The following is a 115,343-nucleotide window of genomic DNA, read 5'->3' on the forward strand; positions in this document are numbered from 1 at the left end:
AGCTGTACCTCCATCGTAACCGGACACCGTGATCAGGTCGGCGTACGCCTTGGCCACACCTGCAGCAATCGTACCGACGCCAGGCTCAGAGACGAGCTTCACAGACACCAGAGCCTGCGGATTGACCTGTTTGAGGTCGAAAATCAGCTGGGCCAGATCCTCGATGGAATAGATATCGTGATGCGGCGGCGGTGAAATCAGCGTGACGCCCGGGACCGAATAACGCAGGCGGGCGATCAGTTCATTGACCTTGCCACCGGGCAACTGGCCGCCTTCGCCCGGCTTGGCACCCTGGGCCACCTTGATCTGCATGACATCCGCACTACGCAGATATTCGGCTGTAACGCCAAAACGTCCGGATGCGATCTGTTTGATTTTCGAGCGTTTTTCAGTGCCGTAGCGAGCGGGATCTTCACCGCCCTCGCCCGAATTGGACCGGCTGCCCAGGGTATTCATGGCCACCGCCAACGCCTCATGGGCTTCGGGTGACAGGGCACCAAGTGACATACCGGCCGAATCAAAGCGCGGGAAGATGTTTTCAACCGGCTCTACTTCCGATATATCAATCGGCTTGATGTCTTTCCGGAAGACAAGCAGGTCACGGAGCGTGGCAACCGGACGCTCGTTAACAAGACCGGCGTATTCCTTGTAGTGGCCATAATCGCCACTGGTTACCGCCTCCTGGAGCTTGCCGACCACATCCGGGTTGAAGGCATGGTACTCCTGGCCATGGACATACTTCAGAAGACCGCCCTGAATGATGGGCTTGCGCGGTTTCCAGGCCACGGACGCGAGTTGCTCCTGGTCCTGCTGGAAGTCGTAGAACCCGGCGCCCTGGATTCGGCTGGGCACACCCTTAAAGCACAGGTCAACGACATCATCGGCCAGACCGACCGCCTCAAACAGCTGGGCGCCACGATAGGAAGTGATAGTAGAAATTCCCATCTTCGACAGTATTTTCAGCAACCCTTTGTTGATGCCCTTCCGGTAGTTGTTCTTGGCATCGATCGGATCCATCAGCAGTTCGCCGGTACGGATCAGGTCGTTCAGAACCTGGTAAGCAAGGTACGGGTAGACCGCCGTTGCTCCAAACCCGAAGAGCACGGCGAAATGATGGGGATCGCGAGCCCAACCGGTCTCAACAACGATGTTGGAATCGCAGCGCAATCCTTTCTTGACCAGGTGATGGTGAACCGCCCCGGTTGCCATCAGGGCATTGACCGGCAGTTCACCCTCCTTCAGATCTTTATCGGTGAGGATCAGCAGCACCTTACCGTCCCGGACGGCCTGTTCCGCTTCCTCACAAACCTGGCGAATCGCCTGCTCCAATCCCTGTTCTGGACGGTAGCTCATGGAAATACGCGCGACCTCGAAACCCGGGCGCTCGTTGTTGGCGATCTTGAGGAACTTGGCAGGCGACAGAACCGGAGTCGTCAGAATAATGCGGTCTGCGTGATCGGCAGTTTCCTCGAATACGTTACGCTCGGCACCCAGACAGGTCTCCAGGGACATGACAATCGACTCACGCAGCGGGTCAATTGCCGGGTTGGTCACCTGGGCGAACTTCTGCCGGAAATAGTCCGCCACATGGCGCACCTTGCTCGAGAGCACGGCCATCGGGGTATCGTCGCCCATGGATCCAACCGCTTCCTGGCCGTTCTCCGCCAGCGGACGCAGGACCTGGTCACGCTCCTCGAAGGAGACCATAAACATCTTCTGGTGCACCAGAAGCTCGTCGGAATCCATCAGTCTGAAGTCCGGAGTATCCTGGTTCAGGGTGGTCTCGACGCGGAGAGCGTTTTCCCGAAGCCAACGCTTGTAGGGCTGAGCGGTCTTCAAACGCTGATCAATGTCCTTGGTGTGCAGGACTTCACCGGATTCTGTGTCGATCGCCAGCATCTGACCGGGCCCGACACGGCCTTTGGCCACCACATCGTCGGGCTGATAACCGTAGGTTCCGATCTCCGACGCCAGCGTGATGAAATCATCCTTGGTGATGACCCACCGGGCCGGGCGCAGACCATTCCGGTCGAGCATACAGACGGCATAGCGGCCGTCCGACATGACCAGACCGGCAGGACCATCCCAGGGCTCCATGTGCATGGAGTTGTACTCGTAAAACGCACGCAGCTCTGAATCCATGCTGTCGACATTCTGCCAGGCTGGCGGAATCATCATGCGGACCGCGCGGAACAGGTCAACACCGCCGGCAAGCAGCACTTCCAGCATGTTGTCCATGCTTGAGGAGTCAGAACCGGTGAGGTTCACCAGAGGCTGCAGGGTCTGCAGATCTGGCAATTCCGGAGAGCTGAACTTGGCGGCCCGGGCGATGGCCCAGTTACGGTTGCCGTCAATGGTGTTGATCTCACCGTTGTGAGCCAGATACCGGAACGGCTGGGCCAGCGGCCAGCGTGGCATGGTGTTGGTGGAGAACCGCTGATGGAAAACACAGATGGCGGTCTCGAGATCAGGGTCACCCAGATCCTTGTAGAAGTTGGCCAGATCTGCCGGCATCATCAGGCCCTTATAGGCCAGGGTGCGGTGTGACAGGCTGCAGATGTAGAACTCGGGATCGTCGGCCATATCGCTTTCTGCGTGGCGACGGCCCACGAACAGACTGATCGCAAAATCACGCTCTGCCTTGCCGCCAGGCACCACGAAGACCTGCTCAATTCGGGGCAGGCAATCAAGCGCCATGGGGCCGAGACAGCTGTCATCAACCGGCACTTCACGCCAGCCCAGAATCCCCAGCCCTTGCTCGGTCAACCGTTTCTCGATGGCCGCACGGCCAGCCGAGGCCTTGGCTTCGTCGGGGTTCAGGAAGACCTGGCCGACAGCAAAAAGATCACCCGGCTCCTTGCCAAACGCTGCCTGGGCGGCTTTTTTCAGAAAGCCATCCGGGCTCTGGATCAGAAGGCCACAACCATCGCCGGTCTTTCCGTCTGCAGCGATACCACCTCGGTGGGTCATGCAGGTCAGAGACTCGATGGCAGTTTGCAACAACTTGTGGCTGGCCTCGCCCTTCATGTGGGCAATCAGACCGAATCCGCAGTTGTCCCTGAATTCATCGGGATGATACAAACCTGTCATCATAAGCGTTCTCTCGCGTAGAAATGCTTTTCAATCAAAGAGTTAATTGGCACACAGCCAAACAACCACCCTTCGACACTGAAAATGGGGGCTGGCTATTTTACACACGTAGAAATACGTACTCAAATCGGCGTGACGTTATTGTGGGAAGCCGAAACCGGGATTACCAGTCGACAAGGTTATGGAACAACGAGTTAGCGCCGAAAACGGCGGCGCTATAAATTGTCGACCGGGCGCACCCAGGGTGACCTGGAAGCCAGTTCTTCTGGCAAACCAGATGCCGCGGCATTTGCCGCCGCCCGGGTCTGGAACTCCCCAAAGAATACCATAAACCAGGGCTGGCCTTGCCTTTCCCCGCGGGTATAGACCAGATCACCAAGCTGTGAATAGCGGGAGATAACGTTCAGAGCAGTCTGTTCGAGATTGCCGGCCACCAGTTGAATGGTCCAGCCTCCACGCGCCCGAACCTGATCAATCGCCAAAAAATACGCCGGGTTTGCCGGAGTAAAGCCCGGCTCTGGCTCTGGCTCTGGCTCTGGCTCTGGCTCTGGCTCTGGCTCTGGCTCTGGCTCTGGCTCTGGCTCTGGCTCTGGCTCTGGCTCTGGCTCTGGCTCTGGCTCTGGCTCTGGCTCTGGCTCTGGCTGGTCAGCTTCCGGCTCGCTTACGGGCTCTGTCAATACCGTTTCAGGCTCCACGGCAGGCTGGTCCTGCGGCGGCTCTTCGGGGGATGGCACTGAATGCTCAGTATCAGGCCCAATGGTTATGCTCTTTCTCACCGGCTCCGGTGCTTTTACAGTATCGCCGGCAACGGATTCATCATATTGGCGCGACACGAACCACCAAGAGCTCGCGAGAAGAACAAGCGCCAGTCCCGGCAAAAGGAACCGCTTCCACGGAACCTGCCTCGGGCGATCAACACTCGACGAGGCCACCATGTCCAGCCAAACGCCCGGAGTCACACGCTTGAGTCGTGCAAAACTACCCTGGCTCAGAGCGTGAATTTTGGAGACCCGAGCCGAGCTCAGAAGCTCCCCTGCCTTGCCGCCGGCAGCGTGAACCCGTGGTGTCAGATAGGCAACGATTTCATCCCTGGTGAGAGGCCGCAGATGTATCTGGTGGACACTCGTGCTCGCATCATCCAGGCCCATCGACTGGACCAGGCTATCCGTACCGGCAAACACCGGAACTGCAGAAGAGCCGCGCTCTGAAGCCAGATAGGCGGACAGGATCAGCCTTAGCAACTCCGTCGGCGCCCGGTCGGCATCGTCAATCAAAAGGACCATACGCTGGCCCTTTCGGACCCGCGATTCAGACCACTTGAAAAAGCCATACACCAGGTCTCGAGGGCTATCTTCCGGGCCGAGATTTGAACGGGAAACCGCTTTCAGGTCCCGGGCAAGGGCCTGGCCACTGGTCAGCGCTGCCGCCGGTATACGGTGAAAGTCGAGCCTGGATGATTCGCTGCGGACCAGCTCCGCCAGTATCCGGGTTTTGCCCGAGCCAGCAGCACCGGTCAATAGCAGAGCCATGTCACCGAAGCCGCATAGATGGCGCAATGCTTCCAGAGCATGATGGCGCATGGCGTCCGGAAAAAACGGCGTCTCCATTTCCAGCGGGTTGGCACGGAGGCTGTAGCGCTGCTGCAACCTGGGGAACAGGCCGCCGCCATCAAGACTGTTCAAGCTTTCTTCAGTCACGGGTCTTCCTTGTCTTCTGATCCGCTACCAAACTATTGATACCTTCGGGCCGTCATCATGCCGAAATGCAAAAACGTGCAAAGGTGAGAGCAAGGTTTTCAGGACTCACTTCGGATGTGACCACGGCGTCTCCAACCGAACGAAGCAGGACCAGCCTCAAAAGGCCATCCACGTTTTTCTTGTCGACAGCCATCAGGCCCATAAAGTCATCGGCCGTCATTGCAACCGGGGGCTTATCCGGTAAACCGGCCCGGAGGATCAGTCGGTTTATACGATCACAATCGTCACGACTGATCATTCCTTCAAGCGCGGACAATTCGGCGGCCATCAGCATACCGGTGCCTACTGCTTCCCCGTGCAGCCAGTTGCCATAACCGGCATAGGTTTCGATCGCGTGGCCGAAGGTGTGACCAAGATTCAGGATCGCCCTGAGGCCACCTTCGCGCTCGTCAAGTGCAACAATTTCGGCCTTGCAAGCGCAGGACCTGAAGATGGCTTCTGCCAGCGCCCCAGGATCAAGGCTGACCAATGCATCCATGTGCTCTTCAAGCCAGCCAAGAAAGCCCTGATCCCGGATCAGCCCATATTTGATAACTTCCGCCAGCCCCGCTGACACCTCTCTGGCGGGCAAAGTCTGTAGACTTGCCGTGTCTATCAACACCGCTTGCGGCTGATGGAAAGCCCCAATCATGTTCTTGCCAAGCGGGTGATTGATGCCGGTTTTGCCGCCAACAGAGGAGTCGACCTGGGAAAGCAGCGTCGTTGGAATCTGGATGAACGGTACACCACGTTGATAACAGGCTGCTGCAAAACCAGCCATATCCCCGACCACACCTCCACCGAGGGCAACCAGAGTGGTTTTCCGCGTGTGGCGCTGTTCAAGGAGACCGTCAAAGATGCTGTTAAGAGTCTGCCAATCCTTGAACTTCTCGCCATCCGGAAGTACGACGGTATCAACCCGCTTCCCCGGAAAGCAGGCTTTCGCCCGTTCAAGATAGAGTGGTGCCACAGTCTCATTGGTGACGATCATGACCTGCGTCCCAGAAACGTAAGCTGACAGATCCTGAGTACCTAGAAGGTCCTCACCGATAAATATGGGATAGCTGCGCTCACCGAGCTCTACCGAGAGCTCGCGATACCGATTAGACATGATTGCGACCCTCCTTACGTACCTGCCTTTTGTGACGCGGCGTTTTCGGATTCAGCCGATTCACCAGCTGACGCACCACCAGCCGGGGACTCTTTTTGTCCGTGTACATGATGATGTCCGCCAGATCTGAATACAGCGGATCGCGGATTGAGAACAGCTTCCGTAACACCGCCTCGGGGTCGTCGTTCTGTAGCAAAGGCCGATTCCGGTCCTTGCGTGTTCGCTCCACCTGCTGGTCTATGGATGTTTTCAGATAGATGACCGTTGCACCCCTCTTGAGAATCGGGCGGTTTTCCTGGCGCATGACGGCTCCACCACCAGTAGCAAGTACAGTCCGATCCTCATGAGACAACTCGTCCAGCATGGCTGTTTCCCGCAAACGGAACCCGTCCTCACCCTCAACATCAAAAATCCACGGAATGTTGGCCCCGCAGCGCTCTTCAATGATGCGATCAGAATCAAGAAAACGATAGCCGAGCTCTTTGGCGAGCATCCGGCCAATCGTGCTTTTCCCTGCTCCCATGGGGCCAACCAGGACAACGCGTTTCGGCAAAGACATAACTTCCGCTCAGTTTTGTTCAGGCGGGTGAGAATATCACAGGGCCCGTGATTGCATAAGTTCAGGACCCGTCTCGGGCCAATTTCAGGCACAAAAAAGCCGCCGGTTTTAAGCGGCGGCTTTTTAACTGCACCGATTAACGAAGCAGATCGTTCTTGATGATCTTCGGCGTAATGAAGATCAACAGCTCGCTGCGCTCATCAAGGTGCTCAGTGCGCTTGAAGATACGGCCCAGATAAGGGATGTCTCCAAGGAACGGCGTCTTGGTCGTTTGAGTCGCAACCTCAGACTGGAAAATGCCACCCAGAACTACTGTCTCGCCGTTGCCAACCAGAACCTGTGTAGTAACAGAGTTTGTATTGATGGACGGAATGCCTGCCGTAACTTCACCTCTGGAATCCTGGTTTACTACCAAGTCCATAATGATTTTGTCATCAGGCGTGATTTGAGGTGTCACTTCCAGTGAAAGAACCGCTTCTTTAAATTCTATATTGGTCGCGCCACTGGAAGTGGCCTCTTGATAAGGAATTTCCTCACCTGATTTGATAGATGCTGTTTGGCGATCAGCAGTAACCACCCTTGGCTGAGAAACAACCTCGGCCTGGCCATCGCTTTCCAAAGCGGACAATTCCAGATCAACGAGGAAGTTGTCACTGCCCCATCCAATGGCGAAGGAGGAGGTACCTTCACCACTAACACCAAGATCAACGGCAAGAGCTCCCGGGAAAGAAATCGTGTTGCTATTCCCGGCAGCTGCGTCACGAGCCTCCTGCAGCGATCCCTGAGAACCACCGACTGTAAACACGTTGTCGCCACTCACATCGTAGGCAGCACCACCCCAACGAACACCCAGGTTCTCGGCAACATTCGTTTGGGCCCGCACAATACGAGCCTCTATAGAGACTTGACGCACAGGAACATCCCAAGTTGAAACCAGCCTGCGAATTTCCTCTAACTTCTCCGCGGTCTCCCTGACACTGATCGTGTTTGTCCTAACATCAGAGGACACAAAACCCCGATCAGAAATAAGCTCCTCATCTTCCTTGATCAAAGCAACAATATCAGCCGCCTTAGCATAGTTCACCTGAACGATATCAAGGCGCACGGGAGCCAACTCAGCAATCTGCTTGCTGGTTTCAAGCTCAAGCTTCTCCCTAGCTGCGATCTCATCTGCAGGCGCAACTAGCAAAACGTTACCGATCTGACGCTTATCAAGACCTTTGGTCTTCAGGATCAGATCAAGCGCCTGATCCCAGGGAACGTTCTGGAGACGGAGAGTAATGCTGCCGCCCACCGTGTCACTGGCCACGAGGTTCAGTCCGGTGAAGTCGGCGATCAGCTGAAGTACCGAGCGGACTTCGATATCCTGGAAGTTCAGGGAGAGCTTGTCGCCGGTATACGGGAACTTCTCTTCCCGGCGGGATTCGGCTTCTTCCTGGCTTAGCTCCTCGACACTGACGGTAAACTGGCTACCAGACTGGTAGGCGATGTAGTCGTAGTTGCCCTCAGGGCTGATCTCAACAACGGCATTGCCATCTTCCACAAAGGTGTCAATGCGAGTAACCGGCGTGGCGAAATCCGTCACGTCGAGCCGGCGCCGCAGATCGGCAGGCACAGCAATACCATCCATGGTAAGACGAATTCTGCCGGCGCGTTCTGTCAGGTCGACCGGCGTGCTGGAGCTGCCAAGATCCACAAGTACTCGACCTTCGCCGTCTTTGCCGCGACGGAAATCGACCCCAGCGAGGGCATTAGATGGCGCCGCGTTGGTTGTTCCACTGCTCTGAGAAGCGGAGGTTGAGGAGCTGGCAACAACGCCCTCAGTCTGCCCACCAATTGTCATGATCAGGGAGTTACCAGAACGAACTGTGTCATAGGACACCAGCTCAACAAGATTGAAGATCAACCGCGTTCGATCCTTGGTCTCGACCACGGTCATGCTCTGGGCATTACCCGACCCCAGAGGCACACTTCGGCTATCAAGGCCACTGGTCGTATCCCGAAGATCTACCGCGATCCGAGCGGGGCGCTCAATAGTGTAGCCGGAGGGTTCCGGTGGCGCCCCATCAAATTGCAGTGTCACCTCAAGCCGCTCGCCCGGTAGCGACGAAAACGACACGTCTTCCAGCGTGACCGCGTTGGCCAGGCCGGATAACAACCCAAAAGCAATCACGCTGACGTATACATTGAGTTTTCTGAACATCGCTAGCCTCGACCCTAAACTTTTTTGTACGTGCATGTTTCTTTCAACTTTCATCCAGCCGCTCCTTAGCCTGCGCCTTCATCCAGGGTCAGGGAGCGAGGACGCTCGACCCAGCCACCCCGGCCATTGGGAACGATTTCAATGAGCTCAATTCGTGTTTCACTAACGGCCACGATGCGACCGTAGTTTTGACCCATGTAATTGCCGATACGCACTCTGTGAATACCGCCCGTATCGTCCTCGATGAGAGCAAACAGGTTACCGGATGCCCCTTGAAGAGTACCGACCATTGCGAGCGCTTTCAGGTCAAAATTTTCCAGAACCTCTCGAGGCCGATCCAGATCGGGCTCAACATCGCTTACAGGCCGCTCATCTACCATGGTCAATTGAACATCGATTGGCGGCTCAAATGGGGCACGACGATCTGCAGCAGAATAACTGAACGCCTCGTAGGCTTTAAATTCCGGAAGAGGCTCTACGAAGCCTCTCGGCTTTGCACGAGTATCTGCCATGAATTGATCTAAATCTGAAAAACCGCTGTCCTGGGAACAGGCCGTCAGCAAAGAGACCAAACAAACACCCAGCCAGGCTCTCATCGCATGCGTTACTGTCATGCTCACTCTCCAGCCCGGTAGCGGTATGTGCGAGCTACAACTTGCATGTCAAGTCGCTCTCCATCTCCGCCTGTTGGTTTAATGGTTAAATCATGCAGTGTGACGATCCTGGGCAGGCTTGCGACACTACTGACAAACGAGGCAAGCTCATGATAAGAGCCAGTCACACGAATATTAATCGGCAACTCTGAATAGAAATCACGACGCTGCTCAGGCTGAAGAGCCACCTCCTGAAGAGAAAGCCCGTTGCCTAACGCCGTGTTAGTTATATCTTCCAGCAAGCCCGGGACCTCAGTTTCACTTGGAAGCTGCCTCACCAACGCGCCGAAGGTTTCTTCCATTTCTGCCATTTGAGCTTTGAAGACCTCCAAGTTTGCCACCTGGTAAGCTTTCTCCTCGTATTTTTTCCTTAGATCCTGTTCGGTTTTTTCCACACGCTCGAGCTGAACATACTGATCTTTCACGAAAAACCAGTAGCCCCCGCCAGCTATAAGAGCAAACACGATAAGCACAACAATGGCCTTGATTGGTGCCGGCCAAATACCCGCATTATTTACATCAAGATCATTGATATCGAATTCATTGAGACTTTTAAGTGAGTCGGCGAGGCTCATTGACCATCCTCCCCTTCAGGCTCAGGAGTTTTTTGTTGGACTGAAAGATTGAATTGACTGTACCCCGCGCGACGACTCTCAGCAGCCGACACATTGGACAGATCCGGATCCGTAAACCAGTCTGATTCTTCAAACTGACGCATCAACGTAGATACACGACTGTTGGATTCAGCCATTCCCACGATGTCAATTTGGTCACCAGTTCGCTTGAGGTCCGTATAAAAAAGCCCATCAGGCAAAGTCCTGACCAATTCGTCGAAAACGCGCACAATAACGGGCCGTTTGCCCTGGAGATCCTGAATAACCTGCATTCGGGCAAGAAGTTCATCCCTTTTCCGCTTTAGGTCCTCAATCTCCTTGATCTGCTGATCCAGATTTTTGGTCGCTGATTCGAGGTAAGCATTGCGGGATTGCTGGTAGGCGATCCGGCTATCCATATCGGTTTTCCAGAGAAAGACCAGGCCGCCAGCAATGATCGCAGCGCCCAGAATCATGACCACGAACTGTTTCTGCTTCTCGGCGCGAAGCTCTTCGCGCCACGGTCGTAGGTTAATCTTTGCCATCAGTCGAAGCTCCTCATTGCCAGGCCGCAGGCAATCATCAGGGAAGGCGCATCATTACTCAGTGCCGACGCGTTCACCCTTGAACCTACCGCCATATCTGCAAAAGGATTCGCGACCATGGTCGGCGTTCCCGTTTTTTCTTCGACCATTTCGGTGAGCCCCTGAATCGAGGCCGTGCCTCCGGCCAGAACCACGTAATCGACGGCATTGTATTGACTGGCACCAAAGAAGAACTGAAGCGCTCGGGCAACCTGCTGCACGACAGCCTCGCGGAACGGCGTAAGCACTTCTGACTCGTAATCATCAGGCAGTCCGCCCTGCTTTTTCGCAAGACCGGCTTCCTCGAGTGACAAACCATAACGGCGCTGGATTTCCTCGGTCAGCTGTTTGCCACCGAAAATCTGCTCCCGCGTGTAAACGGTCTTGCCACCGGCCAAAACACTCAGCGTGGTCATGGTCGCGCCAATGTCGACGATCGCTACCACCAGCTCTTCTCCCTGAGAGTCCAGCTGAGGCTCGATCAGTGCGTAGGCGCGTTCAAGGGCATAGGCTTCAACGTCAACCACCTTGGTAGTCAGTGAAGCAATCTCGAGCGCATCCTCCCGGATGTCGACGTTTTCCTTCCGGCAAGCAGCCAGAAGCACATCCACCTGGTCGGGGTTGTTCTCGGAAGGTCCCTGAACTTCGAAATCGATCGCCACTTCATCCAGCGGGTATGGAATATATTGATCGGCCTCAAGGGCAATCTGATCTTCCATCTCGAATTCGTTCAGGCCGCCATCCATCTGGATAAGCTTGGTAATAACCGCAGAACCTGAGACAGCAACAGCTACCTGTTTGACGCCAGAACGGGACTTGGAAGCTACGCGCTTCATTACCTCGCCCACAGCTTCTACGTCCGTAATATTCTTTTCCACCACGGCATTGGCCGGCAAAGGCTCCACCGCGTAGCTCTCGACCTTATACCGGTCGCCCTGCTTCGATAGCTCCAGAAGTTTGACCGAGCTGGAGCTTATATCCACGCCCAGCACTGCACTGGATTTCTTTCCTAATCCAAACACGCGCTCACCCTATACCTGGTTAGATGCACCCGGTTACGTAACTTATGTGTTTTTTATTTAAGAGAATTTCTTCACCATTCCGTCTACAATGCGTGTTCTTCTTTAGTTGAGAACTATTGCAGCGGTGAAGCACCTCTTCCATCCTAAAGCAATTTCTCAAATGATAGACCTATATCCAACAGTTGTCAGAAAAAAATGTCTCATTTGTTGCGCACATCTCGCCTTTTTGCCTGGTTGTTTCTTACCGGACTGAGTGTCGCCGTTATCGTAACCTCAGGCTTCTATCTTTACCTTCGCCCTGGCCTTCCGCCGGTACATCAGCTTCTGGACATCAAGCTTCAGACGCCATTAAGGGTCTATAGCAAAGACAACAGATTAATAGCAGAATTCGGTGAAAAGAGAAGGGCACCCATCACAATCGAACAGATCCCAACAATTCAGTTACAAGCCTTCATGGCAGCTGAAGACTCGCGTTTTTACGAGCACTTCGGGGTCGACATCAAAGGCCTGGCGCGGGCTGCAATCGAACTGGTCTCTACCGGCGAGATCCAGTCCGGGGGCAGCACCATCACAATGCAGGTTGCAAAAAATTACTTTTTGTCACGGGACAGAACCTTTATCCGGAAGTTCAACGAGATACTTCTGGCTCTTCAGATCGAACGTGAACTGGATAAAAACCGCATTCTCGAGCTCTATCTGAACAAGATCTATCTGGGCAATCGGGCCTACGGGATTGCCGCCGCTGCACAGGTTTATTACAACAAGCCGGTCTCGGAACTGTCCCTCGCCCAGATGGCTATGCTCGCCGGCTTGCCAAAAGCGCCCTCGGCGTTCAACCCCCTGGCCAACCCGGACCGTGCGATGATCCGGCGCAACTGGATTCTCGGACGGATGCGCGACCTGGGGTACATCACTCCGGATGCCCACGAACTTGCCGTTTCCGCCCCCATTACTGCCAGCTACAACAGCACGGAGACTGAAGTCGACGCCGACTATGTTGCCGAAATGGCGAGATCCGAGATGGTTCGGCGGTTCGGCGAAGACGCCTACACCGATGGCTACACCGTAACGCTGACAGTTGACGGCAAAAAACAGCAGGTTGCCACAGAGGCATTAAGAGACGGCCTTGAAGCCTATGATCGGCGCCACGGCTTCAGGGGCCCTATTGGGCAGATTGATCAGGAAACACTCGCCGAGAGTGAACCGTCAGATCTGATCCTGAACTATCCTCGCGTGGAGTCCCTGCTTCCCGCAATCGTCACAGAGGTTGACGACGAATCCGGCAAAGTGGCGGTGCACGCGCGCCGCATCGGCCCCGCCACCATGACTTTCGAAACCATGACCTGGGCGAAGCGCTACAAAACGGAAAATCTCACGGGCCCTGAGCCTGAAAAGCCCTCCGATGTTGTGGCTCCCGGCGACGTTATCTATGTGCGCGCCCAGAACCCAGATCCGGCTTCGCCCGACTCCGAATCCAAAACGAACGAACCTCAGAATGGCGAATCGGAGCGGCTCGCTGAAGCCACGGTAGCGCTTGCTCAAATCCCGAGGGCTGAAGGCGCACTCATTTCACTGAAAGCCAAAACCGGCGCCATTGAGGCACTGAGCGGAGGCTACAGTTTTGGTCAGAGCAAATATAACCGTGCCATACAGGCAAGACGACAGCCTGGCTCCACCTTCAAGCCTTTCCTTTACCTGAGCGCCCTGGAAAGCGGCATGACACCCGCCACCATCTACAACGATGCGCCGATTGTCTTCGATGACTCGGAACTGGAGACTGCTTGGCGACCCCAGAACTCCTCCGGGCAGTTCTATGGCCCAACCCGACTACGGGAAGCACTCTACCGCTCACGCAACCTGGTCTCGATCCGACTGTTGCGCGACCTGGGCATCCAGAACACCCTGGATTACCTGGCACAGCTGGAAATCCCGGTAGAAAACATGCCGGACGACCTGTCACTCTCCTTGGGCAGCGGGCAGCTTACTCCCATGGAACTTGCCCGAGGCATGGCCGTGATTGCCAACGGAGGCTACGACGTTGAACCCTACCTGATCGAGAATATCACTGACTTTAGCGGTGAGACCATTTACCAGGCGCCGAAAACCGTTTTGTGCGACGAAGACTGCGACGACGGCACAGGACAGGAAACATCGGGCGAGCAAGAAGGCTCGCCAAACAACGTCACCAATGTTTCTGAAACAAGTGAGGACTCGCCCGAGGTTCGGGTTATGCGCAGACTGGCGGACGAACGCTCGGTCTTTATTCTGCATTCAATGATGCAGGACGTCATTCGTCGCGGCACCGGCAGGCGGGCACTGGCCCTTGGCCGGGACGACATCGCTGGAAAAACCGGCACCACCAACGAACAGAAAGACACCTGGTTTGCCGGTTTCAATCACGAAGTGGCTACAACCACCTGGGTTGGGTTCGACCAACCGGCACCTCTGGGCAGACGCGAGTTTGGCGCCAGCACCGCCCTCCCCATCTGGCTGGACTATATGGAAGCAGCTCTCGAAGGGGCACCTTCTTCCTTCATGCCTCGACCCAATGGCATCGTCAATATCCGGATCAACCCCGAAACCGGACAGCGGGCAAGGCCGGGCGAGGATGGCATTTTCGAGGTCTTCCGGGAAGAGGATGCGCCACCGTCTCTGACATCAGAAACCGAGAGCGACCGCAACGGAGGCTCCGAGGAAGACGACCTGTCAAGGCGAATCTTCTGACGTCAGAAGCAGGCACAAAAAAACCGGCGGGATCACCGCCGGTTTTTTTATACCCTGAACGACAGATCAGATAATGTCGTCCATGGACTTGAGCGGGTAGTGCGCAGGGTATGGATTACGTGCAACGCCGGAATCCACGGCAGCTCGAGCAACGGCGGCCGGCACAACTTCCAGCAAGCGGACGTCCATCGGCTTGGGAATGATGTACTCTTTCCCGAACTCGAAACTCTCGACACCGTAAGCCTCACAAATTTCCTGAGGCACAGGCTCCTTGGCCAGCTCACGGATTGCATTGACTGCCGCCACCTTCATTTCCTCGTTGATCGCGGTGGCACGAACGTCCAGCGCTCCACGGAAAATGAACGGGAAACCCAACACATTGTTAACCTGGTTCGGATAATCAGAGCGACCGGTGGCCATAATCAGATCATCCCGGGCTGCCAGGGCAATTTCCGGGCTGATCTCCGGATCCGGGTTGGAGCAGGCGAAAACGATCGGCTTGGGAGCCATTTTCTTGAGCTGTTCAGCGGTCAGGAGATCCGGACCGGACAGCCCCAGGAATACGTCAGCGCCATCAATCGCGTCGTCCAGAGTGCGCTTGTCAGTGTCGTTGGCGAACATTGCCTTGTACTGATTCAAATCATCACGACCAGAGTGGATCACACCCTTGCGGTCGAGCATGAAGATGTTCTCAGAACGAATACCGCAGCTGATCAGAATCTTCATGCAGGCAATGGCGGCAGCACCGGCACCCAGGCAGACCACCCTCGCCTCTTCAATCTTTTTGCCCTGCAGTTCGAGGGCATTGATCATGCCGGCTGCAGTTACGATAGCAGTACCATGCTGGTCATCATGGAAGACGGGCACGTTGCACTTTTCGATCAGCGCACGCTCAATTTCAAAGCACTCCGGCGCTTTGATGTCTTCCAGATTGATACCACCGAAGGTATCTGCAATACGCTCAACTGTTTCGATAAACGCCTGCGGGCTCTCGGAATTGACTTCAATATCGAAAACATCAATTCCGGCAAAGCGCTTGAACAGTACGCCCTTGCCTTCCATAACCGGCTTGCTTGCCAGCGGACCCAGGTTACCCAGACCAAGAATCGCGGAACCATCGGAGATGACAGCCACCAGGTTGCCCTTGGCGGTGTACTTGTATGCGTTCTCCGGGTCCTTTGCGATCTCGCGGACCGGTTCGGCAACCCCGGGGCTATACGCCAGGGAAAGGTCGCGGGAGGTCTTGGTTGGCTTGGTGATTTCAACACTCAGCTTACCAGGCCGCGGCTTGGCGTGATATTCAAGGGCTGCTTCTTTCAGATCTTGAGACATTGCCACTGTTCCGTTTGTCACGTTTAAAGGTAATGAACCGCCGAAGCCAAAGAGCCTCGGATCAACTCCGAATCGAAGGCCCCTACTCGGCGGAGCGCGCCATTATGGCCCGCCAGCCCGGAAACGACAAGTGCCTCATGAACATTTTGTGAACAGTCAATAGGGCTAATTGCGTATGTATCTTATAGATACACTATGACAACGGAGCACAAAAAAAGCGCCCGAAGGCGCTTTTCCCGAATGCAGCTCGATCAGTCTTTCTTGGCGCCGATGCGACCACCGAAACGCTTCTGGAAACGGTCGATACGACCACCGGTATCCATAACTTTCTGCTTGCCGGTGTAGAACGGATGACACTGGGAACAAACATCCAGCTGCAGATCATGGGTGTAGGTAGAACGGGTCTTGAATGTATTACCGCAAGAGCAGGTTGCAGTAATCTCTTCGTACTTCGGGTGGATACCTTCTTTCATGGCGAACCTCGTTAGGTCATGCCGCTACCTGATCACGGGGCATCGAATCTGCCCAGGCGCCAGGCACCGCACGTTTGAATCAATTGAGAAGACGGGGCACAATCATGCCCTGCCGGAAACAGACCGAGAATCTTACTTGCAATTAGTTCTGCAGGCAAGCACCACCCTGACGTCCGGACTCGCCCACCCCGGATTTCGCGGCAGGCCGCCGACTGAAACAGGATAAGGAAAAACCGTGACACCCGTCATTCCGTGGAGCACTCAGTGCCGTTGATCGCACGCATTGCCCTGAATCGTCCGCTGCGTCGACTCTTCGATTACATTATTCCGGAGGGCCTTGAACTGATGCCTGGACAGAGAGTGCGAATACCCTTTGGCCGGCAGCAGGCAACGGGCCTTGTTGTTGAGGTGGGCGTTGAGCCTCCTCCCGGCATCACTCTCAAGCCTGTGGCAGGCGCAACGGAAAACTGGCCTGCGCTGCCCGCGGAAACCTTCAAGCTTCTCAGTTGGGCAAGCGATTATTACCAGCATCCGCTCGGCGAATGCCTGTTCACTGCCCTGCCCCCAGCACTCAGACGAGGGCGCATTGCAGAGGAAAAGACAGACCAGTGGTGGCGTGCAGTCGACAGCGGCTCGACGATCCCCGCGAATGCTCATAAACAGAAAGCCCTTTGGGATTGGCTGAACCAGCGATCCAACGGCGCCCCGACAACCGATATTCTGAGGGCGGGATTCAACCGGGCGCAACTCAAGGCACTGCAGGAGAAGCAACTGATCGAGGTTGTCTCGCCAGCCCGACCGGCGGATTTCAATGAAGCCCCCGAGCTGCTGGCCCGCCGACCCAAATTGTCCCGGGCGCAGACGTCTGCCGCAGAACAGCTCGCTACCCCGGACGAGGGGTTCGCCGCCTTCCTTCTATATGGCATCACCGGTAGCGGAAAAACCGAGATCTACCTTCATTACCTGAAAGAACACCTGGGAGATCAGGATCAAGCCCTGGTACTGGTTCCGGAGATCAACCTCACGCCACAAACGGTCGCCCGATTCCAGCACTATTTTGGCGCCCGGATTGTCGTATGGCACTCAGCCCTGAACGATAGTGAGCGTCTGGCGACCTGGCTGAAAGTTCGGAACGGCGAGCCCGTTATTCTGGTAGGTACCCGATCGGCTGCTTTGCTACCGTTCACCAACCTGCGAACCATCATTGTCGATGAAGAGCACGACAGCTCTTACAAGCAGGGAGAAGGTTTTCGGTACTCCGGCCGGGACCTGGCCGTCTACCGCGCACACCTGAACAAGTGCCCCGTCATTCTGGGATCTGCCACTCCGTCGCTGGAATCCGTTCATAATGCAGAGCAGGCCAAATACCATCTGGTAAAGCTTGAAGAACGCGCCGGGAATGCTGTGCCCCCGGCCATCAGCTTGCTGGATATCCGGAGTCGCCCATTGGAGGGCGGCCTCTCCCGCCCTGCCCTGAATGCCATCGAACAAATTCTGGCAAAAGGTGAGCAGGCGCTGGTTTTCGTCAATCGGCGAGGATTTGCTCCGGTCATGATGTGCTTTGACTGTGGCCACATGGTTGAATGCCCGCGCTGTGACACTCGCCTGACCTACCACCGCCGGGACCGGGCGATGAGATGTCACCACTGCGACTACCAGACGGCGGCCACCGAGCAGTGCCCGAAGTGCAAGAGTGAGGCCTTCAAACCGGTTGGACAGGGCACCGAAAGAACCGAGGACATTCTCGCCACGGCTTTCCCGGATACGCCAGTGGTGCGCGTGGATCGCGACAGCACGCAGCGCAAGGGCAGCATCCAGGGCATCCTGAACCAGGTCAACACCGGCAAACCATGCGTACTTGTGGGCACCCAGATGCTGGCAAAAGGACACGACTTCCCGAATGTCACACTCGTAGTGGTGGTAAACGCGGATGGGGGGCTGTTCAGCGTGGACTTTCGCGCGCCCGAGCAACTCATACAGACCCTTCTGCAGGTCAGTGGCCGCGCCGGCCGGGGCACAAAGCCCGGCAAAGTTCTTGTGCAAACCTGCCACAGCGACCACCCGTTGTTAAAAACGCTGTGCGAAGGCCATTACCTCGACATAGCCGACCAACTCCTGAAAGAGCGGGAAGAAGGCCAATTTCCGCCATTCCGGGCCATGGCTATTTTCAGGGCAGAAGCCGACACCATGGAGAAGAGCTTACAAGTGCTGGATACAATAAAGCCCCTCGCGAAGACCACAGGTATCCAAACCTGGGGACCGTTGCCAGCCATGATTGCCCGGCGCGCCGACAAGCACCGCGCGCAACTGATTCTCAACGCCCGCAACCGGAAAAAGCTGAACAGCCTGCTGACCGGAATCTGTCAGGAACTGGACCAGAGAAAGCTGCCTGCCGGGGTCAAATGGATGATTGATGTTGATCCGCAGGAGACCGGGTAAAAAGGCAAATCCGTCGCCAGAAATGTGAGCTACTGCCACGAACATAAAAACGTTACAAAGTTTTTCACAAAATGGCGTAACCTTGAGCGATCATAAATTTCGATGTGCTATGATTTCAGCGAACTAGCATTTTGTCTTATCAGGCTCCCTGAACTCTGAGGGACTGGGCGAGACCAAGATAAACGACACTTACGGAAAGTGGAGATAACAATGTCGGGGAAATTTGGCTTAACCATGGCAGCCAGCCTTCTGTCTCTTTTGCTCGTTGCCTGTGGCGGCGACAGCGGTTCCTCACCCCTTGCGGGACCCGGTAACAATACCGGTGGCGGCGGAGATGATGACGGAGGACAGGTTACTGCTGGCTCTATCAACCTACTTTCCGACTCGCCTCAGATTGGCACTGCAGCGAACTCACAGGTCACGCTTACTGCCTCTGTTCAGGATAGTAACGGCGTTCTGCTCCCGGAAGTTCCAGTCACATTCAGCACCAGCGGCGCTGCACTTCAGGTGGTTAACGCGGTGACTGACCCCAATGGCAATGCCCAGGCAATACTAACTAACTCCAGTAATCCCCAGAACCGGACTATCTCCGTCACAGCCACAGCAGGCGGTCAGACTGACACTGTATCTGTTCAGGCGACTGGCACAGGCATATCCATTTCCGGGCCCACAGCCGTCTCAATCGGGGCCAATGCGAGTTATACAGTTCGCCTGACCGATTCGAACGGCAACGGCATAAGCGGTGAGACCATCAGCGTCTCCAGCAGCGGCTCGAACACCTTGACCAGCGCCTCTCAGACTACAAGCGCTACAGGGACAGTATCATTGGGTTTCACAGCCAACACTGGCGGCACCGATACGATTACCGTGTCCGCCTACAGCGGCAGCAGCACTGTGCAAGCCTCTATCGATGTTCAGGTTGACCAGGATAGCTTCCTTTTCAACGACCCAGATCCAACTCAGATCGAAACAGTTAATCTGAACACATCCGAAACAGTGACTGTCGTGCTGACATCTGGCGGCGCTCCCGTCAACGGTGAGACCATTACCTTCTCTGCGACTCGTGGTACGCTGAGCGCCACTCAAGTGTCAACTGCGAATGGAGAAGCTTCTGTTGACATCAGCTCTTCAACTGCCGGACCATCTATCATTTCCGCCACGACTACCGATGGACTGACTGCGACCCGACAGATAGAGTTTGTTGCCACCAACCCAACAAGCCTAATCATTCAGGCAAATGATACGCAGTTGAATCCACAGCAGGAAACTGAGGTAACTGCGGTTTTGAGAGACGCTCAAAACAACTTGGTCAAAGGCCAGCCAGTCACGTTCAGCATCGTCACTGATGAGAGTAACGGTCAGCTTCTCGAATCCCAAGCAACCACCGACTCTCTGGGGCGTGCGACCGTGACTTACCAGGCTGGAAGCAGCGGAACAGCCAGCGACGGGGTTGTTATTCAAGCTCAGACGAACGCCGGAACTCAACCCTCTTCAACTATTTCACTGACTGTAGGCGGGCAAGCACTACGTATTACGCTAGGCACCGGCAACGAAATTATAGAACCAGACAGTGTTCGCTATGATCGCGAATGGGTTGCTTTCGTAACCGATGTGAACGGTGCCCCCGTTAGCGGTGTAAACGTTGAATTGAAGCTTCTACCAATTTCTTATGGCAAGGGCGTCTATGTAGCTACAGACATTGATGGGGACCTCGAGCCGGATCAATGGGTGCCCAACCGCTCTGCGACCTGTGATGCGGAAGACGTAAATCTGAACGGGATTCTTGATCAGAATGAAGACCAGAACAACAACCAGAAGCTGGAACCTTCCAACGATGCGACCTTTGCACCCGCAACGCTGACCACTGGGGATGATGGCTCGGCAATGTTCTCGCTCCTGTATCCGCAGAGCAACTGTTCGTGGGCTGACTTCCGATTGACTGCCACCGTCGAAGTTGAAGGGTCCGAGAGCCAGGGAACTGCGGAGTTCACGCTGTCGTGCTCCGCTTCAGATCTGAACAATATCGAAGCCTCTCCTCCCGGAGGAACCGAAAGCAAATACGGCTCGGCCGCAGTATGCTCAGATCCGAACTAATGGTAAGCGTTTAGAAAACAGAACCCGGGGACCAAAAGCCCCGGGTTCTTTCGTTTGAGAATAGGCCACCTTTCCGCGATAATAGCCACCTTCTGTTTTCAACGGGCCTCCTGCCCCGAATCCAATTCTCCTGTAAACCGAGTCATCTGACAGCATGAAAGAGACCGTTTCCGATCTGCTCCAGTCTGCACTGGCAGCACTCCAAGCCGATGGCACGCTGCCTGCGGACCAGTCCTTCACTCCACAGGTGGGCAATACCAAGGACAAATCCCACGGCGATTATGCCTGCAACATTGCCCTGGTTGCCTCGAAAGCGGCTGGCTGCGCGCCCCGCAAACTGGCGGAGGCGCTGGTCGAGAACCTGCCTAAGAGCAGTGCGGTGGAGAAGGTGGAGATTGCCGGGCCCGGTTTTATCAACTTCTTTATGAGCACTGCGAGTGCCTTTGAAGTGGTCAATACCATACTGGATGAAGGGGATCGTTTCGGCCGCAACAATCAGGGCCAGGGCGAAAAAGTTCAGGTGGAGTTTGTCTCGGCCAACCCCACAGGCCCCCTCCACGTTGGCCACGGCCGTGGCGCGGCGATCGGCGACTGCCTTTGCCGGCTGCTGGAGGCAAACGGGTACGCTGTAACCCGGGAGTTCTACTACAACGACGCCGGAGCCCAGATTGATAACCTGGCACTCTCAGTTCAGTCGCGGGTGAAAGGCCTGACGCCGGACGACGAGAGCTGGCCGGCAGACGGCTACCGGGGCGATTACATTGTTGATGTTGCCAATGCCTACCTTGCCGGCGACACCGTTACTGCAGACGATCGGGAAGTGACCGCCAAGGCGGATCCGGAAGACCGCGATGCCATCCGCGAATTCGCCGTCGCCTACCTTCGGAGGGAGCAGGATCTGGATCTGAAAGCCTTCGGGGTTCAGTTCGATGTCTATTTCCTGGAATCATCCCTATACGAAGACGGCAAGGTCGAAGCCACGGTCAAGCGCCTGCAGGAAAATGGCTACACCTACGAGCAGGATGGCGCCATGTGGCTGAAGACCACGGAATTCGGCGATGACAAGGACCGGGTCATGCGCAAGAAGGATGGTGGTTACACCTACTTTCTGCCGGATGTTGCCTATCACCTCGACAAGTGGCAGCGGGGCTTTACCACTGTCATCAACGAACAGGGTGCCGACCATCACTCTACCGTAACCCGCGTTCGCGCCGGCTTGCAGGCGCTGAACACCGGCATTCCGGAAGGATGGCCGGACTATGTACTGCACCAGATGGTGATGGTGACCCGCTCCGGCCAGGAGGTGAAAATCTCCAAGCGAGCCGGCAGCTATGTAACAGTCCGGGACCTGATTGATGAAGTGGGCCGCGACGCGACCCGTTTCTTCCTGGCCGCGCGCCGGGTTGACTCCCAGTTGACCTTCGATATCGATCTGGCTCGCTCCCAGACCAATGAAAATCCGGTCTATTACGTTCAGTATGCCCACGCGCGCATCTGCAGCGTACTTCGAAAACTGGCCGAGGAAGGTGTAGAGCGCAGTGGCAATGAATGTATTGGCGACCTCTCACTGCTGACGCTTGACGAGGAAAAGGACCTGGCCAACCAGCTGGCCAAGTATCCGGAGCTCATCGCCAATTCCGCCGCGCAACGTGAGCCGCACCATCTCACGCACTACCTGCGGGATCTGGCGGGCCAGTTCCATACGTATTACAACGCCCATAAGGTATTGATTGAAGATACGGCGATTCGTGATGCCAGGGTCAGCCTCTACCTTGCCATCCGGCAGGTTATTGCCAACGGTCTGGACCTGTTGGGCGTCAGCGCACCGGAAGAGATGTAACACGAATGTCCCGAGATTACGCCCGCAAGGGCAGGCCCGCCAAAGCGTCGGCCACGTCGCGCACGAAACCGGCGAAGCAGGCAAAGCCAAAAGCGGCCCGCCCAAAACCCAAGGCCAGTGCCCGTGCCCAGCACGGCAGTTTGTCGCTCAAGTGGATTCTGTCTCTGGCTGCCGTGGGCGGCTTTATCGGGTTTATCTTTTATCTGAATTCCCTGCCTGCGAACCCGGGTTCGCAGCCGCAAACGGTCAGTGAGAAGCCGGCCCAGAAATCTGCAAAGGCGCCCGCGGAAACAGCCAAGGAAGAGGACAAGCCAGGGTTCCGCTTCTACGAGATGCTGCCGGAATCCGAGGTGGTTCCACCCAAAGTCGAAGAATACACCCCCGGACCAACACAAACGGACTTCAATTATCTGCTTCAGTCCGGCTCCTTCCGTAGCAAGGAAGACGCCGAGCGACAGCGGGCCCAGATTGCCTTCCAGGGTTTGCGGGCAAGCACGCAGAGGATTGACATGGACAACGGCTCCGTCTGGTACCGTGTCAACGTTGGTCCTTTCACATCCCGAAGTCAGATGAATTCCGCTATCGACAAACTGGTTTCTCTGAATATCCAGCCACTGGTCCGAAAGATCCCCAAGGAAGGCTGATCTTTCGGGCCTGGTGCAAACACCTTGAATTCGCACCAGAAGCCTCCATAACAACGGGATACCAATTTCAATCAGGCAATTGGAGCCCAAATGACTACCATTCTTTCCGTCAGGCGCGATGACGAAGTTGCCATGGGTGGCGACGGCCAGGTTTCCCTGGGCAATACCGTAATGAAAGGCAATGCCCGGAAGGTTCGCCGCCTTTACAACGGCCAAGTGATCGCCGGCTTCGCGGGCGGTACCGCCGATGCCTTCACCCTGTTCGAGCGATTCGAAGCCCAGCTTGAAAAACACCAGGGCAACCTCACCAGGGCCGCGGTGGAACTGGCGAAAGACTGGCGCACAGACCGCGCCCTGCGCAGGCTCGAGGCCTTGCTGGCTGTAGCGGACAAAACTGCCTCGCTGATCATCACCGGTAACGGGGATGTGATAGAGCCGGAACAGGGCCTGATTGCCATCGGGTCGGGCGGACCCTTCGCCCAGGCTTCAGCCCGGGCCCTGCTGGAAAACACCGACCTGTCTGCCCACGAGATAGTCGAGAAGGGTCTGGATATCGCCGCCGATATTTGTATCTACACCAACCACAATCGCACCCTTGAAGTGCTCTCCAAAAACGACTGATCCGGAGCGACCATGTCTGCAATGACTCCCCGTGAGATTGTCCACGAGCTCAACAAACACATCGTGGGCCAGGAAGAAGCCAAGCGGGCGGTGGCTATCGCCCTGAGAAATCGCTGGCGCCGGATGCAGCTGGACAGCAGCCTGCGCGATGAGATCACTCCCAAGAACATTCTGATGATCGGTCCCACCGGTGTGGGTAAAACCGAGATTGCCCGGCGCCTCGCAAAATTGGCCGATGCCCCGTTTTTGAAAGTGGAAGCCACCAAATTCACCGAAGTCGGCTACGTCGGCCGCGACGTGGAATCCATCATTCGTGATCTCGCGGATATGGCCGTCAAGATGCTGCGCGAAGCTGAAATGAAGCGTCACGAAGAACGGGCACTGGACGCGGCAGAAGAGCGCATCCTCGATGCACTGATCCCGCCGCCCCGGGATTTCGCTGAGGACAGCCAACGCAGTTCCGACTCCTCAACTCGCCAGCTGTTCCGGAAAAAACTCCGGGAGGGCGAACTGGATGACAAGGAAATCGAGATCGACCTTCGTAATTCCAGCGCCGGAGTCGAAATCATGGCGCCTCCGGGCATGGAAGAGATGACCAATCAGCTGCAGAGCATGTTCTCCAACCTTTCTTCCGACAAGCGAAAAACACGGAAGATGAAGGTTTCAGACGCTCTCAAGCGGGCCAAGGAAGAAGAAGCTGCGAAGCTGGTCAACGAAGAAGAGATCAAACAGAAAGCCATTCAGGCCGTCGAGCAGAATGGCATCGTGTTCGTGGATGAGATCGACAAGGTCGCCAAGCGATCCGAGAATACCTCGTCGGATGTTTCCCGCGAGGGCGTCCAGCGCGATCTGCTCCCGTTAATCGAGGGCAGCACCGTGAGCACGAAATACGGTTCTGTGCGCACCGATCACATTCTGTTTATTGCCTCCGGCGCGTTCCATCTGTCAAAGCCCTCGGATCTGATTCCGGAGCTGCAGGGCCGCTTGCCGATCCGCGTTGAGCTTCAGGCACTGACACCCGAGGACTTCAAACGCATCCTGACCGAGCCGGATGCCTCCCTGGTGCAGCAGTACGAAGCGCTGATGCTGACCGAAGGTGTGAAACTGACCTTCCGGGATGATGCCATTGCGCGTATCGCCGAGGTTGCCTGGAAGGTGAACGAGAGCACTGAAAACATCGGTGCCCGTCGGCTGCATACCGTCATTGAGCGGTTGCTGGAGACACTGTCCTTCGATGCCGGCGACAAGGTTACCGATGGCTTCGAGGTAACCGCCGAATACGTGGATGAAAAGCTTGGAGAGTTGTCCGAAGACGAGGATCTGAGCCGGTACATTCTGTAGGCGTGAGCGAGACGGGGCAGATGACACAGTCATCTGCCCCGTCACCTACTGAACATTATTGCGCCTTTGAAAAGAGGTGCGACACGTTAGTCAAGCCACCCGCCAACCGGCCCTTCTCGGCTTTTTTCTTCCTGCCCTTGGCCACATACAGTGGCAGCATTTCGCCGTATAAACTGGTACTGATCGTCCGCTGCTCGTCTTCAAGGCGATCCCGGCGAAGCTTGATGCCATATTTCGCCAGCTTGGGCTCCAGCTGGTCTGCGCGACTCAAAAGGTCCCGCCGTGTCATCTGATAGGCGTGCTCACACACCATTCTGCGGGATTGGAAGCTGAATACGTTGGAGAAGAACAGCTTGGCGTCGTCGCGGGTGGGCTCAAACAGCAAAATGTCCTTGTCGGGATAATCCCGGGCATATTGGGCAATACCGGACTGCATCCTTGAGTACACCATGGTCCTGAAGGTCTGGGACAGAACGTTTGGCATGCCTGAGCGGGTCAGCTCGCCCGGCTTCATGGAGCCGGCCCGGACCGCCGCACTGGCATCAATTGGCACCTGGGGATTCACAGCGAAAACCAGGTCGGCACCGTCCTCGAAGGCCACAGAGGCGTGCAACCCCTTGCGCAGCGTACCGTCCACATAATACCGCCCATCGATTTCCACCGGCACATACAACCCCGGCGAAGCGGTACTGGCCTGAATAGCCTTGGAAATGGGCACGTGGTCAAAACCGGGAGCGCCAAAGCAGACCGCTTCGGTACTCTCAACATCGGCCGCCACTATGTAGAGGCTGCGCTTGAGCTGACGGAAATCATTGGTACGCCCGAGCATGGTAAAGGCCCGCTTGAGATACTCATGCAGGCCTTCATTATCAAACAGCCCGGCCGGCGCTGCCTGGGCCAGGATGGTCATGGCTTCCAGCAGGCTCTGATCGTAGGGGTTGTTGATGAAACGACTCACTGCCGTCGAAACCAGCCCCGGAATTGCCAGCAACCGGCTGCCAATCTCCCGAAAGGCAGGGCGGTAAAACACTTCCGGATGGAAAGGGTGCACTTCCGCCTCGTTGCGAACGAAAATCCGGCAAAGTTGCGCCGTGGTCATCTGGTTGGCGAGGTTCGCCGCAACAAAAGACCCGCCATTGACGCCCACATACACATCGATGTTGTTGAAATCGAGACCATCAAGCGCCTCGTCCAGCGCCCGGAGCGCTCCGATTTCATAAATGCCGCCCAAAGGACCACCGCCACCAAGGGCAAGCCCGATGCGGGGAGCGGGTTTATGGTCAGTTGGCGAGCTCATAGCCTTCCCTTTTCCGGATTAAGAATGCGGGTCCGCCAAGCGGACCGCCGGATACTTCCATGATCAAGATAACAACCGCATTTAGAGTGCACACCCTATATTGTCGGAATCCGTGCCTCCGATCAGGACACTGCGGCCTCTGATACCGCCATGGCCGATGACTTGCCGGGGCGCAGATAACGGCCGAAGCCGGCATTACGCAATGCCAGATCGACACAGCTCTTGATAACGTGAGGCGAATCCAGCAATAGGACATCTTCCAGTAACTGGATGGCCCACTCCCGGCTGACACTGCGAATGACTGACTTGACCTTGGGCAGGCTGGCCGCGTTCATGGACAGGGAATCGTAGCCCATAGCCATCAACAGCAGGGCGCCACCGGGATCACCCGCCAGCTCGCCGCAGATACCAACTGGTTTGCCCACCGAGTGAGCGTCCTGGGCAATCCGGACCAGCGCCTGGAGTACTGCCGGGTGATACGAGTGATAGAGCTGGGCAACCCGGGGATTGTTACGATCCACTGCGAGCAGATACTGGGTCAGGTCGTTGGAACCCACTGAGAGGAAGTCCACCCGGTCCGCCAGCTCCCGGATCTGGTATACGGCAGCAGGAATCTCGACCATTACGCCCACTTTGGGCATATGAATGTCGTAGCCCTCTTCGCGAACCTCGTGATACACCCGATAAATGAGGTGCAGGGACTCTTCCACTTCCGAGATGTTGGAGATCATCGGCAGCATAATCTGGAGGTTGTTCAGGCCCTCGCTGGCCTTGAGCATAGCCCGTACCTGAACCAGGAAGATCTCTGGATGGTCCAGGGTAACCCGAATCCCGCGCCAGCCCAGGAAGGGGTTCTCCTCCTGGATCGGGAAGTAGGTCAGCGCCTTGTCGCCGCCAATATCCAGCGTACGCATGGTAACGGGGCTCGGGGCAAAGGCTTCGAGCTGCTCCCGGTAATACTCTCGCTGCTCCTGCTCTGAGGGGAAGCGGTCCTTGATCATGAAGGGCACTTCGGTCCGGTAGAGACCGATACCCTCGGCACCGTGCGAGAGCGAGCGCACCACATCGGTCATCAACCCGGTGTTCACCAGCAGTGAGACCCGATGGTGATCGGTGGTTTCACAGGGCTTGTCCTTGAGAACTTCAAGCCCGCGAATAAGCTCATCTTCTTCGTCGCAGATTGCCTGGTAATAGGAGCGGAGGTCTGCCGATGGCGAAGCAAAAATCTGGCCCTCAAAGCCGTCTACGATCAGCTCCTTGCCGTCGAGCTGGTTTACAGGAATGTCGACCAGTCCCATAACCGTGGGAACGCCCATGGCACGTGCCAGGATGGCGACATGAGAGTTACTGGAGCCTTTGACCGACACCAGACCCACCAACTGCCCCTTGGGGACCTCGCCAAGCATGGCAGGTGTCAGCTCTTCGCTGACCAGTACCGTGCGCTCGGGGTAGTTCAGGTGTTTCTGCTCACCTTCCTGCAGATGAGACAGCAGACGGCGGCCCAGGTCCCGGATATCAACAGCGCGTTCCTGCAGGTAGTGATCGTCCATCATCTCGAAGTGACGAATGTATTGCTGGACCACCTGTTTGAGAGCACCCTGGGCCCAGATCCCTTCCCTGATCTTGTTCGACACCTCACCAGGCATGGCATCGTCACCCAGCATTCTCAGATAGACATCGAAAAGAGCCTGCTCTTCGGGACGCAGCTGAGAAGCCAACCGCTTGGCAACCCGCTCGATATCTTCCCTCACCGCTTTAACCGACGCTCCGAACAGGGCCAATTCTTGATCAACATCGTCAGTGGGCTTTTCCGGAACCACATCAAGATCAGCGGATGGATAAACGACAACGCCATTGCCGATGGCAACACCGGGAGCACCCGGCACGCCGTTGAAACTGACATCGTGTGCCTCCTCACCAGTCAGGGACAGGCCACTGATGGCGCCGGTGGCTTCACTATGGGCTATGACCCCCGCCAGCTGAGCGGAAACGGTTACCAGGAATGCCTCTTCGCCCTCATCAAAGCATCGGGAACTCTCCCGCTGCTGGACAACGAGTACACCCAACACCCGGCGATGGTGAATGATCGGAACACCCAGGAACGAGCGGAAGCGCTCCTCACCGGTCTCGGGGAAGTAACGATAGCGCGGATGGGAGGGCGCGTCCTCCAGGTTGATAGGCTCCTCACGAGAGCCCACCAGGCCGACAAGACCCTCTGAATAGGCCAGGCTCACCTGGCCAACCGCCTTGCGGTAAAGGCCTTCTGTGGCCATCAAAATGTAGCGGTTGGTGGCAGGGTCAAGCAGGTAGACGGAACAGACCTCGGTTCCCATGGCTTTCTGCACCCGCGATACAATGATATCCAGCGCCTCCTGCAGATCGCGGGCGCTGTTTACCTCTTGTACTAGACTTCGCAGAATGCTCAGCATGGCGGTGTCAATCCGTCATTTCTGGTGTTCCTGTAAACGCCGGTTCTGCTCCGCCCTGTGCCACTGTTCCATGTTGTAGAACAGTCGCGGCGCAAGCTCTCTCAGCGCGCGTCGATACACTTCTCGCTTGAATGAGACCACCTGTCCCAACGGATACCAGTAGCTTACCCACTGCCAGCCGTCGAACTCCGGTGAATCCGTGCCGTCCACGCAAACCTGCGCGTCCGGCGATAACATCCTCAGCAGGAACCATTTCTGTTTTTGGCCCACACAAACGGGGTGGGAGTTTTGGCGTACCATCCTCCTCGGGAGTCGATACCTCAGCCAGCCTCGCGTGCAGCTGATGATTTCCACATCGCTTGCGCAGAGGCCGATTTCCTCTCCAAGCTCCCGGTACAGCGCATCCTCGGGGGATTCATCATGTTTGATGCCCCCCTGGGGGAACTGCCAGGAGTCCTGCCCTATTCGCCTTGCCCAGAGAACTTCTCCTCTGTGATTGGCCAGAATGATTCCGACGTTGGGTCTGAAACCGTCTGAATCGATCACGGCACAGTCCTCTCAAAAGTCGGTAGACCGGTACAAAAATTCACCGGTCGGATTTGTCCAAGTTGCTCTCATTCTTACAGAATCCCAAGGGTTCGGCAAACGGAGCCGTTGGGGACAGGTCATGATAGACTTGGCGTTTTACCGCAAGCCCTGTGATCACCGGAGGTAGCCGCTTGACGCTCGCAATTTTTGATCTGGACAACACCCTTTTAGCCGGCGACAGCGACCACGCCTGGGGCGAATTTCTGGTGGAGGAAGGCATTGTCGATGCCGAGGAATACCGCCTTGCCAACGACCGCTTCTATCAGGAATACCTGAACGGCGAGCTGGATATACTGCACTACCTGGGTTTTGCCCTTCAGCCGCTGGCCAGCCACAACATGAGCGAGCTTCTGGCCTGGCGCGAAAGCTTCATGGCAAAAAAGATCCGCCCCATGATGCAGGCTAGTGCGAAAGCACTTCTGGACAACCATCGTGAGCAGGGCCATACGCTGATGATCATCACTGCCACCAACCGTTTCGTGACTGAACCCATTGCCGAGGCCCTCGGCATCGAACATCTGATCGCCACCGAGCCCGAGCTTGTCAACGGCCGTTATACAGGCGAAGTGGCCGGCACTCCGAGCTTTCAGGACGGCAAGGTCACGCGACTGGATGACTGGCTGAGCGCCCACAACAGGACACTTGAGGGGGCCTGGTTCTACAGCGACTCCCACAATGACCTGCCGCTGCTGAAAAAAGTGGACAACCCGGTAGCCGTAGACCCGGACCCGACCCTGGAGCAATATGCCCGGGACAACGGCTGGAAAGTCATGTCACTTCGGGGTTAATGGCAGGGTTAGAAGAACCCCGTCAGTGAACGAACAAAGCAGGATTTGATGTAATCGGTCTCGGGAATGCCCGGAACCACCGGGTGATCCGGAGCCTGATGCCCCTGCTCGAGCAACTGGACAAAGCGGTCGATCTTGCGGCCGCTGCCTCGAATGATGTCCACCAGCTTCTCCTGCGAGAGATGCATGGAACAGGACGCGGAAACCAGTATTCCATCGCGTTCCAGTAACCGCAGACCGAGCTGGTTCAGCCGGGCATAGGCCTCTTCCCCCGCCTTCTGGTCCCTGCGCCGGGGAATCAGTGCCGGCGGATCGAGAACCACCACATCAAACTTCTCCTTCTCATCCGCCAGCGCCTTCAGGGCTTCGAAGGCATCGCCCTCAATGGTTTCCACATTGTCCAAGCCGTTGAGCCTGGCGTTGTGGTGAACCGAATCAATGGCACCGGCCGAGCTGTCGACACAGGTCACCTGAGTGGCCCCGGCACAAGCGGCCTGAATGCCCCAGCCACCGACATAACTGAACACATCCAGCACCCGCTTGCCCGGCGCATAGGCCTGCAAACGGGCACGGTTCATCCGATGATCGTAGAACCAGCCCGTCTTCTGGCCACCTTCCAACGGTACCTCGAACCGGACACCGTTCTCCTCCACCTCCAGCAAACTCACCTCAGCGCCATGGGCCTGCTCCACGTAAGTATCCAGACCTTCAACCTTACGCATTTTGCCATCGTTCTTGAGGATGATCGCCTCAGGGTGCACCAGCCGCTGGACCGCCCGAACAACTGCCTCCTTCATCGCTTCCATGCCGGCCGTGGAAATCTGCACCACCACCGTGGAATCAAACCGGTCAATCACCAGCCCCGAAAGCCCGTCACTGTCGCCAAACACCCAACGGTAAAACGGCTTGTCGAAAAGCCGCTCTCTGAGCGCAAGCGCAGCCTCCATCCGCTGGGTCAACCGCTGGGGCGTCATACCATGGCCCGGATCCCGACTGATAAGTCGGCCACAAATCAGCGCATGGGGATTCACGAACACTGTACCCAGAGGCTTGTCGTTCGACGCCCGAAGCTCCGCCTGAACACCGGCCTCGAATTCCGTCAGCGGACTGCGGCGGGTGTCCACCTCATTGCTGTAAACCCATAGATGGCCAGCACGGAGACGGCGCTCTGCGCCTTTTCGAAGATACAGAACCGGAAAATTCATAAAGACCACCTGGAAAGGAAAGACAGGGATTATACAAGATGAGTTGAAACTGATACCGATGTATGACGGGCTGACGGGGCGGGCCTTCCAAAACTGTGCGGAGCCAGGGATGGCGGAGCCAAGCGTACAGGGACGTATTCACAGCGTGTTTTGGAAGGCCCGCCCCGTCAGGCCAGCCTCCCAAGCGGAAGTGTTATTCCTCGGCCGCCACATGCTCCGCATAAGCTGTAGAATCCATCAGGCCATCCAGCTCACCAGCATCCTCAAGCCGCACCTTGTAAAGCCAGCCGTCACCGTAGGGATCTTCGTTGACCTTCTCCGGCTCGTCCTCGAGGCTCTCATTCACCTCGATAACCTCACCGGTCACCGGGCTGAACACATCCGAAGCCGACTTCACAGACTCAGCGACCCCGGCTTCCTCTCCTCCGTTAACCGTTGCGCCCACATCCGGAACACCGATGTAGACCACATCACCCAGTTGCTCCTGGGCAAAATCCGTAATACCGACAGTCGCCGTGCCGTCATCTGACACGCGAACCCATTGATGGGTCTCAATGTATTTAAGGTCTGCGGGTATCTCACTCATAGTCTGGTTTCCTGAACGAATTTTTTGCGCAGTTTAACTGAAGAGGTTAATTCCAGCGAACCTCACTTGCCAGCTTCATGAACGAATTCAGGTAATCCACCTCCCGATCCCGCTCACGAAGTCCCAAAAAGATCTGTTTCGGAATCCCCGTCTCCCCCAGCTGCACCGGCCGAACCGAAATCCGGGTACTGTAATCCTCGACCAGCCAGCGTGGGAGCGCGGCCACCCCGCGCCCTGCCGCGACCATTTGCAACATGATATCGGTAGTCTCGATGGTTTTATGCCGCGCGGGACTGGCATGGGCCGGAAGCAGGAACCCCGTATAGATATCCAGCCGTTCGATTTCCACCGGGTAGGTGATCAGGGTTTCTCTCTCCAGATCCCCGGGTTCAGCCCAGTCCTTGTCCGCCAGAACATGGTCCGCGGCAACCACCAACACCTGCTCGTAGTCGAACACCGGCTCGAAAACCAGACCCGGGCGGTGCAAGGGGTCCGGAGTTACCAGCATGTCGATGTCGTGACCAAACAGGGCGCCAATGCCGCCAAACTGGAACTTCTGTTTTACATCCACATCCACCCCGGGCCAGCCTTCCAGATAGGGTCCGACTACTTTCAACAGCCATTGATAGCAGGGATGGCACTCCATTCCGATACGTAGCGTGCCACGCTGACCCTTGGCAAACTGACCGATCAGCATCTCCGCATGCTCCATCTGCGGCAGCAGTCTGTTGGCCAGTGAAAGCAGGTATTCCCCCGACTGGGTCAGTCGCAACTGGCGCCCTTCCCGCACCCAGACGTTGGTACCCAACTGGTGCTCCAGCTTACGGATGGAATGGCTGAGGGCAGATTGCGTCAAATGCAGGCACTCGGCGGCCGCCGTCAAAGACCCCTGCTGATTCACTGCCCGGAGAATTTCCAGATGGCTTCGCTCGATCATTAACACCCTTTGCATGACTAATATTCATCGATTGCTGAAATAATACCATTATTCTTCATTACGCCAGGTGGATATTCTGCACTTCCTTCAAAATCACAGAATCAAGCAGAGGACACACCATGGTAACCACCCACAATCTCGGCTTCCCACGAATCGGGGCCCGCCGCGAACTGAAGTTTGCCCAGGAAGCCTTCTGGAAAGGCCGGATAAGCGAAGAGGATCTTCAGATTACCGGTGCCGATCTCCGGCGCAGGCATTGGCAGAACCAACACCCACTGGACCGAGTGCCCGTCGGAGACTTCTCCTTTTACGACCAGATACTGGATATGGGTGTCACCCTGGGCAACCTGCCTGAGCGGGTGAACGACACCCAAGGCAGCGAACTCGACCGTTATTTCCGGGTAGCCCGGGGGCGCTCCGGGCAGGAATCAGCCTGCTGTGGTGTTCAGGCGGGGGAAATGACCAAGTGGTTCGACACTAACTACCACTACATTGTGCCGGAGTTCCACCAGCACACCCGTTTCCAGCTCAATGCCGACCGACTGATCGATCAGATCGACGAGGCACGAGCCCAAGGAGTGACACCAAAGCCGGTGATTATCGGCCCCGTCACCTATCTCTGGCTTGGCAAAGCCAAAGACGACAGCGACCGACTGTTGCTGCTGGAGTCGCTACTGCCCGTATACTCAGAGCTTCTGGACCTGTTAGCAGACCGTGGCGTTGAGTGGGTTCAGGTAGACGAACCCGCGCTTGTGACCGACCTGGACGCGGACTGGCGCCACGCCTTCAGCCTCGCTTATCACCACCTCAAGACCAGCACTCCGAAGTTGTTGGTAACCACTTACTTCGGTGAATTGCGAGAAAATCTACAGCTGGCCTGCGAATTACCCGTGGCCGGATTGCACCTTGATGCCATTAGTGCCCCACAGGAAGTCGCCCGGGTGGTCGACTGGCTACCGCCCCACAAGCAACTTTCTTTGGGCGTCATCAATGGCCGAAATATCTGGCGATCGGATCTGGAGAAGACCCTCGACTGGCTCGAACCGGTCTATGAAAAATTGGGGAATCGTCTCTGGCTCGCGCCATCCTGTTCACTGATACATGTGCCTGTCGATCTAACAAGTGAAGACAAGCTGGACCCGGAAATCCGCAGCTGGCTGGCATTCGCCGTTCAGAAACTGGATGAACTGAAGACTCTCGCCGCAGCCTTGAATAATGGAAGGGCGGCCGTTCGCAAACAACTGGCGGAATCGACGGTAGCCGTCAACAGCCGGAAAACATCCGAACGAGTTCATAGTGCTTCTGTGCAGGCCCGTCTCGCCGACGTCAGCCCGGCACTCGGTCAGCGGCAAAGCCGTTTCCCGGACCGCATCGCCATACAGCAACGGAAGCTTGGCCTACCCCGCTTCCCGACAACCACCATCGGGTCCTTTCCCCAGACACGGGATATCCGCCAGACCCGCTTGCAGTTTCGAAAGGGTGAGCTAACGGAGCCGCAATACAATGCCCGGATTCGCGAAGAGGTTCGTCGCTGCATTGTCGAGCAGGAGGCCCTGGGGCTCGATGTGCTTGTTCACGGCGAAGCCGAGCGAAACGACATGGTCGAATATTTCGGCGAACAACTGGACGGCTATGCCTTCAGTCAGTTCGGGTGGGTTCAGTCCTACGGCTCCCGATGCGTGAAACCACCCATCCTGTTCGGAGACATATCTCGCCCGAAAGCCATGACCGTCGAGTGGATCCGCTATGCTCAGTCGCTCACGAAAAAGCCTCTGAAGGGCATGCTGACCGGACCCGTCACCATCCTCAACTGGTCGTTCGTGCGGGACGACCAGCCACGGCGGGAGACCTGCCTTCAACTGGCACTGGCCATCCGGGAGGAGGTGCTTGATCTGGAGGCCTCGGGCGCCCGAATTATCCAGATCGATGAAGCAGCCCTTCGGGAGGGATTGCCGCTGCGGCAATCCGATTGGAAGAACTATCTGGACTGGGCCATCGAGTCATTCCGGATATCTGCCAACGGCGTTCGAGACGAAACCCAGATCCACACCCACATGTGCTACTCGGAGTTCAACGACATTATCGAAGCCATCGCCCGGATGGACGCTGATGTGATTACCATCGAGACCTCCCGGTCGAATATGGAACTTCTCGATGCCTTCCGTGGTTTCCATTACCCGAACGAGATCGGGCCCGGAGTCTATGACATACACTCACCGAATATTCCCGACAGCGAGCAGATTCGATCACTGATGATAAAGGCGGCAGAGCGGATACCAGCAGAGCGGCTATGGGTGAACCCGGACTGTGGCCTGAAGACCCGTCAGTGGGAGGAGGTCCGCCCTGCCCTGAAAAGCATGGTCGACGCCGCTCGGGAACTCAGGGAAACTATTCAGTAACCGGAACTGTTCTGATCCAGCTCGAACTGGAAATCTTCGGCCCGGCAGACTTCCGTTGCGAAGTCGCCGGAATCGTGGAATTCGAACCAGCGGTAACCGGGCGGTAAATCCTCAACCGAAAACTTGCTGGAACCGGAGGTGAACTGGATGCAGGTGGACGGCGTGGCCAACAACTGCACGCCGTTGCGCTCGCGCTCGTGCTCCTGATGGATATGCCCCCACAACACGATCCTGACCTGAGGAAATCGATCTAGCACCTGCCAGAACGCATCGCGATTGGTGAGGCCAATTTTCTCCATCCAGTCGGAGCCGATATCCACCGGATGATGATGAAGTGCAATTACTGCCGGTATGTCCGGATGTTGCTCAAGCGTCTCCGAGAGGAACGCCAGTTCGGATTCAGCCAGAGCGCCGAAAACCTTGCCGGGCACAGAGGAATCCAGCATCACAAACTGCCAGCCACCCTGAATCACGTGACGATCAGAAGCGTTGTACTCGCTAGAAACCTGGAGCAGGTTATCAATATGATCGTGATTACCAGCGATCCAGACTGAGGGACAGGAGAAGGACTTCAGGCTCTCACCAAAGACTCGGTAAGCTTCCACCGACCCGTCTTGAGCGAGATCCCCGGTAGCCAGAATCAGATCCGGCTGACCGTGCACTTTCAATACCTCTGCAATAACCGCCTGAAGGCTTTCACGGGTTCTAACGCCCAACAGATCTCCGTCGGCACGCGCCATCAGGTGCGGATCAGTCAGCTGCAGTACCCGCAGTGGCCGGTTTTTTTCCTTCGTGGTCATGGCGTTCTGGATCTACTCGCTGGCAATACGTGGTCTGATCACAAGTGTACGACGCCGATTCACAGATTTATCACTTTCGAATCGAACCCGGGTCACATTCTGGCAAGGCTTAGACGATATATTGCAATTTTTGACAACTATGGCACATCGGTGAGCCATAGCCACACCACTTTAGTACCGGGTAAGCGTGCAACGGGCCGCCTCAGTCGACGCCTTCGCCGGCAGACCAAGCTGCATGTTCCATGGGAAGGTGACCAAACCTCAGACAGTAATCCAGCCAATCGGCGAGAAAACCGTTGACCTGGACCTTTTCATCCGGATGGTGCATGAAGCGATTGGGGTAATCGTTGACGGGGGCAATCTGGCGATCACGGTAACAGCTGATCACTTCCGCCATGCTGGCGTCGTGGTAGACCCGTACGGTCATTTGAGGGTTGTTTAACCAACGACCGGAATTATGAACCTGCTCAAGCAACAGGGTTTCGGTGAACTTTGCTGTCTGGAGCACCTGAATCCGGACTCGTCCCAGGTAGTGGTTCTCCCGATGCAGCTCGAATTCGCACACGGGCTTGCCGTCCACTTCCAGCTGCCTCAGCTTACGGAGCCGTTGATAGTTTCCGTCACACAGGGCGCCGAGCTGCCTGAGATCCGGAACATACCGCCTGGGTTTCATGGTCCACTCGCCCATCACTGCCACCCCTTCCTCAAACGGGCCCGATTCAGCTCGAGCCACTGCAGGGCTATAATGGCGGCCGCGTTGTTGATGCGACCATCGTGGATCATCGCTATGGCATCGTTGGATGACACCACATGGGCACGGATATCCTCATGCTCATGTTCCATACCATACAGACCACCGGCATCTGCGGTGCTGACACGCCCGCAATAAAGGTGAATCATTTCCGTGCTGCCGCCGGGTGATACCAGGTAATCGCAGATTTTTTCCAACGGTTCAAAGGTGAGCCCGGCCTCTTCCTGGCCCTCCCGCTGGGCGACCTCCTCCGGGCTTTCGCCGTCTTCGTTCATCCCGGCTACCAGCTCCAGCAGCCACGGCGACTGGTCGCGGCCCAGGGCACCAAGACGGAACTGCTCAAGAAGAACCACCTCGTCCCGTTCCGGGTCGTAGGGAAGTACACAGGTGGCATCGCCACGAATAAAGAGTTCACGGGTAAACACCGGCATGTCCCGGCCGTCAAAACGCGGATGGGTCAACCAGAGCTTATCCATGCGGAAGAAGCCCTGGAAGACGGTTTCACGTTTTTCGACGTTGACGTCGTCGGCATTGAACTGGAACGGTTTGGCCATTTTTTGTCCGGTCGTTGAATCGACTTGGAACGATAGCCTTTAGTTGGGTATTACTTCAAGTTCAAACCTTGTCGTAAAGCTTGCTCCCGGATTCCAGGAACTCACGGGATTTCTCCTGCATACCGGCATCCACCGCGGATACCTCGTCCAGGCCGTGCTCCTTCGCATAATCCCGAACCTCCTGGGAAATCTGCATGGAGCAGAACTTGGGACCGCACATGGAACAGAAATGCGCCACTTTGGCGGACTCTTTGGGCAGGGTTTCGTCGTGATAGGCGCGGGCCGTATCCGGGTCCAGCCCCAGGTTGAACTGGTCCTCCCAGCGGAATTCGAAACGGGCCTTGGAGAGCGCATTATCGCGAATCTGGGCACCCGGGTGCCCCTTCGCCAGGTCGGCGGCGTGGGCGGCGATCTTGTAGGTGATGATGCCGGTTTTCACGTCGTCTTTATTGGGCAGGCCCAGGTGTTCCTTGGGAGTAACGTAGCAGAGCATGGCGCAGCCGAACCAGCCGATCATGGCAGCACCGATACCGGAAGTGATGTGGTCGTAGCCGGGCGCAATGTCAGTAATCAGCGGGCCCAGTGTATAGAACGGCGCTTCGTCACAGCATTCGAGCTGTTTGTCCATGTTCTCCTTCACCAGATGCATGGGCACGTGGCCCGGGCCCTCGATCATGCACTGCACGTCGTGTTTCCAGGCGATCTTGGTGAGCTCACCCAGGGTTTCCAGCTCGCCGAACTGGGCTGCGTCATTGGCATCGGCAATGGAGCCGGGGCGCAGACCGTCACCGAGGCTGAAGGACACGTCATAGGCCTTCATGATTTCGCAGATGTCTTCGAAGTGCTCGTACAGGAAGCTTTCTTTGTGATGAGCCAGGCACCACTTGGCCATGATGGAACCACCCCGGGAGACAATGCCTGTGGTGCGCTTTGCAGTCATGGGCACATGATGCAGGCGAACACCTGCGTGGATCGTAAAGTAATCCACTCCCTGTTCGGCCTGCTCAATCAGCGTATCCCGGAAGATTTCCCAGGTCAGGTCTTCGGCCACGCCGCCGACTTTTTCCAGTGCCTGGTAAATCGGCACGGTGCCGATGGGAACCGGGGAGTTTCGGATGATCCACTCCCGGGTTTCATGGATGTTCTTGCCGGTGGACAGGTCCATGATGGTGTCGGCACCCCAGCGGATGCCCCAGGTCAGCTTCTCCACTTCCTCTTCGATGGAAGAGCTCACCGCAGAGTTACCGATATTGCCGTTGATCTTCACCAGGAAGTTGCGACCGATGATCATCGGTTCGATCTCGGGGTGGTTGATATTGGCCGGAATTATCGCCCGTCCTCGAGCTACCTCATCGCGGACAAACTCCGGCGTAATTTCCGGAGGAAGATTGGCGCCGAAGGACTGGCCGGGATGCTGGTCTTTCAACAACCCCTGTTCCCGTGCTTCCTGCAGTTTCATGTTCTCCCGAATGGCGATGTATTCCATTTCCGGGGTAACAATGCCCTGCCGGGCGTAATGCATCTGGGAAACGTTTTGGCCAGCCCTGGCACGGAAGGGTTTGCGCTCATCCATAAAGCGCAGCGGGTCGAGCTGCGGATCTTTCATGCGACGGCGCGTGAACTCTGAGGAGTAACCGGGAAGTTGCTCCACATCGCCACGCTCCGTAATCCACGCGGCCCTTAAAGGCTTGAGCCCTTTGCGCAAGTCAATGGTCGCTTCCGGATCGGTATAGGGGCCGGAGGTGTCATACACCACAACCGGCGGATTCTTTTCACCGCCCATCTCGGTTGGCGTATCCTGCACGGTAATTTCCCGCATGGGCACCCGCAGATCGGGTCGGCTACCCTGAACGTAGATTTTACGTGAACTTGGCAGGGGTTTGATCGCGGCTGAATCCACCGTGGCGGAATCGCTGAGGTAATCAGGCAGGTTGGTCATCATTCGCTCCCGGAACAATTGTTGGATTTCGGGTCGCGTATGACGGAGCTTTCGACACGGATTCCCTCTAGGGAGAACACTGGTCAGGCAGCACTGTGGTCTTAAATTCCTACGCCGGTATTATCCGGATCAGGTCGCGGGTTCTGCGATGCAATCTCAGCCGGTTGCCTCCCATGATTCGGAAAGCAGACCAGCACCCCGTCAAGACGCGAATCTGTAATGCGTGACACCCAGAATGGGTGCCATTTGCAAGTGTAGAGCTGCGGGCAATTATTGTCCATAATGGCCAACCAGACCCGTCTGCCAATGAAAACGGGGAACATGCGTGCCCGCCAATCCGACACGCACCCCGTTTACCCGGCAAAGATGCGTAACCGTATTCAGGAGACACAATGAAGAAGCGATTGCTTTCAGGACTTATTGGCCTCATGGCGGCCCAGCCCGCCCTTTCCATGGATCTGGTCGAGACCTATGAGAAAGCACTGTCCTACGACTCCGGCATTGCCGCCGCGCGAGCAAGTTTTGAAGCTCAACAGGCGGCCAGCGATGTCAGCCAGAGCGCATTGTTGCCGCAAATTGGTGCCTTTGGTGAGGGCAACTACATTGATGTTGACGGGCCGAGCCAGGACAACAGCTATCAGGAACTGAATTACGGTGTCCAGTTAACCCAGCCACTATTTCGGGCTGACGCCTGGTTTCGCTATGACGCCAGCAAGTTTCAAACCGAATCGGCCCGGGCCGAATACAACCTCGCCCAGCAGCAACTGATCCTGGATGTTGCAACCGCGTACTTCAACGTTTTGCGGGCCCGGGACACAGTCACCACCGCCCGGGCAACCGAGGCCGCTATCCAGCGCCAGTATGAGCAGGCTCAGGAACGGTTTGATGTGGGCCTGATTGCCATAACCGAGGTCTACGAGGCGCGGGCCAGCTACGACGACAGCAAGAGCCAGCGCATTGCCGCCGAAAACCAGCTCAACGTGGCCCGTGAACAACTGGCGCGGCTGACCGGCGAGTATGCCGAGGAACTGGACAACTTGCGCCAGAATTTCCCCCTGGGCCGCCCGGATCCGATGGATCCATCTGCCTGGGAAGCAACTGCCCTGGAGCAGAACTGGTCAATCCAGTCTGCCCTGTATGATCTCAATGCCAACGAAGCCGGACTTCGTGAAGCCAAGGCCGGCCACTATCCGACGCTGGATCTGAACGCGTCCTACGGCAAAACAGACCTGAACGGAATTGACGGCTCGAACGCGCCGATCACAAGCCAGCAAGACGGTACCACCACTCGAGGAACCGTCGGGCTTACCCTGAATGTACCGCTGTACTCCGGCGGTGGCACTCAAGCAGGCGTCCGCCAGCAGCGCTCACTGGTAACCGTTGCCGAGCAGTCTTTGAACACCGTTCGCCGGGATGTTCGTGTAAACACGAGAAGTCTGTTTCTGACCGTCAACAATAACGTCGAAACCGCCTCTGCACTGGAGCAGACCATTGTCTCCCGGCGCAGCGCACTCGACGCGACCCGTGCCGGATATGAGGTGGGAACCCGGAACATTGTGGAAGTGCTGGATGCCGAGAGAGCCTATTACGTTGCCCTGCGGGATTACGCCAACGCCCGCTACGACTACGTGATTAACTCCCTTCAGCTTAAACAGGCCGCCGGCACCCTGAGCCCCCAGGACCTGATCGAGCTTAATAACTGGCTGAGCGCGGCTGCCCCGGGGATTGAGGCACTGGCCAACGAAGAAGAAACACTGGACGACCCGACCCGGTGACAGTGAGGGCGGGTCTACGGGCTCGCCCTGGCTTTTCGGGAGACAGGTCAGACCCGTTCGATAATGCCGTCAACTACCTTGTCGAGTGCGCCACGGTTCTTGTTAACAACTGCTAGCGCTCGCTGACCAATCGCTTGCCGTTCCTTATCGTCACTAAAGAGAGACGACACATGCGCGGCCAGATCATCTGCATCGGCAACGAGCTTAACGCCCCGATCGTCCAGCAAGCGTTGGTAAATGGTTTCGAAATTGAAGATGTGCGGGCCTGAAAACACTGGAATACCCCATCCGGCGGGTTCCAGGGGATTATGGCCACCGCGCTCAATCAGCGAGCCGCCAACGAACGCCAGGTCGCTGGCACCATAGAGCATCATCAGCTCACCCATGGTATCTCCGAGATATACCTGGGCCTTGCCGGGATCCTCTCCACGGGACCGACGGGCCAGTGCCAGCCCTTCCTTAACCGCCCTTTCCGCCACTGGCTCAAAACGGTCGGGATGTCGCGGAACCAGAATCAACAACGCCTTGGGATGATCTGCCAGAACCCTGCCATGGGCGGCCAGCAACTCATCATTCTCACTGCCGTGAGTACTGCCGGCAATCCAGACCGGCCGACCCGCCAGCTTCTGTCGAAGCGCCGCGGCCGCCGCTCTCACATCCTCCGGAATATCCACATCAAATTTGACGCTTCCCGTAACGGCCACTTTCGCCGGGGCAACTCCGATCCGGCGAAACCTCTCAGCGTCTTTTTCGGCCTGGGCAGCCACCCAGCTGATGCTGCGCATGATAGGCGCAGCAAGGCCGCGGACGCGCTCGTAACCGCGAGCGGAACGCTCTGACAGCCGGGCATTGATCAAAAATACGGGAACGCGGCGGGCCCGGCACTGGCGAATCATATTTGGCCAGATTTCGGTCTCCATGATAACCAGTATCCGGGGATTGGCGCGGTCGAGGAAGCGACGGATAGAACCTGGCGTGTCGTAAGGAGCATAGGCGTACTGGACTTGATCACCGAACATCTTGCGCGCTTGCGACAGGCCGGTGTCTGTCATGGCCGTCATCAGGATAGTAATGCCCGGGTTCCGGGCCAACAGACGTCGCACCATTGGCGCAGCCGCTATGGTTTCACCTACCGAGACAGCATGGACCCAGACAACCGTACCACTTGCCCGCGGTACGATGCCCAGGCGCTGGTACCAGTTACGCCTCAGCTCCGGAGCTCGGCGTCCGTGCCACCATAGGCGCAAGAGGATGAACGGCAGGAACAGCCTAATAAGCTGGGAATAGATAAATTGCAGCACACAGGACTCCGGGCAAAACAGTGCGCTATCATAGCGCAAAACCTATTGATTTGCCTCCGATTGATCGCCAGTGCCACGGTGCCAGAATCAATCGACCAAGACCTCGCAGGACCTGCATTACGTGAAAAAGAAATATCGCAAATTACCGCGAAACACAGACTACTCGGCATACCGCCATCCGCGCTGGTGGCCTACCTGGCTGGGCATTTTCCTGATGTGGTGTGTGTCCCGGCTGCCGATACGCGTTCAATGGTGGCTGGGCAAACTGGCAGGCCTGCTGGCCTTCCGCCTTGCCCGAAGTCGTCGGGACATCGCGGAAGTGAACATCAGGCTTTGCTTCCCGGAGCTCACCAGTGTTCAGCAATCGGCTCTGGTTCGGAAAGCGTTCATTGCCAATGGGATTGGCTTGCTGGAGCTTGGTATTGCCTGGTTTCGTAACCCGGCCAAACTGAGGGGCATCACCAGAGTCCACGGCCTTGAGCATTTTGAGGATGCCCTGGCCGGTGGCAAAGGCGTCTTATTGCTGGGGGGTCATTACAGCACCCTGGATCTGGGCGGGAGCCTGGTAACCGAGTTCATTGAAGCCGATGTCATGCAGCGGGATCATAACAACCCGTTGATGAACGCAGTCATGACAAGGGCCCGGGAACGCCGCTATGGCACCGTGCTCGGCGCCAGAGACCTGCGAGGCCTGTTCCGCAGCCTGAAGAAAAACCGGGCAGTCTGGTACGCCACGGACCAGGATTACGGTCGCAAGGATATTGTCTTTGCACCGTTTTTCGGAATACCGGCGGGCACCATTACCGCCACCTCCCGGATTGCAGAACGCAGTGGCTGCAAGGTGGTTCCGTTCAGTCATTTCCGGCGTGACGATGGGCCGGGTTACGACATTTACTTCCACCCGGCCCTCGAGGATTTTCCCAGCGGCGATGATCTTCAGGATGCAACACTGATCAACCAGACTATCGAGCGAGAGGTGCGGCGAGCGCCGGATCAGTATCTCTGGATGCATCGACGATTCAAGACCCGCCCGGACGAGAATGACCCCGGCTTCTACAAACGCCGGTAACGCAGAACCCTGGCAATACGGAGGCCGGCAGTGCATGCCGGAACACCATGGCCAAACCAGAGCCCAGAACGCAGGATGCATCCACACCGGTGGTGTGGCTTCTGACAGACAGCAAGCCTGGCCACAGGAACCAACTGAAGGGGCTCGGTAACCGCCTTCGCGTCCTGACCGGCGCAAGCACCTACTGGGTCGACGCCTCCACCATGAAAATTCCGCTGTGGCGAGCACTGCTGGGCGCACCGCCACGAATGGAGGCGTCACTGCCTCGCCCTGATCTGGTCATTGCGGCCGGGTCTGGCACGCACCGATTGCTGCTTGCCCTGCGCAAGCTTCGTGGAACCCGAACACTTGTCATCATGAAGCCCGCGTTCCCGCTGTCTCTGGTCAGCGGCGCGCTGATCCCGGCCCATGATCGTGTACAGGCCAGCCAGCGAGTGCTGTTGACGGAAGGGGTTCTGAATACCATTACACCCCTGGCCAGAATCACCGAAAAACGGGAAGCGCTCTTGCTCATCGGCGGGCCTTCCCCGCACTACGACTGGGACGACGATGTCGTCCTGGGCCAGGTATCGCATCTGATCGGCCATTACCCCGACTGGCGCTGGACCATCAGCACCTCCAGGCGAACACCGGAACCCCTTCAGGAACGCCTCGAAGAGATGGCCGGGCTGAGAATTACCGTCGTCCACCCCGGGCAGACCCACGAAGACTGGCTAAGCCACCAACTCTCGGCCTCAAGAGCCGTCTGGGTGACGCCGGACAGCATGTCCATGGTCTGTGAGGCCGCAACCTCCGGGGTGCCAACCGGCCTGTTCGAACTGCCGGCCAGAACCGGCAGCCGGGTCGTGGATGGTGTGGAACGGCTGGTCCGGGACGGCTATGTTGCCAAGTGGACAGACCATGCCAGCGTCATGGCTGGCAGAGCCGACCATGAAAAGACTCTCTGGGAGGCCAATCGTGCGGCCCGCTGGGTGCTGGAGCGAGGACTCCTGCCAAAGAGCCAGAAAACCAATCAACGCCTGCACAAGGGGACCAAACCTTGAGAATTCTTCAGGCACTTCCGGCGCTTTACAGCGGCGGTGTGGAAAGGGGGACCGTAGAGTTCGCTGCGGACCTCGTTAAACGCGGCCACGAATCCTTTGTCGTCTCCAAGGGCGGCCCCATGGCGGAACAACTGCGGGGACAGGGTTCGAGGCATATTTTCATGCCGATTCACCGGAAGAATCCAGCGTCCTTCGGGCAAATCCTGCCGATGCGAAAACTGCTTCTTGAACTGAAGCCGGACATCGTTCATGTCCGCTCACGCATGCCCGCCTGGATTATCTTCCTGGCCCTGAAAAGCATCCCGAAACGGGAGCGCCCGGCGGTTGTGTCCACCTTCCACGGCATGTATTCCGTGACTCCCTACAGCGCCATCATGACTCGCGCCGATCACATCATTGCCGTGTCGCAGTGTGTGCGGGATTACGTGATGAGCAACTACCACGTACCCGACGAGAAGCTGACCGTCATCCAGCGGGGCGTGGATGTGGATGCCTTTCATCAGCGGGAGCTTCCACAGCAATGGCTGGACCGCTGGTTCCGTCAGTATCCACAGCTTGCCGGCAAGAAAATCATTATGATGCCGGGGCGGATTTCCCGCTGGAAAGGCCAATTGGATTTCCTGGCCATGATGGCGAAACTGGTGCGGGAGCGGCCCGATTGCCACGGTATGATTGTGGGTGGTGCGGAGCCCGGCAAAGAGCATTTCCTGGATGAACTGGAGAAGGAGCGGTCTCGCCTGGACCTAACCGAAAAGGTCAGCTTCCTGGGCCAGCGCAATGACATGACCAACCTGTACCTGCTCTCCGACGTGGTCTGTCACATGAGCACCAAACCCGAGCCCTTTGGCCGGACAGTGACCGAAGCCCTGGCTTCGGGAACACCGGTCGTGGCCTATAATCGTGGCGGGGCGGCGGAAACACTGCAGGCGTGCTTCCGGGAAGGCCTGGTGGCGCCGGATAACGTTGAGGAGTTCGCACAGGCCGTTTCCCGGATGTTGGATGCCGGGCATCCGGCCATTGAGATCCCCTACCGGTTCCGCCTGGAGGCACAAACGGAAGCGAGCCTGGCCGTTTACGAGACGGTGCTACAAAATGCCGCAGGCCGATCATGACCTCACCGCCCCGATTAACGATCGCCCTTCTGATTGCCACGCCCGGCACCACCTGGGGCGGCATGGAAAAACACACCGCCGATCTGGCGGCCGCTCTGGCCGGGCGGGGGCATTGCGTCCATGTCGTGGCTCACAAAGACTACCGGGATAAATTTCATTCCGGCATCCACTTTCATGCCCTGCCCGTCCAACTTGGGCGACGGAACCTCTGGCTCCAACTGGCACTCCGCCGGCGACTTCGAGAAATAGCACCTGATATTCTGCACGCCCAGGGCAACAAGGCTGCGCAACTCGCGGCGAAAACCGGAAAACTTGCCCGAGTGCGGGTCGGCACGGTGCACGGCACCAAGTCCAGCCACAAGGCCTTTGATCGCCTCGACGAGATCATTGCCGTAAGCCCCAGGATTCTGGCTACTCTGCGACACCCCCGGAAACACCTTATCTACAACGGTGTGGCGTCCAGGAGCCAACGAATGACAACAGACGACGGTCCGGAGCTACCGTCAGGGGTCACCAATGTAATCGCCGTGGGACGACTCGAATCCGTCAAAGGTTTCGATGCGCTGATCAGAGCCTGGGCCATGCTCGGCGACTCGATAATTCGCTGCCATCTGACCATTTTTGGCGAGGGTAGCCAGCGATCACAGCTCGAGCAGTTGATTCGCCAGTTGAAACTGGAAACCTCGGTAACCCTCGCAGGGTTCCGGGAGAATCTGGCGCCCATCTACGACAGGGCCGAATTGACGGTGATCAGCTCCGAACGGGAAGGTTTTCCCTATGTACTGGCGGAGTCCCTTCTCAGTGATTGCCCCGTGGTCTCCACTCCGGTATCGGGCCCACGGGATCTCCTTCCAACGCCATCTCTTAGCGCGGGACACAAGGACCGTGACCTTGCCGAACTGATAGCTCGAGCGCTCGCTGATCTGGAGACACTGAAACAAAGCCAGCAGACCGCCATGGCATTTGCCCGTAAAACTCTTACGATCAATGCCATGGCGGAGCAAACGGAAGCGCTATACCTGAGGGCAACGGGCGAGCGACGAGGCACTTGATGTCCGCTGTATTCGGCTGAGAGCTACGGTGTATTTTCCCTCTCGAGCTCGGATAGCATCTGCATCTCCCGGGCCTTTGCCAGGCGCATGAAATTCCTGTTGGCTGCGGTAATGGCAACGCTCAGGCCAAACCAACCGTTAAGGATCTGGCGGTGCAGCAGGTAATATTTCAGGAACTTCAGGGGAAACTCGGCAAACAGGCGGGGACTGGAAATTCGCCGTCCCTTTGCGGCGATAAAGCGGGCCTGCTCCGTCGACAACTGGCAGTACTTGCGCTCCATCTGTTCCAGAGAAATCAGAGTGCGGTGCAATACATCGCCCTTTAAATCCAGAACCCGGCCAGTCTTCACCTGCGGCCGGTCATTGTTGCTGTCTTTTTCGGGCTCAATCACTGCCTTGTTGCGATTGTAGAGCCTGAGGATCTTCTTCGATTTATCATGGCGGAACGGATGCCGGGGATCCGGCTGGGACAGCACCCAGCGCATACGGAATCCCGCGATGTCCGGGGCGACCGGCTTTGAAAACAGGTCCTGGATGTTGGCCACAAGCTCGTCCGACAGCACCTCATCGGCATCCAGATCCAGCACCCAGTCATTACGACAAAGGCTTGCAGCAAAGGCTTTCTGGCAGGCAAACCCCTGCCAGTCGTTATGAACAAAACGGGCGCCCGCCGCTTCTACAATGTCACGGGTTCGGTCAATACTTCCGGAATCGACTACGATAATCTCATCAACCCAGCCGGAAACCTTTGCAAGGGATTCCGGCAATCGCAGTTCTTCGTCCTGGGTGATGTAATAAACGGATAACGGTAGCTTCATCAAAATTCCTGGTATCGGGCAATCGGTTTACGGACTGGTCAAACAATATCATGGTTGCCTTATGATAAGATGGCGCGCCTGATTTTGATGTTTTTCTTGGCATTCTTTAACTCAAGCCCGGAGTGTACAGATGATTCACCCCGTCATTATGGCTGGCGGTACCGGCTCACGCCTTTGGCCCATGTCTCGCCAGCTGAATCCGAAACAGTTCCTGAAACTGACCAACGGCCCCCTGTCGATGTTGCAGGCCACCGTTGCGCGGCTTGAGGGCATGGACGCAGCGAACCCTCTTCTGATCTGCAACGAGGAACACCGGTTCCTGGCTGCGGAACAAATGCGGCAATCCGGCCACGAGGATACGCGGATCATTCTGGAGCCCTGTGGCCGGAATACGGCGCCGGCGATTGCCTTGGCAGCGCTGCAGCTGACCGAGGCTGCAGAAAGCGGTGCCGATGATCCCCTGATGCTGGTGCTGGCAGCCGACCACCTGATCAAGGACGTCACCGCCTTTCAGGAAGGGGTGAAGAAAGCCATTCCGCTGGCGCGGGAAGGGAAACTGGTCACCTTCGGCATTGTCCCGAACCATCCTGAAACCGGTTACGGCTACATTCATCGTGGCACCGAGCTGGGCCCTGACAGTTACCTGGTGGACAAGTTTGTCGAAAAGCCGGACCAGGCGACTGCCAATGGCTATCTGGATTCCGGCGAATACCTCTGGAACAGCGGGATGTTCCTGTTTGGTGCCCGCCAATACCTCGAGGAACTCGAAACCCATCGCCCGGATATCCTGGCCGCCTGCCGTGCTGCCATCGCAGATACCGCCGATGACCTTCACTTCACGCGAATCAACGCCGAACGCTTCGCCGAATGCCCGTCGGACTCGGTGGACTACGCCGTCATGGAGAAAACCGATAAAGCCGCCGTGGTTTCTCTGGATGCCGGCTGGAGCGATATCGGCTCTTGGTCCGCGCTCTGGGAAGTCAGTGACAAGGACGCGGAGGGCAACAGCCTGACTGGCGACGTGATTACCCATAACACCGCCAACACCCTGATCCGTGCCGATAGCCGGCTGGTGGCTACCGTTGGCGTGGACAATCTGGTGGTTATCGAAACCAAGGATGCCCTGCTGGTTGCCCATAAAGACAGTGTTCAGGACGTCAAAACTGTAGTGGAACGGATCAAAACCGATGGCCGCCACGAACACATGAACCATCGGGAAGTCTACCGGCCCTGGGGTGTTTACGATTCCATCGACAACGGCGCCCGCTATCAGGTCAAACGCATCACGGTAAAGCCCGGCGCCAAGCTCTCCGTGCAGATGCATCACCATCGAGCCGAGCACTGGATCGTGGTAAGCGGCACCGCCCGGGTCACCAACGGCGAGAAAACCTACCTGGTCACCGAGAACCAGTCCACCTACATTCCGGTTGGTCAGGTGCACTCGTTGGAGAATCCGGGAGTCATCGACCTGGAACTGATCGAAGTTCAGTCCGGCTCTTACCTGGGTGAAGACGACATTGTTCGTTACGAGGATCGGTACGGCCGGAAATGAGCAAGCTCAAGTATTTCATGATCGCCGGGCTGCTCAGGATTGCCGGCTGGCTATCCCTTGCCGGTGCCCAGAGGGTGGGTCGTTTCGTCGGTTATCTGGTATGGCGATTGCCCACCAAGTCTCGCCAGGTAACCGACATTAACCTGTCCATTTGCCTCCCCGAGCTTTCAGACACCGAACGCGCGGTCATGTCGAAGAGATCCCTTGCCCAGACCGGCATGACCATGCTCGAGGTGCCCCTGATGTGGGAGTGGCCGGTGGAGAAATGCCTTGGCCTGATCCGGGAAACCGAAGGTCTGGATCTTATCGACAAGGCAATGGCCGGCGACAAAGGTCTGATTCTCCTGGCGCCGCACCTCGGGAACTGGGAGCTGGCCGGGTTGTTCTTTTCCTCACGCTACAAAATGGCGGCGCTCTATAGTCCGCCGAATATGCCGGAATTCGAGGACTACATGATCAAGGTACGCGGGCGGCTTGGCTCGGAGCTGGTCCGGGGCGACCGACGCGGCCTGGCCCGGCTCGCCTCGATTCTAAGGGAAGGCGGCGTTGCCGGAATCCTGCCGGACCAGTCGCCCCGAGGCAAGGGCAACGCCTTTGCGCCTTTCTTCGGCATGGAAGTGAAAACCATGACTCTCGTATCCAAGCTGATTCAGCGCACCGGCGCCAACGTGCTGATTACTTATGCCGAGCGCCTGCCCGACGCTTCCGGGTTCCGGATAGTTGTACGCGAGACCGGCCCGGGCCTCGGTGACAAGGATCCTGTTGCCGCGACCAGTGCCATGAATCACGCGATTGAGCAATGCGTGCGAGAGATCCCCGAGCAGTATCAGTGGGAGTACAAGCGTATGCGCCATCGGCCGCCCGGCGAAATCAACCCCTATAATCCGGACCGAGTATGTTGAACCCCAGACTCGCCTTTCATGCGCTGCTGATCATCGGGCTCGGCGGCGCGCTCCTGTCCTCAAGCATACTGGCCGGCGCGACTCTCTTGCTTGCGATTGCCGGAATGGTGCTCAGTGCCCGCAAATCTTTGTATAAGGACGGCTGGGACAAACCCAAAGAGCTCAGGCTGCTTCACTTTTCCTTCTGGTTCTTCGTGCTGGTGAGTTTTCTGTCCTGGGCCCTTGAAGGGTTTGATTATGAGGGTGGAAAAACCCTTGGCACGCACGCCCGGTTCATCCTGTTCTGGCCCCTGATTGTTGCCATCAGCTATGCAAGGATTGGCGCCCGCACGACTTTCGCCGCCATCGGACTGATGGCCGTGTCTGTCATCGGGATTTTCCTGGTGACCATTGCGGCCCGCCAGGGCGCGCTTGGTCAGGTCTTGAATTCCCGTTTTGGGGGTGGAATCAACCCTATCAGCTTTGGCAATCTCGCCCTCCTGGGGGGCATGTTGACGATCGTCGCTGCCATGTTTTTTGTCCGGGACAAACGGGGGGGGCTGGCGGTCCTGTTTTTTATCGGTGGAACGGCGGCCGTTCTCATTTCCATGCTGTCGGAAACCCGCAGCAATCTGGTAGCTCTGCCATTCCTTCTGGTTGCACTGACACCACTACTCAGTAAAAGACTTCGAATTGCCGGATTGATTGTTGTGCCAATGCTCGTCGCCGGCGCGATTATCACCAGCGACCGCATGTCCAACTCTCTCAATGGATTGCTGCATGATGGCCAACTGGACTCCGGCATGGAAATTCGCCTGGAAGTCTGGGGGCAGGCGCTGAACATGCTCAGAGAAAGCCCCTGGTCGGGCGCTGGCCTTGGTGGCTATACCCACCGCATAGAATCGGAAGTTGCAGCTGGCAATCTGCCAAAGCACTTCCTGGACTGTTGCACGGGGCATGCCCATAACGATCTGCTGAACAATGCCGCAACCAGCGGTATTCCCGGCATTCTCAGCTGGGCCCTGCTTATTTTCATTCCGCTGGCCATCTTTGCCAGAAACCTGTCCAGCCGCCACGCAGCCACGGCGCACCTTGCGGCGGCTGGCTTTATGGTCTCCCTTGGCTACTTTTTCTTTGGCCTGACCGAAGCCACTTTCAATCGGACTTTGTTCCTCACCTTCTACCTGCTGGCTGTTAGCTCTATCGCCTCGGCCATGTTTACAGAGTTGAGTGCGTCCTATGTTCGAAACAGGGCCCGCAAGGTGTCAGCGACCATCATCACGAAAAACGAAGAAGACCACATCACCGACTGCCTGAAGTCCGCAAGGCTGGTTGCCGACGAAATTATCGTTCTGGATAGCGGCAGTACTGACAGAACGGTGGAACTGGCCAGAGAGCTGGCGGATGTTGTCGAAGTCACAGACTGGCCTGGCTTTGGCATCCAGAAACAGCGAGCTCTCGAGAAAGCGACAGGAGAGTGGGTGCTGTCACTGGATGCCGATGAGCGTGTCACACCGGAGCTGGCAAGGGAGATCAATGACCACCTGGCAGATCCTGACGCGGACGCCTACAAGCTTCCCTGGGCCGTAACGATTTATGGCAGCCGCCTGGATTTCGGCCGCAGCGGCCGAGCCCCGCTCCGGCTGTTCCGTCGCGAGGGCGTTAGCTTTTCGGACGCCCTCGTACACGAGCGGATACTGATTCCGTCCGGACGCAAGACCAAAACCCTCAAAGGTCGCCTGACGCACTATACGCACAGGGATTTCGGACACTCGCTGGAGAAAAGCGCGAAGTACGCCTGGCTTGGCTCTCTGGAAAAACATCGCAAAGGCAAGAAGACCCGCACCATGATCTACCCCACCCTGCGGGGCCTGATGACGTTCGTGCAGGTGTACTTTATTCGGTTCGGGTTTCTGGACGGCGCAGTGGGCTATCTTACCGCTGTGACGTACGCACAGGTGACGTTCAACAAGTATGCCGGTCTATGGACTCTGGACAGACCGGCCCGCTTTAAAAAGTCGTGACCCTCGAAGGAGCGTCGTTTCCACGCCGACGCTCCTGAACATACGCCTTATTTCGTCGTAGTAAGGGAGCCGGGCGCCCAGAGCGGCATCATCAATCTGGAACACCCGGATTTCCGGGAATATCTTTTTCAGGGTAAACAGAGCGGTTGAAGCAAAGCTGTAGAAGGCGAGATAGATTTCCCCGGACAGAGCCACTTCGACCTCGATCGGACGACCGGCCTGCCGTATCTCGAGCGGAAATTCTGCAAGCAACGCCTCCAATTCTTCCCTGCTTTCCTTTCGGTGCATAAAGTACACCACGCGGCTATCCGGATGACGTTCCACCACGTGCTGAATTTGCAGTTTCAATTGCTGAAGCCGATCCTCACCACCAAAGGGCTGGCCAAGGAACCCGACCATAGCCGCCTGAGTATCATCACGGGCAGAGGTTTTAAAGGTGCTGCGAAACACCGGGAAATCATGAACAAGCACCTGGACGAGCTCGGAGCTCGGTAACGGAAAGAAGGTGAAAAATGCAATCACATCCGGAACAACACGATGAATCCTGATCCCCATGGTTCGCAAAAGTCGCTTCTTGGCCGGTGAAATCCGGGAGGCGATGCCCTCGTCGTGAATGGCGTGGTAATAGGTTACTGTTGCCAGGCCGTCATCCACGAAAATCAGCTGTTCGCTGTCGAATCCCCGATAAAACACTTCGTGAATCCAGCTGGATTTGTTTCCGATAAACAACCTCTCAATAGTGCGCTTTGAGAGACTCCTGGCGACTGATCCCAGACGAAGGTAAAAGGAACTCTTTTTAAGATAGATGGTTTCGATGCCCTGCCAGCCCAGCGCCTCGGCCAGGAAAGCCATTTGTCCCTCGGTCTCGCGGTTATCAGGTCGAGCAATGATGAGCAGTGTTTTTTCGGAGCTGCAGCCATAGTGGTAACGAGCCTCGGAGCAACTGATCAGTTGCAGGGGCGTGCTCGCAACAAAGACATTGATTGGACTTGCGGCGCTAATCAAATCATTCGTTTCCTGGTCGGGATCTTCGCTTGGTCTATCCTGAGCTTTCAGGTGCCATGCGTGCAAGTTCCTTCCGCAACCGGCGCCGGACTTTCAGCTTGCGTAACAGATTTATCGGCTTTGGCTTGAGTTGGCTACGCTTGTTGATCAGGAAATCCTCAACCGCATCAAGAACCCGCTTGCTGGAACGACCATCCCGGAAACTGTGCAACTGGTCGCAAAGAGCTCGCGTTTCTTTCATCAGCGGATCGGGATACTGCACCGCCTCTTCCAGCGCTGTCTCAACGTTCGCCGCTTCCTGGACATCGATCAGATAAGGCCCCGGCATTTTGGTTCTGAACGTAACCACCGGGCGATCCAGGAACATGAACTCAAACATGATGGACGAGGTATCGCAAAGCATCACATCCGCCTCAGGAAGCAGGGGCAACAGATCCTCATCGCTCTCTACAAAGCGAAGGTTCTCGCCGCTCAGATTGCGATACTGATCAACAACCGCCGGATCCATCTTCGGATGAAGCGTTACAATGAACTTCCAGCGACCACTTCTGGAGAGCTCGCCGATCTTCTCCACCAGATCCGGAGCTGACGTAACGGACCGACTGAAAGTTGAAGCGTAAAAAACAACCGGCAACTCATTTTCCAGGCGGTTTCTCTTGCCGATTTGATTCCGCGACAGCAATGGATCGAGCTTCGGCCAGCCTGTGTGAGCAACCCCGAAATGCTGGTATCGCTCGGCCAGTTCACGGAACTTTTCCGTGTCTTTGAGGGCATGCGTACAGTAAAGATCAAACCATCCTCGAATTCGATAATGGTCACTTTCATCTTCGCTGCTATGACCCCGTTTGTTGCGCGCCATGCCATGGAATACCTCAACCTTGATTCCGGGAAAAAAGTAGGGCACCCAATCACCGGGAACGAAGGTCGCATCCGCGTTGTAGTCCATGACCTCTTTTACGGAAACGAGACGGCGCTCATCGGGCTGAAGTGGGGCCGTTGAGCACCCGGCGACGAACCAGGCAGCCTCGTCGCCCCGGCGCCGTATCTCTTCCTGCAGCGGTCGCAGTATTGAATAGGAATAGGGTTGGTTTACAAAAAACAGGTACCGGCGCATTCAAGCCCTGCCCGTCAGCGATTTGTATAGCTCACCCGTCTCAGTGACGGTCTGTGAGGTGTGAAAATGCCGGGCTATCCTTTGCCTCGCAGCCTGCCCAAGAGAGGCCGCCAGTTCACGATCCCGGTAAAGCCGCCCAATAGCCGCTGAAAGCCCGGGAGCATTTTTCGGTTCAACCACAATACCGCTGACGCCATCTTCCACCAGCTCCGGCATACCGCCAACACTGGTCACTACCGGCGTCACTCCGTAGACCATCGCCTCGATAACCGCACGAGGCAGTCCTTCCCTTTCCTTCGAGGGCAGCACAAACACATCACTGGCCGCCGCTATGGCCGGCGCGTCGTTGCGGTAACCTGTAAAGTGAATCCGTTCGGGGTGAGAGGTGGCAGCGGCCTGCGCCTGAATCTCTTCGTTATCAATAACGTCTCCCACCAGCAGCAAATGTATATCTACATCCTCAGGCAGCTTATCGATCGCTTCAATCAGGTCATCGAAGCCTTTTCTTGGGGTATTTCTCCCGGTGCAGCACACCACGAAGGCATCTCCCGGGACACCAAACTGTGTCAGGTCGGCCTTGGGCGATTGATACCAGTCCAGGTCGTGCCCTTTGTAGATTCTCTGAAGCTTCCGTTCAGGAATGTGCATCCACAAAAACCGGAGGCTGGCCAGGTAATCCTTGATGGCATCGGCGACACAGACAATCTTGCTGACGCGAGGGTGCAGGAAGGTAATCCAGGATTCCGGATTGAGAAAACTGATGTTACCGATCACACCACGATAGGCGACGATCTTGATATCAGTGCCCCGGGAAGCCCGTAATCCGCAGGCCAGGGCCCGGGGATTATAGGCATGAATGACCTCGTAGTTTTTCTTTGCCAGTTGTTGGCGGATGGACTCGGTGCCCTCTTTGTCAAAGCGGTTCTTCAAGGCCATGGGGCAGGCAACCATGCCCTCGTCGACAAGACGCTGATAGTTCCGGCCCTTGGGGTTACACATGACGTCGACGTCGAACCCGGCCTTTCTGAGCCCGATAAAGAGTTCAGTCTCCGGACGATCACAGGCATCCGTAAGACAAAGTATCGACGGAAGCGATCCGCCCTGTTGTGGATTGGTCAAGTGGCCATTCCCCTGTTGTATCCGTTCATGAAATAACTCCAGGCTTTTGCCCGTGCGTCTTCTCCGGCCACCTTTACCAGCGACCGCGAGAAGCGATCAAGATTGGCCTCTTTCCAGCGCGCCGGGGCACTACCAGTCATCAACCTGCTCTTGTCGAAATCAATCAGAAAGTATTCGTTGCCCCGGACCAGTACATTGAAGCAGTTCAGGTCCGCATGCATGACGCCGGCGTCGTGAAATCGACGAATGGTTTCTCCAATGGACGTCCACGCCTCATTATCCAGCTCGGAGATAAGGTCAGCCAGGGGCGTGGTGTTCTCCAACCGTTCAATGATGATGGCAGCCCGATACTGAATTGGCGACAGTTTCCGATACCAGGCCGCAACAGGACAGGGTACGGGAAGCCCTTGGCTAACCAGTTTGTTGAGTAACCGGAATTCTGCAAAGGACCGCACATGATCCTCGCCGGTGAAGGCATAGGCGTATCGCGCAAATTTCGCCATCAAACCGCCGCGGCGATATTCGCGAAGCACCAATCTGTCCTCGTCGGCCTGCAAAAACCAGGCGCCGCCGCGGCCCCCGCTGCTTACCGGGCGGGCTTGGTTGCCCCAAGAGGCGGAATGGAACCAGTCCTCGGTAACCCTGCCCTCGTAATCCGGGTGAATCAGCATTGCCGAAGCCCTTTCCCGGATACAGATATCAGACTCCACCATGCTGGGTCCCCGGTCACCGAAATTGAAAGAAGGCACGCCCTACCCACTCACGCCGGGACGGACACGCGCGAGTAAGTTAGAATGGCGGCCAGTTTACCAATGATTGCCGACAAAGCTCCACAGCACCAGGCCACAACCTGAACCGGATCAATATCTGATGAACTCCATCTGCATTCTTCGCCTGTCCGCCATCGGCGACGTGACTCACGTAATACCTGTCGTGCTAAGCCTCCAGGAGCAGCTCCCCGGCGTGAAGATCACCTGGGTTATCGGCAAGATCGAAGCCAAGCTGGTTGGTGACCTGCCCGGCGTTGAATTCATTGTTTTCGACAAAAAGGCCGGTCGCAAAGGCTACGCAGATCTTCGCAGACAAATGACGGGGCGCAAGTTTGACGCGCTGCTTCACATGCAGGTGGCTTTCCGAGCCAACCTCGCCGCTGCCTGCATTCCGGCCAGAGTCAGGATTGGCTATGACAAGGCCCGCAGCAAGGATCTTCACAGCCTGTTTATCAACCACCGGATCAAACCGGCACCGAAACAGCACGTGCGAGACTGCCTTGCCAGCTTCCTCGAACCTTTGGACCTCAAGGCCGCGCCGCCGCGCTGGCAGATTCCGTTGAGCGACTCAGACCATGAGTTTGCGCGCGAGCAACTGGCTAATGACCGCAAGAACCTTGTGATAAGTCCGTGTGCCAGCCACACCCTGCGTAACTGGCCGGCTGAGCGTTACTCACAGCTGGCTGATCACGCGGTTCAGAAGCACGGTATGAAGGTGATTCTGGTGGGCAGCCCCGCCCCATTCGAGGCCGGGTACTGCGCCGCCATCGAAGCCGCAATGAAGGAAAAAGCCCACAACATCTGCGGCAAGGACACCCTGAAGCAACTGACCGCGTTAATGACCCATGCCGACCTCGTGGTAGCGCCCGATACCGGGCCGGCCCATATCGCGAGTGCGGTGGGCACCGATGTCCTTGGGTTGTTTGCCGCAAGCAATCCCTACCGGTCAGGGCCCTATAATTCTCTGGACTGGTGTGTGAACCGGTATCCGGAAGCCCTGGAGCAGTTTACCGGCAAAACGGTGGAACAGGCCCGGTGGGGGGCGAAAGCAGAGTTCGAGGGGGCGATGGAGCTGATTACGGTGACGGATGCAACAGAGATGCTGGACCGGTGGGTTGCAGCTCATCCGGCCCTGGAAACGGCAACGGCGCCTGAGTGACTTGACGCCGTTTGAGAACTTTGTCGGATTACGCTTTGCTAATCCGACCTACCGGTACCAGTCCAACCTACCCGTGAATACGGTATCGATCACTTTCGGGCAGTGTAGTCCTGGTAGGACTTCTCTTCCACGAAACGCGACCCCAGGGCCAGGTTGATCTCTTTTTTGATGGCGGCGCGCTTGTCATTGGTAACGTATACAGCGCGTGCCAGCTCAATAAATCTCGGGCCGAAGTCCTGAGCGGCTTCCTGATCCCGAATATCGTCTTCAATCACCCACAGCTCTTCGTTTACGGCTTTCAGTTGCTTGCGAAGATCGGCAATTTCAGCAGCCTTGTCCTTTACCGCCTCGTCCCAGGTGGCACTCAGTTCGTCCAGCTCAAGCCGAACGTTCTTGACCTTCGCTTCATCCTTGATGCGCTCGGACTTGATTTCGAGAATGGTGATTTTGTCCAGCACCTCGCCAAAAGATACCGGTACCTTGATAACGTCTGCCATTTGCTCGTCCCGCCAGTAAACAGGGTGTGTTAAACAACAAAGCCGCCGGGCTGAAACAGCAAACGGCGGCTTGCGACTATTCTGGAATCAGCCTTTAACGTGCGTCAGCCAACCGCTGTGCTCAGCCAGCTTGCCCTTGACTGCATCAAAGTACATAGCCTGAAGCTTCTCTGTCACCGGGCCACGCTTGCCGGCACCGATCACACGGCCATCCAGTTCCCGGATCGGGAGCACCTCGGCCGCTGTGCCTGTGAAGAAGGCTTCGTCGGCGATGTAGACCTCATCGCGGGTAATCCGGCGCTCCTTGATCGGAATGTTGAGCTCACGCGCAAAATCCATGATCGTGGCACGGGTAATACCTTCCAGGCAGGAGGTGAGCTCAGGCGTATGCAGCACACCATCACGCATGATGAAAATGTTTTCTCCGGAGCCTTCGGCAACGTAACCTTCATTGTCCAGCAGCAGGGCTTCTTCGGCACCACCGGAAATGGCCTCGTTCAGGGCCAGCATCGAGTTGATGTAGTTGCCGTTCGCCTTGGCCTTGCACATGGTGATATTGACGTGGTGGCGCGTGTAGGAGGACGTGCGCACCTTGATCCCCATCTCCTTCGCTTCCGGTGACATGTAGGAAGGCCAGCTCCAGGCGGCAACCATTACGTGCACCTTGAGGTTATCAGCCCTGAGCCCCATACCCTCGGAACCGAGAAACGCCATTGGGCGCAGGTAGGCTTCGTCAAGATTGTTTTCCCGTACCGCTGCACGCTGGGCCTCGTTGATCTCGTCCTTGCTGAACGGCATCTTCATGTTCAGGATGTGGGCGGAACGGAAAAGACGATCCGTGTGCTCTTTCAGGCGGAAGATGGCCGGGCCATTCGCGGTGTTGTAGGCCCGCACACCTTCAAAACAGCCCAGGCCGTAATGCAGGGTGTGAGTCAGGACGTGGGTCTTGGCATCCCGCCAGGGAACCATTTCACCATCCATCCAGATAACGCCATCGCGATCAGCCATCGACATTCTTCATTGCTCCTAAAAAAGCGCTTTTTGGGGGAACCGGCATTCTAGCAGGAAAATCTGCCGGAATTGAATTTGCCTCAGGCCTCAATCATCACTTTTTTCCACATGGCGCGGATGTAGTCACGCTCCTCAGTGAAGGCATCACCGTCCACCTGGCTATTGAGGTTCTGAAGCGCCCGACGGTGGATGGTGGAGCGAAGGGCGATGAAAGTTTCCCTGAGTTTTTCGGCATCTTCCACCGCCATCACGCCGGCGCGCCCCAGCTCTTCCATCTGGCGAATATTGTCGGACCACTGGGTCAGCTCCGGATGCTCAGCGGACCAGGCCAGCATCAGGTACTGGACCATGAACTCGATATCAACGATGCCACCGGTATCATGCTTGATATGAAACACCTCGTCCTGCCGGCTTTCCGGCGTGGCCAGGCTGGCGCGCATCTTCTCCCGCATTTCGATCACCTCGTTCCGGAGCTTTTCACAGTCACGGGGCTGACAAAGAATGTCGTGGCGTATGGTCTCAAAAGCTTCAAGGGTCTCCGTGCATCCGGCGACGCCACGGGCACGGGCCAGCGCCTGATGCTCCCAGGTCCAGGCGTCCTCGCGCTGATATTTCTCGAAGGCCTGCAGAGTACTGACCAGCAGCCCGGAGTTACCGGACGGCCTCAAGCGCATATCGACCTCGTAAAGCTGCCCTGAGGGTGTCTGGGTGTTGAGGATGTGGACGATCCTTTGGCCGAGCCGCGTGTAAAAAACCGCATTGTCGATGGGCTTTTCACCGTCGGTGGCCAGCTCCGGATCAGCTTTGTGCACAAACACCAGATCAAGATCGGAGGTATAGCCCAGTTCGATCCCGCCCAGCTTGCCATAGCCAATGATGGCAAAATCGGTTTCACAGGCGGAGCCATCTTCCCGGCGCGGATAGCCGTGGCGGCTGACCAGGTTGGCGAAGGCTACGTCCACCACATGATCCAGAACCACCTCGGCGATCCAGGTCAGATAGTCACTGACCTTCATCAACGGCAATGTGCCTTTCAGTTCGGACGCCGCAACCCGCAGGATATGGGCTTTCTTGAAATGCCGCAGTGCCTCCATCTGCTCTTCCAGATCCTCAAACGGAATCCGAAGCATCTGCTGGCGCAAATCATCCTGCAACTCTGCTTTCGCGGGCGGGCTGTAAAGGCTCTCGGCGTTCAACAGCTCATCCAGCAGGAGCGGTGTGTCCGCCAGCTGCCGGGCAATCCAGGGGCTCTCACTGCACAACCGCACCAGTTGGGTACAGGCGCCCGGGTTTTCCAGCAGCAACACCATGTAGGCCGTGCGACGCAGTATGGCTTCCACCAGCTGCAACACTCTGGACAGGGTCTCAGAAGGGTTATCAACCTGGGTGAGCGCCTCAAGCAGCATGGGCATGAACTGATTGAGTCGCCGGCGCCCCTGGGTCTGTAGATTCTGAACAGTCCTGTTTTCACGAAGTTCAGCCAGCTCCGCCAACGTAGCACCGGGGTCTTCATAGCCCCGTGATTTGAGCCAGTCGGCAGCGGCCGCCTCTTCCATTTCGGAAAGCCAGAGCTCGAACCACCCTTCTTCGGGGGCCCCCTGCCCCTCATCTTCATCATCTTCCGTGGTGATAATGTTGGAAAAATGCGTGGCGACGCGCTCCCGGTGCTCTCTGAGGCACTGCTCACAGGCCTGCCAATTCTCGAATTCCATGATTGTGGCGACCCGTGCCCGGGACAGCTCATCTTCCGGCAGCAACTGGGTTTGCTTGTCTTCCATACCCTGGAGCGCATGCTCCAGGTTTCTCAGAAACACATAGGCGTCACGAAGCTCACCAACCACCGGCGACGGCAACAGTTCGAGCTCTTCCAGCTCTTTCAGGATGACCAGCAACTCTCGCTGCTGGAGCTCCCTGTCCCGGCCACCGCGAATGAGCTGGAATGCCTGAACCACAAACTCGATCTCGCGGATACCGCCGCTACCCAGCTTGATGTTGTTTTCGAGCCCCTTTCTGCGCACCTCCCGGCCAATCATGGCTTTCATGCTGCGCAGGGACTCGAACGCGCTGAAATCGATGTACTTGCGGTACACGAAGGGGCGCAGCGTCTCCATGAGCACCTGGCCCGCCCTTTGATCACCCGCCACCACCCGGGCCTTGACCATGGCGTACCGCTCCCAATCCCGCCCCTGGTCCTGATAGTAGGTTTCCAAAGCAGCAAAACTCAGCGCCAGCGCGCCACTCTGGCCATAAGGCCGGAGACGCATGTCCACCCGGAACACAAAACCGTCTGCCGTAATCTGGTCCAGCGCCTGAATCAAACGCTGGCCCAGGCGAACGAAGAACTGCTGATTATCCAGCGAGCGCCGCCCGCCAACGGTTTCCCCCTTGCCCGGAAAGGCAAAGATAAGATCAATGTCCGAGGAGACGTTCAGCTCCCGACCACCCAGCTTACCCATACCCAGAACCACCATTTTCTGGTCGGTTTCCTGGCCGGTTACCGGGTCAGCCCCTCGAGGCGCACCGTATTGCTCGCAGGCGTCTTGATATAGCCAGCCGAGCGCCCCATCAATACAAATGTCGGCAAATGCACTCGTCGCCGCCATGGTCTCGGTGAGGTCCGCCCATCGCATCAGATCCCGCCATATAATCCGGAACTGGGTCTCCATGCGGAATTGTCTGAGGGCTGAATGCAAGCCAGGTTCACCATCAACTTCGGAGAGATACTCCTGCCAACGACTTTCCAGATAGTCCGGAGTGGTTGGCTCCGACAGCGAACGAGAGGCCATCAATGCCTCTACCTGACCGGCATGGCGTTCCAGAGTCTGGCGGAGGAACAGGCTGCGGGAGATCGCCGTAGCCACCGCGGTGTCATCCATACCCTCCGATGAGGTCAACCAGGCCGGAACCCCTTCTGGGAACACGGATTCCCAGCACCCGGCGACATCATCCGCCAGCGGTTTCGGAAGGCTGTGCCATGGCTCGGACATAATGCAAACCCCTGTCTCTCTGTTATATTTCCGGTACTGTATAACGAACTTACCCGCAACTGAACAGGCCGCCGACACGGATGCAAAGAAACCGCCGCCCACTGAATCCGGAGCATCAGGAAACCCACCTACCGATGGGTGGACTGATTCGAAACCGGATGAAGCGCCTATTTGCAATACTGGGCGTGCTGCTGTCAGTCCAGGTCCTGATCATCTGGGCAGTCGAGGACCTGTCATTGTTCGAGGCCGCGTGGTTGACCATGACTACGCTTGTGACCGTTGGCTACGGCGATTACGCGCCCCAGACCATGATCGGGCGATTCAGCACGATCGTGCTGATGTTTATCACTTCAATTACCTTGCTGACACTGATCGTCAGCGACTATATCGAGTACCGGTTCTACCGCCGGGAACGCATTTTGTCAGGAAGGTGGATCTATAAAATGAATGACCACATCATCATCATTAACACCCCTCAACATGGCGGCGACCAGTATTTCATGAGATTCGCCTCCCAGATTCGCGCTATTCCGGGCTACGAGACAATTCCCATCATGATCCTGACTCGCCAGTTCCCGATGGGGCTGCCCACCGAACTTTCCGACATCGGAGTTGTGCACTACCACGGTGCAGGCTTTGATCCTGAAGCACTGAAAGCCGTTCACGCCGGCAGTGCGCGTCATATCATCGTGCTTGCGGCCGATGAGGCCGATGCCTCTTCCGACAGCCTTACCTTCGATATCGCACATCGGCTTACCGAGCTGAATCTCGGAAACCACACAATCGTCGAGTGTGTCAACGACGAAAACAGGGGACGCTTCAAGGCCCTCGGCGTACGCACAACTATCCGTCCGGTCCGGACTTACCCGGAAATAATGGTGCGCTCGGTTGTAGCACCCGGCTCAGAGAAAGTGCTGGAAGATCTGTTCAACTACGAACATGATCATCCCCATCGCTATAACCTGAAGCTGGACGACCTCAACTGGGCCGACATAGTGAGCGCCCTGGTCAGACATGGCATCGGAACGGCGCTCGCCTACATTGACAACGACAATGAAGTCATCTGCCACCCGCCAACCAACGAGGAAATTGAAGGCAAGGGATTGATCGTGCTGGTCAAATCCGCCGAAACGCCAGAGGTCTCTGTGGTTGAGGAAGCGCTGGAGCGGTACCGGGTTTTCCTGAAGCAGTGGCGTGCTCATGCCGCTGCCAGGGAAACCGGCGAAGCGGAGGAGCCGGCAAAGAACAACTCAACCAGTTAAAGGCCGCCGGACTTTGCGACCCAATCGTTAGTGCTCGGCAGTGGCCAGCCGCAACTGGAGAACGCCGAGCTCTGTCGAGCCCGCGGCGAGCTGACGGACAGAGCACCCCTCTGCCAACTGTCCAATCACATGCTTCCAGATCGCATCGCACCCCGCGCCACCGGCTGCTTTCGCTACAGGCGCCAAATCATACTGGTCCACAGGAAACGGCCTATCCAGCAGCCAGCAGGCTCCCAACGCCTTGAGAAAGGCTGCGACCGTCAGCGGGTCATTGCCATTGGGCAACTCAGGGCGGTAAAGACCAGCAAGAAAATATCCCTGCTCGGCCTTGCTCACCAGGTTCAGGAAAACCGGCACTTCCCGGGCCAGCTCGAGTGCCCACGCCACCAGCCTTGAGCCGTCTCCTTTCTTTAACTCAAACTCCACTTCGTGCAGCGGCCAGCTCGCATCATTGCCGGCAACAGTGCCGGAATCGACGGCCACCTCAATCAAAGTCTCGCCATCTTCCAGCCACAGCTCCTGGCGCTGAAAATTGGTCTCGAATGCCACATGAAGACTGCTCAGGTCCAGCTCAGACTTCAGCGGGGTCTCTTTCAATAATGACAAATCCAGCCCCGGACCGGAAACCGGCCACTCCCATTCTTCTCGACGGTGAGCACCATCAACGAACTCGCCACGGGTTTTCAGGGTCTGGATGTAATCATTGCCGGCTTTGCGGACCCTAAGGGCAGCTCTGGCCTGATTCAGGTCGGCATTGGGCGTGTCAAAATAGCGATTGACCAAGGATTTGGTCTTGCCGGGCTGCACTTCAGAGCGAGCTGATAACCATTCCACTGCTCGCGACTGTGTCTCGTCCGAAACACTGAGTTTGATTTCCAGTTCGGTAGCCATTTCAACGGACCTGTTTTTCGCAATTCATAAATGCAAAAACCGGCGACCCAGGGGTCGCCGGTTTTCATACTACAGGATTAGCCGATTGGCTGATCAGAAGTAGTAAACAGCACCGAGAGCTGCGATGGACTGCTCGTCGCCAGACGCGCCTTCCAGGCTGTACTCGTTAGCTGCGTCGGCACCAGACAGGTAGCCTTCGAAGTAAACATACATGTGGTCAGACACGTTGTGCAGAGCCTGCAGGATAACGGTGTCTTTCTTGTCGCCAGAAGCATCGTCGTCCAGCATCTGATAAGACAGAGCGAACTGGTTAGCGCCCATGGTGTAAACACCCATCACGCCAACGATGTCGTTCACATCTTTACGAGTCTGGTATTCACCGATAACGCTGAAGTCGCCAGCGCTGTAGGTTGCAGTCAGACCGTAGCTGTTTTCGTTGTTGTCGGCTGCAGCGCCGCCGTCGTTAGAGTCCATACCAAAAGACACTTCAAGAGCGTCTACAGCGTAAGTCGCAACCAACTGGTAAGGATAGGACTTGTCTGCACCACCCTTGGTGTCGTTGTCGCCGTTAACCTGAACAGCGGCAGCAACAGTCAGACCGCCGAAAGACGGGGACATGTACTGGACCAGATCGCCTTCACCAGTGGAGTAGTTACCAAAGATGTCGGAGCCAACTTCGTGGAAGTTACCGATCTTAACGATGGCGCTCTCGTATACGGAGTCGTCAGAACCAACCCAAACCTGACCAAAGCTGTCGCCCTTAACACCGATGTACGCTTCGTCCAGGGCGTCGATGCCGTTGCTGCTTGATTTATCATCGGCGTTGATGCCTTCGAGCTCAAGCTTGAAGAAGCCGGTGATGCCCGGTGCAATTTCATGGTCGTGCTTCACGCCCAGGGTAGAGCCGTTATCAGCGTGCTCAACAGTAGAGCCGGCGCCATCAACGTTTGTGTGGGTCAGAACGTACTGGATGTTACCGTATACAGACGGCATGGAATCCATCTTGGCGGCCAGTTCGGAAGCTGACATTTCAGACTGTGCGAAAACACTGCCAGAGAAGGTGGCGGCTGCAATAGCAGATGCGATGAGCGTTTTTTTCATGTTGCGTCTTCCTTTTTGAGTTAACTCAGGTTTTAGCGACGGGTTCTTATCCCGATTTTGTAAGGCTTCACCAGTCAGGCTGGATGAGGCCGATTCTGCATTACCTCCATGTCAGTTTGATGACAGAGAAGTAACTTTTCTTCTTTTTCGAATAAATCCGGAGAATTCCAGATCTATACAGCTCAAACACTTACAGAACTTTCTTAAAGCTCTGAATGATGAAACTGTTTTAATACAATAATTCTCATTTTGCAAATTAACTGCGGTGCATTTTTAGCTCTTTTGGCAGCAGAAAAGCAAGTATTTATGCTAATTCGCACTCATGAGCTGCGTTACAGTTACATTTCAAATCCGAGGCCAGATTCACATTAACGCTTTATAAACAGAATGTTAGGATATCCGCGTTCAAACCCGCAAAAGACTTCCACCCTAATTCTGCACCATTAAAGGCCCGCATGGCGGCCTTCGCACAATACTAGTGCAAGTACTTACGCACTCTTGTTTCTGCTCTCAAGCAGGAACGTGACAGGTCCGTCATTGATCAGACCAACCTTCATGTCTGCGCCAAACTTGCCCTCACCCACCTTGTCCGGCCCTAACTGTGATCGCGCATCCGTCAGAAACGATTGGTACAGCTTTATGGCAAGATCCGGTTCAGCAGCAAGCGAAAACCCTGGCCTGGTCCCTGACGACGTATCTGCCGCCAACGTAAACTGTGGAACAACAAGGAAGGAACCACCGATATCTAGCAGGCTGCGATTCATTCGGCCTGCGTCATCGGGAAACACACGGTAAGTGAGGATTTTTCGGCAGAGTTCCCTTGCCTCGCGCTCTCCATCTTCCTTTTCAACGCCCAGCAACAACAGAACGCCAGGGCCAATCGAGGCTATCTGCTCACCGTCCACGGCAACACTGGCTTGCGACACTCGCTGGATCAATCCTTTCATCAACTGCCTTGGGGACGATTGAACAGGCAAACATTAAGATCGAGCAAGAGTGTATCCATGGCGGTTACGGGCCGCAACCCTGAAAACGGGATTCAACCGGCACTTTTATCAGTTTTCGCCACAACCGACTCAACACCCCGAATCAGGGCATCGACAATGGCGGGCTCGGAAGCGGAGTGACCCGCATCCCGAATAATCTGGAACTCTGCCTCGGGCCAGGCTTCACTGAGCGCCAGGGCATTATCCAACGGGCAGACCATATCGTACCGTCCGTGAATAATAATCCCCGGGATGTCCGCCAGGCGGCCTGCATCGCGGAGGATCTGGTCCGGCTCGAGAAAGGCCGAATTCATGAAATAGTGGCATTCAATGCGGGCCAGGGCGATGGCCACATGGGGATGACCAAAGTGCTCAACCACCCTGGGGTTCGGGTGCAGCGTCGCACACCTGCCCTCCCAGACCGACCAGGCCTTGGCCGCCTGGATCTGCTCCAGCTCGTTGGAACTGGTCAGCTTGCGATAGTAGGCCGAAACCATGTTAGCCCGTTCAGCTTCCGGAATCTGCGCCTCGAAGTCAGACCAGTAATCCGGGAACACCCGGCTCGCCCCCTCCTGATAAAACCAGTGAATATCCCGCGGCCGACAGAGAAAAATCCCACGAAGAACCAGTCCCGACACCCTTTCCGGATGGGCCTGGGCGTATACCAGGCTGAGAGTCGATCCCCAACTGCCACCAAACAGAAGCCACTTGTCGATACCGAGAAACGAACGCACCACTTCCATGTCTTCAACCAGCTTGCCCGTGCTGTTGCCTTCAAGCTCCGCCAGGGGGCTGGACCTCCCGGCGCCGCGCTGATCCATCAGAATGATCCGGAATCTCTCAGCGTCGAAAAAGCGCCGATGGTAGTCTTCACAGCCGCCACCTGGGCCGCCGTGGACTACCAGAACCGGTACCCCGTCCGGGTTCCCGCTTTCCTCAACGTAGAGTTCATGGGTTGGATCAACGGCTATGCGATGCTGGGCATTGGGCTTGATTTCCGGGTAGAGGGTGAGCATGAAACGCTCCGCGTGAAGGATTTAACCGGAGTTTAGCTTAACCCCATAAAAAAAGGGCCGGATGAAACATTCATCCGGCCCTTTTTTGCCCATGCTCGATAAGAGCCGGACGATTACTTCTTGTTGGCGCGCTTGCGCTCGTTTTCGGTCAGAAGCTTCTTGCGCAGCCGGACTGACTTCGGCGTCACTTCCACCAGCTCATCGTCATCAATGAACTCGAGCGCCTGCTCAAGGGTGAACTTGATCGGCGGCACTAGACCGATGACTTCATCCTTGCCAGAGGCGCGCATGTTATCCAGCTTTTTGGCCTTGGTGGGGTTGACCACCAGGTCGTTGTCCCGACTGTGAATGCCACACAACTGCCCTTCATAGATTTCCTGCCCCGGATCCAAGAACAGCTTGCCACGGCTCTGCAGCGTTTCCAGAGAGTAGGTAAAAGCGGTACCCGTAGCCATGGACACGATGACACCGTTCTGGCGACTGGTTACATCGCCAACTTTGATCGGGCCGTAATGGCTGAAAGTCGAAGTCAGGATGCCAGTGCCTGAAGTCATTGTCAGGAAGGTATTCCGGAAACCAATCAGGCCCCGGGCTGGAATGGTATAGTCCAAGCGCATCCGGCCCTTGCCATCCGGAACCATGTTGGTCAGGTCGCCCTTGCGCAGCCCCATTTGCTCCATGACGGCGCCCTGATGCTGCTCCTCGATATCAACAATGACGTTCTCGTAAGGCTCCTGCTTCACACCGTCAACTTCGCGGATAACAACTTCCGGACGGCCAACCGCCAGCTCAAAGTTCTCCCGACGCATATTTTCAATCAGTACAGACAGATGTAACTCGCCACGGCCAGACACTTTGAACTTGTCAGCCGACTCGCCTTCTTCAACGCGCAACGCAACGTTGTGCAGCAGCTCCTTTTCCAACCGCTCCTTGATGTTCCGGCTGGTAACGTACTTACCTTCCTTGCCAGCGAACGGCGAATCGTTCACCTGGAAAGTCATGGATACAGTCGGCTCATCCACCGTCAGCGCCGGCAGCGCCTCAACGTTCGCCTGATCACAAAGGGTGTCGGAAATGAGCAGCTCGTCCATGCCGCTAACACAGACAATATCGCCAGCCTGGGCTTCGTCGACTTCAACACGCTGAAGACCGGAGTGCCCCATAATCTTCAGGATACGACCGTTACGCTTTTTACCGTTGGCGCCAATGGCGGTGACCGGCGAATTGGTCTTGACCTTGCCGCGCGTAATACGACCAATGCCGATTACCCCCAGGAAGCTGTTGTAGTCCAGCTGGGAGATCTGCATTTGGAACGGGCCATCCGGATCCACGTTCGGCGCCGGCACGTGGTCAACAATCGCCTGGAACACGGCATCCATGTTGTCATCAAGTTTTTCGTGATCCATTCCGGCAATGCCATTCAACGCACTGGCAAACACGATCGGGAAGTCCAGCTGCTCATCGGTGGCACCGAGGTTGTCGAACAGGTCGAATACCTGATCCACCACCCAATCAGGGCGCGCACCCGGGCGGTCGATCTTGTTTACCACTACAATCGGGCGAAGGCCCGCGGCAAATGCCTTCTGAGTAACGAAACGGGTCTGGGGCATGGGGCCGTCGATGGAGTCGACGACCAGCAGGACACAGTCCACCATGCTCATGACCCGCTCAACCTCACCACCAAAATCAGCGTGGCCAGGAGTGTCGACAATATTGATGTCGTAGCCATTCCATTTCAGGGCGGTGTTTTTCGCCAGAATGGTAATGCCCCGCTCTTTTTCCTGATCATTGGAATCCATGACCCGTTCGCTATCCAGCTCCTTCCGATCCAGGGTGCCGGATTGGCGCAAGAGCTGGTCTACGAGGGTGGTCTTACCATGGTCAACGTGGGCGATGATGGCGATATTACGAAGTTTTTCAATCACAAAAATATTCCTGCGGCATGCACTCAATGACCTGAGAAGGTCGATCGCAGGGAGAATCCCAGCACATGCCGTCTCAAATCCGTAAAATGAACTCATTCACCGGAGCTGGCTGCCCGGCACCCTGCATGGTGCTTTCCGATCCATGATCAAGAAGTGACAGGGTAAAAAATGAAGCGGCGCGCAGTATAGCGAAAAGTCTGTGTCGTTAATATGAAGAAAAACGCCTATTCTATATTCGGAACGCTTGCACCCGATTGGGGCGACAACTGAATAACCGCACCAATAAGGTGCACCATTTAAGTGCAGGATTTCGACGCAGAGCGAGCAATCTCCTTCCAATGTGCCCCAAACCCTTGCAGTTGCGCCGTTCTGGAGCATGCCCTAAAAATTGGCAAGCGCCTTGCTTTATCGAAATCAGCCGAAATTTACAGGTAAGACGCAACAGCATTTGCTAAGCTGCGCGAACCTGAGAAACAGATCGGAACCCGTTAGCCCGGGCGATCCGGCGCCACGAACATGAATACAGCCGCCTGTGCGGTATAACTTACGGAGCATGCACAATGTCCAAGACAGTTGATTTGATCAAAGAACACGAAGTCAAATGGGTTGACCTGCGCTTCACTGACAGCCGCGGTAAAGAGCAGCACGTAACACTGCCTGCCACCGAAGTAGACGAAGACTTTTTCGCAGACGGCAAAATGTTTGACGGCTCTTCAATTGCCGGCTGGAAAGGCATCAACGAATCCGACATGATCCTGATGCCTGACGACGAGACTTCCGTACTCGATCCGTTCACAGAAGAAACCACTGTAAACATTACCTGCAACATCGTAGAGCCTTCTACCATGCAGGGTTATGAGCGTGATCCGCGCTCCGTTGCCCGTCGCGCAGAGGAATACCTCAAGTCCACCGGCATCGCCGACGGCGCACTGTTCGGCCCCGAGCCCGAGTTCTTCGTATTCGACTCCGTTAAATGGAATGTCGACATGCAAGGCGCTTCTTACCACATCCATTCTGAAGAAGCCGCCTGGGTATCCGGCGAAGATTTCGACCGCAACAACATCGGTCACCGCCCGGGTGTTAAAGGTGGTTATTTCCCCGTTCCGCCGGTGGACAGCCTGCATGACCTGCGTGGCGCAATGTGTGCGGCCATGGAATCCATGGGCCTGGAAATTGAAGTACACCACCACGAAGTGGGTACCGCCGGCCAGTGCGAAATCGGTGTTGGCGCCAACACCCTGACCCGCAAGGCTGACGAAGTTCAGATTCTCAAGTACTGCGTACACAACGTGGCACACGCCTATGGCAAGACCGCCACCTTCATGCCCAAGCCGGTGGTAGGCGATAACGGCTCCGGCATGCACGTACACATGTCCCTGAGCAAAGACGGCAAGAACCTGTTCGCAGGCGACAGCTACGCTGGCCTGAGTGAAGCGGCACTGTACTATGTTGGTGGTGTTATCAAGCACGCCAAGGCCATCAACGCCTTCACTAACCCGGCAACCAACAGCTACAAGCGCCTGGTTCCGGGCTACGAAGCACCGGTTATGCTGGCCTACTCCGCCCGCAACCGTTCGGCCTCCATCCGTATTCCGTACGTCAACAGCCCGAAAGCGCGTCGGATTGAAGTTCGCTTCCCCGACCCGGCTGCCAACCCGTACCTGGCGTTCGCTGCACTGATGATGGCTGGTCTGGACGGCATCCAGAACAAGATCCACCCTGGCGATGCCATGGACAAGGATCTGTACGATCTGCCGAAGGAAGAAGCCCTCAGCATTCCGAAGGTTGCCGAAACCCTGTCTGAAGCCCTGGACTGCCTGGAAGCAGACCACGAGTTCCTGACCCGTGGCGGCGTATTCACCGAAGACATGATCGCGGGCTACGTGGATCTGAAGCGCGGTGAAGTAGAGAAACTGAACATGACCACTCACCCGGTTGAGTTCGATCTTTACTACTCCTGCTAATACCTCTCCCGAGAGGATATAAGCAGCAAAGCCCCGCCTCCGCGCGGGGCTTTTTTGTGAGCGAAAGCACAGTGCCTGCAGCCCTTAACGATATGTAACCAACATCCGGGGCTTAAGGCGTTGAAAAGACCCTGGGCGCCGCCGATAATCGGGGAAACCCAATAACAGGTGAGCTTATGAATCCAAAGTCTGGATTGTGTGCCGGCCTTCTGTTTTTTCTGGTAGCTCCGGTCTATGCCGAGGTTTACCGCAATGTCGATTCCTACGGCAACGTGACTTACTCTGACGAGCCCAGCGAAGGCTCTGAAGCGGTGGAGGTCAAGCCGGTCACCACAATCACCCTGCCAAAGCCAGAGGTGGTGCAGGAAACCGACAAGCTCCGGGAAGAAGTTCAGCGGGAAGGCGCTGCCTACGAAAGCGTTTCTTTCGCCTATCCGGGTAACAACCAGGCGTTCAACAGTGGCAGCGGCGATGTTCAGTTCGAAGTTCGCAGCACCCCCGGCCTGCAGCCAGGCCACAAATACGAGGTGACCCTCGACGGCCAGCCTGTCGGTCAGAGTTCCTCCGGCTCAATCACCGTCAACAACGTATTCCGTGGAACCCATGAAGCTCGCGCACATATCGTGGACGAAAACGGGGTCCAGGTAAAAACCGGCTCTCCGATCACGTTTACTGTTCACCGCCCTTCCGCTTTGAACTGAACCTGCCAACCCGGCGATGCGCACTATTATGGTGCGCGCGCACCAGAAAAAAGCCATACTCTGATCAGCAACGGGGCGAATATTCCGGGCTGCTCAGAGGTATTTCCCCGATTTGCACCAGCTTACGGCACTTTTCAGCGCCAATATGCCCCTCTGCCCGCACTTTGCCCACTCATTTGTGAACCTGGCTCAAAGTGGTTCGCTTTTTGCAAAACTCCGGAGGTTACTTTATGTCGAACCAACGGGATTCACGCATGGCACTGCCCTCGGCCCATCAAACGGGATACAAGAGCATTCTCGACAGCCTCACCACGGCTGTTCTGGTGCTCGAGGGTAGCCTGGCTATCCAGTACCTCAACCCGGCCGCAGAAAGCCTGTTCGAAACCAGCATGACCCGCAGCCAGGGCCAACCTTTCCAGGATATTCTGGTCGAATCGGAAGACGCCCTGAAAACCCTGTTTGCCGCCGTTCGTAACGGGCAATCCTACACTCGAAGAGAAGCTGAGTTTCTCCTCACCAGCGGTTCACGGCTTACGGTGGATTATTCCGTAACGCCCATCAGCCTGGAGCCGACGGAACTGCTGATCGAAATCCAGCCCAGGGACAGGCTGATGCGGATCAGCCGCGAGGAAGACATCATCTCCCAGCAGGAGACCACCCGTATTCTGGTCCGTGGCATGGCCCACGAGATCAAAAACCCGCTTGGGGGCATCCGTGGCGCGGCGCAGCTGCTCGACCGGGAGCTCAACAGCGAAGACCAGCGGGAATACACTCGAGTCATTATTGACGAGGCGGACCGGCTCAGAAGCCTTGTTGACCGGATGCTGGGACCCAACAAGGCACTCAAGCTGGCACCGACCAACATCCATGAAATCCTCGAAAGAGTCGGCACCCTGCTCGAGGCGGAAAGCAAAGGGCGACTGAATTTCGAACGGGATTACGACCCCAGCATTCCCGAGTTCAAGGGCGACAAGGAACAACTCATTCAGGCGTTCCTGAATATTGCACGGAACGCGATGGAAGCGGCTTTTGAAAACCAGGGCGGTCACAGCTCTGAAGAGCCTCCGACCATTACCTTCCGCACCCGTACCCTGCGTCAGTTCACCATTGGCAACCGACGCCACAAGCTGGTGTGTCGGATCGACGTTATCGACAACGGGCCCGGCATTCCTCCGGAGCTGGTGCAGAACATTTTCTATCCGATGATCAGTGGCCGTGCCAGTGGCACCGGTCTGGGGCTTTCCATCACCCAGAGCATCATCGGTCAACACCGCGGACTGGTTGAATGCGAAAGCGAGCCAGGCCGAACCGACTTCATCATCTTCCTGCCTCTGGAGGACACCCCATGAGCCAACCGGCGAACGTCTGGATCATAGACGACGACCGCAGTATTCGCTGGGTGCTGGAGCGCGCCCTTAACCAGGCCGGTATGCAGCCCCGAGTTTTTGACAGTGGTGAAAGCATCATGATGCGGCTGGAACACGAACAGCCCGATGCCATCGTCAGCGATATCCGGATGCCAGGCGTCGATGGCATCACCCTGCTTTCCCAGATTGTGGACGTGCACCCGGACGTGCCAGTGATCATCATGACCGCACACTCGGATCTGGAAAGCGCAGTAACCAGCTACCAGACCGGAGCGTTCGAATACCTTCCCAAGCCCTTCGATGTGGATGATGCCGTAGCGCTGGTCAAACGTGCCGTTGCCCATAGCCACGAAAAGCGTGCCAGTGGTGAGCCCCAGGCCGAGATGGCCCAACGCAGCGCCGAAATCATCGGTGAAGCACCGGCCATGCAGGAAGTCTTCCGTGCCATCGGCCGGCTTTCCCACTCCAATATCACCGTTCTGATCAACGGCGAGAGCGGCACAGGCAAGGAGCTGGTGGCTCAGGCACTCCATAACCACAGCCCCAGGGCCAACCACCCGTTCATTGCCCTGAACATGGCCGCCATCCCCAAAGATCTGATTGAATCCGAACTGTTTGGCCACGAAAAAGGCGCCTTTACCGGTGCCGGCGCCGCCCGCCAGGGTCGTTTTGAACAGGCCAACGGCGGCACCCTGTTCCTCGATGAAATCGGCGACATGCCCGCGGACACCCAGACCCGACTATTGCGGGTTCTGGCCGACGGCGAGTTCTACCGCGTAGGTGGCACCACCCCGATAAAGGTGGACGTGCGCATCATCGCTGCAACGCACCAGGATCTGGAAAAGCTGGTGCAGGCGGGCACCTTCCGTGAAGACCTCTTCCACCGCCTAAACGTTATTCGCGTGCATCTGCCCAAGCTGGCCGAACGCCGGGAAGACATCCCCCGCCTGATGCAGCACTTCCTGAAACGGGCCGCAAAAGAGCTGGCCGTAGAGCCGAAGATCCTGCGCGAAGAGGCTGAAGAATACCTGACCACCCTGCCCTGGCCGGGCAACGTCCGCCAGCTGGAAAACACCTGCCGCTGGCTGACCGTGATGGCCAGCGGTCGCGAGATCCACATTGACGACCTGCCCCCCGAGTTATTGCACCAGGCAGAGACACCCACCACGGGAACAACCTGGCAGGAAGGCCTGAAAAACTGGGCCGAACAGGAACTCAAGCGGGGTAAGAAAGGCATTCTCGATACAGCGGTGCCCGAGTTCGAGAAGATCATGATCGAGACGGCGCTGAAGCACACCGGCGGCAGACGCCGTGATGCGTCAATACTGCTGGGCTGGGGACGGAATACGCTGACCCGGAAGATCAACGAACTGGGGATGGATCATCCGGAACACGAAGACGACTGACGATTGGCGAGCCGCCGGGGTTCGTTGCTGTTTTGGGCAGGACTCAGGTCCTGCCCTTTTTTATCGTTCCTTCCAGTAGATCACTCTGTCGTGGCCCCGATAGACTCCGAAGGTTGCCAGCCCAACGGGATCGTCGAGAGTGCCATCATCATTCCAATCAAACTCCAACCAGGCGTCGACATTCCAGACCAACGAATCGGTTCCACGGGTTCCGTTTGGTACGAGTTCCAGCGGCGCAGCCTCGCCCATGGAGAAGAGGCCACTTGAAGGCGCAGTGGCACTGAGCGAATGATGGTTTGCCGAATTGGTCAAATCAGCTGTATTCCAGGTTGTGCAGCTATCATCCATGTGGGTCATGAATCGGGATCCGTCCCAGTATTCAAGTCTGAACGGCATTGCGAGCGATCCAATGTTTTCAGGACCGTAGACATTTTCCAGAGAGAACCGGCCAAACCGGATATCGAACGCGGCCACCGGTGTGAACGGGTAAGGAGCAGCGGCGGCCGCGACACCATCAGAGTCAACCAGGCTGGTAACAGAAAATTCAATCTGGGGAACGAATGGCGCAATCTGGGCATCAGACGCCTTGTCGTACACGAAGCTGTCCAACGCCGAGAAATCATAGCGCATCAATCCAGAGCCCAGCGAAGACACCGGAGCTGATAGGCTACCTCCAACCTCGGTTTGAGAGAGCGTCATAAAAGCGCCAGCCCTGTCGACGGCTGCAGTGTCGGAGCTCGGATACAAGCGGTTGATATCAGATGCCACAAGCTTCTGGAAACCAGTGAATGTGTAGTTCAGGGTGCGAGTTCCCTGCACAGAAAGCGGCTCAATGGTCAACGACGGCGCGACCAGCCAGTCAAACGCCTCTCCGGTGTAAACAAAAGGAGAGCCTGTAGAGCACTGCGCCTCAAACTCGCCGGGGTCAACAGATACCTGAAAACGATCAGGATAAAAGCGTCCGATCGGCAGACTATTCCCACTGGGAACATCTCGCCCCAGATAGCTTCCTGCCACGGGAGAAACCTCAAAACGGAAAACACCAACCTCCGGGACCTCTGCTCCCACAATTTCTTCCGCCGACGAAGACCTTGTATGGGAATAGCTGACCGGCGAAACGGAACCGGGTGCCCCGCCAGCAGGTTGAACCAGAGTAGTGGACAACGGGATATCGAGTAATCGGAAGTTCGGTGTGACTGGATTACCCTGGCACAGGTCACCATCACCGCTCTGCTCCCAGCCTACAGCGGTAATCGAAAGGTCAAACGACTGTCCGGCTTTTCTGAATGCAGGACAGGTCGAGTCTCCGACCGGGCAATCACCCGCCGATGTCACACAGAAGCCGGCTGGAACACTGACAAAACTGTCTGCTCCCGGCATTTGCAAACCGTCATCGTTGGTTGCTGCTGAACCGAGATAGAGGGCGTCGAGATTGATCAGGCCTGCATCGGGGTAGAGAACGTCCACCTCTGCAATACCGCCAGTACCGAACTGAAGGCTGATCGGCGTGGCGTTCGACTGACCGGAGCCAACCGCCGTATTGTCAACGAACACCGGACGGCTCTCGGGGCGACCAGTCGGTCCCGGATCAACATAGGTCGACCAGAAATTCACCTCACGCTGCACGTTTTCAAAAGCCGGAACGCAGGCGCCAGTCTGGTTATCCCGGCGCACGGCGCTTATCTGGATTGATGTCGCTGGTTGGTGAGAAATCAGGTCTGGTATATCGAAGGCCAGCCCTGCATCAAGGAAAGGGAGATCGCAAGCGGCGGCGGAAACGCTGCCGCCTCCATTATCACAGAGCGTCTGGGTAAAGGCCTTCGTTGAAGGACTTGAGGATGCAATGGCCAGCCTCGCCGTTCCCGCCGTCGTGATCTGCAGTTGGCGGCTAGCCTGGCCGCCACTGAATGCAAAACTGTCACCATCAACCCATCCCGAAGGGCTCAATGTCACGTCCACCGGGTCGGTGAAAAGCACGCTGCAATCGGCATTTTCACAGGCCCTGACCGTTACTGTTTCCGGCTGACAGGTCAGTGCTGTGCCATCATGCACAAACTCGAAGTGATCAACCAACTTCCCGACTGGATTCAGCTTTTCTGCGCAAAGCTGTAAATTGTCGAGCTCGTGGATGTTGGTCGAACCACCCGTTGAGCCAGTCAACGAGAGATAGAAATTCTGAGGAGTCGCTGGTTGATTCGGAAAACTGCTCAGGTCCAGTTGAACAAGCTGTTGGAAGTTGTTGCCTGCTCCGGAAACATCCCTCTCGACGGAGACAATCGGACCGATCCCCCCTCTTGAGTCCACAATAATTCGGTAGCGGTGAGGCGTCGGATTGTTTCCAGGCTGGTCGATCCCTGGGGTCAGTGAGCCGGTTCCCCCGAGGTATTGGTAGTTGCTCTGGGCGGCACCACGGATGGCGACGGCGTCCCGAACAAATCCGGTACCGCCAACGCGCCCTTCAGTAGCGTTGGAAAAGTTGCCGAATTCGTCCAGACCAATCCCGAGCCAACCGCCCGCGAAACCGGGATCGCCGTTGTTGCGCTGTGCGTATCCAAGGGAGCCCCCGAAACTGCCAGGCTGAGGGGTAACCGAGGCATCCGAAAGCACAACTGTCAGACCATCAGCACCATTGCCACCGTATGCAAAATAGTCGAACTCAAGTCTCACATAGTTGTCCGCTCCCGGAATCAGGTTCTGGAACGTTGCCGCTGTCGCCTGGTTCCCTGAGGCCTCTGTCATGCGGAGGCGGCCGTTTACAATACCTGGTGTAAAGCTACCGCTTGAAACATTGGTGATCCAGTCATCCGGTGACAGGGTGGCCGTACCAAAGGTGTCGCCTGCGCAAGTCAGTGGAGAGGAGTTGCCGTCAATCACAACATCATCGATGTGCCAGAAATCGAAGTTACCACTATTGCCCGATTCCTGAACGAACCGCATCTGGAAATCACCGTGAAATGCATCGGGCGGCAGTGTGAAGACGACGTCGCCGGATTCACCGTTGGTCCCGTTACCGGGGTATCGATCAATCAGATCCCAGTTGCCTGCATCATCAAGGTACTCGACGCGAAGGTCTTCCCCGCCATCAGGGTCTTCACTGAACGCATCATCGCCTCGCCTCCACCAATAGGCAACGGTGCCCGATGTCAGCCCTGAAAGATCGAGAGGCGCAAGTGTGACCCCGGCGAAGCCGCTTGAGGTATAAAGAGAACGCGTGGGGCTCTTGCTGGTTTGCGAACTGATACCGGCATCGCCGCCGGACGCTGTCACAACAGACCAATCCGGCCCAAGCGAATTACGTTCGAAATCGTCGCAGAAAAGCGCCGTCAATGTGCTGCAGAACCCGCCGGTTTCCTCATTACCAATTACGAAGAAGGCCGCGGGATCAGAGAGGTTGTTGTAGTGGGTTCTCAGCCAGCCACCAGAGCGGGCACGGGAAGAGATGCGGACTTCATCAACGTCACCATTCAAGATGGTTTCACCATTGCCCTGCACGATGCCATAGCCAGATCTGAAGGGCTGTGAGGTTATGTTGAGCGTTCTACCTGCACAGTCATTATCGGACGCAACCTGTTGCCCGTTAATGTAAGCGCGGGTAGTGGTGCCGTCGAAACTGATGGCGTAGTGGGCCCACCCGGTACTGGCATTGCCGCCATCGAACCATGCCTCCGTGTTGCCGCAGGTTACCCCCCAGGTGATGCCGTTGTTCTGCCTGACGGCAATTCGAAAAAAGTAGTTGGCTCCCCAGCCAATAACATTGCCTTTCCAGAGAATCGGGTGATGATCGCTTCCTGACTGGTTGCCGGATACCCTTGCCCAGGCTTCGGCAGTGAAACTCGTTGACAGCCCCGGGTCACCGAAATCGAAAAATCGTACCGTCGGATCTTCAGATTGTCCGTTAGCAAACTGCCCCGGATGCGCTCTTGCACCGGCGACAATGCCATTGTTGAGATACGTCGGGTAATTATTGCCCTGCCCTAGCAGGTCTCCATTATTCAGGTTGGCGGTCGAGTCTTCTAACGTGGTTTGCCGGCCACCTGACTCTTCCAGGTGGTGAACCATCTGAAAGTCGTTATCCCAGGTGCCTGCCGGACTCTCCTGGCTTCCCGCCGATGGGTTGCCGTAATAAAGGTAGAGACTGGTATTGGCGGATGCTGGCAGGGTTGGAACCCGGATCCACGCCACCAGCTCACCGGTATTTCCATCATAGCGCTCCAGCTCATGGTCAAGCTGGGTTCCATCCTCAAGGGCGAAAACAATGTCATCGCCGTCTGCTTGTGCGGAACTGGCCAGATCTGAGTCTATTGCCCTGAACATAACAGTGAAATCTGACTGATCACCCACCACCTGGCTGGCCTGGATCTGGATCGCCTTGCGGTAATTCCAGTCAGGATCAAACCATGCGGCCTCAGAAAATCCGGCACAGGCCATTAAAACCAGCACAGATAGCAAACCGGATATCGGGCGGTTGGTTCTGATCCACTTCATCTGACACGCACCTCAATTGTCCGGACAGCCCGATCAGGTCCGCTGCCACACTGCCCCGTACTGGCAATCGAAAAAACCGTGTTGCCACCGGGGCCACTGATATTTTCTGTAACGGATTCACAGGTCAGCGCAGCGCTGCAACCGTTGAGCGCTGATGCGGAGAAGGACAAAGGCGTTGTCAAAGCGCTGCAATTACCCGCCTCAAGCACATCCCTCACGGCCACCTGCGCGCCACTCTCAGCTGCATAGAACGCCCTCTGGGACTGAATCTGCAGGCTGACGGACTCACCAGTGGCCTGTTGCAGTTGAGCCATGCCAATCACCAGAAGGGCCAGTACAGTGATAATGAATAAGGCAACGGGCAGACCAGCACCGCCCTGATTTACCAGATTGCGAGGTTCAGGGTACATTGCGAATCTGAACCTCCTGGCTGATATCGGTAGTCTCACCAGAATCCGGATCCGCCAGCACAAAGCCGAACGAAACCACCGCGCCTCGCTGCAGGCTTGGCGGCGTTACCTGGAAATTCAGGGAGTTGTTGGCCAGTGTCGCGGCCATGACTTCCCTATCCGGATAGCTCGACGGCAGGCCTGATGCGGGTGAAGCGTTGATACCGTAGTTCCGGTACCGATACAGATACACCCCTACCTGACACACAGAAACCGGCTCGCCCACAATATAAAATCGGCGCTCCGGCGACTGCGCTGAAAAACGGTGTGTTGCCCCTGAATCGAAGGTAACGTTCACTGGCGAAGCACCGGAGGGCATCGTCGCCGGTGGCGAGATCGGCCCGGGACTGCCCGGGCTGTAAACGTCTGAGCCATAGCCATACACCACCACTCGTCCAGAGGCGGATGCGCCGCCTGGCAGTGGCACAGCCTGAAATGAATCCGGATTTGCGCCTCGGGGAAGATCGAGATAGTTGGAGGCGGCCAGGATTGGCATCCACTCAAGGCAACTGCCACTCGCATTGGTTCTGATTGATGTTGGCAGTGCCTCCCGAACCTCGCGACTGATTTGCTCGCTGATCACCACACCCGCCAGGGAACGCTGTTGCCGGGAGCTGACATCCAGAGCACCCTGCGTGGACAGACTGACAAAGCGGACCGAGATGGTGGCAACAATGGCCAGCAAGACGATCACAATGACAAGTTCAACGAGGGTAAAACCGCGATACCGATGCATCAGAAGTTGGCCCGGTATGCGGTGAATGAAAAGGTCTGGTTGCCCGGGGCGGTGATATCGAGATCAATACGCTTGGCTTCTTCCGCGGGCAAGCCAACTTCCGTTCCGGCGCAGGTAACAGCGATCGAAATGGAGAAACCGGAATAGCCGGTCAGAGCGGATCCGGTGGCTGTCGACGGTGCCCCGGTAAGACCATCATAGTCATCGACATCGTCAAAGGTCGTTCGCCCTTCGGAACCTTCCGGGCCAATAGAACAGGCGCCCGAAAACTTGGGGAAACCACCCTGGGGCGTCTGGTCATCGTATTTCTGGGTCAGAATCTCATCCATGTAGAGCTGAGCAAGCTTCACAGCACGGGTCTGATTCAACGGGTCCGCGCTTCGACCTACTATCAGCGAAAACGCACCGACTACGCCGGCAATGGCCACACTGATAATCACGATCGTGATCACCAGCTCCACGAGGGTTGCGCCAGCTTGAGTCGACCTCACGACTGGCAGCTCCCGGCATACACGGCACCCAGAGAGCTGAGGCAGGTCTGGAAGGTACTGTCACCTGAAAAGGTAAATTGCAGGTTGGTGCCGGCTGAAGGCGCCCCTTTGTTGTCAAAGGTCAGAGTCAATGGCAACCCGCCCGGAGCTGACAGGCTGGTGCCTTCCCGGGCTATTTCGAAGGTCCGCGCATTGCCGGAACCAGCCCCCACAATGAATCGAAAAGTATCCCCACCCTGCTCGATGGTCAGGGTGTTGGCGGGATTCCCCGCCAGCGCTGCCTGCTGGGCAAGCAGCGTGGCGGAGGCAAGTTGCTGTGTGGCCAGCAAGGGGGAGAAGGCCGAGCGGCTGGCGAACAGGCCAACGCCCAGAGCGGAGAGGACTCCGATCAGGATGAGGACCGTTACCAGCTCAACGAGGGTGAAGCCAGAGGATCGCAGAGCTCTCATCTTTCTTTTGTTCCTCGTATACACGGCCTTCTATTTGCTTTTGGTTATTAAAAAGAAAACCATCTGCACTAAGCTGTTATTCAGCATCCGCCAGTCTGAATACTGGTAACCCGACCAGTCGTTTCATCATATGTGAACTGGCATTGAGTGCCTGTCGCTGGGGTGAAACCTGTCACAGTGAATACCCCAGTGCTTTCATCAAACGTAAAATCATTCGCATCAATCTGGGCGGCTGCGGTTATTCCCGGTGGTGTTGCAGTTGCGGCAACGGAATCTGGATATCCTTCAGTAGACATGGCGACTGTCACACCGTCCAAGTTTACGCTGGTTGCTGAGTTTCCATCCGCAAGCCACTGAGCATGAGCAATAGACGCGGCCGACTTTACTGCTCCAGCGGCACCTTCTACCGTTGCAGTTCGTGCTTCATTGCCCAAATCCGCAAAACGCGGCAAAGCAAACGCCGCCAGAATGCCTAGGATCACAACTACCATAACCAGTTCAATCAGGGTGAAACCCTTCTGATTTCTCGCAGGAATCATATTCTTCATTGTCGTTACCTCTTACGTTTGTCGTGAAGTTCTAAGTGAAACTGCCGTGTTCGTCTTAATTAATATTGGTGACCACAGAGCCATCTGCGGTGTCATAGGTAATGGTGCTGCCCTGACCATCCAATTGGTATTCGTATTCGCAAGCAGTGCCAACCACAGCCGCCCAATAGTCGGCGTCCGCATTGGCGGCAGTAGCGGTTGAGATCGTCGGGGCGTTAGCCTGCAGCAATCCCTGCCACACCTGTAAACAACGGTTTTCATTCGGGGCACCGGTATTTCCATTGGTCGAGGTCGCCCAACCTTCGTCGTTGACCGCCACGTCGTCATCGCCAAAACCATCAACTGTTGCCGCGGCTGCGGTTTGGCCATTCGACACCCACTGAGCTTTAACCAGTGCAACCCCCGCACTCAGCGCTCCGGCGGTTCCCTTAATACTTGACTGATGCGCCTGCTCCGAAAGCTGAGCAAATCGTGGCAATGCAAACGCCGCCAAAATCCCCAAAATGGCAATCACCACCACCAGCTCAATAAGAGTAAAACCTTTCTGTTTTTGCCTGCTGTCGTACTGCATCATTCGTCGACCTCTTTCAGATTGTATCTTTGCGTCTGGTCAGCGTTGCGCATCCTGCGTTTGCGCTGCTTCTTCTGTCAACGACACAGGGGCCAGTTTTAACCCCGTCAGCCGTTCTTCCTGCTCCCGCATGCCATTTCCGTTGCGGTCTGCAAATTCTGTTGTCACTGCCCAGGCCAGAGGCTGCGCTTCATTGACTTGCCGACTGTCAATGGTTATCGGCTGCCCTGGTTTATAAATTAACCAGCCTTTGGGCCCGTTTTCTGTTTCTTTTTGTTCGCTAACGCGGAAGCACCAGGTGGCCGGTGCCAGTTGTTCGGCCTGGCACTGACCTGTGTAATTGCCCCACTGGTGTTCCACCAGCTCAAACGGGTTGATGCCCCGGTGCTCCGCAAGCCGCCCGCCGCGGCTCAGCATCACTTCTGCACCCTTGATGACCAGCGCCGATCTCAGCTGGCTGATCACCATATTGGCGGCCCGTTCCTCGGCGTTTCGTGCTTCCCGTTCCAGCACACCGAGCAAAAACCACCACAGAACGCCCAGCACGATTACCACGACTGCCAGACGAAACTTGCGGGAAAGCGCGTACCCGCTGGCGTCCGCCTGTTTTGCCGCTGGCACTCAGCCCCGCCCCATGGCGGCGGCCCCCAGGTCCCAGATCGGGAGAAACACACCCAGGGCCAGAATCAGAACCAGAATGCCCATGGCCACAATCAATATCGGTTCAATCGACTCCGCCAGCCGCTTGAGGCCGTAGTCGACATCCTCATCGTAAAAATCCGCCACGTTATTGAGCATGTCGTCCACAGAACCGGTTTCCTCACCCACGGCAATCATCTGAAGAATCAGCGGCGTGAACATTTCACTGTGCCGGGCGGTTCTGAGCAGGCTTTCGCCTCGCTCGATGCCGGCCCGCATATCCTTTATGTGGCTCGAGATCCACGCGTTATCGGTTGTGTCTGCCACCACGGTTAACGCGGTTGTAACGGGCATACCCGCGGACAGCATGGTGGCAAAGTTCCTCGAAAATCGGCTGAGCGTGATCAGTTCCAGCAGCGGTCCGATAATCGGCAGCTTGAGTTTGTAACGATCCCAGGTCAGCCGCCCCTGTTCCGTTTGTTTCCACTGCCGCAGCAGCAGTCCGCCAGCGGCAACGGCGAACAGCATCACGTACCAGTAGGCCAGGAGAAAATTGGAGGTGCCAACCAACACCTGGGTCAGGAACGGCAAGTCAGCCCCCAGCTTGTTGAACACCGATGCGAATTTGGGGATAACCAGAAAGTTCACGATCATCAGGGCCGATAACAGGGCAATGATGACAAACATCGGATAACGCATCGCCTGCTTCAGGCGCCGCTTGGTATCCCGTTCCAGCTCGAGAATCTCTGACAGGCGCCGGAAAGCGTCGTCCAGCATCCCGGTGTTCTCGCCTACGTGGATCATGGCAATGAACAGCTCCGAGAAGACTTTGGGATGCGCCTGCATGGCCGTCGCCATGGTTGTGCCGCCTTCAAGCCGTGTGGTCACATCCTCAAGCACTTCCGCCAACACCGGCGAACGCGTGGTCTCTGCCAGGCCACGCATGGTTCGGATCAGGGGGATGCCGGCCTTGGTCAGCGCATGCATCTGGCGGCAGAAGACAATCAGCTCATCGAGAGTGACCTTCTTGCGGAAGATCGGCAGACGATTCAATCGATCAATGACCGATTCCGTTTCCTGCACCTCCCGGATCGCGAGCGGAGTTATACCCCGGCGCATCAGTTCGGTGGCTGCGGCATCGGCATTCGGAGCGCCCAGCAAACCCTGCTGGACACCGCCACGATCATCCTTGCCCCGGTAGCTGAACTGCATCAGGCGCCTCCCCCGATCGGTTCATCCGGCAGGGGAATGTCATCCTCGGGCGAGAACTCGCCCTCGGATGTGGCGGCCACCCGCGCCACCTCTTCCAGTGTCGTCGTGCCCTGCAACGCGAAATCCATGGCGCACTGCCCCAGCGGCCGGTACAGGGGGCTCAGGCGGGCCGCTTTGGTGAACTCCGAGACATCCTGGCGTCGAAGAGCATCCAGCATCGCCTCGTTCATTTCCAGCATCTCGTAAACGCCGATCCGGCCCTTATAGCCGGTGTTGCTGCACTGGTAGCAACCACGGCCATGAACGAATCCGGCTTCCATATCCAGGGGATCCAGATCAAAGCTGCGCAGCCAGACCAGCTCCTGTTCCGTGGGCGTGTAGGCCTCGGCACAGTTGTCACAAACCCGCCGCACCAAGCGCTGGGCCACAACACCGAGCAGGGAGCTGGCCACCAGGAAGGGTTCCGCGCCCATATCGATCAGCCGCATGGCACTGCTGATGGAGTCGTTGGTGTGCAGGGTGGAGAGCACCAGGTGGCCGGTCATGGCCGCTCGCAGGCCGATTTCCACGGTTTCGCGATCCCGCATCTCCCCCACCAGGATCACGTCGGGATCCTGACGCAAGGCGGCCCGGAGAACATTGGCGAATTCCAGGCCGATTTTCGGGTTCACCTGCACCTGGGTAATCCGGGGCAGACGGTATTCCACCGGATCCTCGGCAGTGATGATTTTCACTTCCGGGCGGTTGAGCTCGGTCAAAGCGCCATAGAGCGTCGTCGTTTTACCGCTACCGGTGGGACCGGTCACCAGGATCATGCCGTGGGGTTTTTTGATCATGCGGCGGAACCGTTCCAGCAACTGAGCCGGCATTCCCGTTCCGTCGAGGTTCAACATGCCCTGGCTCTGGTCCAGCAAACGCATCACCACGGATTCGCCATACTGAACGGGCATGGTGGAGACCCGCACGTCGATACTGCGGCCCTTCACCCGAACGTTGAAACGCCCGTCCTGGGGCATCCGCTTCTCGGAGATGTTCAGGCCTGCCATCAGCTTCAGGCGCAATACCAGCGCGGCATTAACCCGCTTTTCCTTCATCACCTGTTCCTGCAGCACACCATCCACCCGCTGCCGGATGCGGACCACAGTCTCGTCCGGCTCAATGTGGATGTCCGAACTGCGCGCTTGAACAGCATCCTCGAACAGCGTTTGTAGCAGTTTGACCACCGGCGCTTCAGCGCTTTCGGATTCGGCGGAAAGATCCGCCAGGTCGAAGGCATCGTCGCCCAGTTCGTCTTCGAGCTCTTCCGCCAGCGATGCAATCTCATCGGTACGCCGGTACACCAGGTCAAGGGTGTTCAGCAGCTCGCTTTCCCGCACCACGGCCTGTTTGATGGGCTGCTTGAGAATGCGGACCAGCTCATCGTAGGCAAAGATATCCAGAGGATCGGCCATGCCCACCAGCAGTTCACCGCTATGCTCCGCCAGCACGATACTGCGGAACCGACGGGCCATGGCTTCCGGGAGTTTCTTTACCAGCTCATTGTTGAACTGGTAGTGACGCAGCTGCACAAAAGGTACATCGAGCTGACGAGACAGGATATTGAGCAGGCTGTCTTCGTCCACATAGCCAAGATCCGTCAGCGTCTTGCCAAGCTTGCGACCGGTACTCTTCTGCTCGCGCAGGGCCGTCATCAGCTGCTGCTCAGTGATAACGTCATTCTGAACCAGCAGGTCGCCTAACCGGACTTTCTTTTTTGGCTCTGTCGTCATCATCCCGCCTGCAAAGATTTCAGTCGTTCACGAACATAATCCGCCAGGGACGGCGAAAGCCCGGGTAACTGGGCGGCCTGGCTGTAGGCCCGAACCGCGCTATTGATCTCGCCGCCCGTCTCCAGGGCAATCGCCAGGCCTACCCACCAGGCCGCGCGGCTGTCGTCCTCGGCAATCAGGGCTGACCAGTGTCGGGCTGCCTCGGTATTGCGGCCTGCTTGCTGCAGCAAGGTTGCCAGGGTTACCCGATATTCCACGTTCTGGCGCACAGCGGGCACACTGAGCTCAAGGGCAGCGATTGCGTCAGGCAGCCTGCCCTTGGCGTGAAGCGCCCGGGCCCTGAGAAGCCGCAGACCGGCATCACCGTTCGTCACCGATTCCGGAAGCCATGACAGTGCCCTGTCCGGCATTTCCTGAACCAACATCTGACGCACGAATACTTCTCGGCTGGCCATCGCCGCCTGAGTCGCGGCCAGTTCCTGCAATTTTTGCTCGGCTTCCCGGGTATCCCCGCTTCTGAGTAAAGACGCCAGTTCGCGGCTGACCCGGCGATCGATAGCTTCGGGCGTCTCACGGACCTGCTTCACCGACGGCGTTGGTGCCTCTGTCTCCTGGGCAGGCTTGCTCTCTGCCACCACGGGCTCACTGACGGCCTCTTCAGGCTCGGAAGCCTGGCGTCTAACCGGTTCGGGCGTTGGCTCTGCCTCGAATGTCTGGACTGCTTCCCTGGCTTTGGGTTCAGGCTGTACCACGGCAGGGGGCTCAGGAGCTGGTGGCAGCTGGCTGACCGGCTCATTCTCGATCCCGGACACAGCGGGCTCGATGGTATCTTGCCCACCATCGGCAGACTGAGAATCGGCTGAACTCTTTTCGGTTCCGGCATCCTGATCAGTTGCCGGCGCCATGACGGTTTTCGGCGCTGGCGAGGCGCTCACATCGACAGGCATCTCTTCACTGCCGGTCCGAGTCATGAACCAGAAGGCAGACGCACCGACCAAACACGCGGCGAAGAGCAATAAGACTGTCCAGAGCCCGGAACGCGGGCGGCCCCGCGATTGCGACTGTCCGGCATAGGCCGCGGCCACCTCCGGTCGGTTCTGACGTTGTTCTGCGGCACGCAGGGCATCGTTCAGGAGGCTCATAGCCACCTCCCGATCAGGCCCGGCACCCGCACGCTTTCGGTGTCGCGGATGGCCTGCATCGCATGGCCCCGCTCGATGAGGCGGTCGCCCCGGCCCCAGGCCGCCAACATGGACTTGTGGGCAAGAACATTAACCAGCCTCGGAATACCACCGGAAGCCCGGGCAATCAGACGAAGCGCACCCGGCGCAAAAAGATCAGCGCCGTTATAGCCGGCCTGCGCCAGGCGATGACGCAGATACTGGGCAACCGAGTTCCGGTCCAGAGGCGCCAGGCGGTAGTGAAAGGTGATGCGTTGATTCAGTTGGCGCAGGCTCTGCTTTTTGAGCAGTACATCGAGTTCCGGCTGGCCAAACAGAACCACCTGCAGCAGCCGGACACTCTCGGTTTCCAGGTTCGTTAACAGACGCAACGCCTCGATGGTTTCCTCGGGCATGGCCTGGGCCTCGTCAATCACCAACACGACCGGCTTCTGCTCCATGGCATGGCTGATCAACTTTTCGTTGATAGCCTTGAGTACCTGGTGGGCATTGGCGCATCCGGACAGTTCCACACCCAGTTCTTCGGCTACCGCCTCGTAAAGGGTATCCGGGGTAAGCTGCGGGTTCGGGATATACGCAGTGTGGACAATAGGCTCGAGTTCGTTAAGCAGCAGCCGGCACAGCAGGGTCTTGCCGGTGCCGACCTCTCCGGAGATCTTGATGAAGCCCTCCCGCTCTTTCAGAGCCACCAACAGCAGCTCCAGCGCATCACCATGGCTGGGCGCCCGCAGAAAATAGCGGGTGTTGGGCGTCAATGCGAACGGTGCTTCCTGCAGTCCGAAATGGGCTTCGTACATGCTATCGAACGGCTTTCTCCGGTTCCGGTGTAACGGATTCAGACGACTGCAGCAACTCGCGCAGCACATTCATGCGCTCCCGGCTGGCGGACACGTCCGCGTTCATCTCCGGCGTTCCGGCCACAACCGGTCGCAGAAGGATGACCAGCTCGCTCTTGCGCGACTGGAATCTCCGCTGCTTGAAAAATTCGCCCACCAACGGGATCTCGCTGAAGAAGGGAACCGCGGAATTGTTGTCCTCACTGGAGTTCTGGATCAGACCACCGATCACCACGATCTGGCCGCTCTCGGCGCGGATCACGCTGTCGGTTTCACGAACCGTGCTGCTGGCCAGGGGCAGCGTGACGTCCCGCTCACCAATGGTGATCACCTTTTCCTGATCGGTCACCTCACTGACGGAGGGGTGCACGTGCAGGGTGATCACACCGCTTTCGGAAATCTGGGGAGTGACATCCAGCGAAATGCCGGAGAAGAAGGGGGTCAACTCCACGGAGGTTGATGTTGAATCTGTGGCTGTCACAGCGGAGTTGTTGTCATCAAAATCAATATCGGTGACAAAAAACTCGTCGGTACCGACTTTGATGACCGCCTTCTGGTTATTCACCGTTGAAATCCGGGGGCTGGAGAGAATCTGCACATTGCCCTGCTTCCCGAGCAGCTCGATCAGGCCGGTAAAATCGCCGGCGCGCACGCTGGCAGAAAACAGGCCTCCGATATCGGATGTCTGAATGACTTGACCGGCCAAAGCCTGCGCGGTGAAATCCTCCGGCAAACCATCTGAGGCAGTAATGCTGGACGCGCTCTGGATATCCGACCAATTAATGCCCTGCTGGTAGCCTTCGTTAAGCGCGATCTCCAGAATCTTCGCTTCCAGGATCACCTGACGCTGCATAATCAGCTCAGTGCGGCGCAGATACTCCTCAACCATGCGCAAATCCTCGGAACCGGCCCGGACCATAACCAGGCCGGCACCCGGATTGACGATCACCTGTTGGCCATCACCGCCACCGACAATCATGCTCAGGGCGCTTTGAATGTCTTTCCAGAAATCCGACGCCGTTTCCGTGGAAATGGTGGTTCCCACCAGGTTGCGCGTCTCGCCGGAACCGGTGCTGTCACCATTGCTATTGGAGCTACCGGAACTGCCACTGCGTGCCCCCGTCACCTGCCCGGAACTTACACGGGTCTCGGAGCCGCCCTTGCGTTTGAAATGCAGGTAATCAATGGGGAACATCCGCGTCTGGACCTGATCCGCTTGAACACGGAACAGTCGGCCATTGCGGCGGATATCCAGGCCATACAGATCGCCGGCAATATCCATGACTTCTGGTACGGTGACATCACCCAACCGAAGATTGATGCTGATAGTGACATCGGGATGAACCACAACGTTGTAGCGGGTTCCCTCGACCAGTGATTCAAAAAAGCTTGCGGCAGGCACGTCCCGGGCATTGACGTCAAAACGTTCGTCCAGATCGGCGCCTTCGGACAAGGGTGGTAGCAGCGCCGCACTGACGTCAGCAGGCAGTGGCACAGAAGCCGGATCCGACGTGGACGCTACCGGTTCTGGTTGCGTGGCCTCTTCGAGGCTTTGGTCTATGGCGTCCGCAGCATCGGTTGAGGTAGCTGTCGCCGAGCGCATCAACGGGTTGTTACTGCACGCCGTCAATATCAGGCTCAACGCCAGTGCGCCAGTGATTTTAATGGTTGTCATGAATATCCGATTGTCTGTCATTGAGTTCCCCGAACCTGCGGAAGTCTCTCCAGGTACAACACCCGTTCGCGGCCGTTATCCATTACCAGAACCCGATTGGCGTAAATCCGGATAACCCGCACGTTGTCAAAACCCTGGCCTTCCCTGAGGGCCTCACCTTCGATTACGGCGACACGCCTGTCCTTGCTGAAAAGAATGGAATCCAGAGCCAGTGACCGCTCTGGCGCCGGCTTGGCAACTGTGGCCTGCGGACCCGGCGGCCGGGTCGGATCCTGCAATGCATGGGCCGGGCCCGCACAAAAAAGCACAGAGCCGAGCGCCATGCCAAACCACCGACTTGCTGTCTTATTCAGGCGTCTGCTCATCTCATACCCCCAGCCAGGCCTGATCCAGGCTCAGTGTTTGCACTCTGATGACCGCCTCACCCGAGGGCCAGTCTCCCGCGCTGTATTCCAGCCTGATCCAGCCGAGGCGCTCATCCATCGCCTCCAGCCGCTGCAGGTAATTCAGTACATCGAGGTAGCTCCCTTTGATCCGGAGCTCGACATCGTGGGCATACAGCAGTGGCTCAGGCGCCGCCTGCGGCTCCTGAGACGAATGCTCCGGTGCACCCGGTGCGAAAACCGGGGTTGGAGTCTGTAGCTCGAGTGCCTGCAACTCCAGCGATTCCTGGGCTGCCAGAATATTCCTGAGAAGTGCCACCATCACTGTGGGTGCGATCAATTGCCCCGTGGTATCCGCGATCTGCTGATCGAGCCGTTCCAGTCTCTGTTGCCGGGCGTTTAGCTGACTGCGCAACTCCCGGGAGGGATCGGTCGCGAGCTGTGCATTAAGCGTCTGTTGCTGCGCAAGCAGGTCATCCCGACTGGTGGACAGCATCTGGAGGCGATTCTCCAGGCTCTGGTGCCGTTGCTGCAATGGCGTAACCGCAAGCTCCCAGACCACAACCAGGACGAGCACCAGCGCTGTGAGCAGAATCAGTGCCCGCTCACGAATCGGGCGCAGGTTATACCACTGCGCCGCTCGTGCCAGGGAGGTGTTGGACCCATCCGCCATCAGTTGGCCTCACCGTCGCGTTTACTGGAAACATGAAAATCGATCCACCGGCCCTCGTCTGACCGTGACAACCGGAAGACACCAAAAGTTTTTCCGGCAAAGGCCGCCTCGCCCCCCAGATTTTCAAGGTATAGGGGCACCAGAGAGCCATCACGGCTTCGCCCCTCAATGGTGACTCTGTCCGGGCTCGACTCGAGAGTAACGTCGGTTAGCCAGACGTCTTTCGGAATCTGCCGGGCCAGAGCTGACAATTGCGGCGAAAAACTGCGGCCTTCCGAGAGCACCAGACTCTCCACCCGTTCCAGCAAACGCTGGCGACGGGCAAGGGTCTGGGTTACGCGGTTCAGAGCCTCCTCCACTTCCGCATCCGGCTGGCGGGCTTGAACCGCCGCTGAAAGCTCCGCCACGGCCTGCTCAAGCTGCTGATTCTGCCGGTCCAGACGCGAGGCCTTGTTGGCCATCACGGAGTTCTCGTAAGTCAGGAAACCGGCCACTAACGCCACCAGCAGCAACCCCACTAGCAGAACACCAACCGCCGTCCCCGCCTGGAGCCTTTCCTTATGCGGGCGAAGCTCGTCTGTGTACAGATTGACCTGCTGGATCATGGGCGCCCGCCCTCCGGCATTGGCAAGCATGCGCTCCAGGCAGGCAGGCAACGGCTGTCCAGATCGGCCTGAAGGCCCAGGGCGTTCCAGTCGAGGGTTTCGATACCAGCAGCCACATAGGAGGAGAGCATGGAGGCGAGTGGCAGGACACTGTCACGGGCGACAAGACGGATCATCGCCGGCGGCACCTGGCCCAGCTGGCTTTCGTAGTAATCGAGGGAACGCTGCATTTCCAGAGCCAACGACTGAACGGCCGATTCCTGGCTGGCAGCATCACGCAGGTCTTCGGAGGTCACATCCAGTTTGCGCGACAGATACAGGGTGTTGTCTCTGCAGATCACCATCTGGCCGTAATTGTCTTTCAAATGCACCAGTGCTGCCCCGCGACGATTCTCATCCAGCCTGCACACCAGGTTTCGCAACGCCAGCTCAGCGATATCAATGCGGTCCAGCTCCAGCCCCGCCTCCTGAACCAGCCGAACCAGTTCCGAGACCAGAGCTTTCCGGGCCGCGACCACGTTAACCAGCTCACCGCGGCCACGGGAAGCATCCCGGGGAAAGGGGAATACATCAGAAACGGCTTCGGACGGGCTGAAGTCCAGAAAATCCTTCAACTTCCACTTGAGAGCATCGCCCAGCTCCGATTCCTCAATGCCTTCCGGGCGATCCATCTGGAATACCTGATACTGGTCCAGAGGCAGCACAAGTGTCGTCGCAGCGCCCGACCAACCCTGACTTTCCACCAACGCGGCGAGGGTTTCCAGACGCCTGGCAGGCAGACAATCACTGAAGCCCGATCGCCCTGCTTCGGATCCGGCGGATTCCGCCCAGGCGATGCCGTCCGGGCGAATCTCAAGGCAGACCCGCAGACGTGCCCCGGAGCTTCTGAACAGGGCTGTCAATTTTTGTAATATCGGTATCTTTGTCATGGGGTCCGCAAAAAGGATCCGAAGGCCACTCGCCAGCCTTACATCACTATTATATTGCCCAAAAAACCGGCGCTTTCTACGATGGATTACATAATAGATGAGAAAGCGAACGTAACTCTACGTTTTTTTGGCTAATTTCACACCGTTTTTGCAAGTCAGTAACAATAAAGCCCCCGCAAGGCGGGGGCTTTATTCACTTCGGATGCTCAAATCCCGTTTCCCTTCTCAGGGAATTTAGAACGGAAGTACCTAGTAAAATGTCTCATGCAACGCAGGGTGGGTGGGTTGAATGCCACCTACCACTGAGGATTACAGCAATCCCACCAAGATCGAAAATTTTTTCTGTAACGGTTTCTGTAATATTTGTGTCGTGTTTCCCTCAAAACTACACCAAAATCGTTACAAAAAATTTTATCGAACATAGGCACCTTAACACCTGCCTTTTGACGTGTACAAAACACCATCAAGCCTCAATGCCTGTGCTCAGCTTAAGCGTTGTAAGCATGATATTTGAGGTACTTCTGCACTCGTTCCGCGTTTCCTGCCAACATCACCTCAAGGGGAGGCATCCCGTCGAATGCCCGATTGGGGCGCAGCGGCCATTCATTAGCTCGATCTAGGTTCTCTGAATAAATCACCTGAAGAGATTCGTAAATCGATAGCAATGATAGGAGATGCTCCTGCTTGCTCAGGAACTGGTCTCTCCGCTCTCTCTCTAATCCCCATGAATCCAGTATCCGAGACGCTTCACCAAGACGTTTATCGGGCTTAGCAGCATCCATACCGTCTCCTTGCTGTGTAACGCGATGTGAATCTCACGCCCAGTATAGCGGAGAAGATAGGAGGAAGTGGAAGTAGAACGCGGAGCACCACAAGTAGGACAAACCCTCTAAAGGTGGAGATCGCCTGAGCTTCAAGAGACTTGCAATGGGCCGCACCGCGCTGCGCTGCGAACTGGCCAGGGCCGAGGGCAAGGCGCAACTTAGTGTAGCGGCTAGTAGGCTAATCGGCTCAATCGTCTATACTTTTTCACGGTGAAGATGGTCAATGAGATTGGTAAGCATTGTTTTCCGCCGAAAAGCTTTTGGTGCAGCTTTTACGAACCGCCCGAACACGAGGGGATCGCCGATAATGTGGACCTCAGACGCTGCCCTTGTAATCGCTGTATAAATCCAACTGCGGTCCAATAATTTAGTGTCTTGAATCAAGACAATGACCCGCTTGAATTGGCTTCCTTGGGCATCCTGGAGGGTCATGGCGTACCCCAAACTGAGCGCGTCAATTAAGCCTCCTTGCAGATCGACCTTTTCGCCCGTATCCAGCGCGACAGTGCCAATCACGTCATCAACTTGGCCAACGCTGACCAGCTCGCCAAGCGATCCATCCTGAACTCCAGCACCAGGATGATTCTCAGTAAAAAGTACTTGGTCGTTCAGCCTGAACCGAAGAGGAAAATCCTCACTATTAAGATTGAAGTTAAGCAGTGGTGACTCACTGTTCATCCGCTCTTGAATCTCACGATTGACCTCATCGACTAAAACTACCGTTGGCGCGATTACTCGGGAGTCATGAGGTTTCTCCACATAGAGTTCAACAGCCTTATTCTTAGCCTGATGGAGATCTAGGACCTCATGGAAATAAATGTTGCCTACACTGAGCGGCTCGGGAATCTCACCAGCGCTTACAGCCTTAGAATACTCAGGTATCTCGGCGGCCCCCTGTTGACACTTTACGATATCCAACATCGTATTTGGCACGTGTATTGAGAGCACAAGATCATGCAATATTTTTCCCATACCAATGGGCGGCAACTGACCTAGATCTCCCACCAAAACTAACTTACAAGCAGGATTGATGTGGTTGATGATCCGAAACATTGTGGGAAGATCTGTCGTCGAAGCATCATCGATGGCCAGCAAGGCTCTATCATCTGTCACTGGGTCTTCTAGCAGGAATCGTGCAATGGTCATCGCCGTGCAGCCAACGGACTCTTGCAGACGCATTGCAGCGCGATCAGATAAAGCGATAGCGCGAATATTGTACCCCATGCGATCAGCGGCTTTTAGAACAGTCGAGAGCACTGTGGTCTTACCGGTTCCGGCACCTCCTGTGATCGCACTAATCCCCGAAGAGAGAATCTTAGAAACGGCAAGCTCCTGCTGATTGGTCAGATCATAGGGAAGCTCGCCAATTACGCCATTCACAGTTTCGACCTCTACCTCGGTTAACGGCCTTCTGAGATCGATTAGGTGCTTGATACGCGTGGCGACAACCAGCTCCTGTGTTGCAGCAACAGCATCATGAAAGCGACCATCCTCATGATACACAGCAATAGCTGGAGAGCCTTTCAGCCACTCAATGCCCTTCTTATGGTGAGCGGGCGATTTCAGATAATCAGAGGCTCTTGTTTTTAGCTGACTCGCCTTGACCCACGTACTACCATCCTTCATTCGATCTTTGAGAGCCTGGACCACCCCTGCCTGAATTCTTTCCTGGGGATACCTGTCACGTTCCCAGGCATGCCCAAAGCGATGCTTAAGGATGTTGTCGACGTCTTTAAAACTCAGCCCAAAATAAATCAGCTTGTAAGGGTCAGACTTGATCGCCTCAACAGCTCCAAGGCTCTGGTGCTTGAGAACTCTCTTCTGGACTGCACGGGGAATTCGGGCTTTCGACATCCAAGCGGTATGCCTAAGATTCGCATATTTTTCATAACCGGCGCGCAACGCCTGAATAGAATGCGTGGAGAGCAGCCCTGAGAGGGCATCAAGGTCGTTAGGAGTGCCAGCAGTCAGCATGCGGTGTATGTCCTCACCGAACCTAGCCCATAACTGATGCGCCTTGCGAGCCCCTACACCCCTAAAAGCTTTGTCATCGCTGATAAACTGAACAAAGGTCTCGCCGGTATGTGGTAACAAAAACTCCAGATTATCGGGCTCTCGGTATTGATGCTCTTGCTTTTTGATTCTCCCGTAGTCATGCGAATAGGTGCGCTTGTGGCCTTCGACTCTCCAGATCTGCCCAGGAACCGGATCTACAGGCAAGCATTCGGAACTCGCTATAACAGACACACTGTACTTTGCAGACGCAATGGACTGCCCCTCACGCACGGGCACACCTCGGATAATCGTGGCCCTAGAGCGCCGAAAAGGGACTTGCGTGACCCGAATAAGCTCAGAAGCCGTGGTTAGCTCGGGCATTTGAGAAACACCATCAAACCATCGTTCACCGCGTCAACCGTCTCCCGGCTAGAAGCAAGGTTCGACTTAAGCCGTGTATTTTCTCGCTGCAATTGTTCGAGCTTTACTTTTAGGTCTTGATTCTCGGCCTCAAGCTTCGCCAAGCGACTATGATCCGACGCACTTCCCTTAGAGGATAAATCATAGAGCTTCCGCTCTGATTGAGACGCACCTCCTGCCTCGATTAGCGACGACGGCAGCACGCCACTCTCACGAAGTCTGTTTTCTAAATCCTCTAGCTCGGCTTTTATTTTTTCATTTTTTTTGATCGCCTGGTCTGACAGGCCTGCAAGCTTTTTTATTTTTTGCCTGTTCAAGATACCTCTCGGGCCATACACGATCTGCCGAAAATCATCATCCGACATGGAGTCGGCCCATTCTCGAAATTTTTCAAGATAGATTTGTCCTTGCTCCTGCGGGCTGACCATTAAGCCTCCCGAAAGCGCTTCAAAGCCGCGTATAACGTTGTACGACTTACATCATATTCTTTTGCCAGATCGCTTTTAGCCCTTCCCTCGGAAAGCTTCTGATTGATTTCCGCAAGATTCTCATCAGATAAGGATTTCCGTCGACCAATCTGCTTTCCACGCTTCCTTGCGGCCTCTAGCCCCTCTCTCCTCCGCTGCCCGATAAGGCCCCGCTCGAATTCGGCAAATGCGCCAAGCATATGCAGCATCAAAGAAGCCATGGGGTCGTCTTTCTGGGGAGCAAACGTCAGGTTCTCTGAATGGAATTGGATTTTCACGTCGCGCTTTACAAGGTCATCTACGATTGAAAGCAAGTCAGACATGTTGCGGGCGAGGCGATCAATGCTGTGTACATGCAGAGTGTCGTGCTCTCTCAAATAATCGAGACAGAGACTGAGCACTTCTCTGGATCCTGCATTTCTCGCTGAAACCTTTTCGGAAAAGACTTTATCCAACTCGATACCATCGAGTTGGCGATCAGTCTTCTGGCTTGCTGTCGACACCCTGATATATCCAACTTGCTTTCCTGACATAGAATCCCCCAAACTGTTCATAATTCATTATATGCTTTATGAACACAATGTAAAGAAATAAATAATGAAGTTTTATGAACACCATTTTTATAGTCATGGAGGCACTCAAAATAACTGTTCATAAAGTATAGGTTGTTGAACAGCCGACCAACTTTGATTGCCTTCATTTATAGAGAGGCCTCTAACTCTTCCCTAACCTCATTGTTTGGATAGTTCAGTGAGAGCGACGCACCCGAGTTGCTAGCGCTCTGTACTTCGAATTTTGCTTCAATATCTTTTATTAGCCGATAGATTTATCAATGTTGATGGCCATAAGGTGCGCTCACATGTAGTGTGGCTGATTTGGAGCCAGCCATACTCGCCAAAAGCTTGAGCCAAAGATGATATAGATTTGCGGTCTGGCCGAATCCGAAAATTGGTCGAGGAATTTGCATCGAATAGCAGGAAATCAGACAGTGTTTCAACAGGAGTGAAACAAGTGACATCAGCAAATCAATGGCTCGCTAATCTGACCAGCTTATACACACCGACATCAACACAGTTTGATAAAGCGCGTAGTCACCGGGCCGCTATAGAGGCTCGTTTAGATGTATTCCTTGGGATACATGAGATGTTTGAAATTGGCTCTTTGCGGCACGGAACGGGCGTTTGGCTGCATAGCGATGCTGACTACCTCGTTTCATTAAAGGGCATACAGCCGGCTTCCCCCTGGACAATGCTCAGCAAAGTCAAGGCCCAGCTCCAAGCACGCTTTACGAACACCCCGATTGTCACTCGCACGCCAGCAATTGTCTGTAAATTCAGCGATTGCGACGTCGAGGTTGTACCGGCATATGCAGCCCACAATGGATATAACATTGCTAATCCGAGAGGGGGATGGATGCTTACCCACCCCAAAGATCACAATAGTTACGTCACTGCGGTGAATACAAGACATAACGGAGCCGTCAAGAGGCTAGCTCGACAAGTTAAGCTTTGGAAGTATGAACGGAATGTTCCAGTTTCTTCTTGCTACCTTGAGATGCGAACCGCCAAGCATATGGATGGAGAGACAGCATATGTCGCACTATGGGACCTCTACCTAACGTTAAGAAAAATGCGCGATACCTCTCTAGCGGCCATGAACGATCCTACGGGGCTTGGTTCTCGATTTGGCGCATGCTCATCGGAGGCAAATAGGTTAGAGGCTATGTCCAAGCTCAACACGGCGGTTGATCGTGCACTGAAAGCAAAGGACTACGCCAAAGAAGGCTTTGAAGATTTGGCGATCTCACAATTAAGGCTTCTTTTCGACCGCTAAGGATCTTAACTAATGTGTAGCTCGGCTTCATATCATCCCCCTGCCAGCAAGATCATGCAATTGCGTCAGAACGAGGACGAATCTCTCCGACTATTGCTTGCGCAGCGTCGTTTGTACTCGCGCGCAAAAAGATACCTCTCCGCACGGTTGAATGGCATGATCATAATCGGAATTGGCGCGCCCTTAGTCTCTTTAATTTGGCAAGAGGCAGCATTTCTGACCGGGGCAATTGCTGGAATCTGGGTCTTCCTCAGTCGAACGTGGCTCTCAGCGCGGGAGCGCCTACTAAAAGGACAAGCCGCCTACGTCCAAGAAAGATTTGATTTTCGTGTGTTCGCAATGCCAGAAGCAGCAAACCGAATCATCAAAGTCTCTCCAGAAAAAATTGCCCTGGAAACAGCAGAGATCAATGATCTTCACCAAGTCGCCCAGGATCAGCACGTTTTTGATTGGTATCCAATCAACCCTGAGGATCCCGGAGCCGTATCTGTGGCGATTTCACAACGCGCCAATGCTTCATACTCCGATCAACTTTTGGGCAAAACCGCGTTCGCCTGGACAGCTTGCATGAGCATTTGGGCAATGGTCCTGATTGTCGCCTGCACCATAATTGGGCTGAGTTTAAGCGATTTTTTAATTGGTATATTCCTGCCCCTTTTGCCCGCCGCGCTCGACATTTCAGATTTTAGAAGTAGTGTCCGCAAGGCTGCGGGCGAACAGAGAGAATTGGCCTCAGCAATCCAACGAAGATTGGAGGATCGAAAAACGACGATTCAGCCCGGTGAATTGCAAGTTTGGCAAGATCGCCTCTTTGAGATTCGAAGCACTTCACCCCTTGTCCCTGACAAACTTTACTGGGGGTCGCGCAACAAAAATGAGGCGGCAATGCATTCCGCCTCTAGTGGATTTCGTCGTCGTGAAACTCAGAGCGAGGAATGACTGCACTTTCCAAAAGATAGAATCTCGGTTAGCCAATGCCTCGCAACCCGTGATCATTGCCCGGCGACGATGCAACCTCAGCGCAAACAGGCCCGCTCATCTCTTGCAGAAACGTAATCGAAATTTTTGTTTCTCAGCGGAGTCTTGCTTCCCCCTCGCACGCATGTTTTGAGCGCAATATTTAATGTGCTTTAGCATATTGTTGGTCAGCCCATACTTTTTCTCAATAAAATCATTCTCGTTTACATTGCTAAACCAAGCTCCTTCTGGATCTACATATACATAGAGTGCAATGTCCCCAGACAAGTAGACGTGATGATTAACTCTTCTATTCTTTTTTACTGCTTGGTTTTGCAAAAGACGCAACTGGATGCTTAACCGAGCCTCGCTGAGAGCAATGCCTACCTCGCAAATTTCCAGTAATCTCTTTCCCTCGCTTTCCAGTGAGTAGAATTCAGCAAAAGATGCCAATCTCTCGATGTCAAAGGAGCCGAGCTTTTTACCCGATTTATAACGTCCCAGGGTCAGACTGCTGAATCCAATACCTACCTCTTTTTGAATTGGCAAATATTGGCGCTCGATATCGTCGAGACGAGGTGCGAGGAACGCGTTGATGAATTCTATGTTTGAAAGGGTGCAATTTGACATAATTTCTTCCTCTATAGTCCCCGCAGAAAGAATTATGTGTCTTGGTTTCTTGAGAGAATATGCTCCGGGAGTTACCCATGCGGCGCGGGGAAAACCGCTGTCTGAACGAGACAATATAAGATATTCATTTTTTATTGAGAAAGTCAATGAATCTGATAGGTCCCAAGGGTTTTGCCCCGTTACCGGGAGCAGTCTTTAAACGACAGACAACTTACGAACCTGAGCAGCAGGTCTAGGCCAAATTGAGGAATTATGGAAACGACCATATCAACCAAACTTATTACAATAGGCCAATCCTCTCGATTAAGTGTCTCAGAGAACGACGGCGGAAACAGGACTTGAAAAGGTCTCGCGAAAGCCAGTGGGCTTTGCCCGAATTACAGAATGCGAGGTTGAGTAAACTGCCTTCCCTATCTGAAGCTAGTCGCCAATCCAGTTCTTCCTTGCCACTATTCGCCCTAGCTTATAGCCGAGAAATGGATAGTCTTCCCAGTGCGAGAAGTATCGTTCTGCGGAGGAAGGCTCGACTCCCAGCTCAAGTAGGTAGGCTGTAACCTCGGAGTCAATTGGAAGCTGAGAAAAATCGTGCAGTAGCACCATGCAGTGAGCGGCAGAATAGGGGCCAATACCTTTGATTGCGATAAGATCTGCATATGAAATTAACTTTTCATCTGCATCACCGTTTACAGAAAGCATTTCATTTTCTATGAGGTCATTTGTTGCATTCGCTATAGTCTGAGCGCGAAACCCGAGCTTGCAAGCTCGACCAACCCTCTCGAACCCAACACCTTGCAATACGAGCGGCGATGGGAAACATCCTTCGGCTAGATTTACGAGTTCCGCAACCATGCTTTTTGTCTGATTCCAGGTTGTATTGATTGTGCAGATTGTTTTTACAAGATCTTCGTAAAAGCAACTTCCGCGTAGAAGACGTCCTCCTCCAGCGCTCAGGAAATTCGAGATAGAGGGATCTACTTTGCATGCGAGAGCGTGAAAATGAGTTTGATCCCAGTCGAGAGATAGCCAGCGCGTAACGAGCCTAAGGACGTTCGATTCATCCGAACAGTCGGTCTCAATGAGAAGCACTTTGTCCGAGACTTGTCGAACGGAAATACTTCCTCTCCAAGGGCCGATGACGTCTTTGCGAGATAGGCATTCCCCGTCCCACCTCCATGGTTCTAGCTGGACCCAGCCGTGGCTCTCGACCGTTTTAGCCAAACTGAAGGTTGACGGGCACTTAAGTCGATATGAGTGCATTTGTGGATCTGCCTTTCTGAATGGGTTTCACTGAGTTCGATCTGGTATCCTAACGAGGTTTTTGATTTTGAACACGCTTAGCCACCCTAACCAACGGGGTTTTGCAATCATATGAGAACAATCGATCTCTTTTGTGGTGCGGGAGGACTGTCTCTGGGCTTTCAGCAGGCCGGCTTTGAGACTGTTGCTGCTGTCGAACTAGACCGGCCATCAGTTGAGACATTCGCTTCACATTCTCCAAATGCAAACCTAATAGATTCGGATGTGAGGGGGGTCGATTTTTCTGGTTTCCGAGGCCAGGTAGACGTTGTCATCGGCGGGCCACCCTGTCAGCCATTCTCAACTGGTGGATTGCGGAAGGCTAAATTAGATGAGCGGGATATGGTTCCCGAATTCATCCGCGCAGTCACTCAGGTTCAGCCAGAAGCTTTTGTCATGGAGAACGTTCCAGGCCTCGCCACTGGTGCATGCCGCGCTTATTTGACAGAAGTCATGGTAGCGCTCGAAGACCTTGGGTACACAGTAGATGTCCGAGTTCTTAAAGCCGAAGAATTTGGAGTGCCACAGAAACGGCGCAGAATGTTTTTGGTCGGAATAAGAGGAGATAGGTTTTGTTTTCCTCAGCCGACTCATGGAGAGGGGGGACTGCTGCCGATAAGAGTCGCTGGAGACATATTATCGGCTGAGCCATTTGGTCAACCCAACACGTCAAAAGTTTACTACGCCAAAAAAGTTGATCTCAGAAAATCCCCTTATCAAGGACTTTTGTTCAATGGTGGTGGGCGTGCAATTGATCTCGGCCAACCGTCCCCAACAATCATTTCGTCGGCAGGCGGTAACAAAACCCACTTCGTGGATTCGCTGGGAATTGTTCCCGAGTATCACCGGTATTTGATGGAAGGCGGGAAGCCTAAAGAGGGAGCTGTCCCCGGTTGTAGACGATTGACGGTTGAGGAATCAGCTTGCTTGCAAACATTTCCGCAAGATATTCAGTTTTCAGGTCCGAGAAGCGCCCAGTATCGGCAAATTGGTAACGCGGTGCCCCCACTCTTAGCGTATTCGGTTGCTGATGCGCTCAGACGGCAGGTGTTTGCACATGAACCTTGTCTAGATATTGCTGCCAATCAGGCTCAGTACGTTTTGCTTTGATAGAAGGAATTATGGGGTATGGCCCGCAGCGTCAGAAATGAAAAAGTGGAGCAAACTGTTGATAGGGTCTTGTCTGTGGTTGATGACTATCTTCAAGCTGACCTGAAAGCTCCTCTACCGCAATCCGCGCACCGTCGTGTCATCGATAAAATGATCAGCTCGAAAAAAGGCAGCGTTCGTCTTGCGACGCTCTTTCTACTTTTTTACTGGAGCCTGGTGCCTGAATGGAACAAAAAAGATATACCTGTCGGGATTCGAGGCAAGTATGGGGATAAGCGCCTAGCGGAGGAGCTGAAAAAGCGAAACATCACCCTCCATGACAATATCACTGCGTTCGGCGAAAACCTCGGTTGGAAAGGAAACGTTAGAGAATTTGACCTTTCCAGCGATCAGCGATTCTCTGCAATAGCAGAGCTGGGTGTTTTATCGACTCAAGAAGTAGAAACAGTCGCTCTTTATCTTGCTAAGAGATTCGCTGAATCGCAGGTCATAATTAACCCCTTACCTGATGTCGGGGACGATATTTTAACCTTCGCAAGGGCAAGGACCCTATTGAGTCAGTTGGTTGCATTGCGGTCTGAAGGACATATCCAGCAGTTTCTGGTTGCAGCCATGCTTGAGGTCCATAGAGAGCCTCATGGCTACGAAGTCCGAACTCATCACCCCCACGCTTCAGACAAATATGACGCAACGGCAGGAGATATTGAGGAGTTCTATGAAGGGCACCTGAGGCGTGCCTATGAAGTTACTGTCAGGCCGGATTGGAAAAACCGGATCTCCAACTTCAAAAATAAAATGGATGAGTTCGGCTTGTCTAAGTATGTGATTATTGCTTCCGATATTTCGAACGACCCCGAGTGGGGCGAGCCAGCGGAGATGCTGACAAAACTGGAGCATTATGGACGCGATATCGCCGTAGTTGATATTAACGAATTCATGAACGTGTTTGCCGCCGAACTGTCGGCGAAGGAATTGCGAAATGCAATTAACAGAACTCACGAATTCCTAATGAATGACAGGCTATGTGGTCGCCCAGAAATTATCGAGAAGTACGCCGAGGCTGTGTCACACTGGCTTGATTCGTGTTCCTGACTGGCACGGTCGATAAAAGGTGGATGTTCATCAAGGACCACTACTGATGTCAGATCCGGAATATGTTGAGTACAAATTTGAAGCGCAGTTCGAAGGAAAAGACTGCCCTGTTGTTGTCCTCGAAGGGCAGCTGCCTGATAGACTCAAAGGGCTCTCACTGATTCACCAAGATCTCCAGCAAGTTGACGCCATACTAGCTGAGCTGGCCTCAGATAACTCCGGCTCCATTCCGCTTCAAAAGGGACTTCTGTTCGGGGCGTTAGCCCTCTATGGGAAGTGCTTTACAGAGGCAAGAGGTAGAAAAACAACCTTGAAGCCTGAGAGTATCTTCAAAAAAGCACCAGCAGAACTTAAAGCTCGCCATGATTGGTTAATGCGACTCCGTCATGAGTTCGTGGCTCATGGTGGAGACGCGCAGGAGGAGCAACTAAAACTTCTTCTCGTGCTGAAACCAGCAGAAGAGGAGAAAGGTGTTATCACCCTGATAGGCCACGGAGCTTCAGCACATAGCTTGGAAATCGAACTCATCCAAGAGAGCCAGGAGACGGTGAGATACGCCACCCGAAAGCTATCGCTGCAAATCGATGCGCTTCAGCAAAAACTGCTGAAGAAATTCGATGGTGAAGGACTTGAGTGGGCATACCAAAATACGGTGAAAGGTTAAGAGCGTGAGCCAAAGTGCCCAAACGCGTCATTCCTAAATAAATCATTGAATATCAAAACTTATCATCAAACAATCAATAGCAGCATTTTTCACGATTGCTAGGATAACTCCTGACATTCAACCAACAGTCAGGAGAAGACAATGTCGAAGAAAAGCAACCATCGAGCGGATATCAAAAACGGAAACAAGGGCACTCCGGGAACCAATATCACGTACGACCAGAATCAGGGTAACCGGGGTAAGCAGATCAATCCCAATCAAGCGAAAGGCAAGTAAACATAGAAGGCGGGGGTGATGACCTCCGCCTTCCCACGACATAATTCTTATCAACTCCAGATTAGAACTGCTGCCATGGGCAGGAAAGCGAGACCAAGTCTCTCCCTGGCGTCACACCACTGGGCAGGTGTCGCGTTTGCCAGGCATCCTTGCCGGCGCTGAGCCCCGATCTTCCTGATCACAGAACTCTCTCACATTATCTGCGTTCCAGGTGAAGGCCGTAAGCAGATATGGCTGTAAAGCGATTGCGACATCTCTTACGCGGAGACACAGCTGGCCATGGCATGTAGCATGCGGTCGATTTTCAGGATTCCGTGTATCTAAGGAGTTTTACGTGAGGTATTTCCAGTATTCTTTACTGGCTCTCACCCTGGCTTTTGGGTTATGTGCAGGGGCCTCAGAGACCGTAAAGAAAACGTCAGCCGGCATCTGCCACCCCCCCGCAAGCTCTTACTACGATCGAACGACGAACTTTCGCGCATTCCAATCCATTGAGGCATGCTTAGCCAGTGATGGCCGCTTACCTGAGAGCTTGGTCCTTTCAGACTCATCTCAGTCTCCAATAAATGACGTTGAAACCTACGACCGGTCAGCTTTTGGACATGGCTGGAAAGATGCTGATGGGGACTGTCAGGACAGTAGAGCTGAAGCTTTAGTCGCCACTTCAAGCACAACTGTGCGTTTTGCCACAGATAAAGCCTGTCGAGTAATCGCAGGCCGCTGGGTGAGTCCTTTTACAGGGAAAACTATACAGAACAGTAACGAGATCGACATTGATCACGTTGTGCCACTGAGATGGGCTTGGGAGCATGGCGCTAAAGGTTGGGCAAAGGCCAAAAGAGAAAGATTTGCAAACGACCTGATCAACCTCTGGCCCGTCGAATTAGGACTAAATCGAAGCAAAGGTGCTCAGCCCCCGAGTGATTGGTTACCCCCATCTAGCCAATGCGGGTATGTCGCAAGATTTACGCGCATCGTTAAAAAGTATGGTCTGGAGCCATCGCAATCCGAAACCAAATGGTTACTAACATTTCTGGATCAATGTCGTCGTAGGTGACCACCTCCCAGTTTTAATACACTGGCGATAATTAAAAGCGGAACCCGAAGCAGCTGTAGAGAAAAATAACCGAGAGTGATCGGGCAGTAGCAACACAGGCAATTCTCATGAAGATCACAGTAGGCTGCGGTCACGTGTACAGGTAGGAGTTATGGAAACAAAGAAAAGTGGAAAGAATGCCAAGAAAAAGGGATTCAAACTAACCCGACAGCTAATACGCATGGCAATCAATGACGGCTGGACCCAAAAGGATATCGCTGATCGCTGTCGAACCCACCAATCAATTGTCAGCGCCTGGTATAAGGGTCAAAAGCTGGCCACCGAACAACAAGTTAGGCCTTTGCTGGAAATCTACGGACACAAAATCCGACGTAATTCATTCCGGGTATACTGGAATATCGATCCCGAAACCCGAGAAAAAAAGTACTATCGAGTTGAGGGCAAAGTCATCTTAGCTGAGGCCTTCCATGACGCCAGGAGAGAGTCATCCGGCAAACTGACGAAAAAAATCCCGATCCACAAACTCGTCGTGCATCATCAAGGTAACAATCGATTCCGCGTCGTACTGCAAAGCCGTCTCTACTTTCAGCACAGCTCACAAGAGCTGGAGTCCAACGTTTCTGACGCGATCTGGGGATCTCAGATTCATCCGGACCTCCTATCAACTGATGACCTTGTTAAGTTTATTGATCAGTATGCGGCGGAAACGTTGCGGGACTTTCCCAGCGATGCAAACACTCTTCCGTTCTTAATCCGGCAATCCCTCTTACAGCATGGCTTCGAGGTCTCTGAAGTTGAGGATTACCCTGCGTCTTGGTAGGTTAGCTATACCCCAAGGCCAAAGTGCTCCTTAACGCACATATATGCGAAAAAGCGCAACAGGCCTGAGCTGCTCAATGAAGCAAAGCCTCGTGACCAGCCCCTTGCTGCCACGACGCCATCAGGCCATTTTGGAGTGCACTAGTGCTGCCGACTAACGGCTAGGCGAACGGGAAACGTGCCTTACTAGCCGAATCGCCTTAGTGCTGTAAAGGGTATGAGGTGGGACGATGCCCAAGCCGTCAGTCATTGACCGCTTGGGCATTTTTTTGGAAACCGCCATTCCCTCCACTCCTGCGTACCTGGTTTTGGGCTATTGGGCCATAGCTCCCGATATAGCATCATTCGATCCTCCCAGGCTTGCCTAAGCTCCTCTCGTGTAGCCGTGAGTAACCTTTGCCGATCAGCATCATCCTGAGCTTGCTTTATCTGCCTAATCTCCTTTGCGCTAAGCCCGGTCATTTTGCAGCCCTCATTGTCCCGTTCGAGAATTTCGCTATAAGTAAGCTCGTCGGATTTTTCGTGTAGGTCTCTGCATTGCTCTCTACCAAATACCTCACGGTGCCACTGGGTTTACTCCAGCCGGTAATCTGTGTGTCTCATCACAGGTTAATGCGTATCGGCAGAACCTGTAATGATCACTTTTCTGTGGTTCAAAGTTTTATATGCTATGTAGCCGGCGTAACAGCGCTGAATTTCCCTATTCTAGGAAAAGCCTAAGCCCTTCTGCACACGTTGTCGACGCTAAAACCAGAGGCTCTATCGTCCTGGAAGATCTCGGGATTAAACTTCAGGTCTACCAAACACATACTTGGACAGAAACAGGTCTGGGATATCCAGGGGCGCTGATCTACCAGTGCGGGATTACCGACTCGGCCACTCAGAATGCAACAAGGTAAGAACGAGCGGTCTTCGACCTGGCCTATCATCATGTGCCTCACAACGCTCGCGTTATTGGAATTTAGCAGTCATACATTAACGACGCGGTCGACTTCTCAGTTGTGATTCAACGGACGTTAGAGAGTAAGAAACTTGGGTTCCCGGGTAAGAAGATCTCACAGAACATACTGGGCGGGTTTGACAAAGCAGACATTACCTTCAGGGAACCCGCGATGGAGATCCAAAGGGTGACTTATCTGATGCGGTTTGGCAGAGTCCTCGTAAGCAGCCCGCCGAGAAGTCAGGCACACCTCTATATGAAATAAGGGGCACTAATTGAGGTTTCTTGAAGAAGGTCCAGATATCCCAGATCGCTTACTCCAAGAACGCGACGCAGGAAGAGTGGTATTTCTGTGTGGCGCAGGCGTTTCAATGCCTTTTTTTCCTAGCTTTCCGAACCTCACAAAGTATGTAATCGATCAACTCAAACCGTCACCACAGTCCCCCGCATACCAGGCTTTTGAGGCGTGGAGTCGACCTCAAGACGAAGCAACTTTCTCTTTCCCCATGTCTTTGGACCAAATTTTTAATTTACTCCAAATGGAGTTCGGTAGAGAGAAAATTAACCTACACGTTGCAAAGTGCCTGACAGCCAAGGAATTACCTCCCGAAAGCCACGATCACCACGGGATCATAGCTCGGATTTCGACTGATGGCGATGGCACACCCCAAATAGTGACTACGAACTTTGATTTACTTTTTGAGGCAGCCATTCCCGCCGCAACAAGGCATACACCTCCATCTTTTCCAGACCTGAAACATGGAACGTCCGTGAGTGGCATAACGTATCTGCATGGAAGACTAGATGACTCGGATAACACCTCCCACGATTACATCCTTTCAAGTTCAGATTTTGGCCGCGCCTATCTGGTTCAGGGCTGGGCAACGAATTTCGTCCGTCAGCTACTTGAGAGTTACACCGTCGTGTTACTTGGGTATCAAGCCGAAGATCCTCCGATCAAATATCTGCTTCAAGGCCTAAATAGCAGTTACGAATATGCCCGGGACCGAATATATGCATTTGATCAAGGAAGCTCCGAGGAAGTGGGATCTAAATGGGCAGATCGAGGTGTGACTCCAATCCCCTATGGAGGTGGAGCAGATCATTCGGCCCTTTGGAATACACTAAGCGAGTGGGCCAAACGAGCAGATAATCCGAGACTTTGGCGGGAGTCAATTATCAACCTGGCTCAAAAAAAACCTGACAATTGCATGCCTTATGAGCGAGGCATGTTAGTGCACCTCGTCAACACCACTATCGGTGCTAAGGAATTTGCAGATGCTAATCCAGCTCCACCCGTCGACTGGCTGTGCGTTTTTGATAAGAACGTTCGTTACGGCCAACCGACAACGCGAACATTCGGAAATAATGAAACATTTGACCCTCAGTGTGCCTTCGGTCTTGATAGCGATCCTCCAAGGCCCGAGCCTGACCCTTTGAGAAGTCAACTCAACGACTGCGAAGACCCTGTCAATTGGAAACATGGCGATGAGAGCCTGGACTACACAGAGCGTCTTGCAGGACTTAATAGACCCGTAATGTCTGCCAGATTAAGGCACCTGACTCGGTGGGCCGTGAATCAAATCGATCAGCCACTACTCGCATGGTGGGTTGCTCGACAACATCAATTGCATCCAGCGATGATCGAGCATCTAGATCGTCAGATTGACTCATCAGAAAAACTTAACAGTGAGTCAAGAGCTATTTGGCGGAACATATTAGAGGCACTCCGAATTCCTCAAATCGATCCACACAACATTGGCTGGTATAAAATAAAGGATATGGTCAAAAAGGACGGATGGAGTCCCAGCGCCACCCGTTTTTTTGAGTCTGTCATGGAGCCGGTCTTTGCAATTAAACCGCCACTTGGGATTTATCTTTCCAAACCACCGGAAGGAAATTGGTCGGAAACTCCACTTCACAACATCTTAAGACTGCAAGTGCACTTTCCGTCGACACACGGTGAAAGTATCGATTGTCCTGATCAAAACGTTAGGGACCTGTACAAAGCTTTTGAACGGAACTTGATTCTTGCAAGCCAACGACTGGCCGATGTTGGCGGCTTCTGGCTGTCACCGAAGAGCCTCTATCCCGAACATAGAACAGACACTGATGCGTACGTATCAGAAGAAAGCGCTTATCTGGATACTTTTGTAAAGATTCTTCTGAGAATGGCTGAACTCGATCCTGAAGCGATTCGTGCTCACGTTAAGTTGTGGCCCAAGAATGACCCCTATTTTTTCGACAAACTACGACTCTTCATATGGAATAACGCAGAGATAACCTCTATCGATGACGTAGTTTCATCAATTCAAAAATTCACCAGTGAGCAACTGTGGAGCCCAGATAACCGCAGAGAGCTGCTTTTCCTTTTGCGGGATCGTTGGAGTGAAACAACTGATAGGCAAAGGTCTCTTCTTTGCAAAAAGCTTTTAGCAGCAAATTCAGATCTCCCATCTGATCATGATTTTGATGCAAAAAGACACCACCAAAGGCGCTTCGTTAGGACACTCGCCTGGCTTCAGAGTAAGGGATGCAAATTACCACCAGACATCGAAGATGACTACTCAAGACTGAAGCAGCTTATAGACAACTGGTCCGATGAGTGGGTGCAGAGCGCAGCTTCAGCGAATGACATGCGTTCGGGAGCGGTGCAGATGGATACGGATCCGAGCATCTTCGATCACGTTCCAATAGGAGACATCGCGGACATAGCTTTATCAGAGGATCAGAGGCGCAATCCCGGAGATTTTGTCGAGCCTAAGCCTTTTATTGGTCTGGTAAAAGCCAGCCCGCACAGGGCACTCGCAGCACTGGCAGATAAAGCAAGCACTGGCGAATATCCGTGGGTTCTGTGGGAGCAGCTTTACTCAAACTGGCCAGAAGACCAGCCACTAAATCAAACCCGACGCTTTTACGCTTGGATGCGGCAATTACCCAATGATGTTTTGCTGGCTATGAAGGGTTGCCTAGGAGATTGGTTCCGAAATCGATTCCCTTCACTGGCTGCTAGGGACGAACTCTATGCCTATTCCATGTTTGATGAGCTATTAGCAAAACTTATTTCAAACGGCGCAAAGGCAACTCCAAGTACGATTTTAGAGCAAAGGCGAGCTGGGATCGTCGTAAAAAAGTCGCGTAAAACCATTTTTTACGCGCGAAATAGTGTTATTGGTGATGCTATGGAGGGCTTGCTCCGAACTCTAGACTCAAAGAAAGACACTTACCCCGAGGGAATCCCTCAAGAAATCGGCCAAAGAATTCTCGGTCTATTAAACTCGCCTGGTGAGGGTGCTGATCACGCAGTATGCAATGTTTGCCTATATATTCCCTGGCTGAATTCACTTGATCCAGACTGGACCAATACAAATGTAATGCCTCTATTGTCTCTGAACCGCAACACTGCCGAACCAGCCTGGAGCGGCTTGATGAGCAATCCATGGACGCAGGTCCGCAGCTTCTTCCCTCAAATCAAGAGTGACTACATTGAGCTGCCTTTACAGATGGAGGAATGGGGCTGGGACGAAGATACGCGAGGCCAGTTCAACTATTGGTTGGTGCTAGCCGCCGTCGCCCCCTCTACCGAAGACGGCCTCAGTTTTGACGATGCACGAGAAATCTTAAGGAAAGTGCCCCAGTCTGGTCGAGAAAAGGTGATCAATGCCCTTACAAGGATCGGTGCCAACAAGGACGGGTGGAATCGATTCGTAATACCCTTTGTAAAGGAGGCATGGCCACAGGACTTGCGCTATCAGGACGAATTAACAACAAAGGCTTGGTTAGCTCTGCTTGATGACACTGGGGCCTCATTTCCCGACGTTTTTAATGTAGTCAGGGAATTTCTACGCCCTGTCTATTCAATGAGCCTAAGCCTCTTCAGGTTTCACCACATGACGGGAGAGAAGGAGCCGCTCACGGTTAAATATCCGGAGATCGTGTTAGACATGGTAGACAGAGTCGTGGCGCAGAATGCAACACGCATTCCTTACGATCTTTCGCAGATTCTCACTCTTTTGGAAGACACCAAACCCGAGATTATTTCTGACCGGAAGTTCTATCGACTGCGGGAGCTAGAGCAAAGCATGTAAATATCTTTGTCCCGGCAGGTGACCAAATAATTGCACTACTTAATAAAAGAGAGCCCAGAACGACAAGACCTGAACTTTTTCTGACTTGAATCAGTCATTAATTCCCAGGTCTCGCCTTCGGTTCTCGGCAAACCCTTTATTTAACTCCAATCGAAGGCGTGGTCCTGAGGCGGCAACGGCCTACCGATCCAGCTTTTTTAAGTAATCCCTTTCATGTGAACGCTGTTTTGCCATCTGACTTGCTACTCTCCGTCTGTCTTGGCTCGCGCATAAAAAGCAATTCCTAGCTTCCAGAATCATATGTTGTGCTCAGAATCGAGATCAGGCCTGGGGATTGGCGCATCCAATTTCGCTTTTGAAATGTTGTTGTTGTGAGCATTGTACTGCCAGCGAATGAATTGCTCCCTGTACATCTCGTTTTGCCGTTCCAATTCACGGATTCTCGTCAAAAGCCTCTGAATCCTTCCATGCGCAGTGTTGAGATCATTCGGTCGGTTCGTCTCTTCGAGCCCTGTTTTGAGAGTTCTCTTCCTGATCTGGAACTCCTCTTTGACTTCAGGTCGACGGTCAAGCGCTTGCCTCGTCGTCTTTATTCCACAGGCGGTTTCACATGCCCGCACAAGCAAAGCCCAGGTCAGTTTGCCTTGCCACCCTCTGAGCAGATTTAGTATCCGCTGAACCTCATCCTCGGTTAAATGCTTTGCCATAACTTAAAATTCCATGAGTGCTCTCAACTCGTCCTGAACAACTTCCACGCGATTTCGGTCGGAGCCAAGCTTCGAATTCGCCGTATCAGGGAGCTTCCCATTCGCTTCAAGAGCTTTTTTGGCGGGCAAGTACCCATTATCTGTGCACCTGATTACCGCACCGTCTTCCAAGCTGGGATCTTCCAACAGAGCTATGAGTTCATTTGCACGCTTGAGCCGATCCAGTCTATCTATAACCCACTTGTCTGCACCGAAATATCCTTCCTCAACGCCCTGTTGCGCCTCGGCGAGCGACTTCTTCAGACCGTCACGTAAAACTCTGATTCGCTTTAGTCGCTCTTCATCGCCCTTGATGCATACATGTTCGCTACACCCCAAGCAGTCGCGATCCTTTTGGCATGGCTCCATTGCAAAGTCATGAATGCAGACACCTATGAGGGTTCGATGAGCGACTCGATCCTGATCTAGCATACCCACAAGATCTGATGCCAAGATCGGCTCATTTGAAGAAACCACGGCGATTAAATTCGACTTTTGTTCGCCAAGCCCCATAGATTTCGCTTCACCAACCAGCTCTTCGTCGCTCCGGTGGTTGTAAACTTTGTTCTGACTTAAATCGAGTCGGCCAGACCATCTAGCAAGTTCCGTTTCACCTACATTTCCTCGTGCTGCCAACGTATTCAAGTAGTGGCGGAACTGATGTGTCGTGAGTTTGTATTGGTCGCCGTTGTACCCCCAGCGACGAAAGATGTTTAGGCCCTCAGACCTCTTTGAGCCCTCACTTCCAGCATTCATTGTCAAAGATTGATTGAGAGTGTTGTTGTCAATGGAGCGGATCATGTAGGGCTTCAAATGCCCATGACCATGCCCTTCCTGCTCTCCAAGCTGACCGACAAAGTAGCAATTCAGAGCATCCCTGTACTTGATAGTCTCGTTTTTATCGACATAAGGAAAATGCGGCGGCAAATAGCGGGCACGGACTAACACGTTCAGTTTCCGCAATGTAAGAGTATGCCGATCCTCTTTGCCTGGGGCAGCCTTGCCCTCATACATACCTGCCAGGGCCTCATTCACGATCGCGTTTGGCAGAGCCATTCCCTGCTTATTCTCAAAATATCGCTTCTGCTGAGCGAGCCATTCTCTTAGACGACCTCTAGAAGTCTTTCCATTGAAGGATAGACATAAGGCCCCCAAAGCTTGGTCAGCATTTAGTGGGGCATCCTGGTCACATCGAGGAGAGCGATCATGTGGTGGAAAGGAATCCGGATTTTCTTCGAGGAACTTCGCAAGTTTGCGAGGACCCTCTGTAATGCTCCGAATTCGCCTTATCGCTTCTATACAGTGTTCCGCAAGCGCAGTGGGTACAAGTTTAGGAGAGTGCCCAAAACCTTTCTCGCCGAACCAATTGATAGTTAATGGCCTTTTTGACTCGACGCTGTCACCGACAACCTCAGAGGAAATTGCTTTCTGATTTTCATACTCTGGAGGTAAACATCTATTTGCCAGCAGATTCAGCTCACCAACACGACTAGGCTGACTCAAAAGAATAACGCAGTTGGACGTGACGAAAATATCTCTTGATGACTCCGGATTGTTCGACCAAATCTCTCCAAGAGCATCGAGGACCTCAGTCGAGGGCATCTTTTTCGCCGCATTTTCTTTATTTTTTCTATGGCCCCGCGCATCGTTCGGGCGGGGAATTGAGTTGGTCCAACTAATACCACTTTTGGTAAGGCACTTTTCCGCGAGAAACTCTGCCAGTTTTTCCAAGGCCCCGCCTATTCGATACGCACGGCCCTCGGAGAATTTTTCTCTGCACATACTGGCGGCCCGGTCGAAGTCGCTCGCCAAAGCTTCTGTCACATCAGCTTCCGCGTTCGCATGCATGAGAGAGGCTTCAAGGAGCTGGAGAGCCACGGTCTCTTTCACATCGTCTGTCGGTGCAAGGCTCTGTTGATACAACACGTATGCCTTTGCAAATTCGATAATACTGGAGTCGAGAACCCCCTTATCTGGGTCAAATGCTTTGCTTCTTATGCTTTCGCCCAACTTCCCGAAGTTCACACCTTTGATCCAGAACGACCAATCAAATCCGTTCCAGTTGAGGGGCTCGTTCGGTTTATCATAGCCGGTCAGGGTCTTAGCAAATAAAATAAATTCTTTGAGTTGTTGCTTTGCACTGATCTGCGCCTTCGGCCTAAAAACGAGAACATTACTCACCTTGCACTCCTTGATTTCTCATTTCCGAACAACGCCGAACAACGCTTTCGACAGCTAGAATGACTCGATCATTGACTTCAGCCATTGTCCTATCACCGGTCACTCGAAGTATTTCTTCTCGTTCTTCATAGAGGTCGGTCAAAACCTCCTCATGAGGACCATCAAGCCACGGATAGAATTTTGAGCAGGTATAACAACTAATGGGCGCGTTGGCACCGCAGAACGCCATATTTCCGCATGTCCCGACATTGTCTGAGCCATCGATCGTTCGTATCCGGCTGGATGGGTCGCTACCTCTTACCGCATCTTTTTCACTTTTTACTACAACGCCGCTAAACGCTTGAGCTAAGGGCGCGAGCAGAGGACCAATCTTTGCGTCGAGCCGGTGCGCCATAGCATCAGATAATCCGACATAAACTCCAGCATTTTGCTCATCTTCATGATCAAGTGCGGCTGCGATAACACCGACACCGCGACCATCCTTGTCTAGATCGCTGCCGAGGCTGTATCTGAAGCGTTGCGGAATAAGATGTATTGGGTCCCCAGTTCGCTCCGAGATAGCATTGATATGCCGCGAGATAGATCTAACTGCTGTTGTGAAATTTTCTCGCGACCAACAACAGTACGCATCGATTTTTTTTCCTAGGCGCAATGCATCAGCCAGCCGATCCATATTTGGGAAAAGGGGCAGATCATCGATTTGGGACGTAAATTCTTCACCACAGGTTTTTTTGATGGCGGCTGCGTACTCAGTACCTAGCAGTTGCACAAGAGAATAAAGCGTTTCCGATACACGGAATTCTTTAAAAGCCTCTCTCCAACCAGTGTTTCTCTGTTTCGCTCGCGGCTGTTTTATCCAGAACTCGCCACCTCGCTCATAAAAATCGGAGATAAACAATTGGGCTGCTTGGGATCTACGCATCCCGCGCTCAGAAAAGAGCTTTATGAGCAGATATTGCTGCGTACCAATGTGGTTCGACATGTAAGCATTAGTTGTCCCATCAAGAACAGCCCTGTGCTCAAGCTCGGTCAAAGGGCCATTGAGCACATCCTCAGATGAAATCCGCGTTCCTTTTTCATTTCCTCGAATTCTCACCTTGGAAATGGCCTCAAAATAGTGAGGATCGATTCCATAAAGTCCGGACTGAAGCCAAAACTTAAGGAACCCGCGGATAGTCGCCAATTGGTATTCCCTCCGCTTTCCGAGTCGTGCCTTTGCCGAGATAAAACAAGCTTCGTCAAGCCAGTTATTCGGAATATCAGGATTATCGGAAGGAATCATGTAGCAAAATTGAGCTATGTTTTTGACACTGTCAGGAGAGTACGAACGCGCATAACGAGCCAAGGCAAGTCTGAAGTAAGGCCTAACCTCAGGGGGGAATGTATATGATGCCCGAGCGGTCAGTACATTTTGCGAAGATGTGTGAGTTAACGCCCAAGTGTCTTCAGCGGGAGAAAATAGCAGGCCATCACGGCTAGTTAAGCTTTCGTTGAGCAGATCCTCTAGTTCGTCCTGCGGTATTGGCTCTACCTTCATCGATTATCCCTGCCCTTTTCGTAATTCTCCGCACGCTCCACCATCGCTTTACCTGCCTCTTCGACGTTGTAGCGCCTGTTGTATCGGGCAGCCTGCTTTCCCTCTGGGCTCCAACCATTGAGGTAAGACCTGACCTCCTGGTCTTTAATGGCTCGATCCTCGGGTGACAGATGCCCCCATTTTTCGTCGATCATGTTAGAGATTCGATAATTCATGTGGTGTCTTAATTTGTGCGCGGATAGATTTTTTAATTCTGGAAATGCCTTTCGAGCAGTTCTGAAAATCCAGTCGACAGCAGCAATGGAGAGAGGATTGCCTGCACCTTTCTTGTGGCTCACGAACAAATAGGGATGCTTTTTGGCCCGATTAAACTTCCGCCTATATTCCATCACATAGTCATAAGCGAACATTTCAAGCGCTCTAGGGATAGGAATAGTGCGCTCCCCAGTTTTCGCATTGGGCTGGTTTTTTCGGAGGTCGATAGGATTGTTGTGGCGTCGATACACTGCAACGCCGCAATCACTAATGTCACTGACGTAC

Annotated in this window: 94 protein-coding genes and 1 riboswitch (2 of these 95 cut by a window edge); of the genes, 32 read left to right on the top strand and 62 right to left on the bottom strand. The window is 55.3% G+C overall.

Annotated features, from left to right (window positions below):
* The 9 genes from gltB to J3362_RS19030 form a co-directional block, all read right to left on the bottom strand.
* Positions 1 to 3,093, bottom strand: partial view of a glutamate synthase large subunit gene (gene gltB / locus J3362_RS18990; protein WP_349521784.1) — the 5' portion only. The gene continues 1,356 nt to the left of window position 1, outside the view; the window shows 3,093 of its 4,449 coding nt (coding positions 1–3,093); the start codon lies at positions 3,091 to 3,093; its stop codon lies off the left edge, out of view.
* Positions 3,094 to 3,305: 212 nt separating this feature from the next.
* Positions 3,306 to 4,787, bottom strand: a complete 1,482-nt coding sequence (locus tag J3362_RS18995) for an SPOR domain-containing protein (RefSeq protein ID WP_349521785.1) — start codon at positions 4,785 to 4,787, stop codon at positions 3,306 to 3,308.
* Positions 4,788 to 4,842: 55 nt separating this feature from the next.
* Positions 4,843 to 5,937 (bottom strand): 3-dehydroquinate synthase, encoded by a 1,095-nt coding sequence (gene aroB, locus J3362_RS19000; RefSeq protein WP_349521786.1) that lies wholly within the window; start codon positions 5,935 to 5,937, stop codon positions 4,843 to 4,845.
* Positions 5,930 to 6,496 (bottom strand): shikimate kinase AroK, encoded by a 567-nt coding sequence (gene aroK / locus J3362_RS19005; protein WP_349521787.1) that lies wholly within the window; start codon positions 6,494 to 6,496, stop codon positions 5,930 to 5,932. The genes aroB and aroK overlap by 8 nt, the downstream gene beginning before the upstream one ends.
* A 136-nt stretch (positions 6,497 to 6,632) precedes the next feature.
* The gene (locus J3362_RS19010) at positions 6,633 to 8,699 is read right to left on the bottom strand and encodes a type IV pilus secretin PilQ (protein ID WP_349521883.1); all 2,067 of its coding nucleotides are present in this window, start codon (positions 8,697 to 8,699) and stop codon (positions 6,633 to 6,635) included.
* A gap of 65 nt (positions 8,700 to 8,764) precedes the next feature.
* Positions 8,765 to 9,313, bottom strand: coding sequence for a pilus assembly protein PilP (locus J3362_RS19015; RefSeq protein WP_349521788.1), 549 nt, complete (start codon positions 9,311 to 9,313; stop codon positions 8,765 to 8,767).
* Positions 9,314 to 9,315: 2 nt separating this feature from the next.
* Positions 9,316 to 9,927 (bottom strand): type IV pilus inner membrane component PilO, encoded by a 612-nt coding sequence (locus J3362_RS19020; protein WP_014576029.1) that lies wholly within the window; start codon positions 9,925 to 9,927, stop codon positions 9,316 to 9,318.
* Positions 9,924 to 10,490, bottom strand: coding sequence for a PilN domain-containing protein (locus J3362_RS19025; RefSeq protein ID WP_349521789.1), 567 nt, complete (start codon positions 10,488 to 10,490; stop codon positions 9,924 to 9,926). Before J3362_RS19025 ends, J3362_RS19020 begins: the two co-directional genes overlap by 4 nt.
* Positions 10,490 to 11,551, bottom strand: a complete 1,062-nt coding sequence (locus J3362_RS19030) for a pilus assembly protein PilM (RefSeq protein ID WP_349521790.1) — start codon at positions 11,549 to 11,551, stop codon at positions 10,490 to 10,492. The genes J3362_RS19025 and J3362_RS19030 overlap by 1 nt, the downstream gene beginning before the upstream one ends.
* Before the next feature lie 195 nt (positions 11,552 to 11,746).
* Between J3362_RS19030 and J3362_RS19035 the strand changes: the two genes are divergently transcribed.
* The gene (locus J3362_RS19035; protein ID WP_349521791.1) at positions 11,747 to 14,275 is read left to right on the top strand and encodes a penicillin-binding protein 1A; all 2,529 of its coding nucleotides are present in this window, start codon (positions 11,747 to 11,749) and stop codon (positions 14,273 to 14,275) included.
* Positions 14,276 to 14,341: 66 nt separating this feature from the next.
* Here the strand turns inward: J3362_RS19035 and J3362_RS19040 are convergent, their stop codons facing one another.
* Together J3362_RS19040 and rpmE are read right to left on the bottom strand one after the other, a co-directional pair.
* Positions 14,342 to 15,607 carry a malic enzyme-like NAD(P)-binding protein gene (locus J3362_RS19040; RefSeq protein WP_349521792.1) on the bottom strand — a complete coding sequence of 422 codons (1,266 nt, stop codon included), beginning with the start codon at positions 15,605 to 15,607 and terminating at the stop codon, positions 14,342 to 14,344.
* A gap of 251 nt (positions 15,608 to 15,858) precedes the next feature.
* Positions 15,859 to 16,080 (bottom strand): 50S ribosomal protein L31, encoded by a 222-nt coding sequence (rpmE, locus tag J3362_RS19045; protein WP_008170804.1) that lies wholly within the window; start codon positions 16,078 to 16,080, stop codon positions 15,859 to 15,861.
* Between the two features lie 264 nt (positions 16,081 to 16,344).
* On the opposite strand from rpmE, the gene J3362_RS19050 reads away from it, so the two are divergent.
* The 6 genes from J3362_RS19050 (at position 16,345) to hslU (ending at position 25,059) form a co-directional block, all read left to right on the top strand.
* On the top strand, positions 16,345 to 18,519 hold the full coding sequence (locus J3362_RS19050; protein WP_349521793.1) for a primosomal protein N': 2,175 nt from the start codon (positions 16,345 to 16,347) through the stop codon (positions 18,517 to 18,519).
* A 210-nt stretch (positions 18,520 to 18,729) separates the two neighbouring features.
* Positions 18,730 to 20,613, top strand: a complete 1,884-nt coding sequence (locus J3362_RS19055; RefSeq protein ID WP_349521794.1) for an Ig-like domain-containing protein — start codon at positions 18,730 to 18,732, stop codon at positions 20,611 to 20,613.
* Positions 20,614 to 20,767: 154 nt separating this feature from the next.
* Positions 20,768 to 22,453, top strand: a complete 1,686-nt coding sequence (gene argS, locus J3362_RS19060; RefSeq protein WP_349521795.1) for an arginine--tRNA ligase — start codon at positions 20,768 to 20,770, stop codon at positions 22,451 to 22,453.
* Between the two features lie 5 nt (positions 22,454 to 22,458).
* Positions 22,459 to 23,097: an SPOR domain-containing protein gene (locus tag J3362_RS19065; RefSeq protein WP_349521796.1), complete on the top strand. Its 639-nt coding sequence runs from the start codon at positions 22,459 to 22,461 to the stop codon at positions 23,095 to 23,097.
* A gap of 90 nt (positions 23,098 to 23,187) precedes the next feature.
* A complete protein-coding gene (gene hslV / locus J3362_RS19070; protein WP_008170810.1) occupies positions 23,188 to 23,718 on the top strand; it encodes an ATP-dependent protease subunit HslV in 531 nt (176 codons plus the stop codon).
* Between the two features lie 12 nt (positions 23,719 to 23,730).
* The gene (gene hslU / locus J3362_RS19075) at positions 23,731 to 25,059 is read left to right on the top strand and encodes an ATP-dependent protease ATPase subunit HslU (protein ID WP_349521797.1); all 1,329 of its coding nucleotides are present in this window, start codon (positions 23,731 to 23,733) and stop codon (positions 25,057 to 25,059) included.
* A 55-nt stretch (positions 25,060 to 25,114) separates the two neighbouring features.
* Here the strand turns inward: hslU and J3362_RS19080 are convergent, their stop codons facing one another.
* From J3362_RS19080 to J3362_RS19090, 3 genes are all read right to left on the bottom strand, one after another.
* Positions 25,115 to 26,356 (bottom strand): patatin-like phospholipase family protein, encoded by a 1,242-nt coding sequence (locus tag J3362_RS19080; RefSeq protein ID WP_349521798.1) that lies wholly within the window; start codon positions 26,354 to 26,356, stop codon positions 25,115 to 25,117.
* Positions 26,357 to 26,478: 122 nt separating this feature from the next.
* A complete protein-coding gene (gene ptsP / locus J3362_RS19085) occupies positions 26,479 to 28,785 on the bottom strand; it encodes a phosphoenolpyruvate--protein phosphotransferase (RefSeq protein ID WP_349521799.1) in 2,307 nt (768 codons plus the stop codon).
* A gap of 15 nt (positions 28,786 to 28,800) precedes the next feature.
* The gene (locus J3362_RS19090; protein WP_008170817.1) at positions 28,801 to 29,331 is read right to left on the bottom strand and encodes an RNA pyrophosphohydrolase; all 531 of its coding nucleotides are present in this window, start codon (positions 29,329 to 29,331) and stop codon (positions 28,801 to 28,803) included.
* Between the two features lie 173 nt (positions 29,332 to 29,504).
* On the opposite strand from J3362_RS19090, the gene J3362_RS19095 reads away from it, so the two are divergent.
* A complete protein-coding gene (locus tag J3362_RS19095) occupies positions 29,505 to 30,161 on the top strand; it encodes a histidinol-phosphatase (RefSeq protein ID WP_349521800.1) in 657 nt (218 codons plus the stop codon).
* A gap of 8 nt (positions 30,162 to 30,169) precedes the next feature.
* On the opposite strand, the gene J3362_RS19100 is transcribed toward J3362_RS19095, so the two are convergent.
* The 3 genes from J3362_RS19100 to J3362_RS19110 all read right to left on the bottom strand — a co-directional run bounded on the left by J3362_RS19100 (position 30,170) and on the right by J3362_RS19110 (position 32,889).
* The gene (locus tag J3362_RS19100; protein WP_349521801.1) at positions 30,170 to 31,366 is read right to left on the bottom strand and encodes a class I SAM-dependent rRNA methyltransferase; all 1,197 of its coding nucleotides are present in this window, start codon (positions 31,364 to 31,366) and stop codon (positions 30,170 to 30,172) included.
* 193 nt (positions 31,367 to 31,559) lie between these two features.
* Positions 31,560 to 31,952, bottom strand: a complete 393-nt coding sequence (gene gcvH / locus J3362_RS19105; RefSeq protein ID WP_008170823.1) for a glycine cleavage system protein GcvH — start codon at positions 31,950 to 31,952, stop codon at positions 31,560 to 31,562.
* Between the two features lie 46 nt (positions 31,953 to 31,998).
* A complete protein-coding gene (locus tag J3362_RS19110; protein ID WP_349521802.1) occupies positions 31,999 to 32,889 on the bottom strand; it encodes a LysR family transcriptional regulator in 891 nt (296 codons plus the stop codon).
* A 119-nt stretch (positions 32,890 to 33,008) separates the two neighbouring features.
* On the opposite strand from J3362_RS19110, the gene metE reads away from it, so the two are divergent.
* Complete coding sequence (metE, locus tag J3362_RS19115) at positions 33,009 to 35,288, top strand: 5-methyltetrahydropteroyltriglutamate--homocysteine S-methyltransferase (protein ID WP_349521803.1); 2,280 nt, start codon at positions 33,009 to 33,011, stop codon at positions 35,286 to 35,288.
* Here the strand turns inward: metE and cpdA are convergent.
* The 4 genes from cpdA to thiC all read right to left on the bottom strand — a co-directional run bounded on the left by cpdA (position 35,282) and on the right by thiC (position 39,332).
* On the bottom strand, positions 35,282 to 36,088 hold the full coding sequence (cpdA, locus tag J3362_RS19120; protein ID WP_349521804.1) for a 3',5'-cyclic-AMP phosphodiesterase: 807 nt from the start codon (positions 36,086 to 36,088) through the stop codon (positions 35,282 to 35,284). The genes metE and cpdA overlap by 7 nt on opposite strands.
* Positions 36,089 to 36,290: 202 nt before the next feature.
* Positions 36,291 to 36,776, bottom strand: coding sequence for a DUF1249 domain-containing protein (locus J3362_RS19125; protein WP_008170830.1), 486 nt, complete (start codon positions 36,774 to 36,776; stop codon positions 36,291 to 36,293).
* Complete coding sequence (locus tag J3362_RS19130; RefSeq protein ID WP_349521805.1) at positions 36,776 to 37,393, bottom strand: NUDIX domain-containing protein; 618 nt, start codon at positions 37,391 to 37,393, stop codon at positions 36,776 to 36,778. Before J3362_RS19130 ends, J3362_RS19125 begins: the two co-directional genes overlap by 1 nt.
* A 61-nt stretch (positions 37,394 to 37,454) precedes the next feature.
* Entirely contained in the window at positions 37,455 to 39,332 is a 1,878-nt protein-coding gene (thiC, locus tag J3362_RS19135; RefSeq protein ID WP_349521806.1) for a phosphomethylpyrimidine synthase ThiC, read from the bottom strand.
* 88 nt (positions 39,333 to 39,420) lie between these two features.
* A riboswitch (TPP riboswitch) is annotated at positions 39,421 to 39,543 on the bottom strand.
* Positions 39,544 to 39,724: 181 nt separating this feature from the next.
* On the opposite strand from thiC, the gene J3362_RS19140 reads away from it, so the two are divergent.
* Complete coding sequence (locus J3362_RS19140; RefSeq protein WP_349521807.1) at positions 39,725 to 41,107, top strand: TolC family outer membrane protein; 1,383 nt, start codon at positions 39,725 to 39,727, stop codon at positions 41,105 to 41,107.
* Positions 41,108 to 41,154: 47 nt separating this feature from the next.
* On the opposite strand, the gene waaA is transcribed toward J3362_RS19140, so the two are convergent.
* Positions 41,155 to 42,408 (bottom strand): lipid IV(A) 3-deoxy-D-manno-octulosonic acid transferase, encoded by a 1,254-nt coding sequence (gene waaA / locus J3362_RS19145; protein ID WP_349521808.1) that lies wholly within the window; start codon positions 42,406 to 42,408, stop codon positions 41,155 to 41,157.
* Between the two features lie 121 nt (positions 42,409 to 42,529).
* On the opposite strand from waaA, the gene lpxL reads away from it, so the two are divergent.
* From lpxL to J3362_RS19165, 4 genes are read left to right on the top strand one after another with little or no spacing between them, the layout of a single operon-like run.
* Positions 42,530 to 43,477 carry an LpxL/LpxP family Kdo(2)-lipid IV(A) lauroyl/palmitoleoyl acyltransferase gene (lpxL, locus tag J3362_RS19150; RefSeq protein WP_349521809.1) on the top strand — a complete coding sequence of 316 codons (948 nt, stop codon included), beginning with the start codon at positions 42,530 to 42,532 and terminating at the stop codon, positions 43,475 to 43,477.
* Between the two features lie 47 nt (positions 43,478 to 43,524).
* Positions 43,525 to 44,520 carry a mitochondrial fission ELM1 family protein gene (locus J3362_RS19155; RefSeq protein ID WP_062786554.1) on the top strand — a complete coding sequence of 332 codons (996 nt, stop codon included), beginning with the start codon at positions 43,525 to 43,527 and terminating at the stop codon, positions 44,518 to 44,520.
* Positions 44,517 to 45,632, top strand: coding sequence for a glycosyltransferase family 4 protein (locus J3362_RS19160; RefSeq protein ID WP_349521810.1), 1,116 nt, complete (start codon positions 44,517 to 44,519; stop codon positions 45,630 to 45,632). The genes J3362_RS19155 and J3362_RS19160 overlap by 4 nt, the downstream gene beginning before the upstream one ends.
* Positions 45,629 to 46,684 (top strand): glycosyltransferase, encoded by a 1,056-nt coding sequence (locus tag J3362_RS19165; RefSeq protein ID WP_349521811.1) that lies wholly within the window; start codon positions 45,629 to 45,631, stop codon positions 46,682 to 46,684. The genes J3362_RS19160 and J3362_RS19165 overlap by 4 nt, the downstream gene beginning before the upstream one ends.
* Positions 46,685 to 46,707: 23 nt before the next feature.
* On the opposite strand, the gene J3362_RS19170 is transcribed toward J3362_RS19165, so the two are convergent.
* On the bottom strand, positions 46,708 to 47,502 hold the full coding sequence (locus tag J3362_RS19170) for a glycosyltransferase family 2 protein (RefSeq protein ID WP_349521812.1): 795 nt from the start codon (positions 47,500 to 47,502) through the stop codon (positions 46,708 to 46,710).
* Positions 47,503 to 47,632: 130 nt separating this feature from the next.
* Here J3362_RS19170 and J3362_RS19175 point away from each other — a divergent pair, with 130 nt between their 5' ends.
* The 3 genes from J3362_RS19175 to J3362_RS19185 are packed head-to-tail and all read left to right on the top strand — an operon-like array spanning position 47,633 to position 51,959.
* Positions 47,633 to 49,054: a mannose-1-phosphate guanylyltransferase/mannose-6-phosphate isomerase gene (locus J3362_RS19175; RefSeq protein WP_349521813.1), complete on the top strand. Its 1,422-nt coding sequence runs from the start codon at positions 47,633 to 47,635 to the stop codon at positions 49,052 to 49,054.
* Entirely contained in the window at positions 49,051 to 49,956 is a 906-nt protein-coding gene (locus tag J3362_RS19180) for a lysophospholipid acyltransferase family protein (RefSeq protein WP_349521814.1), read from the top strand. The genes J3362_RS19175 and J3362_RS19180 overlap by 4 nt, the downstream gene beginning before the upstream one ends.
* Positions 49,950 to 51,959 carry a glycosyltransferase gene (locus J3362_RS19185; RefSeq protein ID WP_349521815.1) on the top strand — a complete coding sequence of 670 codons (2,010 nt, stop codon included), beginning with the start codon at positions 49,950 to 49,952 and terminating at the stop codon, positions 51,957 to 51,959. The genes J3362_RS19180 and J3362_RS19185 overlap by 7 nt, the downstream gene beginning before the upstream one ends.
* Here the strand turns inward: J3362_RS19185 and J3362_RS19190 are convergent.
* The 4 genes from J3362_RS19190 to J3362_RS19205 are packed head-to-tail and all read right to left on the bottom strand — an operon-like array spanning position 51,918 to position 55,910.
* Entirely contained in the window at positions 51,918 to 52,964 is a 1,047-nt protein-coding gene (locus J3362_RS19190; protein WP_349521816.1) for a polysialyltransferase family glycosyltransferase, read from the bottom strand. The two genes, J3362_RS19185 and J3362_RS19190, sit on opposite strands and share 42 nt — an antisense overlap.
* A 34-nt stretch (positions 52,965 to 52,998) precedes the next feature.
* Positions 52,999 to 54,078, bottom strand: a complete 1,080-nt coding sequence (locus tag J3362_RS19195; protein WP_349521817.1) for a CDP-glycerol glycerophosphotransferase family protein — start codon at positions 54,076 to 54,078, stop codon at positions 52,999 to 53,001.
* Positions 54,079 to 55,197 (bottom strand): glycosyltransferase family 4 protein, encoded by a 1,119-nt coding sequence (locus J3362_RS19200; RefSeq protein WP_349521818.1) that lies wholly within the window; start codon positions 55,195 to 55,197, stop codon positions 54,079 to 54,081.
* On the bottom strand, positions 55,194 to 55,910 hold the full coding sequence (locus J3362_RS19205; protein WP_349521819.1) for a 3-deoxy-D-manno-octulosonic acid kinase: 717 nt from the start codon (positions 55,908 to 55,910) through the stop codon (positions 55,194 to 55,196). The genes J3362_RS19200 and J3362_RS19205 overlap by 4 nt, the downstream gene beginning before the upstream one ends.
* A 157-nt stretch (positions 55,911 to 56,067) precedes the next feature.
* Between J3362_RS19205 and J3362_RS19210 the strand changes: the two genes are divergently transcribed.
* Positions 56,068 to 57,126: a glycosyltransferase family 9 protein gene (locus J3362_RS19210; RefSeq protein WP_349521820.1), complete on the top strand. Its 1,059-nt coding sequence runs from the start codon at positions 56,068 to 56,070 to the stop codon at positions 57,124 to 57,126.
* Positions 57,127 to 57,215: 89 nt separating this feature from the next.
* Here the strand turns inward: J3362_RS19210 and J3362_RS19215 are convergent, their stop codons facing one another.
* The 3 genes from J3362_RS19215 to glnE form a co-directional block, all read right to left on the bottom strand.
* Positions 57,216 to 57,623: a DUF6165 family protein gene (locus tag J3362_RS19215; RefSeq protein WP_349521821.1), complete on the bottom strand. Its 408-nt coding sequence runs from the start codon at positions 57,621 to 57,623 to the stop codon at positions 57,216 to 57,218.
* Between the two features lie 87 nt (positions 57,624 to 57,710).
* Complete coding sequence (locus tag J3362_RS19220; RefSeq protein WP_008170880.1) at positions 57,711 to 58,637, bottom strand: branched-chain amino acid transaminase; 927 nt, start codon at positions 58,635 to 58,637, stop codon at positions 57,711 to 57,713.
* Between the two features lie 77 nt (positions 58,638 to 58,714).
* Positions 58,715 to 61,621 (bottom strand): bifunctional [glutamate--ammonia ligase]-adenylyl-L-tyrosine phosphorylase/[glutamate--ammonia-ligase] adenylyltransferase, encoded by a 2,907-nt coding sequence (gene glnE, locus J3362_RS19225; protein WP_349521822.1) that lies wholly within the window; start codon positions 61,619 to 61,621, stop codon positions 58,715 to 58,717.
* Between the two features lie 80 nt (positions 61,622 to 61,701).
* Here glnE and J3362_RS19230 point away from each other — a divergent pair, with 80 nt between their 5' ends.
* A complete protein-coding gene (locus J3362_RS19230) occupies positions 61,702 to 62,883 on the top strand; it encodes an ion channel (protein ID WP_349521823.1) in 1,182 nt (393 codons plus the stop codon).
* Positions 62,884 to 62,910: 27 nt separating this feature from the next.
* Here the strand turns inward: J3362_RS19230 and J3362_RS19235 are convergent, their stop codons facing one another.
* From J3362_RS19235 to typA, 5 genes are all read right to left on the bottom strand, one after another.
* Positions 62,911 to 63,774 (bottom strand): CYTH domain-containing protein, encoded by an 864-nt coding sequence (locus tag J3362_RS19235; protein ID WP_349521824.1) that lies wholly within the window; start codon positions 63,772 to 63,774, stop codon positions 62,911 to 62,913.
* Between the two features lie 93 nt (positions 63,775 to 63,867).
* Positions 63,868 to 64,875, bottom strand: a complete 1,008-nt coding sequence (locus tag J3362_RS19240) for a porin (RefSeq protein ID WP_014575993.1) — start codon at positions 64,873 to 64,875, stop codon at positions 63,868 to 63,870.
* 488 nt (positions 64,876 to 65,363) lie between these two features.
* Positions 65,364 to 65,822 carry a D-aminoacyl-tRNA deacylase gene (gene dtd / locus J3362_RS19245; protein WP_349521825.1) on the bottom strand — a complete coding sequence of 153 codons (459 nt, stop codon included), beginning with the start codon at positions 65,820 to 65,822 and terminating at the stop codon, positions 65,364 to 65,366.
* 92 nt (positions 65,823 to 65,914) lie between these two features.
* Positions 65,915 to 66,877: a prolyl aminopeptidase gene (pip, locus tag J3362_RS19250; RefSeq protein ID WP_349521826.1), complete on the bottom strand. Its 963-nt coding sequence runs from the start codon at positions 66,875 to 66,877 to the stop codon at positions 65,915 to 65,917.
* A 113-nt stretch (positions 66,878 to 66,990) separates the two neighbouring features.
* Positions 66,991 to 68,802 (bottom strand): translational GTPase TypA, encoded by a 1,812-nt coding sequence (gene typA / locus J3362_RS19255; RefSeq protein WP_349521827.1) that lies wholly within the window; start codon positions 68,800 to 68,802, stop codon positions 66,991 to 66,993.
* A gap of 560 nt (positions 68,803 to 69,362) precedes the next feature.
* Here typA and glnA point away from each other — a divergent pair.
* The 4 genes from glnA to ntrC all read left to right on the top strand — a co-directional run bounded on the left by glnA (position 69,363) and on the right by ntrC (position 74,240).
* A complete protein-coding gene (gene glnA / locus J3362_RS19260) occupies positions 69,363 to 70,766 on the top strand; it encodes a glutamate--ammonia ligase (RefSeq protein ID WP_053114316.1) in 1,404 nt (467 codons plus the stop codon).
* Between the two features lie 176 nt (positions 70,767 to 70,942).
* Entirely contained in the window at positions 70,943 to 71,467 is a 525-nt protein-coding gene (locus J3362_RS19265; protein ID WP_349521828.1) for a DUF4124 domain-containing protein, read from the top strand.
* Between the two features lie 254 nt (positions 71,468 to 71,721).
* Positions 71,722 to 72,816, top strand: coding sequence for a nitrogen regulation protein NR(II) (gene glnL / locus J3362_RS19270; protein WP_349521884.1), 1,095 nt, complete (start codon positions 71,722 to 71,724; stop codon positions 72,814 to 72,816).
* Positions 72,813 to 74,240, top strand: a complete 1,428-nt coding sequence (ntrC, locus tag J3362_RS19275) for a nitrogen regulation protein NR(I) (RefSeq protein WP_349521829.1) — start codon at positions 72,813 to 72,815, stop codon at positions 74,238 to 74,240. Before glnL ends, ntrC begins: the two co-directional genes overlap by 4 nt.
* Positions 74,241 to 74,300: 60 nt before the next feature.
* Here the strand turns inward: ntrC and J3362_RS19280 are convergent, their stop codons facing one another.
* The 21 genes from J3362_RS19280 to J3362_RS19380 form a co-directional block, all read right to left on the bottom strand.
* On the bottom strand, positions 74,301 to 78,725 hold the full coding sequence (locus J3362_RS19280; RefSeq protein WP_349521830.1) for a DUF2341 domain-containing protein: 4,425 nt from the start codon (positions 78,723 to 78,725) through the stop codon (positions 74,301 to 74,303).
* Positions 78,722 to 79,135, bottom strand: coding sequence for a hypothetical protein (locus tag J3362_RS19285; RefSeq protein WP_349521831.1), 414 nt, complete (start codon positions 79,133 to 79,135; stop codon positions 78,722 to 78,724). Before J3362_RS19285 ends, J3362_RS19280 begins: the two co-directional genes overlap by 4 nt.
* Positions 79,125 to 79,910, bottom strand: coding sequence for a PulJ/GspJ family protein (locus J3362_RS19290; RefSeq protein WP_349521832.1), 786 nt, complete (start codon positions 79,908 to 79,910; stop codon positions 79,125 to 79,127). The genes J3362_RS19285 and J3362_RS19290 overlap by 11 nt, the downstream gene beginning before the upstream one ends.
* Positions 79,910 to 80,401: a type IV pilus modification PilV family protein gene (locus tag J3362_RS19295; RefSeq protein ID WP_349521833.1), complete on the bottom strand. Its 492-nt coding sequence runs from the start codon at positions 80,399 to 80,401 to the stop codon at positions 79,910 to 79,912. The genes J3362_RS19290 and J3362_RS19295 overlap by 1 nt, the downstream gene beginning before the upstream one ends.
* A complete protein-coding gene (locus J3362_RS19300; RefSeq protein ID WP_349521834.1) occupies positions 80,398 to 80,850 on the bottom strand; it encodes a prepilin-type N-terminal cleavage/methylation domain-containing protein in 453 nt (150 codons plus the stop codon). Before J3362_RS19300 ends, J3362_RS19295 begins: the two co-directional genes overlap by 4 nt.
* Positions 80,851 to 80,930: 80 nt before the next feature.
* On the bottom strand, positions 80,931 to 81,398 hold the full coding sequence (locus J3362_RS19305) for a type II secretion system protein (RefSeq protein ID WP_349521835.1): 468 nt from the start codon (positions 81,396 to 81,398) through the stop codon (positions 80,931 to 80,933).
* Positions 81,399 to 81,453: 55 nt separating this feature from the next.
* Positions 81,454 to 81,972, bottom strand: a complete 519-nt coding sequence (locus tag J3362_RS19310) for a type II secretion system protein (RefSeq protein ID WP_349521836.1) — start codon at positions 81,970 to 81,972, stop codon at positions 81,454 to 81,456.
* 36 nt (positions 81,973 to 82,008) lie between these two features.
* Positions 82,009 to 82,590 (bottom strand): hypothetical protein, encoded by a 582-nt coding sequence (locus J3362_RS19315; protein WP_349521837.1) that lies wholly within the window; start codon positions 82,588 to 82,590, stop codon positions 82,009 to 82,011.
* On the bottom strand, positions 82,591 to 83,820 hold the full coding sequence (locus J3362_RS19320) for a type II secretion system F family protein (RefSeq protein ID WP_014575978.1): 1,230 nt from the start codon (positions 83,818 to 83,820) through the stop codon (positions 82,591 to 82,593).
* Positions 83,820 to 85,589, bottom strand: a complete 1,770-nt coding sequence (locus J3362_RS19325) for a GspE/PulE family protein (RefSeq protein WP_349521838.1) — start codon at positions 85,587 to 85,589, stop codon at positions 83,820 to 83,822. Before J3362_RS19325 ends, J3362_RS19320 begins: the two co-directional genes overlap by 1 nt.
* Positions 85,589 to 86,731: a tetratricopeptide repeat protein gene (locus J3362_RS19330; RefSeq protein ID WP_349521839.1), complete on the bottom strand. Its 1,143-nt coding sequence runs from the start codon at positions 86,729 to 86,731 to the stop codon at positions 85,589 to 85,591. The genes J3362_RS19325 and J3362_RS19330 overlap by 1 nt, the downstream gene beginning before the upstream one ends.
* Complete coding sequence (locus tag J3362_RS19335) at positions 86,728 to 87,567, bottom strand: ExeA family protein (RefSeq protein WP_349521840.1); 840 nt, start codon at positions 87,565 to 87,567, stop codon at positions 86,728 to 86,730. Before J3362_RS19335 ends, J3362_RS19330 begins: the two co-directional genes overlap by 4 nt.
* 1 nt (position 87,568) lies before the next feature.
* Positions 87,569 to 89,281 carry a pilus (MSHA type) biogenesis protein MshL gene (gene mshL / locus J3362_RS19340; RefSeq protein ID WP_349521841.1) on the bottom strand — a complete coding sequence of 571 codons (1,713 nt, stop codon included), beginning with the start codon at positions 89,279 to 89,281 and terminating at the stop codon, positions 87,569 to 87,571.
* A gap of 17 nt (positions 89,282 to 89,298) precedes the next feature.
* Positions 89,299 to 89,604 (bottom strand): hypothetical protein, encoded by a 306-nt coding sequence (locus J3362_RS19345; RefSeq protein WP_349521842.1) that lies wholly within the window; start codon positions 89,602 to 89,604, stop codon positions 89,299 to 89,301.
* A gap of 43 nt (positions 89,605 to 89,647) precedes the next feature.
* Positions 89,648 to 90,337: a type II secretion system protein GspM gene (locus J3362_RS19350; protein ID WP_349521843.1), complete on the bottom strand. Its 690-nt coding sequence runs from the start codon at positions 90,335 to 90,337 to the stop codon at positions 89,648 to 89,650.
* Entirely contained in the window at positions 90,337 to 90,942 is a 606-nt protein-coding gene (locus tag J3362_RS19355) for a PilN domain-containing protein (protein ID WP_349521844.1), read from the bottom strand. Before J3362_RS19355 ends, J3362_RS19350 begins: the two co-directional genes overlap by 1 nt.
* Positions 90,939 to 91,844: a biogenesis protein MshI gene (locus J3362_RS19360; RefSeq protein WP_349521845.1), complete on the bottom strand. Its 906-nt coding sequence runs from the start codon at positions 91,842 to 91,844 to the stop codon at positions 90,939 to 90,941. The genes J3362_RS19355 and J3362_RS19360 overlap by 4 nt, the downstream gene beginning before the upstream one ends.
* Positions 91,845 to 92,359: 515 nt before the next feature.
* Complete coding sequence (locus tag J3362_RS19365) at positions 92,360 to 92,653, bottom strand: antitoxin Xre/MbcA/ParS toxin-binding domain-containing protein (protein WP_349521846.1); 294 nt, start codon at positions 92,651 to 92,653, stop codon at positions 92,360 to 92,362.
* A 237-nt stretch (positions 92,654 to 92,890) separates the two neighbouring features.
* On the bottom strand, positions 92,891 to 95,071 hold the full coding sequence (locus J3362_RS19370) for an AAA family ATPase (RefSeq protein ID WP_349521847.1): 2,181 nt from the start codon (positions 95,069 to 95,071) through the stop codon (positions 92,891 to 92,893).
* Positions 95,059 to 95,538 (bottom strand): VPA1267 family protein, encoded by a 480-nt coding sequence (locus tag J3362_RS19375; RefSeq protein ID WP_349521848.1) that lies wholly within the window; start codon positions 95,536 to 95,538, stop codon positions 95,059 to 95,061. The genes J3362_RS19370 and J3362_RS19375 overlap by 13 nt, the downstream gene beginning before the upstream one ends.
* The gene (locus J3362_RS19380) at positions 95,538 to 96,110 is read right to left on the bottom strand and encodes a recombinase family protein (RefSeq protein WP_349521849.1); all 573 of its coding nucleotides are present in this window, start codon (positions 96,108 to 96,110) and stop codon (positions 95,538 to 95,540) included. Before J3362_RS19380 ends, J3362_RS19375 begins: the two co-directional genes overlap by 1 nt.
* 478 nt (positions 96,111 to 96,588) lie before the next feature.
* Between J3362_RS19380 and J3362_RS19385 the strand changes: the two genes are divergently transcribed.
* Together J3362_RS19385 and J3362_RS19390 are read left to right on the top strand one after the other, a co-directional pair.
* Positions 96,589 to 97,410 (top strand): SMODS domain-containing nucleotidyltransferase, encoded by an 822-nt coding sequence (locus J3362_RS19385; RefSeq protein ID WP_349521850.1) that lies wholly within the window; start codon positions 96,589 to 96,591, stop codon positions 97,408 to 97,410.
* Between the two features lie 54 nt (positions 97,411 to 97,464).
* Positions 97,465 to 98,349, top strand: a complete 885-nt coding sequence (locus J3362_RS19390; RefSeq protein WP_349521851.1) for an S-4TM family putative pore-forming effector — start codon at positions 97,465 to 97,467, stop codon at positions 98,347 to 98,349.
* 96 nt (positions 98,350 to 98,445) lie between these two features.
* On the opposite strand, the gene J3362_RS19395 is transcribed toward J3362_RS19390, so the two are convergent.
* Both J3362_RS19395 and J3362_RS19400 read right to left on the bottom strand, forming a co-directional pair.
* On the bottom strand, positions 98,446 to 98,997 hold the full coding sequence (locus J3362_RS19395) for a hypothetical protein (protein ID WP_349521852.1): 552 nt from the start codon (positions 98,995 to 98,997) through the stop codon (positions 98,446 to 98,448).
* A gap of 420 nt (positions 98,998 to 99,417) precedes the next feature.
* Positions 99,418 to 99,846, bottom strand: a complete 429-nt coding sequence (locus J3362_RS19400) for an HhH-GDP family DNA glycosylase (RefSeq protein WP_349521854.1) — start codon at positions 99,844 to 99,846, stop codon at positions 99,418 to 99,420.
* A 519-nt stretch (positions 99,847 to 100,365) separates the two neighbouring features.
* On the opposite strand from J3362_RS19400, the gene J3362_RS19405 reads away from it, so the two are divergent.
* From J3362_RS19405 to J3362_RS19435, 7 genes are all read left to right on the top strand, one after another.
* Complete coding sequence (locus J3362_RS19405; protein ID WP_349521855.1) at positions 100,366 to 101,403, top strand: DNA cytosine methyltransferase; 1,038 nt, start codon at positions 100,366 to 100,368, stop codon at positions 101,401 to 101,403.
* An 18-nt stretch (positions 101,404 to 101,421) separates the two neighbouring features.
* On the top strand, positions 101,422 to 102,495 hold the full coding sequence (locus tag J3362_RS19410; protein WP_349521856.1) for a hypothetical protein: 1,074 nt from the start codon (positions 101,422 to 101,424) through the stop codon (positions 102,493 to 102,495).
* A 46-nt stretch (positions 102,496 to 102,541) separates the two neighbouring features.
* The gene (locus tag J3362_RS19415; RefSeq protein ID WP_349521857.1) at positions 102,542 to 103,159 is read left to right on the top strand and encodes a hypothetical protein; all 618 of its coding nucleotides are present in this window, start codon (positions 102,542 to 102,544) and stop codon (positions 103,157 to 103,159) included.
* A gap of 141 nt (positions 103,160 to 103,300) precedes the next feature.
* The gene (locus tag J3362_RS19420; protein ID WP_275898173.1) at positions 103,301 to 103,435 is read left to right on the top strand and encodes a hypothetical protein; all 135 of its coding nucleotides are present in this window, start codon (positions 103,301 to 103,303) and stop codon (positions 103,433 to 103,435) included.
* Positions 103,436 to 104,111: 676 nt separating this feature from the next.
* On the top strand, positions 104,112 to 104,492 hold the full coding sequence (locus J3362_RS19425; protein WP_275898176.1) for an HNH endonuclease family protein: 381 nt from the start codon (positions 104,112 to 104,114) through the stop codon (positions 104,490 to 104,492).
* 151 nt (positions 104,493 to 104,643) lie between these two features.
* Positions 104,644 to 105,312: a helix-turn-helix domain-containing protein gene (locus J3362_RS19430; RefSeq protein ID WP_349521858.1), complete on the top strand. Its 669-nt coding sequence runs from the start codon at positions 104,644 to 104,646 to the stop codon at positions 105,310 to 105,312.
* Between the two features lie 1,214 nt (positions 105,313 to 106,526).
* A complete protein-coding gene (locus J3362_RS19435; RefSeq protein ID WP_349521859.1) occupies positions 106,527 to 110,339 on the top strand; it encodes an SIR2 family protein in 3,813 nt (1,270 codons plus the stop codon).
* A gap of 296 nt (positions 110,340 to 110,635) precedes the next feature.
* On the opposite strand, the gene J3362_RS19440 is transcribed toward J3362_RS19435, so the two are convergent.
* The 4 genes in view from J3362_RS19440 to J3362_RS19455 are tightly spaced (at most 3 nt apart) and all read right to left on the bottom strand, a layout consistent with a single transcriptional unit that may run on beyond the window.
* A complete protein-coding gene (locus J3362_RS19440) occupies positions 110,636 to 111,046 on the bottom strand; it encodes a hypothetical protein (protein ID WP_349521860.1) in 411 nt (136 codons plus the stop codon).
* A 3-nt stretch (positions 111,047 to 111,049) separates the two neighbouring features.
* A complete protein-coding gene (locus tag J3362_RS19445) occupies positions 111,050 to 113,266 on the bottom strand; it encodes a hypothetical protein (RefSeq protein WP_349521861.1) in 2,217 nt (738 codons plus the stop codon).
* Entirely contained in the window at positions 113,259 to 114,803 is a 1,545-nt protein-coding gene (locus tag J3362_RS19450; RefSeq protein WP_349521862.1) for a site-specific integrase, read from the bottom strand. The genes J3362_RS19445 and J3362_RS19450 overlap by 8 nt, the downstream gene beginning before the upstream one ends.
* Positions 114,800 to 115,343, bottom strand: the final stretch of a protein-coding gene (locus tag J3362_RS19455; RefSeq protein ID WP_349521863.1) for a site-specific integrase. The gene runs 659 nt beyond the window's last position; the window shows 544 of its 1,203 coding nt (coding positions 660–1,203); the start codon falls outside the window, past its right edge; it ends in the stop codon at positions 114,800 to 114,802. Before J3362_RS19455 ends, J3362_RS19450 begins: the two co-directional genes overlap by 4 nt.

This window comes from Marinobacter sp. NFXS11, assembly GCF_040148675.1.
Lineage (GTDB): Bacteria > Pseudomonadota > Gammaproteobacteria > Pseudomonadales > Oleiphilaceae > Marinobacter.

Excerpts from the sequence above, each read along its gene's own strand:
- J3362_RS19035 (WP_349521791.1), top strand. The coding sequence starts at position 11,747 with ATGTCTCATTTGTTGCGCACATCTCGCCTTTTTGCCTGGTTGTTTCTT.
- aroK (WP_349521787.1), bottom strand. The coding sequence starts at position 6,496 with ATGTCTTTGCCGAAACGCGTTGTCCTGGTTGGCCCCATGGGAGCAGGG.
- glnE (WP_349521822.1), bottom strand. The coding sequence starts at position 61,621 with ATGTCCGAGCCATGGCACAGCCTTCCGAAACCGCTGGCGGATGATGTC.
- J3362_RS19040 (WP_349521792.1), bottom strand. The coding sequence starts at position 15,607 with ATGTCTCAAGATCTGAAAGAAGCAGCCCTTGAATATCACGCCAAGCCG.
- J3362_RS19405 (WP_349521855.1), top strand. The coding sequence starts at position 100,366 with ATGAGAACAATCGATCTCTTTTGTGGTGCGGGAGGACTGTCTCTGGGC.
- pip (WP_349521826.1), bottom strand. The coding sequence starts at position 66,877 with ATGCTCACCCTCTACCCGGAAATCAAGCCCAATGCCCAGCATCGCATA.
- J3362_RS19290 (WP_349521832.1), bottom strand. The coding sequence starts at position 79,910 with ATGCATCGGTATCGCGGTTTTACCCTCGTTGAACTTGTCATTGTGATC.
- hslU (WP_349521797.1), top strand. The coding sequence starts at position 23,731 with ATGTCTGCAATGACTCCCCGTGAGATTGTCCACGAGCTCAACAAACAC.
- J3362_RS19350 (WP_349521843.1), bottom strand. The coding sequence starts at position 90,337 with ATGGCGGATGGGTCCAACACCTCCCTGGCACGAGCGGCGCAGTGGTAT.
- J3362_RS19380 (WP_349521849.1), bottom strand. The coding sequence starts at position 96,110 with ATGTCAGGAAAGCAAGTTGGATATATCAGGGTGTCGACAGCAAGCCAG.
- glnL (WP_349521884.1), top strand. The coding sequence starts at position 71,722 with ATGGCACTGCCCTCGGCCCATCAAACGGGATACAAGAGCATTCTCGAC.
- J3362_RS19020 (WP_014576029.1), bottom strand. The coding sequence starts at position 9,927 with ATGAGCCTCGCCGACTCACTTAAAAGTCTCAATGAATTCGATATCAAT.
- J3362_RS19180 (WP_349521814.1), top strand. The coding sequence starts at position 49,051 with ATGAGCAAGCTCAAGTATTTCATGATCGCCGGGCTGCTCAGGATTGCC.
- cpdA (WP_349521804.1), bottom strand. The coding sequence starts at position 36,088 with ATGACCACGAAGGAAAAAAACCGGCCACTGCGGGTACTGCAGCTGACT.
- J3362_RS19345 (WP_349521842.1), bottom strand. The coding sequence starts at position 89,604 with ATGGCGCTCGGCTCTGTGCTTTTTTGTGCGGGCCCGGCCCATGCATTG.
- J3362_RS19210 (WP_349521820.1), top strand. The coding sequence starts at position 56,068 with ATGAACTCCATCTGCATTCTTCGCCTGTCCGCCATCGGCGACGTGACT.
- J3362_RS19410 (WP_349521856.1), top strand. The coding sequence starts at position 101,422 with ATGGCCCGCAGCGTCAGAAATGAAAAAGTGGAGCAAACTGTTGATAGG.
- J3362_RS19240 (WP_014575993.1), bottom strand. The coding sequence starts at position 64,875 with ATGAAAAAAACGCTCATCGCATCTGCTATTGCAGCCGCCACCTTCTCT.
- J3362_RS19265 (WP_349521828.1), top strand. The coding sequence starts at position 70,943 with ATGAATCCAAAGTCTGGATTGTGTGCCGGCCTTCTGTTTTTTCTGGTA.
- mshL (WP_349521841.1), bottom strand. The coding sequence starts at position 89,281 with ATGACAACCATTAAAATCACTGGCGCACTGGCGTTGAGCCTGATATTG.
- J3362_RS19130 (WP_349521805.1), bottom strand. The coding sequence starts at position 37,393 with ATGGCCAAACCGTTCCAGTTCAATGCCGACGACGTCAACGTCGAAAAA.
- J3362_RS19110 (WP_349521802.1), bottom strand. The coding sequence starts at position 32,889 with ATGATCGAGCGAAGCCATCTGGAAATTCTCCGGGCAGTGAATCAGCAG.
- J3362_RS19170 (WP_349521812.1), bottom strand. The coding sequence starts at position 47,502 with ATGAAGCTACCGTTATCCGTTTATTACATCACCCAGGACGAAGAACTG.
- J3362_RS19430 (WP_349521858.1), top strand. The coding sequence starts at position 104,644 with ATGGAAACAAAGAAAAGTGGAAAGAATGCCAAGAAAAAGGGATTCAAA.
- J3362_RS19100 (WP_349521801.1), bottom strand. The coding sequence starts at position 31,366 with ATGAATTTTCCGGTTCTGTATCTTCGAAAAGGCGCAGAGCGCCGTCTC.
- J3362_RS19055 (WP_349521794.1), top strand. The coding sequence starts at position 18,730 with ATGTCGGGGAAATTTGGCTTAACCATGGCAGCCAGCCTTCTGTCTCTT.
- gcvH (WP_008170823.1), bottom strand. The coding sequence starts at position 31,952 with ATGAGTGAGATACCCGCAGACCTTAAATACATTGAGACCCATCAATGG.
- J3362_RS19175 (WP_349521813.1), top strand. The coding sequence starts at position 47,633 with ATGATTCACCCCGTCATTATGGCTGGCGGTACCGGCTCACGCCTTTGG.
- ptsP (WP_349521799.1), bottom strand. The coding sequence starts at position 28,785 with ATGCTGAGCATTCTGCGAAGTCTAGTACAAGAGGTAAACAGCGCCCGC.
- metE (WP_349521803.1), top strand. The coding sequence starts at position 33,009 with ATGGTAACCACCCACAATCTCGGCTTCCCACGAATCGGGGCCCGCCGC.
- J3362_RS19165 (WP_349521811.1), top strand. The coding sequence starts at position 45,629 with ATGACCTCACCGCCCCGATTAACGATCGCCCTTCTGATTGCCACGCCC.
- J3362_RS19285 (WP_349521831.1), bottom strand. The coding sequence starts at position 79,135 with ATGTACCCTGAACCTCGCAATCTGGTAAATCAGGGCGGTGCTGGTCTG.
- J3362_RS19015 (WP_349521788.1), bottom strand. The coding sequence starts at position 9,313 with ATGACAGTAACGCATGCGATGAGAGCCTGGCTGGGTGTTTGTTTGGTC.
- J3362_RS19185 (WP_349521815.1), top strand. The coding sequence starts at position 49,950 with ATGTTGAACCCCAGACTCGCCTTTCATGCGCTGCTGATCATCGGGCTC.
- J3362_RS19235 (WP_349521824.1), bottom strand. The coding sequence starts at position 63,774 with ATGGCTACCGAACTGGAAATCAAACTCAGTGTTTCGGACGAGACACAG.
- argS (WP_349521795.1), top strand. The coding sequence starts at position 20,768 with ATGAAAGAGACCGTTTCCGATCTGCTCCAGTCTGCACTGGCAGCACTC.
- dtd (WP_349521825.1), bottom strand. The coding sequence starts at position 65,822 with ATGAAAGGATTGATCCAGCGAGTGTCGCAAGCCAGTGTTGCCGTGGAC.
- J3362_RS19365 (WP_349521846.1), bottom strand. The coding sequence starts at position 92,653 with ATGGATGCTGCTAAGCCCGATAAACGTCTTGGTGAAGCGTCTCGGATA.
- rpmE (WP_008170804.1), bottom strand. The coding sequence starts at position 16,080 with ATGAAAGAAGGTATCCACCCGAAGTACGAAGAGATTACTGCAACCTGC.
- J3362_RS19375 (WP_349521848.1), bottom strand. The coding sequence starts at position 95,538 with ATGGTCAGCCCGCAGGAGCAAGGACAAATCTATCTTGAAAAATTTCGA.
- J3362_RS19330 (WP_349521839.1), bottom strand. The coding sequence starts at position 86,731 with ATGAGCCTCCTGAACGATGCCCTGCGTGCCGCAGAACAACGTCAGAAC.
- J3362_RS19305 (WP_349521835.1), bottom strand. The coding sequence starts at position 81,398 with ATGAAGAATATGATTCCTGCGAGAAATCAGAAGGGTTTCACCCTGATT.
- J3362_RS19215 (WP_349521821.1), bottom strand. The coding sequence starts at position 57,623 with ATGGCAGACGTTATCAAGGTACCGGTATCTTTTGGCGAGGTGCTGGAC.
- J3362_RS19125 (WP_008170830.1), bottom strand. The coding sequence starts at position 36,776 with ATGGGCGAGTGGACCATGAAACCCAGGCGGTATGTTCCGGATCTCAGG.
- J3362_RS19195 (WP_349521817.1), bottom strand. The coding sequence starts at position 54,078 with ATGCGCCGGTACCTGTTTTTTGTAAACCAACCCTATTCCTATTCAATA.
- J3362_RS19370 (WP_349521847.1), bottom strand. The coding sequence starts at position 95,071 with ATGCCCGAGCTAACCACGGCTTCTGAGCTTATTCGGGTCACGCAAGTC.
- J3362_RS19415 (WP_349521857.1), top strand. The coding sequence starts at position 102,542 with ATGTCAGATCCGGAATATGTTGAGTACAAATTTGAAGCGCAGTTCGAA.
- J3362_RS19420 (WP_275898173.1), top strand. The coding sequence starts at position 103,301 with ATGTCGAAGAAAAGCAACCATCGAGCGGATATCAAAAACGGAAACAAG.
- J3362_RS19025 (WP_349521789.1), bottom strand. The coding sequence starts at position 10,490 with ATGGCAAAGATTAACCTACGACCGTGGCGCGAAGAGCTTCGCGCCGAG.
- J3362_RS19220 (WP_008170880.1), bottom strand. The coding sequence starts at position 58,637 with ATGTCGATGGCTGATCGCGATGGCGTTATCTGGATGGATGGTGAAATG.
- hslV (WP_008170810.1), top strand. The coding sequence starts at position 23,188 with ATGACTACCATTCTTTCCGTCAGGCGCGATGACGAAGTTGCCATGGGT.
- J3362_RS19395 (WP_349521852.1), bottom strand. The coding sequence starts at position 98,997 with ATGTCAAATTGCACCCTTTCAAACATAGAATTCATCAACGCGTTCCTC.
- J3362_RS19065 (WP_349521796.1), top strand. The coding sequence starts at position 22,459 with ATGTCCCGAGATTACGCCCGCAAGGGCAGGCCCGCCAAAGCGTCGGCC.
- J3362_RS19080 (WP_349521798.1), bottom strand. The coding sequence starts at position 26,356 with ATGAGCTCGCCAACTGACCATAAACCCGCTCCCCGCATCGGGCTTGCC.
- J3362_RS19450 (WP_349521862.1), bottom strand. The coding sequence starts at position 114,803 with ATGAAGGTAGAGCCAATACCGCAGGACGAACTAGAGGATCTGCTCAAC.
- J3362_RS19400 (WP_349521854.1), bottom strand. The coding sequence starts at position 99,846 with ATGGTTGCGGAACTCGTAAATCTAGCCGAAGGATGTTTCCCATCGCCG.
- aroB (WP_349521786.1), bottom strand. The coding sequence starts at position 5,937 with ATGTCTAATCGGTATCGCGAGCTCTCGGTAGAGCTCGGTGAGCGCAGC.
- J3362_RS19325 (WP_349521838.1), bottom strand. The coding sequence starts at position 85,589 with ATGACGACAGAGCCAAAAAAGAAAGTCCGGTTAGGCGACCTGCTGGTT.
- J3362_RS19140 (WP_349521807.1), top strand. The coding sequence starts at position 39,725 with ATGAAGAAGCGATTGCTTTCAGGACTTATTGGCCTCATGGCGGCCCAG.
- J3362_RS19280 (WP_349521830.1), bottom strand. The coding sequence starts at position 78,725 with ATGAAGTGGATCAGAACCAACCGCCCGATATCCGGTTTGCTATCTGTG.
- thiC (WP_349521806.1), bottom strand. The coding sequence starts at position 39,332 with ATGACCAACCTGCCTGATTACCTCAGCGATTCCGCCACGGTGGATTCA.
- J3362_RS19230 (WP_349521823.1), top strand. The coding sequence starts at position 61,702 with ATGCAAAGAAACCGCCGCCCACTGAATCCGGAGCATCAGGAAACCCAC.
- J3362_RS19355 (WP_349521844.1), bottom strand. The coding sequence starts at position 90,942 with ATGATCCAGCAGGTCAATCTGTACACAGACGAGCTTCGCCCGCATAAG.
- ntrC (WP_349521829.1), top strand. The coding sequence starts at position 72,813 with ATGAGCCAACCGGCGAACGTCTGGATCATAGACGACGACCGCAGTATT.
- J3362_RS19155 (WP_062786554.1), top strand. The coding sequence starts at position 43,525 with ATGGCCAAACCAGAGCCCAGAACGCAGGATGCATCCACACCGGTGGTG.
- J3362_RS19320 (WP_014575978.1), bottom strand. The coding sequence starts at position 83,820 with ATGCAGTTCAGCTACCGGGGCAAGGATGATCGTGGCGGTGTCCAGCAG.
- J3362_RS19205 (WP_349521819.1), bottom strand. The coding sequence starts at position 55,910 with ATGGTGGAGTCTGATATCTGTATCCGGGAAAGGGCTTCGGCAATGCTG.
- J3362_RS19440 (WP_349521860.1), bottom strand. The coding sequence starts at position 111,046 with ATGGCAAAGCATTTAACCGAGGATGAGGTTCAGCGGATACTAAATCTG.
- J3362_RS19300 (WP_349521834.1), bottom strand. The coding sequence starts at position 80,850 with ATGAGAGCTCTGCGATCCTCTGGCTTCACCCTCGTTGAGCTGGTAACG.
- J3362_RS19310 (WP_349521836.1), bottom strand. The coding sequence starts at position 81,972 with ATGATGCAGTACGACAGCAGGCAAAAACAGAAAGGTTTTACTCTTATT.
- J3362_RS19390 (WP_349521851.1), top strand. The coding sequence starts at position 97,465 with ATGCAATTGCGTCAGAACGAGGACGAATCTCTCCGACTATTGCTTGCG.
- J3362_RS19335 (WP_349521840.1), bottom strand. The coding sequence starts at position 87,567 with ATGTACGAAGCCCATTTCGGACTGCAGGAAGCACCGTTCGCATTGACG.
- J3362_RS19010 (WP_349521883.1), bottom strand. The coding sequence starts at position 8,699 with ATGTTCAGAAAACTCAATGTATACGTCAGCGTGATTGCTTTTGGGTTG.
- glnA (WP_053114316.1), top strand. The coding sequence starts at position 69,363 with ATGTCCAAGACAGTTGATTTGATCAAAGAACACGAAGTCAAATGGGTT.